Annotated in this window: 90 protein-coding genes, 1 other RNA gene and 4 pseudogenes; 63 read left to right on the top strand and 32 right to left on the bottom strand. The window is 63.1% G+C overall.

Going from position 1 to position 92,655, the window contains the following annotated elements; all coding sequences use genetic code 11:
• Positions 1-128 precede the first annotated feature (128 nt).
• Together NKH16_RS21785 and NKH16_RS21780 are read right to left on the bottom strand one after the other, a co-directional pair.
• Positions 129-1,001: a 50S ribosomal protein L11 methyltransferase gene (locus tag NKH16_RS21785; RefSeq protein ID WP_352742457.1), complete on the bottom strand. Its 873-nt coding sequence runs from the start codon at positions 999-1,001 to the stop codon at positions 129-131.
• Positions 1,002-1,012: 11 nt separating this feature from the next.
• The gene (locus tag NKH16_RS21780; RefSeq protein ID WP_352742455.1) at positions 1,013-1,591 is read right to left on the bottom strand and encodes an SCO family protein; all 579 of its coding nucleotides are present in this window, start codon (positions 1,589-1,591) and stop codon (positions 1,013-1,015) included.
• A 205-nt stretch (positions 1,592-1,796) separates the two neighbouring features.
• Between NKH16_RS21780 and NKH16_RS21775 the strand changes: the two genes are divergently transcribed.
• From NKH16_RS21775 to NKH16_RS21765, 3 genes are all read left to right on the top strand, one after another.
• Positions 1,797-2,285 carry a CreA family protein gene (locus NKH16_RS21775; RefSeq protein ID WP_023676745.1) on the top strand — a complete coding sequence of 163 codons (489 nt, stop codon included), beginning with the start codon at positions 1,797-1,799 and terminating at the stop codon, positions 2,283-2,285.
• Between the two features lie 96 nt (positions 2,286-2,381).
• Positions 2,382-3,023 carry a DapH/DapD/GlmU-related protein gene (locus NKH16_RS21770; RefSeq protein WP_352742453.1) on the top strand — a complete coding sequence of 214 codons (642 nt, stop codon included), beginning with the start codon at positions 2,382-2,384 and terminating at the stop codon, positions 3,021-3,023.
• A gap of 168 nt (positions 3,024-3,191) precedes the next feature.
• Positions 3,192-3,623, top strand: a complete 432-nt coding sequence (locus tag NKH16_RS21765) for a low affinity iron permease family protein (protein WP_031211766.1) — start codon at positions 3,192-3,194, stop codon at positions 3,621-3,623.
• A 69-nt stretch (positions 3,624-3,692) separates the two neighbouring features.
• On the opposite strand, the gene NKH16_RS21760 is transcribed toward NKH16_RS21765, so the two are convergent.
• The gene (locus NKH16_RS21760) at positions 3,693-4,565 is read right to left on the bottom strand and encodes an SDR family NAD(P)-dependent oxidoreductase (RefSeq protein WP_352820921.1); all 873 of its coding nucleotides are present in this window, start codon (positions 4,563-4,565) and stop codon (positions 3,693-3,695) included.
• A 130-nt stretch (positions 4,566-4,695) separates the two neighbouring features.
• Here NKH16_RS21760 and NKH16_RS21755 point away from each other — a divergent pair, with 130 nt between their 5' ends.
• Positions 4,696-4,977 carry a hypothetical protein gene (locus NKH16_RS21755; RefSeq protein ID WP_352742449.1) on the top strand — a complete coding sequence of 94 codons (282 nt, stop codon included), beginning with the start codon at positions 4,696-4,698 and terminating at the stop codon, positions 4,975-4,977.
• Between the two features lie 6 nt (positions 4,978-4,983).
• Here the strand turns inward: NKH16_RS21755 and NKH16_RS21750 are convergent, their stop codons facing one another.
• Positions 4,984-5,559, bottom strand: a complete 576-nt coding sequence (locus NKH16_RS21750) for a TMEM175 family protein (protein ID WP_352742447.1) — start codon at positions 5,557-5,559, stop codon at positions 4,984-4,986.
• A 156-nt stretch (positions 5,560-5,715) separates the two neighbouring features.
• Here NKH16_RS21750 and NKH16_RS21745 point away from each other — a divergent pair, with 156 nt between their 5' ends.
• The gene (locus tag NKH16_RS21745; RefSeq protein WP_352742445.1) at positions 5,716-6,924 is read left to right on the top strand and encodes an MFS transporter; all 1,209 of its coding nucleotides are present in this window, start codon (positions 5,716-5,718) and stop codon (positions 6,922-6,924) included.
• Positions 6,925-6,933: 9 nt separating this feature from the next.
• On the opposite strand, the gene NKH16_RS21740 is transcribed toward NKH16_RS21745, so the two are convergent.
• Positions 6,934-8,406: an MATE family efflux transporter gene (locus NKH16_RS21740; RefSeq protein WP_502894835.1), complete on the bottom strand. Its 1,473-nt coding sequence runs from the start codon at positions 8,404-8,406 to the stop codon at positions 6,934-6,936.
• 187 nt (positions 8,407-8,593) lie between these two features.
• On the opposite strand from NKH16_RS21740, the gene NKH16_RS21735 reads away from it, so the two are divergent.
• Complete coding sequence (locus tag NKH16_RS21735; RefSeq protein ID WP_352742441.1) at positions 8,594-9,382, top strand: L,D-transpeptidase; 789 nt, start codon at positions 8,594-8,596, stop codon at positions 9,380-9,382.
• Positions 9,383-9,527: 145 nt separating this feature from the next.
• Here the strand turns inward: NKH16_RS21735 and NKH16_RS21730 are convergent, their stop codons facing one another.
• The gene (locus NKH16_RS21730) at positions 9,528-11,006 is read right to left on the bottom strand and encodes an esterase-like activity of phytase family protein (protein ID WP_352742439.1); all 1,479 of its coding nucleotides are present in this window, start codon (positions 11,004-11,006) and stop codon (positions 9,528-9,530) included.
• 248 nt (positions 11,007-11,254) lie between these two features.
• On the opposite strand from NKH16_RS21730, the gene NKH16_RS21725 reads away from it, so the two are divergent.
• From NKH16_RS21725 to NKH16_RS21700, 6 genes are read left to right on the top strand one after another with little or no spacing between them, the layout of a single operon-like run.
• Positions 11,255-12,244 carry a TIM barrel protein gene (locus NKH16_RS21725; protein WP_352742437.1) on the top strand — a complete coding sequence of 330 codons (990 nt, stop codon included), beginning with the start codon at positions 11,255-11,257 and terminating at the stop codon, positions 12,242-12,244.
• Between the two features lie 42 nt (positions 12,245-12,286).
• A complete protein-coding gene (locus NKH16_RS21720; RefSeq protein WP_352501042.1) occupies positions 12,287-13,345 on the top strand; it encodes a sugar ABC transporter substrate-binding protein in 1,059 nt (352 codons plus the stop codon).
• A 56-nt stretch (positions 13,346-13,401) separates the two neighbouring features.
• Positions 13,402-14,928, top strand: a complete 1,527-nt coding sequence (locus NKH16_RS21715; protein ID WP_352742435.1) for a sugar ABC transporter ATP-binding protein — start codon at positions 13,402-13,404, stop codon at positions 14,926-14,928.
• Between the two features lie 16 nt (positions 14,929-14,944).
• Positions 14,945-15,922: an ABC transporter permease gene (locus NKH16_RS21710; RefSeq protein ID WP_352456543.1), complete on the top strand. Its 978-nt coding sequence runs from the start codon at positions 14,945-14,947 to the stop codon at positions 15,920-15,922.
• Positions 15,919-16,794 (top strand): MurR/RpiR family transcriptional regulator, encoded by an 876-nt coding sequence (locus tag NKH16_RS21705; protein ID WP_023676730.1) that lies wholly within the window; start codon positions 15,919-15,921, stop codon positions 16,792-16,794. The genes NKH16_RS21710 and NKH16_RS21705 overlap by 4 nt, the downstream gene beginning before the upstream one ends.
• Positions 16,791-17,708, top strand: coding sequence for a ribokinase (locus NKH16_RS21700; RefSeq protein ID WP_352875222.1), 918 nt, complete (start codon positions 16,791-16,793; stop codon positions 17,706-17,708). Before NKH16_RS21705 ends, NKH16_RS21700 begins: the two co-directional genes overlap by 4 nt.
• 10 nt (positions 17,709-17,718) lie before the next feature.
• On the opposite strand, the gene NKH16_RS21695 is transcribed toward NKH16_RS21700, so the two are convergent.
• Positions 17,719-18,744, bottom strand: coding sequence for a LacI family DNA-binding transcriptional regulator (locus NKH16_RS21695; protein WP_023676728.1), 1,026 nt, complete (start codon positions 18,742-18,744; stop codon positions 17,719-17,721).
• Positions 18,745-18,940: 196 nt separating this feature from the next.
• Here NKH16_RS21695 and NKH16_RS21690 point away from each other — a divergent pair, with 196 nt between their 5' ends.
• The 5 genes from NKH16_RS21690 to NKH16_RS21670 all read left to right on the top strand — a co-directional run bounded on the left by NKH16_RS21690 (position 18,941) and on the right by NKH16_RS21670 (position 23,989).
• Positions 18,941-19,975, top strand: a complete 1,035-nt coding sequence (locus tag NKH16_RS21690) for a Gfo/Idh/MocA family protein (protein ID WP_352742432.1) — start codon at positions 18,941-18,943, stop codon at positions 19,973-19,975.
• On the top strand, positions 19,975-20,880 hold the full coding sequence (locus NKH16_RS21685) for a sugar phosphate isomerase/epimerase family protein (RefSeq protein WP_352742528.1): 906 nt from the start codon (positions 19,975-19,977) through the stop codon (positions 20,878-20,880). The genes NKH16_RS21690 and NKH16_RS21685 overlap by 1 nt, the downstream gene beginning before the upstream one ends.
• 165 nt (positions 20,881-21,045) lie before the next feature.
• The gene (locus NKH16_RS21680) at positions 21,046-22,059 is read left to right on the top strand and encodes a substrate-binding domain-containing protein (RefSeq protein ID WP_023676725.1); all 1,014 of its coding nucleotides are present in this window, start codon (positions 21,046-21,048) and stop codon (positions 22,057-22,059) included.
• 86 nt (positions 22,060-22,145) lie between these two features.
• Positions 22,146-22,943: an ATP-binding cassette domain-containing protein gene (locus NKH16_RS21675; RefSeq protein ID WP_352450092.1), complete on the top strand. Its 798-nt coding sequence runs from the start codon at positions 22,146-22,148 to the stop codon at positions 22,941-22,943.
• Positions 22,940-23,989, top strand: coding sequence for an ABC transporter permease (locus NKH16_RS21670; RefSeq protein WP_352450091.1), 1,050 nt, complete (start codon positions 22,940-22,942; stop codon positions 23,987-23,989). The genes NKH16_RS21675 and NKH16_RS21670 overlap by 4 nt, the downstream gene beginning before the upstream one ends.
• Positions 23,990-24,001: 12 nt before the next feature.
• Here the strand turns inward: NKH16_RS21670 and NKH16_RS21665 are convergent, their stop codons facing one another.
• Complete coding sequence (locus NKH16_RS21665) at positions 24,002-26,725, bottom strand: ATP-dependent helicase (protein WP_352901710.1); 2,724 nt, start codon at positions 26,723-26,725, stop codon at positions 24,002-24,004.
• 252 nt (positions 26,726-26,977) lie between these two features.
• Between NKH16_RS21665 and NKH16_RS21660 the strand changes: the two genes are divergently transcribed.
• The gene (locus NKH16_RS21660; RefSeq protein WP_352742428.1) at positions 26,978-29,290 is read left to right on the top strand and encodes a glucose/quinate/shikimate family membrane-bound PQQ-dependent dehydrogenase; all 2,313 of its coding nucleotides are present in this window, start codon (positions 26,978-26,980) and stop codon (positions 29,288-29,290) included.
• A gap of 10 nt (positions 29,291-29,300) precedes the next feature.
• Here NKH16_RS21660 and NKH16_RS21655 read toward each other — a convergent pair whose 3' ends face one another.
• A complete protein-coding gene (locus tag NKH16_RS21655) occupies positions 29,301-29,732 on the bottom strand; it encodes a hypothetical protein (protein ID WP_023721154.1) in 432 nt (143 codons plus the stop codon).
• A gap of 9 nt (positions 29,733-29,741) precedes the next feature.
• Positions 29,742-29,891 carry a hypothetical protein gene (locus NKH16_RS21650; RefSeq protein ID WP_023676719.1) on the bottom strand — a complete coding sequence of 50 codons (150 nt, stop codon included), beginning with the start codon at positions 29,889-29,891 and terminating at the stop codon, positions 29,742-29,744.
• A gap of 275 nt (positions 29,892-30,166) precedes the next feature.
• On the opposite strand from NKH16_RS21650, the gene NKH16_RS21645 reads away from it, so the two are divergent.
• Positions 30,167-31,066 carry a dienelactone hydrolase family protein gene (locus NKH16_RS21645; protein WP_352742426.1) on the top strand — a complete coding sequence of 300 codons (900 nt, stop codon included), beginning with the start codon at positions 30,167-30,169 and terminating at the stop codon, positions 31,064-31,066.
• Here NKH16_RS21645 and NKH16_RS21640 read toward each other — a convergent pair whose 3' ends face one another.
• Positions 31,067-31,975, bottom strand: coding sequence for an EamA family transporter (locus NKH16_RS21640; protein ID WP_352742424.1), 909 nt, complete (start codon positions 31,973-31,975; stop codon positions 31,067-31,069).
• Between the two features lie 90 nt (positions 31,976-32,065).
• On the opposite strand from NKH16_RS21640, the gene NKH16_RS21635 reads away from it, so the two are divergent.
• Positions 32,066-32,545: an Lrp/AsnC family transcriptional regulator gene (locus NKH16_RS21635; protein ID WP_352742526.1), complete on the top strand. Its 480-nt coding sequence runs from the start codon at positions 32,066-32,068 to the stop codon at positions 32,543-32,545.
• A 69-nt stretch (positions 32,546-32,614) separates the two neighbouring features.
• On the opposite strand, the gene NKH16_RS21630 is transcribed toward NKH16_RS21635, so the two are convergent.
• Positions 32,615-32,812: a hypothetical protein gene (locus NKH16_RS21630; protein ID WP_023676715.1), complete on the bottom strand. Its 198-nt coding sequence runs from the start codon at positions 32,810-32,812 to the stop codon at positions 32,615-32,617.
• A gap of 147 nt (positions 32,813-32,959) precedes the next feature.
• Positions 32,960-33,445, bottom strand: a complete 486-nt coding sequence (locus tag NKH16_RS21625; protein ID WP_352450083.1) for a thioesterase family protein — start codon at positions 33,443-33,445, stop codon at positions 32,960-32,962.
• Positions 33,446-33,563: 118 nt separating this feature from the next.
• On the opposite strand from NKH16_RS21625, the gene NKH16_RS21620 reads away from it, so the two are divergent.
• Both NKH16_RS21620 and NKH16_RS21615 read left to right on the top strand, forming a co-directional pair.
• Positions 33,564-34,979: an FAD-binding oxidoreductase gene (locus NKH16_RS21620; protein WP_352901705.1), complete on the top strand. Its 1,416-nt coding sequence runs from the start codon at positions 33,564-33,566 to the stop codon at positions 34,977-34,979.
• 94 nt (positions 34,980-35,073) lie between these two features.
• Positions 35,074-39,195, top strand: a complete 4,122-nt coding sequence (locus NKH16_RS21615) for an AsmA family protein (protein ID WP_352742420.1) — start codon at positions 35,074-35,076, stop codon at positions 39,193-39,195.
• Between the two features lie 11 nt (positions 39,196-39,206).
• On the opposite strand, the pseudogene NKH16_RS21610 reads toward NKH16_RS21615, so the two are convergent.
• Positions 39,207-39,512 (bottom strand): annotated as a pseudogene (locus NKH16_RS21610) (MarR family winged helix-turn-helix transcriptional regulator); the annotation flags it as partial.
• 86 nt (positions 39,513-39,598) lie between these two features.
• On the opposite strand from NKH16_RS21610, the gene NKH16_RS21605 reads away from it, so the two are divergent.
• Positions 39,599-39,922 (top strand): hypothetical protein, encoded by a 324-nt coding sequence (locus tag NKH16_RS21605; RefSeq protein ID WP_352742418.1) that lies wholly within the window; start codon positions 39,599-39,601, stop codon positions 39,920-39,922.
• Here the strand turns inward: NKH16_RS21605 and NKH16_RS21600 are convergent.
• The 4 genes from NKH16_RS21600 to NKH16_RS21585 all read right to left on the bottom strand — a co-directional run bounded on the left by NKH16_RS21600 (position 39,886) and on the right by NKH16_RS21585 (position 41,710).
• Positions 39,886-40,107 (bottom strand): ribbon-helix-helix domain-containing protein, encoded by a 222-nt coding sequence (locus NKH16_RS21600; protein ID WP_352539555.1) that lies wholly within the window; start codon positions 40,105-40,107, stop codon positions 39,886-39,888. The genes NKH16_RS21605 and NKH16_RS21600 overlap by 37 nt on opposite strands.
• A 20-nt stretch (positions 40,108-40,127) precedes the next feature.
• Positions 40,128-40,331 carry a DUF4169 family protein gene (locus NKH16_RS21595; RefSeq protein WP_352705129.1) on the bottom strand — a complete coding sequence of 68 codons (204 nt, stop codon included), beginning with the start codon at positions 40,329-40,331 and terminating at the stop codon, positions 40,128-40,130.
• A gap of 18 nt (positions 40,332-40,349) precedes the next feature.
• Complete coding sequence (locus NKH16_RS21590; protein WP_023676707.1) at positions 40,350-40,886, bottom strand: SspB family protein; 537 nt, start codon at positions 40,884-40,886, stop codon at positions 40,350-40,352.
• A gap of 134 nt (positions 40,887-41,020) precedes the next feature.
• A complete protein-coding gene (locus NKH16_RS21585; RefSeq protein WP_352450076.1) occupies positions 41,021-41,710 on the bottom strand; it encodes a TetR/AcrR family transcriptional regulator in 690 nt (229 codons plus the stop codon).
• A gap of 167 nt (positions 41,711-41,877) precedes the next feature.
• Between NKH16_RS21585 and NKH16_RS21580 the strand changes: the two genes are divergently transcribed.
• Together NKH16_RS21580 and NKH16_RS21575 are read left to right on the top strand one after the other, a co-directional pair.
• Positions 41,878-43,083: a multidrug effflux MFS transporter gene (locus NKH16_RS21580; protein ID WP_352742416.1), complete on the top strand. Its 1,206-nt coding sequence runs from the start codon at positions 41,878-41,880 to the stop codon at positions 43,081-43,083.
• Positions 43,084-43,184: 101 nt separating this feature from the next.
• Positions 43,185-43,999, top strand: a pseudogene (locus tag NKH16_RS21575) (LysR family transcriptional regulator); the annotation flags it as partial.
• Positions 44,000-44,071: 72 nt separating this feature from the next.
• Here the strand turns inward: NKH16_RS21575 and NKH16_RS21570 are convergent.
• From NKH16_RS21570 to ssrA, 3 genes are all read right to left on the bottom strand, one after another.
• On the bottom strand, positions 44,072-44,812 hold the full coding sequence (locus tag NKH16_RS21570; protein WP_352901699.1) for an SDR family oxidoreductase: 741 nt from the start codon (positions 44,810-44,812) through the stop codon (positions 44,072-44,074).
• A gap of 172 nt (positions 44,813-44,984) precedes the next feature.
• Entirely contained in the window at positions 44,985-45,524 is a 540-nt protein-coding gene (locus tag NKH16_RS21565; protein ID WP_352901696.1) for an AAA family ATPase, read from the bottom strand.
• 113 nt (positions 45,525-45,637) lie between these two features.
• Positions 45,638-45,993, bottom strand: a transfer-messenger RNA (tmRNA) gene (ssrA, locus tag NKH16_RS21560).
• Between the two features lie 163 nt (positions 45,994-46,156).
• Here ssrA and NKH16_RS21555 point away from each other — a divergent pair.
• The 6 genes from NKH16_RS21555 (at position 46,157) to NKH16_RS21530 (ending at position 50,706) form a co-directional block, all read left to right on the top strand.
• Positions 46,157-46,468: a DUF2853 family protein gene (locus NKH16_RS21555; RefSeq protein WP_352705123.1), complete on the top strand. Its 312-nt coding sequence runs from the start codon at positions 46,157-46,159 to the stop codon at positions 46,466-46,468.
• Between the two features lie 113 nt (positions 46,469-46,581).
• A complete protein-coding gene (locus NKH16_RS21550) occupies positions 46,582-47,376 on the top strand; it encodes a thymidylate synthase (RefSeq protein ID WP_023676701.1) in 795 nt (264 codons plus the stop codon).
• A gap of 286 nt (positions 47,377-47,662) precedes the next feature.
• Positions 47,663-48,454, top strand: a complete 792-nt coding sequence (modA, locus tag NKH16_RS21545) for a molybdate ABC transporter substrate-binding protein (RefSeq protein WP_352742411.1) — start codon at positions 47,663-47,665, stop codon at positions 48,452-48,454.
• 15 nt (positions 48,455-48,469) lie between these two features.
• The gene (gene modB, locus NKH16_RS21540; protein WP_023676699.1) at positions 48,470-49,174 is read left to right on the top strand and encodes a molybdate ABC transporter permease subunit; all 705 of its coding nucleotides are present in this window, start codon (positions 48,470-48,472) and stop codon (positions 49,172-49,174) included.
• On the top strand, positions 49,171-50,283 hold the full coding sequence (gene modC, locus NKH16_RS21535) for a molybdenum ABC transporter ATP-binding protein (RefSeq protein ID WP_352742409.1): 1,113 nt from the start codon (positions 49,171-49,173) through the stop codon (positions 50,281-50,283). The genes modB and modC overlap by 4 nt, the downstream gene beginning before the upstream one ends.
• A gap of 81 nt (positions 50,284-50,364) precedes the next feature.
• Complete coding sequence (locus tag NKH16_RS21530; protein ID WP_023676697.1) at positions 50,365-50,706, top strand: winged helix-turn-helix domain-containing protein; 342 nt, start codon at positions 50,365-50,367, stop codon at positions 50,704-50,706.
• A gap of 33 nt (positions 50,707-50,739) precedes the next feature.
• Here the strand turns inward: NKH16_RS21530 and cobF are convergent, their stop codons facing one another.
• Complete coding sequence (gene cobF / locus NKH16_RS21525; RefSeq protein ID WP_352450071.1) at positions 50,740-51,513, bottom strand: precorrin-6A synthase (deacetylating); 774 nt, start codon at positions 51,511-51,513, stop codon at positions 50,740-50,742.
• A 141-nt stretch (positions 51,514-51,654) separates the two neighbouring features.
• On the opposite strand from cobF, the gene NKH16_RS21520 reads away from it, so the two are divergent.
• The 5 genes from NKH16_RS21520 (at position 51,655) to NKH16_RS21500 (ending at position 57,063) form a co-directional block, all read left to right on the top strand.
• Positions 51,655-52,665, top strand: coding sequence for a DUF4424 domain-containing protein (locus NKH16_RS21520; RefSeq protein WP_352450070.1), 1,011 nt, complete (start codon positions 51,655-51,657; stop codon positions 52,663-52,665).
• Positions 52,665-53,183 carry a dihydrofolate reductase gene (locus tag NKH16_RS21515; RefSeq protein ID WP_023676694.1) on the top strand — a complete coding sequence of 173 codons (519 nt, stop codon included), beginning with the start codon at positions 52,665-52,667 and terminating at the stop codon, positions 53,181-53,183. Before NKH16_RS21520 ends, NKH16_RS21515 begins: the two co-directional genes overlap by 1 nt.
• Positions 53,184-53,344: 161 nt before the next feature.
• Complete coding sequence (hflK, locus tag NKH16_RS21510) at positions 53,345-54,439, top strand: FtsH protease activity modulator HflK (protein ID WP_023676693.1); 1,095 nt, start codon at positions 53,345-53,347, stop codon at positions 54,437-54,439.
• On the top strand, positions 54,439-55,401 hold the full coding sequence (hflC, locus tag NKH16_RS21505) for a protease modulator HflC (protein ID WP_352705116.1): 963 nt from the start codon (positions 54,439-54,441) through the stop codon (positions 55,399-55,401). The genes hflK and hflC overlap by 1 nt, the downstream gene beginning before the upstream one ends.
• A 144-nt stretch (positions 55,402-55,545) precedes the next feature.
• Positions 55,546-57,063 (top strand): DegQ family serine endoprotease, encoded by a 1,518-nt coding sequence (locus NKH16_RS21500; protein WP_352742406.1) that lies wholly within the window; start codon positions 55,546-55,548, stop codon positions 57,061-57,063.
• 47 nt (positions 57,064-57,110) lie between these two features.
• Here NKH16_RS21500 and NKH16_RS21495 read toward each other — a convergent pair.
• Positions 57,111-57,682: pseudogene (locus NKH16_RS21495) on the bottom strand (GNAT family N-acetyltransferase).
• Positions 57,679-58,566, bottom strand: a complete 888-nt coding sequence (gene serB, locus NKH16_RS21490; protein WP_352450067.1) for a phosphoserine phosphatase SerB — start codon at positions 58,564-58,566, stop codon at positions 57,679-57,681. The pseudogene NKH16_RS21495 and the gene serB overlap by 4 nt, the downstream one beginning before the upstream one ends.
• Between serB and miaA the strand changes: the two genes are divergently transcribed.
• From miaA to NKH16_RS21475, 3 genes are all read left to right on the top strand, one after another.
• Positions 58,556-59,524, top strand: coding sequence for a tRNA (adenosine(37)-N6)-dimethylallyltransferase MiaA (miaA, locus tag NKH16_RS21485; protein ID WP_352742524.1), 969 nt, complete (start codon positions 58,556-58,558; stop codon positions 59,522-59,524). The genes serB and miaA overlap by 11 nt on opposite strands.
• A 104-nt stretch (positions 59,525-59,628) precedes the next feature.
• Complete coding sequence (locus NKH16_RS21480; protein ID WP_352471623.1) at positions 59,629-60,423, top strand: GGDEF domain-containing protein; 795 nt, start codon at positions 59,629-59,631, stop codon at positions 60,421-60,423.
• A 132-nt stretch (positions 60,424-60,555) separates the two neighbouring features.
• Positions 60,556-60,942 (top strand): ester cyclase, encoded by a 387-nt coding sequence (locus NKH16_RS21475; RefSeq protein ID WP_352471649.1) that lies wholly within the window; start codon positions 60,556-60,558, stop codon positions 60,940-60,942.
• 36 nt (positions 60,943-60,978) lie between these two features.
• Here NKH16_RS21475 and NKH16_RS21470 read toward each other — a convergent pair whose 3' ends face one another.
• Positions 60,979-62,805: an ATP-binding protein gene (locus NKH16_RS21470; protein WP_352742522.1), complete on the bottom strand. Its 1,827-nt coding sequence runs from the start codon at positions 62,803-62,805 to the stop codon at positions 60,979-60,981.
• Positions 62,806-62,955: 150 nt separating this feature from the next.
• Here NKH16_RS21470 and NKH16_RS21465 point away from each other — a divergent pair, with 150 nt between their 5' ends.
• The 13 genes from NKH16_RS21465 to NKH16_RS21405 all read left to right on the top strand — a co-directional run bounded on the left by NKH16_RS21465 (position 62,956) and on the right by NKH16_RS21405 (position 76,680).
• Entirely contained in the window at positions 62,956-63,522 is a 567-nt protein-coding gene (locus NKH16_RS21465) for a helix-turn-helix domain-containing protein (protein WP_352742404.1), read from the top strand.
• A gap of 1 nt (position 63,523) precedes the next feature.
• A complete protein-coding gene (locus tag NKH16_RS21460) occupies positions 63,524-63,835 on the top strand; it encodes a hypothetical protein (protein WP_352742402.1) in 312 nt (103 codons plus the stop codon).
• A gap of 21 nt (positions 63,836-63,856) precedes the next feature.
• Entirely contained in the window at positions 63,857-64,384 is a 528-nt protein-coding gene (locus NKH16_RS21455) for a GNAT family N-acetyltransferase (RefSeq protein ID WP_352644864.1), read from the top strand.
• Positions 64,385-64,603: 219 nt separating this feature from the next.
• Positions 64,604-65,764: a PcfJ domain-containing protein gene (locus tag NKH16_RS21450; protein ID WP_352680218.1), complete on the top strand. Its 1,161-nt coding sequence runs from the start codon at positions 64,604-64,606 to the stop codon at positions 65,762-65,764.
• 352 nt (positions 65,765-66,116) lie between these two features.
• A complete protein-coding gene (locus tag NKH16_RS21445; protein WP_352644617.1) occupies positions 66,117-67,868 on the top strand; it encodes an acetolactate synthase 3 large subunit in 1,752 nt (583 codons plus the stop codon).
• A 66-nt stretch (positions 67,869-67,934) separates the two neighbouring features.
• Positions 67,935-68,507: an acetolactate synthase small subunit gene (ilvN, locus tag NKH16_RS21440; RefSeq protein WP_023676680.1), complete on the top strand. Its 573-nt coding sequence runs from the start codon at positions 67,935-67,937 to the stop codon at positions 68,505-68,507.
• 60 nt (positions 68,508-68,567) lie between these two features.
• The gene (locus tag NKH16_RS21435; protein WP_352742400.1) at positions 68,568-69,164 is read left to right on the top strand and encodes a LysE family translocator; all 597 of its coding nucleotides are present in this window, start codon (positions 68,568-68,570) and stop codon (positions 69,162-69,164) included.
• 168 nt (positions 69,165-69,332) lie between these two features.
• Entirely contained in the window at positions 69,333-70,580 is a 1,248-nt protein-coding gene (locus NKH16_RS21430) for an efflux RND transporter periplasmic adaptor subunit (RefSeq protein ID WP_352450056.1), read from the top strand.
• A complete protein-coding gene (locus tag NKH16_RS21425) occupies positions 70,577-73,735 on the top strand; it encodes an efflux RND transporter permease subunit (protein ID WP_352820929.1) in 3,159 nt (1,052 codons plus the stop codon). The genes NKH16_RS21430 and NKH16_RS21425 overlap by 4 nt, the downstream gene beginning before the upstream one ends.
• Positions 73,736-73,791: 56 nt before the next feature.
• Entirely contained in the window at positions 73,792-74,397 is a 606-nt protein-coding gene (nthA, locus tag NKH16_RS21420; protein ID WP_352705103.1) for a nitrile hydratase subunit alpha, read from the top strand.
• On the top strand, positions 74,394-75,053 hold the full coding sequence (gene nthB, locus NKH16_RS21415) for a nitrile hydratase subunit beta (RefSeq protein ID WP_352680213.1): 660 nt from the start codon (positions 74,394-74,396) through the stop codon (positions 75,051-75,053). The genes nthA and nthB overlap by 4 nt, the downstream gene beginning before the upstream one ends.
• Positions 75,054-75,072: 19 nt before the next feature.
• Positions 75,073-75,405 carry a nitrile hydratase accessory protein gene (locus tag NKH16_RS21410; RefSeq protein WP_156937343.1) on the top strand — a complete coding sequence of 111 codons (333 nt, stop codon included), beginning with the start codon at positions 75,073-75,075 and terminating at the stop codon, positions 75,403-75,405.
• Positions 75,406-75,552: 147 nt separating this feature from the next.
• On the top strand, positions 75,553-76,680 hold the full coding sequence (locus tag NKH16_RS21405; RefSeq protein WP_023720791.1) for an ATP-dependent DNA helicase: 1,128 nt from the start codon (positions 75,553-75,555) through the stop codon (positions 76,678-76,680).
• Between the two features lie 19 nt (positions 76,681-76,699).
• On the opposite strand, the gene NKH16_RS21400 is transcribed toward NKH16_RS21405, so the two are convergent.
• Positions 76,700-77,104, bottom strand: coding sequence for a SpoIIAA family protein (locus tag NKH16_RS21400; RefSeq protein ID WP_352450052.1), 405 nt, complete (start codon positions 77,102-77,104; stop codon positions 76,700-76,702).
• Positions 77,105-77,219: 115 nt separating this feature from the next.
• Between NKH16_RS21400 and NKH16_RS21395 the strand changes: the two genes are divergently transcribed.
• The 3 genes from NKH16_RS21395 to NKH16_RS21385 all read left to right on the top strand — a co-directional run bounded on the left by NKH16_RS21395 (position 77,220) and on the right by NKH16_RS21385 (position 82,048).
• On the top strand, positions 77,220-77,960 hold the full coding sequence (locus tag NKH16_RS21395; RefSeq protein WP_352901684.1) for a pyridoxine 5'-phosphate synthase: 741 nt from the start codon (positions 77,220-77,222) through the stop codon (positions 77,958-77,960).
• 96 nt (positions 77,961-78,056) lie between these two features.
• Complete coding sequence (locus tag NKH16_RS21390) at positions 78,057-79,970, top strand: potassium transporter Kup (protein ID WP_352742395.1); 1,914 nt, start codon at positions 78,057-78,059, stop codon at positions 79,968-79,970.
• Between the two features lie 158 nt (positions 79,971-80,128).
• A complete protein-coding gene (locus NKH16_RS21385; protein ID WP_352450049.1) occupies positions 80,129-82,048 on the top strand; it encodes a potassium transporter Kup in 1,920 nt (639 codons plus the stop codon).
• Between the two features lie 41 nt (positions 82,049-82,089).
• Here the strand turns inward: NKH16_RS21385 and NKH16_RS21380 are convergent, their stop codons facing one another.
• The gene (locus NKH16_RS21380; RefSeq protein ID WP_352742394.1) at positions 82,090-82,980 is read right to left on the bottom strand and encodes an SDR family oxidoreductase; all 891 of its coding nucleotides are present in this window, start codon (positions 82,978-82,980) and stop codon (positions 82,090-82,092) included.
• Between the two features lie 136 nt (positions 82,981-83,116).
• On the opposite strand from NKH16_RS21380, the gene NKH16_RS21375 reads away from it, so the two are divergent.
• Positions 83,117-83,527, top strand: a complete 411-nt coding sequence (locus NKH16_RS21375; RefSeq protein ID WP_352450047.1) for a winged helix-turn-helix transcriptional regulator — start codon at positions 83,117-83,119, stop codon at positions 83,525-83,527.
• A 50-nt stretch (positions 83,528-83,577) separates the two neighbouring features.
• Here NKH16_RS21375 and NKH16_RS21370 read toward each other — a convergent pair whose 3' ends face one another.
• Both NKH16_RS21370 and NKH16_RS21365 read right to left on the bottom strand, forming a co-directional pair.
• The gene (locus tag NKH16_RS21370) at positions 83,578-84,303 is read right to left on the bottom strand and encodes a glutathione S-transferase family protein (protein ID WP_352450132.1); all 726 of its coding nucleotides are present in this window, start codon (positions 84,301-84,303) and stop codon (positions 83,578-83,580) included.
• 1 nt (position 84,304) lies between these two features.
• Positions 84,305-84,610 (bottom strand): Rieske (2Fe-2S) protein, encoded by a 306-nt coding sequence (locus NKH16_RS21365; RefSeq protein ID WP_352742393.1) that lies wholly within the window; start codon positions 84,608-84,610, stop codon positions 84,305-84,307.
• 100 nt (positions 84,611-84,710) lie between these two features.
• Here NKH16_RS21365 and NKH16_RS21360 point away from each other — a divergent pair, with 100 nt between their 5' ends.
• A complete protein-coding gene (locus NKH16_RS21360) occupies positions 84,711-85,163 on the top strand; it encodes a MarR family winged helix-turn-helix transcriptional regulator (protein ID WP_352742391.1) in 453 nt (150 codons plus the stop codon).
• 37 nt (positions 85,164-85,200) lie between these two features.
• Here NKH16_RS21360 and NKH16_RS21355 read toward each other — a convergent pair.
• A pseudogene (locus tag NKH16_RS21355) lies at positions 85,201-85,630 on the bottom strand (anthrone oxygenase family protein).
• Between the two features lie 153 nt (positions 85,631-85,783).
• Here NKH16_RS21355 and NKH16_RS21350 point away from each other — a divergent pair.
• The 5 genes from NKH16_RS21350 to NKH16_RS21330 all read left to right on the top strand — a co-directional run bounded on the left by NKH16_RS21350 (position 85,784) and on the right by NKH16_RS21330 (position 90,457).
• A complete protein-coding gene (locus tag NKH16_RS21350) occupies positions 85,784-86,437 on the top strand; it encodes a TetR/AcrR family transcriptional regulator (RefSeq protein ID WP_352456491.1) in 654 nt (217 codons plus the stop codon).
• A gap of 134 nt (positions 86,438-86,571) precedes the next feature.
• Positions 86,572-87,591 carry a ketol-acid reductoisomerase gene (ilvC, locus tag NKH16_RS21345; protein WP_352450043.1) on the top strand — a complete coding sequence of 340 codons (1,020 nt, stop codon included), beginning with the start codon at positions 86,572-86,574 and terminating at the stop codon, positions 87,589-87,591.
• 257 nt (positions 87,592-87,848) lie between these two features.
• The gene (locus NKH16_RS21340; protein ID WP_352742389.1) at positions 87,849-88,826 is read left to right on the top strand and encodes a DUF3592 domain-containing protein; all 978 of its coding nucleotides are present in this window, start codon (positions 87,849-87,851) and stop codon (positions 88,824-88,826) included.
• A gap of 493 nt (positions 88,827-89,319) precedes the next feature.
• Positions 89,320-89,841, top strand: a complete 522-nt coding sequence (locus tag NKH16_RS21335; protein ID WP_352742387.1) for a hypothetical protein — start codon at positions 89,320-89,322, stop codon at positions 89,839-89,841.
• A complete protein-coding gene (locus tag NKH16_RS21330) occupies positions 89,834-90,457 on the top strand; it encodes a hypothetical protein (RefSeq protein ID WP_352742386.1) in 624 nt (207 codons plus the stop codon). Before NKH16_RS21335 ends, NKH16_RS21330 begins: the two co-directional genes overlap by 8 nt.
• A 10-nt stretch (positions 90,458-90,467) precedes the next feature.
• On the opposite strand, the gene NKH16_RS21325 is transcribed toward NKH16_RS21330, so the two are convergent.
• Positions 90,468-90,752, bottom strand: a complete 285-nt coding sequence (locus NKH16_RS21325) for a PilZ domain-containing protein (protein WP_352470452.1) — start codon at positions 90,750-90,752, stop codon at positions 90,468-90,470.
• A 174-nt stretch (positions 90,753-90,926) separates the two neighbouring features.
• Positions 90,927-91,511: a BA14K family protein gene (locus tag NKH16_RS21320; protein ID WP_352450039.1), complete on the bottom strand. Its 585-nt coding sequence runs from the start codon at positions 91,509-91,511 to the stop codon at positions 90,927-90,929.
• 187 nt (positions 91,512-91,698) lie between these two features.
• Here NKH16_RS21320 and NKH16_RS21315 point away from each other — a divergent pair.
• Positions 91,699-92,655: endonuclease/exonuclease/phosphatase family protein (locus NKH16_RS21315; protein ID WP_352901675.1), on the top strand; the 957-nt coding region annotated here is incomplete at its 3' end.

Raw genomic sequence — 92,655 nt, 5'->3', positions numbered from 1 at the left:
TCGGCCGGTACCGCAAACGACGTTTCTTCCTGCGGCAAACCTCTGTAAACGCTCACCAAAATGGGCGTTTGTGGACGGAAACTAGCTAGGTCCGAGCTGATTCCGGCTTGCGTTGAAGGCGCTGCGCCTCAGCGCTTGAGGTGAATCGTCACCCAGCCCTCGCGGTGCAAGGTGCGGACGTGCCGGAATTTCTGGCCGACATAGGCCGCGATTACCGCATCGCGCTGGCGCTCGAGGATGCCCGACAAAACGATCGAGCCACCGAGCGCGATATGTCCGGCCATTTGCGGCGCCAGACGCATCAGCGGCCGCGCCAATATGTTGGCGACGATCAGGTCGAAGGGCGAACGCGCGGCAAAGATCGGATGATGAAAACCGGGCGCCGCCACCGTTTCAATGAGCCCCTTGACCTGGTTCAGCCGCGCATTGGCGCCGGCCACCTTGACGGCGACCGGGTCGATGTCGGTCGCCAGCACCGGTATATGCGCAAGCTTGGCCACTGCGATGGCGAGCACCGCGCTGCCGGTGCCAAGGTCGAGCGCGTTGCGCGGATGCTCGCGCCGTATGACCTGCTCCAGCATTTCGAGGCAGCCGGCGGTGGTGCCGTGATGGCCGGTACCGAAGGCAAGGCCGGCCTCGATCTCGATCGCGAGTTCGCCGCTGTGTCGCTTCCTGCGGTCATGCGCGCCATGGACGAAGAAGCGCCCGGCCCGCACCGGCTTCAATCCCTCCAGCGAGCGCGCCACCCAGTCGATGTCGGGCAGCGCTTCGCGCGCTATCGGTTTCGACAGCGACAGTCCGGCAAGGATGTCCCTAAGCCGCGCCTCGACCGCATCGACGTCGTCGTCGGCATAGAGCGATACTTCGTGGATGTCGCGGTCCTCGTCGACCTCGAGCACCGCAATCGGCAGGCCCTCATCGTCGAATGCCGCACCGAGCGCCGCGAAGATGCGATCAGCCTCGATCTTGCCCGCGGTGAAATACAAACGCGTCTGCGTCATTACCGGATGTGTCAACCTTCCGCCGCCAGCCGTTTGAGCTTGGCGATGGCGGCATCCGGGTTTTCGCCATAGGCAATGGTGCCGGCGAAATCGCCCTTGGCGTTGAGCAGCAGCACCGAAGCAGTGTGGTCCATCGTGTAGTCGCCGTCGTTCGTGTCGACTTTCTTCCAGTAGATGCCGAAGGACTTGGCCATGGCGTGGACCTTGTCCGGATCGCCTGATATGCCGAGGATGCGATCGGAGAAATTGCTGACATAGGTGTTCATGATTTCGGGCGTATCGCGCTCCGGGTCGACCGTAACGAAATAGGCACGCAGGTTCTTGCCGTCGTCGCCCATCGTCTTCAGCCAGCCGGCCAACTCGAAAAGCGTGGTCGGGCAGACTTCCGGACAGTGCGTGAAGCCGAAGAAGACGACGCTGGGGTGGCCGCGAAACGCGGCTTCGGTGACCGGCGCGCCCTTCTGGTCGACCAGCGTGAACGGTGCTCCGAACGGCTCGCCGCCATAATGTCCGCGGTACCAGTCGAAGGTGAGCCAGCCGATTCCGGCGGCCATCAGGACGAGAATACCGACCAGAATTGAACGCATCATCAGTGAAAGTCCGTCGTTATTCCATCGGGCGCCGGGTTGGCGACGTGAAGGCCTTGGCTTGGCGAACACTCTTAGCGGTTCGGTCGCGCCGACGCAAAGATGTCGCGTTGCCGCAACCGGCAATCCTGTGGGAGGCGATCTGCTTGCAAAGCGCTGCCGTTCGTCCCACCTGAGGTCGGCAAAATTTGAACCGCAGGAGGCCTCTTTGCGAAAACTGATTGGCGGCGCGTTAGCCGCATGCCTTGTCATTGGCGCCGGCGCGGCCGCCGCCGAGGAAGTCGGCAAGGTCGGCGTCGATTGGCTCGGCAACGATATCATCGTCGAGGCGATCAAGGATCCGAAGGTCGAGGGCGTGACCTGCCACGTCTCCTATTTCGACCGTGGCGTGATCGACCGCCTGCAGAAAGGCAACTGGTTCGAGGACCCGTCCGATTCCTCGATCTCCTGCCGCCAGACCGGGCCGATCACCATTGGCGACATCGACATGAGCGAGGCCGGCGAGGAGGTGTTCAAGCAAGGCATCAGCCTGATCTGGAAAAAGCAGGTGGTGAACCGCATCTACGACAAGGCCAACGAGACGCTGATCTACCTGTCGCATTCACGCCAGGTGCAGGATGGCTCGGCAAAAATGTCGGTCACCACCGTGCCGCTCTACGGCCAGAACGTGGTGTGGACCAGCGGCAAGCCGAAATAGAGACTTAAGGTGCTACAGTGTCCTTGGCGCGTCCAAACTGATGCGCGGCGCTGCACTCGGCTTGCGAGACTATGCGCGCGGGCGTAAAGCGCGCGCATGGACCGTCCCGAACACCTTGTCCTGAAAGATCCCGAGCCGCGCATCCATCCGACGGCGGAGCTGAAGGCGTGCAAGCTTGGACGCTATGCGTCGATCGGCGAGCGCGTCATCTTACGTGAAGTCATGGTTGGCGACTTCTCCTACTTCGAGCGCCACGCCGAGGCGATCTATACGACGATCGGCAAATTCTGCTCGATCGCCGCCAACAGCCGCATCAATGCGCTGGAGCATCCGGTCGAGCGGCTGACGCAGCACAAAATCAGCTACCGGCCCAACGAGTACTTCCGCTGGCTGGGTGTCGATCAGGCATTCCGCGACCGGCGGCGGGCGAGAGCCGTCAGCATCGGCCATGATGTCTGGATCGGCCATGGCGCCGTGATCATGCCTGGCATAGTGATCGGCAACGGCGCGATCGTCGGTGCCAATGCGGTGGTGACGCGAGACCTGCCGGCCTATGCAATCGTCGCCGGCGTTCCGGCCAGGCCATTGCGGCAGCGCTTCAGCGCGGGAACTGCGGCCCGGATCGAACGTCTTGCCTGGTGGGACTGGCCGGTCGAGAAACTGGCCAGGGCAGTCCCCGACATGCAGGCCTTGCCCATCGAGGCTTTCCTCGACCGCTGGGAAAACGGCGCCGCCTGAGTTCGGGCTATCTGCAAGCGGTCCGACGGCCTGCGCGATCTGCTCCTCCAACAATGTACCCGCGACCTTCCGCCACGAGGGAACCAGGAGCGGCTGCCAACTGTTTCTGCAGACACAATGAACTCGGCTTCCGTCCGGGTTCGTCGCCCGGCTGCTGAGGGAGTTTGAATGATTGAGAAGCTTTTCACCAGGATCGCCAACAACGTCGCGCATTTTGCCGGCCTGCCGCCGACGTTTGCCGTCTGTTTCCTGATCATCGTCGTCTGGGCGGCAAGCGGGCCGATGTTCGGCTTTTCGGACACCTGGCAGCTCGTCATCAACACCGGCACGACGGTCGTCACCTTCCTGATGGTGTTTCTCATTCAGAACACCCAGAACCGCGATGGCGCCGCGATCCAGGCGAAGCTCGACGAATTGATCCGGGTCAGCACAGCCCAGAACACCTTCATCGGTATCGAACACCTGACTGAGACCGAAGTCGAAGAGATCCGCAAGAAATGCGAACAGGCAGCGAAGCGGCATGATCAGAAGCTTGCCGAGTTGGCAGCCGAGAAAGCCATGGCGAAGAAGCGGAACACGAAGAAGCATGCGGCGGCGTGATATAAAGGTCCGGCGCATACCTGCGAAGATCGGATCCGATTCTTTGCTACGGTGATCTTCGGTTCGGGATCATGCGCTGCGTGTCATGAATGCCGCGAAAGCATCCTTGTAGTCCGGATGCCAGCGCGACAGAGCAGGACGGTTCTCAATGATGTCCCCGATTGCCCAGGCCATGCGCTTTTCGTCCATGGGCCGGGTCGCCTCGTTATCGGGACACAGCATGTAGAAATCGCCACGCAGCAGCGAGGCCAGCATGAAGTCGATGACCTGCTCGCCGGTCCAGGCGCCGGCCGGCTTCTCGCTCGCACCTTCGGTCAGGCCGGTAAAAGTGAACCCGGGGATAAGCAGATGCGCCGCGACACTGGCGCCCGGCTCGTTGCGCAGCGCGTGTGCAAGGCCCTCGGTATAGGTCTTCACGCCAGCCTTGGAGACGTTGTAGGCGAGGTTGCCAGGCGGCGTGGTAATGCCTTGCTTGGAGCCGGTGTTGACGATCAGGCCGGGCTTTCCCGCCGCCAGCATGCGCGGCGCGAAGGCCTCGACGCCATGGACGACACCCCAGAAATTGATGTCCAGCAGTCGCTTCCAGGCGTCACGGTTCTCCCAGGGCTTGCCGGGGTTGTTGCCGACGCCGGCATTGTTCATCAGCAGCGACACGTCGCCGAAAGTGCCGGATGTCCTTTCGGCGAGGCGGTCGAGCTCGTCGGCTTTCGAAACATCGATGGCAATGGCAATCACGGCGCTGTCGCCGGCGATGGCGGCGACGGCGCGCCGGGCCTCATCAAGGCGTGCGCCGCCGATATCGGCCAGCACGATCTTCATGCCCATCGCCGCCAGCCGTTTGGCGGCGGCAAGGCCGATGCCGCTGGCCGCGCCGGTAATGACGGCGACGTTGCCGGAGGCAAGTGCGGGCAGGGCGGTCTGGATCTCGGCGTCGGTGGTCATGATTTTCTCCTGTTCTGGCCGCGGCGAACTTAGCGCGGAAAGAGGCTCGCGCAAGCCGGTGCCGGCATCTTCGGGTTGACCGCACCGGCGGGCGCTGCGCATGCTGATATCGAAAAAGGAGACCTGACGATTGACCGACTGGATCGAGATCCTGAAAGAACAGACCGCCACCGGCGACCAGATGAGCCGCGAGGTGCCGCAGATGCTCGCCAATCCCGACATCAGCGAAGCGCAGGTGAGGACGCTGTTTTCGGCGCTCGAAAAACAGGCCGAATTCGTCGAAAAGCTGCGCATGGCGCTGGAAAAATTCGGCCATGATTTTTCGGTGATAAAGGCGGCCGAGCGGCTGGAGGAGCGCTACGCCGACCTTGCCGCTTCGGTAGCGGAAAAGCTGAAAGAAATGCGGGGCTAGATGGGCCTATTTCTCGATCAGCCGCTCGAAGCGCCTGTCCGGCACTAACCAGACCATCGCCACCACGACATAGATCGCGACACCGATCCAATGATTGACGAAGGTCAGCGCGATGGCGGAAAGATAAAGGACCAGCGAGATCTTTCCCTTGAGGTCATTGCCCAACGCCCTGGCGAAAAGGGTCTCGTTGCCGTGCAGTCGATGCAGGGCCATGGTGAGGATGTTGAAGCCGATGGCGCAGAGCGCCAGGTCGACGCCATAGACGGCAACCGGCACCGGCGCGAAATGGTTCTCACCCATGAAGGCTGTCGTCGCCGGCATCAGCGATAGCCAGAACAGCAGGTTGAGGTTCGCCCACAGCACGCGGCCGTCGACCCGCTGCACGGTATGGAACATGTTGTGCAAATTGTTCCAGTAGATGCCGACATTGATGAAGGACAGCACATAGCTGAGGAAGATCGGCCAGAGTGGTGCCAGCGCGGAAAAATCCTCGCCATGCGGCACCTTCAATTCCAGCACCATGATGGTGATGATGATGGCGACCACGCCATCGGTGAACGCCTCGACTCGTCCCTTGCCCATGAATCTCCCCTGACAATCCGCTGAAGTTAAAAGAGGATCTCGCTCAGCGCCATCGGCAAAGCTGCCAAACTTGTCAGGAGCAAGCCGAGGAGGGGGAACGGCTGACGCGAAAAAGGCGTTAGGATGTCAGATCCCGAACAGCAAAAGGTCGAAAAAATGACCGCTCACGCTCAAGTCATGACGCGCGATTACGAACTCGGCGGCCGCGTTGCAGCGGCCACCGTGGCCGCTATGATCGCGGCTCTTTTCGCCGGCAGCACGGCGCTGACGCCGCTTTACATCATCTACAAGCAGGTCTTCGGCTTCTCGCAGATCACTTTGACGCTGGTCTACGCCGTCTATGTCATCGGCAATCTGGCGGCGCTGCTGATGTTGGGGCGTGTGTCCGATGTCATCGGGCGCCGTCCAATGGCATTGGCCGGGATGGCGGTGGCCGTGGTCAGCGCGGTGGTTTTCCTGTTCGCCGAAAATGTCGCATGGCTCGACATCGCCCGAATTCTGAGCGGACTGGGAATCGGCGTCGGCGCGGGCACCGGCACCGCCTGGCTCGCCGAATTGCTCCCGACCGACGACAAGTCACAGGCGGCGACGATTGCCACCAGCACCAATTTTCTCGGCCTCGGCCTCGGTGCGCTGGGAGCCGGGTTGCTCGCCGAATACGCGCCTTGGCCGCTCAGGCTGACATTCGTCGTCTACCTGGCGATGCTCGCGACTGTAACCCTGCTGGTCTGGCGCACGCGGGAAACCGTTTCGCGGCCGGGGAAACTGGCTGACGTTTCGATGCGGCCGCGGCTTTCCGTGCCCGATGCCATCCGCGCAAATTTCGTTGCGCCGGCGGTGACCGGCTTTGGCGCAATGGCGCTGGTCGGCTTTTATGCAGCACTCGCACCGAGCATTTTGGCGCAGCAACTGCAGGTAACCAACCATGCCGAAGCCGGCGCTCTGTTCTTTGAATTGGCGATCGTGACGGCCGCCACCATTGTGGTGACGGCACGTCTTTCGAGCCGAGCTGCGATGTTCGCGGCGCTTGCGCTGATGATCCCAACCGTCGCGCTGATTGTTGCGGCGCAGGTCTTCGCCTCGATGGCCATAATGATTGCCGGGACCGCCTTGTGCGGCGTGGCGGCAGCGCTCGGCTATCGCGGCGGCTTGCAAGTGGTGAACGAGATCGCGCCGGCGGACCGGCGCGCCGAAGTCGTCTCGGCCTTCTTCATCTGCTGTTTTTGCGGCAACGCGCTGCCGGTCATCGGCATCGGCGTTCTGTCGACGGTGGCAGGTGCGACCGTGGCAAGCCTGGCCTTTGCCGGCATGATTGTCGTCTTTTCCCTGGTCGCTCTCGGGTTTGGCGCGAAATACGCGCGCTGAGCCGACCTTTCAGCCGTTCGGTGTCTCGGGCGAAAGGTGCGCGCGCTGGCGCGGTACGCCGAGGCCGGTATCCGGCGGTTCGCCGGCAGCCGGCCGGCTCTCGATCATGTGCAGGCTGCGCCAGCGGCCGAAGCGATAATAGGCCGCGGCCAGCACGAGCGAGGTTATAGAGCCAGCCGGAAAGCTCCACCACAGAGCTTCCTCGCCGATCACGCTTCGGAAGAAATAGGCGAAGCTGGTGCGCACCAGCAGCACCGAGATCACCAGGATGATCAGCGGCGGCATCACCGCGCCGGTGGCACGCACGGTGGCGAAGAGCACGATGGTGATGCCGAACAGGATGAAGGACCACGACGCGATCTTGTTGATGTGAGTGGCGATGTCGATCGCTGCACTGTCGCTGCCGAGGAAGAGGCTGAGCACCGCGCGATCGAACACGAACAGCAGCACGACAAGAACGCCGGTGAGCAGAAGGTTGAAGCCGACGCCGGAGGCGGCGATGCGGCCGATCCGGTCCCAGCGCCCGGCGCCGACATTTTGCGCCGCCATCGACGAGACCGCGGCGCCGATGGCGAGCGCCGGCATCTGGATATAGGTCCAGAGCTGTGCGGCTATGCCGTAGGCAGCCGCGACCTGGGAGCCGTACAAGTTGACCATGCCCATCACCGTCAGCGCCGCGGCCGAAACGACGATCATCTGCAGGCCCATCGGCACGCCCTTGAAGACGACAATGCGCAGCAGCGCCGGGTCCGGCCGCAGCAGAGCGAGATTGGCGCCGGCCAGCCGCAGCGGGTGCTTGCGCGCATAAAGCACGATCAGGATGGCAACCACGCTTACCGTCTGGCCGATCAGCGTCGAGGCGGCCGAGCCGGCGATGCCGAGTTCGGGGAACGGGCCGATGCCGAGGATGAGCAACGGGTTCAAAATGACGTCGAGCACGACGGCCAGCGCCATAAAAAGGAAGGGCGTGCGCGAGTCGCCGGCGCCGCGCAGCACCGTCATGACGAAGGAGAGCAGGTTCATCATCGGCACGGCGAGGAAGATGATGCGCAGATAGGAGCGCGCCAGCGGCAACGCATCGGCTGGCGTGCCGAGTGCATCGAGGATCGCATCGACCCAGATCCAGCCGCAGACCGCGAACGCCACCGAGACGAGGAAGAAGAAGATGGCGCTGGTGCCGACGATGCGCCGGGCTTCGGGCAGGTCACGAGCGCCGACGGATTGCGCGACCAGGATGGTCGCCGCCATGCCGATGCCGAACACGGTGCCGAGGATGAGAAACAGTACGAGGTTTGCATTGGACGTGGCGGTCAGCGCCGCTTCACCGAGGAAACGGCCGACCCACACGGCATTGATCGAGCCGTTGAGCGACTGCAGCACATTGGAGCCGAGCACCGGCAGGGCAAACAGCAAAAGGGTGCGCGGGATAGGCCCACTGGTGAGGTCGCCGGTCTGCCGGCGCGCGGGCATGTTGTCATCCATGGCAGGCAACTCGGCGAAGGCTTGTCTTGAGTCCGCAATGATTGCCGATTTAACGGGAGAGGTCGATGCGCAAATTCCGCCTGGCGTGCCTTGGTCTAAGCATTTCTCAAACCTTCCGGAATCGTATATTGATCCCGCACGCGTGGGGCCGCATTTTCCTGGATCTCATGGGTAAGCCGGGGGGCTCATGTCCGATATTCCGTTGTTTTTTGAGCGCCTGAACCGGCGCGCCTTTCTTGGTGCATCCGCTCTGGGCGCGGCCTCCGTGGCTCTTTCGGCGTGCACCACGACGGACGTGGCAGCGCCGCCAGTGACGCCGGCGCCAAGCGATCCGGCTTTCGGCGATGCCGCAAGCATGTATGCCGCGCGCGTCGATGAGGGCTATCAACTGCCGGCAATCCCGGTAGCCAAGGTCGATCCGAAATTCGTGCGCCAAATCGTGTCCGACCCGACCGGAGAAAAACCCGGCACGATCGTCGTCGATACTTCCGAGCACTTCCTCTATCTGGTGCGCGACGGCGGCAAGGCAATTCGCTACGGCGTCAGCCTCGGCAAGGCCGGTTTCGGATGGACCGGCAGCGCCGTGGTTCAGGCGAGGAAGAAGTGGCCGGTCTGGACGCCGCCGCCGGAAATGATCCAACGCCGGCCGGAACTGGCGAAATACAAGGACGGCATGCCGCCCGGCCCGCAGAGCCCGCTTGGCGCCCGCGCGCTGTATCTCTTCCGCGACGGCAAGGACACGATGTATCGGCTGCACGGCACACCGGAGTGGGATTCCATTGGGAAGAACGCTTCCTCCGGCTGTGTGCGCTTCATGAATCAGGACATTATCGACCTCTACAGCCGCGTCGACGGCGTCGCGCCGGTCTTCGTGCGCCCGAACCTGTCGGCCGCCGGGAAGATCGCCGCCGTGTCGAACAGGACGGCCGAGCCGATCGATGCCGGCGTGCCAAAGGACGCGGAGATGTTGAGGTAAGTGCCGTCGACTGGATCGTCAGTCGCAGGTTTGCAACGCACTAGGACACCGTCCTTGCGCGGGCGAGCCGCAACTGAAGGGCACGACCGCTCAATCGCGCCAGCTCAGGCGGACGCGTTCCGCGCGTCCGCCTGTATGGGTGCCGCTACTTCTTGGCGAGGCCTGGAAGCGTGACCTGATAGACCAGGAACATGGTGTCGACATCGGCGCCATCCTCGGCCTTGTAGGCCGCGCCTACCTGGAAGCCGTCCTGCGTGAGGAAGTCATTGTCATTGGCGACGAACAGGAAATAGTCGTCGGGCAGCTTTGGATCGAGGACGCTCACCACCGACATCGCCTCCCACTTCTCCGAAAGGTTGTTGCGGTCGTTGGGCGCACCATTGTGCAGCCCGAAGCGGCCGAGCTCGGTCTTGTCGTTGATGTCGATGAACGGCGTCAGCTTGGCCGGCGTCACCGATGGATCGAGCTCACCCTTGGGCGCCAGCGGCTTGTCCTTGTCGAACTCTGTGCCGGCGACATCGGTTGCCGCAGACACATCGACGACGCTGATCTCGCGATGGAGCGAGGTGTCGCCCTTCAGCCCCGGTCCGTTGCCGCTGTCGCGCGCCAGCATCAGGAAGGTCTTGTCCGACAGCGCCACGATTTCGCTCTGCGCGGCGATCTTGGTTTTGCCCTTGGCATCGGTGAACACCGGCAGCGGCACGACATATTCATGCGCGAGCTTGAGCTGGCCGGGATCCGAGGCATCGTAGACCAGCGCGCGCGTGTTCTGACGCGTCGAGGCGGAATCGCCGCCATCCTGCCTTGGGGCCGACTGCAGCACGGCAATCAGGAACTTCCCGTCCGGCGTCAGCGCCATGCCTTCGAGGCCCTGGTTGTTCTGACGGCCGGTTTCGGGATCCTTCGGATCTGGGTCTGCCGCGCCAGGTCCCGGATTGTTGGAAGCAAAGTTTGGCGTCCCGTGACGCATCGGGACAAGCGCCGCCGGCGGCTGCGTTGCCGACATCAGACGCCCATCGGCGGAGAAGCGGTAGATGTTCGGACCGTATTCGTCCGAGATGAACAGCGTGCCGTCGGGCAGCCGTGCGATCGCTTCGTTATCGAGCGCGAGCTTGCCGTTGGCTTCGGGCAGGATCGGCATGTCGTCGGTCGCGGCACGCACGCCGTTGAGCGGATCGAGGCCGGTTGCGTCGGCGCCCTTGTCGTCGGTCAAAAGCATGGTGTCGGCAAGCGTCGCCTTGAGGCCCGATTGTTCCTGGCCGGCGGCCGGCACTGCACCCGGCGCGATCGGGGCGAACTCGAGGGCAATCGTGTTGAGGCGCGGGCGGTAATCGGTGGTACCGACGACATTGTAGCCGCGGTCCGGCAGCAGCCATAACGAGCCCTTGTAGCCATCGGCGCCGTGCGTCCAGCCGGCAGCGTCGATCGACATGCCTGAGCCGGAGCCAAACGTCTCGCCGAACTTGTCCTTCTGGCTGGCCGGGATGCGGCCGACACCGACCAAGCCCTTGTTGACGAAGCTGACGCCGCCGACGGTCGCGGCGTTTTCTGCCAAGGCCGGAGTCAAGGCGGTGAACATCGCCAGCGCGACGGCGAGGGACGCGGTTCGGTGCAGGTTTTCCATGGAAATCCTCTTTGTGACAAAGCTGCCGGGGCCCGAAAAAGCGCCGCGTCGCATCAAGGATGCCGCGAAAGCCTTCGGAGAAGCGATCTAGGACGCGAGCATGATACTTGCGTGACAGTGCCGCGCTTGCTTGTCCCCCGTGGTCGCAACTGGCCTGGGTATGGGCGAATTCGTCGTCGCCGAGCGAGCAATTAACAACTTTACAAATAATCATTTTTATGTAAAGTTATGACAATGAAAGGTCCCCGATGACAGCCTATCGTTTCGCCACCCGCCTCAATTCCTTTGCCTCGCGGCCACAGGCCGAGTGGCCCGATCTTGTCGGCAAACCGTCTATGCTGCAGATGGCGGCACGTGCGGCGAAGGTTGCGGAGTTGACCGATCTCGACCTCAACTTCCCCGACCATGTCGGCGAAAAACCTACGGAAATGGCGCGCAAACTCAGCGACATCGGGCTTTCGATCAATGGTTTCGCCATGCGCTACTACTCTAATTCGGCTTTCAAGCTCGGTGCCTTCACCAATCCAGATCCCGCTATTCGCCGCGAAGCCATCGACCTGACCAAGGCCGGCATCGACGCCACCCGCGAGGCCGGCGCCGGTCTGATGACGCTGTGGCTCGGGCAGGATGGCTTCGATTATGCTTTCCAGGCGGATTATGCGACGCTCTGGCAACACGAAATCGATGGTGTTCGTGAAGTAGCGGCGCATGATCCGGGCTGTCAGATCAGCCTTGAATACAAACCCAACGAGCCGCGCTCCTACAGCCTGATGCCCGATGCGGCGACGACATTGCTGGCGATCCGCGAGATCGGCCTGCCCAATCTCGGCGTGACGCTCGATTTCGCCCATGTGCTCTACGCCGACGAGCAGCCGGCCTTTGCCGCTGCGCTGGTGGCGCGACACAGCAAGCTGCTCGGCGTGCATCTCAACGACGGCTACGCCAAGCGCGACGACGGCTTGATGGTCGGGGCCGTGCATACGCTGCAGACGATCGAGCTGCTCAGGCAGATCCGTCGAGACGGCTATGCCGGCGCCATCTACTTCGACACGTTCCCCGACATGACCGGGCTCGACCCGGTCCACGAATGCGAAGTCAACATCGCGACTGTCAAGCGCATGCTGCGCGTCGTCGATCGGCTGGAAAAGGACAATCGCCTGTCAGCCGCCGTCGACCGTCAGGACGCGGTCGCCTCGCAGGCCATCGTCCAGGAAGCCATGCTCGGGCCGGACAGCTGAAGCTCCGGCGCCATCACCGTTTTCAACCAGGGAGGAAAGACCATGAAATTTCTGCTTGCCACCGCCACCGCTGCCCTGATGGCGCTGTCTATAGGCTCGTCGTTTTCCGCGGACCTCGCGCCGCTCAATTCCGACACCGAGAAGGATCGCATCGACTGGTCGCAGCTCGAGGCCAAGTTCGGGGCCTTCCCCAAGCTGCCCGAGGGCACCAAGGCGGGTGCGGTCTCCAAGACGCTGACCAACGAATACTGGCGCTCGCTGGGAGAGGGCTACAAGTCGTTCGGCGACCGCACCGGCGTGCCCGTGGTCTACCAGGCGGCGCAGAGCGAGGGCGACCAGCTCGGCCAGCTCACCATCGCCGAAGGCCTGGTCACGCAAGGCTACAACGTGCTGCTCGTTTCGCCGCAGACCGACTCCAACCTGCAGCCGATCATGGAACAGGCCAAGGCAGCCAATGTGCCGGTGGTCAACGTCAACGACGCGGTCATCCCGCAGGCCGAGCACTATGTCGGCAATGTCCAGCGCGACAACGGCGTGCGCGTCGCCAAATGGTTCATCAAGAACCGGCCGGATGGCGGCAAGGTCGCCATCGTCGAAGGCCAGGCCGGCGTCTACGCCGCCGTCCAGCGCACCGACGGTTTCAAGACAACGATCACCGAGGCCGGCAAGTTCGACGTCGTCGCCAGCGTCCCCGGTAACTGGGATCGCCAGACCTCCTACGACGCGGCCACCAACATCCTGCAGCAGCACCCCGACCTGATCGGCTTCTATGCCAACAATGACGGCATGGCGCTGGGCATCGTCGAGGCGGTCAAGGCTGCCGGGCTGCAGGACAAGGTTGCGGTCTTCGGCACCGACGGCATCTCCGACGCCTATGCCTCGATCCGCGCCGGCGAGCTGACCGGCACCGTCGATTCGTTCCCGGTGCTGACCGGCGAGGTGGCGCTGGAATCGGCGCTGCGGCTGGTGGCCGGGCAGAAGCTGCCGCGCGTCGTTGCCACGCCGCAGGCGCTGATCACCAAGGACAATGCCGACCGTTACTCTGGCGCCGGCGACGCCGTGCGCAAGGCGCTGCTCGAGGACGCGGCAGCGGGCCAGTAGAGCAGGGCCGGCAGGTGCCGGCCTTGGGTCGGCACCTTGCCTGGAGAACCGAAGCAATGTCAGCGCGGCTGCAATTCGAGGGCATTTCCAAAGAGTTTCCGGCTGTGCGGGCGCTGAGCGAAGTGTCGTTTTCGGTCGGCGCCGGCGAGATCCATGGCCTGCTCGGTGAAAACGGCGCCGGCAAATCGACGCTGCTGCGCATACTGTCAGGCGTCTACCGACCGACGGCGGGAAGCGTGCTGATCGACGGCAAGCCGGTGATGCTGAACAATCCGGTCGCCGCACGCGCCGCGGGCGTGGCGATGATCCATCAGGAATTACAGCAGGTGCCACGCCTCAGCGTCGCCCAGAACATGTTTCTCGGCCATCCGTTGACGCGCGGCGGCGTCTTCGTCGCACGGCGCGAGCAGGAAAGCCGCGCTGCGGAAGCGCTGGCCGCCATCGACCCAACCATCGATCCGGCAGCCCCGCTTGGCAGCCTGAAGGTGGCGCAGCGGCAGATCGTCGAGATCGCCCGGGCGCTGCTCGACCGCGCCAGGATCGTGGCGATGGACGAGCCGACGTCGAGCCTCACGCCGAGCGAGTTCGAACAGCTGGCGGAAGTCATTGCCGGTCTGGCACGCGACGGTGTCGCCGTCATCTATGTCTCGCACAAGCTGGACGAGGTGTTCGGCATCTGCGAGCGCGCCACTGTCATGCGCGACGGCGTTGTGGTCGAAACCGTCGATCTCGCGCAGGTGTCGGAAAAGGCCGTCGTTTCGATGATGGTCGGCCGCGAGCTTGCCCAGGAACAACACCGCTCGCATGCTTCCCCCGAGATCAGGCTGAGCGTGCGTGGCCTCGCCTCGGCAACCAAGGTCCGTGACGTTTCGTTCGACCTGCATCGCGGCGAGGTGTTGGGCATTGCCGGACTGGTCGGCTCCGGCCGCACCGAGCTGCTGCGGCTGCTGACCGGCGCCGACCGGGCCTCATCAGGCGCAATAGAGATCGACGGCAAGGCGGTAAAGCTTTCCAGTCCGCGCGACGCGATCGCGGCCGGCATCGGCCTGGTGCCGGAGGAGCGCAAGCGCGAAGGCATCGTGCCGTTGCGGTCGATCTCCAGCAACATGGCGCTGGCCTCGATGGGCGTGTTCGCGCCGCGCGGCCTCATCGACCACCGCCGGCTGAAGCGCGTCGCAGCCGAGAAGATGAAGCGAGTCAATCTCAGGCCGTTCCTGCTCGACCGGCCAATTCGGCTGTTCAGCGGCGGCAACCAGCAGAAAGCGATCATCGGCCGCTGGCTGGCGGCGGGAACGCGGATCCTTCTGTTCGACGAGCCGACGCGCGGCATCGATGTCGGCGCCAAGGCGGAGATCTACCACCTGATCGAGGAACTCGCCGCCGAAGGCCATTCGGTAATCGTCGTGTCGTCCGAACTCCCCGAGGTGATCCGGCTCGCCGACCGCGTGCTGGTCATGCGCGACGGCACGGTCGCCGCCGAACTGGGCCGCGCAAGTCTCAGCGAACAGGCGATCGCCGCGTACGCCATACCCCAAACGGAGATTGAGGCCGGCAAGGCGCAAGGCCATCGGGCCGGTGCATAACAGACAGGACCAGCGGATGACCGATATAACCCAACACACAGCAGCGCGCCCAAGGGCAGATTTCCTGCACCGGTTTTCCGTGCGCGACGCCGGCACGCTGATCGGCCTGGTGGTGATCCTCGCCGTCTTCGGGGCGCTGGTCCCCGGCTTCTTTGCCGAGCGTAACCTGATCAACATCCTGCAGCAGTCGAGCATCAATGCCTGCCTGGCGTTGGGCATGACGCTGGTCATCATCTCGGGCGGCATCGACCTGTCCGTCGGGCCGACGGCAGCCCTTTCGGCGGTCATCTCGGCCTCGATGCTGGTTGCCGGTGTGCCGTTTCCGCTGGCCATCGCCGCTGGCTTCGCCATCGGCCTCGCCTGCGGCCTGCTTAACGGCGTGCTGGTTGCCTATGTCGGGCTGCAGCCCTTCATCGTCACGCTGGGGACGCTCAGCACCTACCGGGCGCTGGCGCTGATCTATACCGGCGGCAATCCGGTGCTCGGCCTGCCTGCCGGCTTCCGTGCCATCTTCAACGGCTCGCTGTTCGGATTGCCGTTGGCGGTCATCATCGTGGCCGTGGTCGCGCTGATTGCCTGGATCATCCTCAAGAAGACGCCGTTTGGCGAATATCTGCTCGCCGTCGGCGGCAATGAGGAGGCGGCCTACATAGCCGGCGTGCCGATCGCCCGCACCAAGATCGCCGCCTATATGATCTCGGGCCTGCTGGCAGCGCTTGCAGCGCAGATCCTGATCGGCCGGCTGGGTGCGGCCGAACCCATTCTGGGCAATCTCTGGGAGCTCGACGCCATAGCAGCGGCGGCGATCGGCGGTGCCTCGCTGATGGGCGGCAAGGGCAGCGTCGTCGGCACCATCCTGGGTGCCGTCATCCTTGGCAGCATGCGCAACGGCCTGACGCTGATGAACGTGCAGTCCTTCTATCAGCTCCTGGCAACTGGCCTTATAATCCTCGCCGCGATGCTTATCGATCGCGTGACGAGGGGACGTGGATGACCTTGACCGGGCTGGACCTGAAAGCAGTAGGACCGCGCATTCGCATGATGATGCCGCATCTGACGCCGCTCGAGGCGAAGGTGGTTGAAACCGTCTTCGGACGGCGCGGCTTCGACGAGACCATACCGCTCAAGCAGATCGCCGAGGAGGCCGGTGTCTCGGAGGCGATGGTGGTCAAGATCGCCAAGAAGCTGGGTTTTTCCGGCTATCGCGATTTTCGCACGGCGGTCTATGAATACAGCCGCCTGCCGACCGCCGAGATGCATCAGGAGCTGTCGGTGGACGACAGTTCGGCCGAGATCGTGCAGAAGGTGTTCCGCACCTCTATCCAGGCGCTGGAGGAGACGCTCGCCATCCTCGACATGGACGATTTCGACCGTGCCGCCGATCTGCTTTACCGCGCCAGGAATCGCGATTTCTACGGCGTCGGCGGCTCGGCGCAGATCGCGCGCGACGTCTCGCACAAATTCCTGCGCATCGGCATCCGCACCTCCGTTTACGACGATTCGCACATGATGCTGATGTCGGCCTCGCTGCTCGGCGCCGACGACATCGCCGTCGGCTTTTCGCATTCCGGCAACACGAGCGCCGTCATCGACGCCATCCAACTTGCGCGCAAAAGCGGCGCGCGCACGCTGGCAATCACCAACTATGACAACTCGCCATTGGCAGCCGTCGCCGACATCGTGCTCTGCTCGACCGCGCAAGGCTCGCCGTTGATGGGTGAGAACGCGGCGGCGCGCATTGCCCAGCTCAACATCCTCGATGCGCTGTTCGTCGCGGTCGCGCAACGCGACTACCAGGCGGCGGAGCGCAATCTCGGCCGCACCATGTCTGCGGTGACGTCGAAACGGAAAGATAAGGGCACATGACGGCTTCCCCGCCGCTGGTGACCGTATTCGGCAGCCTGCATTACGACATCATGGTCGAAGCCGCCGATCGCCCGCGCAAGGGCGAAACGGTGACCGGTCATGCCTGGCATCCGAAATGCGGCGGCAAGGGCGGCAACCAGGCGGTGTCGGCAGCGCGGGCCGGCGTGCGTGCGGCGATGATCGGAGCTGTCGGCGACGATGATTTCGGCCGCGCGCTTCTCGACAATCTCGATCGCAACGGCATCGACCAGCGCTTCGTGGGAGTGGCTTCGGGCGCCGGCTCGGGGATGAGCGTAGCGATTTTCGACGACAGCGGCGACTATGGCGCGGTGATCGTCTCGGGCAGCAATCTCACTCTCGGCGAAAAGGACATTACTGAGGCGGCCGAGCTGATCGCGCAAACGGCGGTTCTGCTGCTGCAGAACGAGGTGCCGGAAGCCGCCAATATCGCCGCGGCGCGAGCGGTGAAGGCGTATGGCGGCCGCGTCGTTCTCAATGCGGCGCCGGCGCGAAAGCTGACAGCCGAACTGATCGCGCTGACCGACATCGTCATCGTCAACGCCATCGAGGCGGAGTTCCTGGCCGGCGTTTCGGTCGTCGACACGCTCGAGGGTGCTGCGAAGGCGGCCGGCATGCTCGTCGGTTTCTATCCGGCTGCAATCGTCACGGCCGGCGGCGAGGGCGTTGCCTATTGCGACCGCGACGGCCAGGCATTCGCCTTGCCGGCGATGCCGGTGGAGGTGGTCAGCACCCACGGTGCCGGTGATGAATTCGTCGGCGCCTTTGCGGCGTGGCTTGCGCGTAGAGAGCCCGTCGAGGCGGCACTTGCCGCCGCCAATGCCGCCGCTGCCTCGCTGGTCGCAACGCCGGAGCGCGAGCGCGGGGGTCTTGTTCAATCTGAGCCTGCTCAGTGACCGCCGCGATTCAATCGCTGTCGCGCGCGATCAGTTCCAGCGGCCAGACTTCACGGATGATGCGTGCGCCTTCGGCGCCGGCGTAAGCCGGGATCGATGCCAGCAGCATTTCGGCCAACCGCTCGCCCATCGGCTCCAGCGCCGGTCGGAAGCCGGTCAGCGCCGGCGAAAAATAGCGGCAAAGCGGCGTGTCGACGATGACGATCACCGCGACGTCGTGGCCGGGCCTGATGCCGGCCTCGGCCAAAGCCTTGCAGCCGCCAAGCGCCATCGCGTCATTGTTGAAGATGATGGCCGTCGGCGGGTCCTTGGAGCGCATGACCTTCGGCGTCACGGCGTAGCCGCCGGCCTCGTTGATGAAGCCGTCGGCGATCAGTTCGGGGTCGAACTCGATGCCGTGCCGCCGCAACGCCTTGCGATAGCCGGCGAGGAACAGATAGCCGAAATTGAGGTCGAGCGACGGGCGGATGGCGGCGATGCGGCGGTGACCGCGCGCGACGAGACGATCGACCGCGTCAGCCCCGGCTTTTTCGAAATCGAGGTCGAGCGAGGGATAGGAATCGCCGCCGGAGCGGCTGCGGCCGAGCGTCGCGAACGGGAAACCGGCCTGGGTCAGATAGTCGATGCGCTCGTCCTCGCGCCGCGTCCAGGCCAGCACCACCGCATCGGCCCGCCGCGTCTCGACGACACGGCGCAGGCGCTCCTGCTGATAGTCGCCCGGCGCGCCCATCACTACGATCAGGTCAAGGCCGCTTTCGGCGAGCTTGGCCTGCAACCCGGTCAGGAACGGAATGAAGAACGGCTCGCCATATTCCTGGTCGCCCGGATGCGGCTGCAGCATGAAGGCGATCGAATGGGTGGCGCCGCGCCGCAGGCTGCGGCCGGACTGGTTCGGTGAATAGTTCAGCTTCTTGGCCGCATCGAGCACGCGCTGGCGCGTGTCGGCATTGACGTCGGCGCGGCCGTTGAGCGCGCGCGACACCGTGCCGATGGAAATATTCAGGTGACGCGCAAGGTCGTGAATACTGGACGCCAAAGGACAGTTCTCCCCCTTGCTTGGCTAGCACCGGCCGCTCTTCAGGCCAAGCCGGCATCACGTTTTTCGCTATCGGCCAATTGACATTCTACGCCATCGGGTGTGTTCTCGTAAACGTTTACGGAAGAAACGTTTGCGGCCCTGCCGTGAACGCCGTGACGATCGGTCTGGAGGGGCCGAGAGGGAGGAGTGCTGGATGATCAATGTCGTCCTGGTCGGCTGCGGCGCGATGAGCAAGGCCTGGCTCGATGCGGCCAAGCAGATCGACGGGCTCGCCATTGTCGGCCTGGTTGATCTCGACGCCGAAAGGGCGCGGGCAAGGGCGCGCGAATACGAGCTTTCCGGCGCCGTCATCGGAACCGACCTCGACGCCGTGCTCGACCAGGCCAGGCCCGACGCGGTATTCGACGTCGTGGTTCCCGCCGCCCGCCGCGAGGTCGCGCTTTCCGCCTTTGCCCACCATTGCCATCTCTTGACCGAAAAGCCGCTGGCCGACAGCCCGGACAATGCGCGTGCCATTGTCGAGGCGGCCCGCAGCGCCGGCCGCATCCATGCCGTCGTGCAGAACCGCCGCTATGTCGCCAACGTCAGGCGCATCCGGCGCTTTCTCGATTCCGGCGCCATTGGTGCGCCAACCAGCATCCACGCCGATTTCTTCGTGGCGCCGCATTTCGGCGGTTTTCGCGAAGAGATGCGCCATGTGCTGCTGCTCGATATGGCGATCCACACATTCGATGCGGCCCGCTACATGGTGGCCGGCGAACCGGCCGGCGTCTATTGCCACGAGTGGGAGCCGACCAATTCCTGGTATCGGCAAGGGTCGTCGGCAACCGCAAGCTTCGACCTCGGCGGCGGCAAGCTGTTCACCTATGCCGGCAGCTGGTGCGCGGCCGGCTTCCGTACCAGCTGGGACAGCACATGGCGGATCGTCGCCGAGCGCGGCAGCATTGTCTGGGATGGCGCGGACGGGTTGAAGGCGGAAGTCGTGCGGCCGGTCCGTGAAGGCCTGTTCGACCGCACCGAACCGATAGCCGTGCCGCCGCTCGACCCGGCAGATCGCGTCGGCGGCCATCTCGGCATCATCCAGGATTTCGTCCGCGCCGTCGAGACCGGCACCGAACCGGAGACGCGCGGCGCCGACAACATCAAGAGCCTGGCCATGGTTTTCGCCGCAATCGAGAGCGCCGAAACCGGGCGCCGGGTCGCTATCGCCTCACAGGAAGGATCATGATGCCAAACCCGCTGCTCGACATCAGGATCGGCACCATGGTGCGGGCCAATCTGGACGACCCGGCCGCCTATGTCAGGCAGATCCTGCCGCTCGGCTTCGAGAGCATCCAGCCGTTCTTCTGGCAGACGCTGGGCGGCAAGAACATTCCGCGGTTGGCGGGCGAGATCCGCGAGGCGATCGGCGATGCCGATGTCGTCGTCTCGTCAATCGGGGTGTTCGGCAATCCGCTGGAGAGCGGTGAAGTCGATCGCGGCGTGCTCCAGGCGTGGGAAACGATCATCGACAACGCGCATCTGTTCGGCACCAATGTGGTCAGCGGCTTTACTGGCCGCATCCGCGGCAAGCCGCTGCCCGACAGCCTGCCGCGCTTCCGCGAGGTCTGGGGGAAGCTGGCAAAGCGGGCCGCCGACAAGGGCGTGCGCATCGCCTTCGAGAACTGCGCCATGGACGGCAACTGGGCCAGCGGCGACTGGAACATCGCCCACAATCCGGACGCCTGGGAGCTGATGTTCAACGAATTGCCGGACGACAATCTCGGCCTGGAGTGGGAGCCCTGCCACCAGCTGGTCTATCTGATCGATCCGATCCCGCAGATCCGCAAATGGGCGCCGCGTATCTTCCACGTCCACGGTAAGGACGCGACGGTGCGCTGGGACGTGATCCGCGAACACGGCGTGTTCGGTCGCCTGCCGTTCGTGCAGATGCGCACCCCTGGCTTCGGCGATAGCGACTGGACGCGGGTGATCAGCGAGCTGCGGCTGGCCGGCTACAAAGGTGCCATCGACATTGAGGGCTGGCACGACCCGGTCTACCGCGGCGATCTCGAGATCACCGGCCAGGCGCGTGCGCTGGACTATCTCCAACAATGCCGGGGAGGCGCGAGCTATCTGCCGAACTCGGTGTGAGGCTAATGCATGTCGCGCAAAAGTGCCCAGCGGTTTTGCGATGACGACATGCATAAAAACAGGACAAGCCGGCGGGAGGTGCCGGCCAGCGAAAGATTGCGGCGCAATGCCGAAGCGATCGTCAAAACCCCTCGGCTAGCGAGGGAACAAAGGGAGGATAAGTGCATGAGCATTACGATGAGAAGGACAGTTCTGCGCTCGACCGTCGCGGCGGCCGCGATGGCGCTCGCCGCCGCACTCTCGACCTTGCCGGCGCAGGCGCTCGATGCCCAGTGGTGCAAGGATGTCCATATCCGCTTCTTCGTCGGCGGCGCCGAGGGCGATGCCTTCGGCACGATCGTCTATAATGGTGCCAAGCAGGCGGCGGCCGATCTCGGGCCGAAGGTCGACTACATCTTTTCCCAGTGGGATGTCGAGAAGATGGTGCAGCAATTGCGCGAGGCTGTCGCGGTCAAGCCCCAAGGCATCGCCATGATGGGCCACCCCGGCGACGCCGCGATCATGCCGCTGGCCGAACAGGCGCACAAGGACGGCATCAAGATGATGTACCAGAACGTGCCGGTGCCGACGGTCACGGCGGCGTTCGGCGGCGGCTATGTCGGTGCCCAGCAGGAGCAGCAGGGCCGCGCGCTTGGCGCCGAGGCGGTCAAGCTGGCCGGGCTCAAGGCCGGCGACAAGGCAATCATGATCGGCCCGTTCGAGAACGAGAGCCGCGGCGCGCGAGAACGCGGCACTGTCGCTGCCCTCAAGGAAGCGGGCGTCGAGGTCATACAGCTCTCCTCGCCACCGAGCGGCGAATGGGCTTCCGACCCCAATCTGGCCCTTCCGGTGATCACCGCGGCACTGCTCAACAATCCCGACGTCAAGGCGGTTGGCTATCCCGGCGGACAGATGCTGGGCAACGTCCCGACTTACATGCAGGCGGCGGGCAGGAAGCCGGGCGATATCTTCAACTTCGGCTTCGACACCAGCCCGCAGATCGTCGAGGGCTTCAAGGGCGGCTGGGTGCAGCTGACGGCCGACCAGCAGCCGTTCTTGCAAGGCTATCTGCCGATCCTCAGCCTCTGCCAGCAGGTTGTGCTGGGTCTCGCACCGATGAATGTCGATACCGGCGCCGGCTTCGTCACGCCGCAGAATTACGAGATCGTCGCCGAGCTCGCCAAGCAGGCGCTGCGCTGACCTCCCAAGCCGCCGGCCGGGATCGAGCCCGGCCGGCGGGACCGCCGGCGAAAAGGCCGGCACGCGACAATCAAGCGAGGATCGCCATGGCCGAACGCATTATCGAACTGCGCGACATCAGCAAGTCCTATGGCCAGGTCTATGCGCTTGGCGGGGTCAATCTCAGCGTCGATCGAGGCGAGGTGGTCGGCCTGATCGGCGATAATGGCGCCGGCAAGTCGACGCTGATCAAGATCCTGTCCGGCGTGGTCAAACCGACTAGCGGCGAGATTCTCGTCCGCGGCAAGCCGGTGACCGGATGGAGCCCTGCGCGCTCGCGCGACGCCGGCATCGAGACGGTGTTCCAGGACCGGGCGCTCGCTGTGCAGCAGACGATCGTGCGCAACATCTTCATGGGCCGCGAGCTCACCGGCTGGCTTGGCTGGCTGAAGGTCAACAAGGAGATCGCGGAGGCGAGCCGGCTGATGCGCGAGATCGGCTTCACCTCGAAAGTGTTCACGCCACAGTCGATCGTCGGCCAGCTCTCGGGCGGCGAACGACAGGGCGTGGCGATCGCGCGGGCCATCTATAAGAAGGCGGAGCTGATAGTCCTCGACGAACCGACGACCGCGCTATCGCTGACCGAGACCGCCAAGGTCTTCCACTTCGTGCGCCAGGTGCGGGCGAGCGGGCGCTCGATCCTGTTCATCGGCCACAACATCCACCACGTCTTCGATATCGCCGATCGCTTCGTGGTGCTGGACCGCGGCAAGGTCGCGCTCACCGCCGACCGCAGCGAGGTCAAATCGGCCGAAGACCTGATCAATTTCATGGAAGACGTCGCCCACCCCAGCGGATTGCCGGGGTTGCACGACGCGGGCGATGCGGGGAGGGCGGCACGATGAGCAAGACCATGGAACCCGATCTGCAGAGCCCCCTCGGCGGCACGCATAATGAGGCCGCCGGGAAAGAGTGGAGACACCCGTCCGACAATTGGCTGCGCGGGTTCATTCTCGACAACCGCGCCGCGCTCGGCACGCTTGCCGTGTTCATCGTCATGATGGCGGTGTTCATGATCGCCAACCCGATCGTGTTCACCACCTGGTATCTCTACAGCTCCGTACTCACCACGCTGCCGGTGGCGCTGTTCGTGGTGGTGCCGCTGGTCTTCGTCGTCACTTGCGGCGAGATCGACCTGTCGTTTCCGGCGACGATGGGCTTTGCCTCCTGGGTGTTTGCGCTGGTCGTGCAGGCTGGCTACGACCCGTTCCTCGGCATCGCCGCCGCAATCGTCACCGGCATGCTGCTCGGCTTCCTGGTCGGCTCGCTGGTCGTCTATGGCGGGCTGTCGTCGCTGATCGCCACGCTCGGCATGAATTTCCTGCTGCGCGGCCTGATCCAGATCATCAACGAGGGCAGGTCAACGGCGCTGACCGGCCTTGCCGACAGCTGGGCCTACAAGATCTTCTCCAGCCAGCTTTACGGCATTCCGGTGCAGATCTTCTGGGCCATCGGCTTCGTCGTGCTGTCGGCGCTGCTTTACAACCGCCATCGCTTCGGTGCCCAGGTCAAGGTGGTCGGCGACAATCCAGACAGCGCCCAGCAGATGGGTATCGACGTCAAGCGCGTGCGCGTAAAAGTGTTCGTCTTCGTCGGCATCGGCGCGGCAATCGCCGGCACGTTCTCGGTGATGATCAACTTCACCTGGTGGCCGACCGCCGGCGACGGCTATCTGCTGCCGGTGCTGGCATCGGTGTTCGTCGGCGGCACCCCGACCTGGGGCGGCATCGGCACTGTTGTCGGCGGCGCGATCGGCGCGGTCACCGTCTCGTTCATCCAGACCGGCGTGGTGGCGGCAGGCCTGAGCGGCTTCTATGTCCAGTTCTTCAACGGCCTGATCATCATCCTGTCGCTGCTCGGCCATAAGTGGAACCAGGCGCGGTATCGCTAGCGCCCGGCGGCCTCACACCCCGGTGACAAACCCGTCCAGCACGCGTTTCTGGCCGGCTTTGTCGAAGTCGATGGTCAGCTTGTTGCCTTCGATGGCCGAGATGTTGCCGTTGCCGAATTTCTGGTGGAAGACGCGGTCGCCGACGCTGAAGGGGGACGGCGTGTCGGCGACGGATTTGGCGACCAGCTCGCCGTCGATTGTGCGGCCCTTGACCGAGGTGCGGCCGGCGCCGTAGCCGGAGTCGGTTTCGCCATAGCCGATGCGCTCGACCTGGTGGCCGGAGCGCGTGCCCCAATTGCGGTCGGTGGCCTCGGTGCGGTTGGCTTGGGCGCGCTGCCAGCCCGGTGTCGCATAGGTGCTGGAGAAAGCGCCGGATTTTTCAGCACCGTTATTGCCGCCAATGTTGTCGAAGCGCGATGCTCCATAGGGGTTCTGCCTGCCTGCCCCTTGGCCGCCGCGACCGGAGGCGAACGAGCCGCCGCCGTAGGAATTGCCGTAACCGCCGTAGCTGTTGCCGCTCTCGGCGACCTCGACATGGGCTTCCGGCAACTCGTCGAGGAAGCGTGACGGGATGGTCGACTGCCAGAGGCCGTGGATGCGGCGGTTGGAGACGAACCAGATGTGCAGGTTCTTCTTGGCGCGGGTCAAGCCGACATAGGCAAGCCGGCGCTCCTCCTCCAGCCCGGAGCGGCCACCCTCGTCGAGCGAGCGCTGGTGCGGAAAAAGACCTTCCTCCCAACCAGGGAGAAAAACGGTCTCGAATTCGAGGCCCTTGGCCGAATGCAGCGTCATGATGTTAACGGCGTCGAGCTCGGCGTTCTGCTCGGCGTCCATGACGAGTGCGACGTGTTCGAGGAAGGAGCGCAGCGATTCGTACTCCTCCATGGAGCGGATCAGTTCTTTTAAGTTCTCGAGCCGGCCGGGCGCTTCAACCGAGCGGTCGTTCTTCCACATGTCGGTGTAGCCGCTCTCCTCGAGAATGGTCTCGGCGAGCTCGGTGTGCGGCGTGGTTTCCAGCGCCTTCTGCCAGCGCTCGAAATTGGCCGATACCTCGCGCAGTGCGGCGCGCGGCTTCGGCTTCAACTCGTCGCTTTCGGCGAGTTTTGCCGCCGCCTCCAGCATCGGGATGCGCAGGGCGCGTGCGGTGTCGTGGATCTGGCGGATGGTGGCCTCGCCAAGGCCGCGCTTCGGCACGTTGACGATGCGCTCGAAGGCGAGGTCGTCGGCGCCTTGCGCGACGACGCGGAAGAAGGCCAGCGCATCGCGGATTTCGAGGCGCTCGTAGAAGCGCGGGCCGCCGATGACGCGGTAGTTGAGGCCGAGCGTGACGAAGCGGTCCTCGAATTCGCGCATCTGGAAGGAGGCGCGGACGAGGATCGCCATGTCGTTGAGATTGTGCTTCTGGCGCTGATAGGCCTCGATGGTCTCGCCGACGGCGCGGGCCTCCTCCTCGGAATCCCAGGCGGCGTGGACATGCACCTTCTCGTCGTCCTCGGCGATCTTTTCGGTGAACAGCGTCTTGCCGAAACGGCCCTCATTGTGGGCGATGAGGTGGGAGGCGGTGCCGAGGATGTGCGCGGTCGAGCGATAGTTGCGCTCCAGCCGGATGATGGTGGCGCCGGGGAAATCCTTGTCGAAGCGCAGGATGTTGTCGACCTCGGCGCCGCGCCAGCCATAGATCGACTGGTCGTCGTCGCCGACGCAGCAGATATTTACGGTGGACAGGCGCGGGCTTCCCTCCCCCTCGAGGGGAGGGTGGCCGGGCGAAGCCCGGTCGGGTGGGGTCCGTGCGGCAGTGCTCGACCTACCGGCGGCAGTGCTCCACGCTCTAGCGGTGCCTTCTGCGGCAACCCCCTCCGCCCGCTTCGCGGGCACCTCCCCCTCAAGGGGGGAGGATTGCGGCCGTTGTGCCAACAGCCGCAGCCACATGTACTGGGCGGTGTTGGTGTCCTGATATTCGTCGACGAGGATGTAGCGGAAGCGCTTATGGTATTCCTTCAGCACGTCCGGATTGGCGCGGAAGATGCGGATCGGGTGGCATAGGAGATCGCCGAAGTCGCAAGCGTTCAGCGTTTTCAGCCGCTCCTGATAGGCCTTATAGAGCTCGCGGCCCTTGCCGTTGGCGAAGGCACGGGCATCGCCCTCGGGGATGTCGGCGGGACCGAGGCCCTTGTTCTTCCAGCCGTCGATCATCTGGGCGAACTGCTTGGCCGGCCAGCGCTTGTCGTCCAGCCCTTCGGCCTGGATAAGCTGCTTGATCAGGCGCACGACATCGTCGGTGTCGAGAATGGTGAAGTCGGATTTGAGCCCGGCCAGCTCGGCATGTCTGCGCAGCAGCTTCACTCCAATCGAGTGGAAGGTGCCGAGCCACGGCATGCCCTCGACATTGCCTTCGCCGATCAACAGGCCGATGCGCTGCTTCATCTCGCGCGCCGCCTTGTTGGTGAAGGTGACGGCGAGGATCTGCGAGGGGAAAGCCTTGCCGGTGGCAAGGATGTGGGCGATGCGGGTGGTCAGGACGCGCGTTTTGCCGGTGCCGGCGCCGGCCAGCACCAGCACCGGGCCTTCGGTGGTTTCCACCGCCAGCCGCTGCTCGGGGTTGAGGCCGTTGAGATAATCGGGCGCGTTGTTCTGGTTGCTGCGGGCAGCCATGGCGCGCGCGGCAATGCCCGACGGGGCCACGGGCCGCGCGTTCGGTTCGTCAAAAAAGGGCATGTCTTCCGAAAAGCCGGACATCTCCCCCCGAATGTAGTGATTCGGCAGCGAAAGGCCAGAAGTGTCTCCGTTTTGTTCTCTGTCCAGTCGGTAGACTCACAATCTGAATGGGTCTGCTAACCAAAACGCCGGGCTTGCGATGGGCCGGCACCGTAAAACGCCGAGCTTGCTTGACAGGGGAAGCGGGCCGGAGAAAGTTGCGTGGGGGCAGGAACGCAATGCGGGGTTGCCCATGGACGCGTCGCGGAGCGCACCAGTCGAAGGAGCACCGTCTTGGCTGTGGTCATCACCTCCCTGATCCTTTTCCTCATCGGCCTGGCGATTGGCGGCGGCGGCATCTGGCTCGTGACGCTGGGCGGCAGCTGGTACTACGTCATCGTCGGTCTAGCTTTCCTTGTCGCGGCCTGGCTGCTCTACAGGCGCAGATCCACGGCGCTGTGGCTCTACGCGGCGATCGTGCTCGGCACGCTCGCCTGGGCGGTCTGGGAGATCGGCTTCGACTGGTGGGAGCTCGGCCCGCGCGGCGGCATCATCGTGCTTGTCGCGCTATGGCTGTTGACGCCATGGGCGCGGCGCGGGCTTACCGGTCCCGACGGACGCGCGCCGCTGATCCTCGCCGTGCTGGCCTCGCTTGCCGTCGCCGGCTATTCGATGACGACCGATCCAAAGGATATTACGGGTGAACTCAACACCGACAAGGTGACGCCGACGGCCGATCTTGGCGGCAACGTGCCGGCTGGCGAATGGCACTATTACGGTCGCACGCAATACGGCCAGCGCTATTCGCCGCTCGACCAGATCACCGCCGAAAACGTTGCCAATCTGCAGCCGGCCTGGACCTATCGCACCGGCGACGTGAAAGGGCCCGACGACATCGGCGAGACGACCTATCAGGTGACGCCGCTAAAAATCGCCGACACGCTCTACATCTGCACGCCGCATAATTTCGCCATCGCGATCGATGCCGCGAGCGGTAAGGAGAAATGGCGCTTCGATCCGCAGGTCAAGCTCAACAAGGACCGCCAGCACCAGACCTGCCGCGGCGTGGCCTATTATGCCGATGCCAAGGTCGCCGCCGGCCAGCCCTGCGCCACACGCATCTACCTGCCGACATCCGACGCCCGGCTGATCGCGCTCGATGCGGCGAATGGCCAGGTCTGCCCGACTTTCGCCGAAGGCGGCACGCTGAACCTGCTCGCCAACATGCCATATCCGAAGCCGGGCTATTATTATTCGACCTCGGCGCCGCTGATCGTCGCCAACAAGATCATCGTCGGCGGCGCGGTCAACGACAATTATTCGACGCAGGAGCCGTCCGGGGTCATCCGTGCCTACGATGCCGACACCGGCGCGCTGTTGTGGAATTGGGATTCGGGCAATCCCGACCAGACGATGCCGCTGCCGCCGGACCAGACCTACACCAACAACTCACCCAACATGTGGTCGACGGCAAGCGCCGACGAGAAGCTCGGCCTGCTTTATGTGCCGCTCGGCAACAAGACGCCGGACCAGCTCGGCGCCGGGCGCAGCGCCAATGACGAGAAATTCTCCTCGTCGATCACCGCGCTCGATCTCAACAGCGGACAATTGCGCTGGGTGCGGCAGACCGTGCACCACGATCTCTGGGACATGGACGTGCCGGCGCAGCCGACGCTGGTCGACATCACCACGGAAAGTGGCGTGGTGCCGGCGCTGGTCGGGCCGACCAAGCAGGGCGACCTCTATGTGCTCGACCGGCGCAGCGGCGAGCCGATCGTTCCGGTCAAGGAAGTGCCGGCGCCGGGCGGCGCGATCGAAGGCGACCATACCTCGCCGACGCAGCCGCTCTCGGACCTCAGCTTCAGTCCGAAACCGCTGACCGGCGCCGACATGTGGGGCATTACCATGTTCGACCAGCTGGCCTGCCGGATCGAGCTCCGGAAGTTGCGCTATGAGGGCCGCTACACGCCGCCGTCGCTGCAGGGCTCACTGATCTACCCCGGCAATTTCGGCGCCTTCAACTGGGGCGGCGTGGCAGTCGATCCGGTCCGGCAGGTGATGTTCGGCATGCCGACATACCTGGCGTTCATCTCCAAGCTGGTGCCGCGCGCCGACGTGCCGCCGCCCGGCGACACCAAGGGCAGCGAACAGGGCCTGAACCGCAATGACGGTGCGCCTTACGCAGTCATATTGAAGCCGTTCCTGTCGCCGCTCGGCATTCCCTGCCAGGCGCCGCCCTGGGGCTATGTGGCGGGCGCCGACCTTCGGACCGGCAAGATCGTCTACAAGCATCGCAACGGCACCGTCTACGACATGACGCCATTGCCACTGCCATTCAAGGTCGGCGTGCCCGGCATTGGCGGGCCGATGATCACTGCCGGCGGCGTCGCCTTCCTCGGTGCGGCGGTCGATGACTATGTGCGCGCTTATGACCTGACGACCGGCAAACAGCTCTGGCAGGCGCGGCTGCCGGCGGGCGGGCAGTCGACACCGATGACCTACACGGTAGCCGACGGACGCCAGTTCGTCGTCATCGTTGCCGGCGGCCACGGCTCGGTCGGTACCAAGCCGGGCGACTATGTGATGGCTTATACGCTGCCGAAATAGAGAAGTTCCTTCAGAGCCCGAGATGCCCTTTCAGGTCGGGTACCGATGCAAGTACCTCACTGGTCAGCTGCGGGCCGGCGGCTGCCTCGGCCTGCTGGACCAGCATCGTGCCGGCCTGGCTGATCTGTGCGAGCGTAAGGCCTGATGCCTTGAGTATGGCGACGCCGTTGATCAGCGCGCCGGTCTTTTCGCCGAGAGCGCCACCGAGCGCGCCCTCCAGCGAGGACAGGAGGCCACCACCGGAAGCTGCGCCGGGAGCCATGACATCATATTGCTTGGCCAGGGCGTCGGCTCCCGGGATTTTGGCGAAGAAGCTGGACAGGGTCGTGCCTTCCGCCTCGTGTTCGAGCACCGAGAAAATCGTGCCGGCGATCTTTTCCGTCAAAGCCTGGTTGAGACCGGATTTCTGGGAGACGGTGTTGATGATGTCCTGAACGTCCATGACCTTTCCTCAGGCTTTGGTGTTTGCGGGCGGGTGCCGGTTGGCGCGGATCTTGATCAACGATCGTTTGAAGGCGGTGAAGGCAGTGAACCGCAGCGCCAGCAAAGCCATAGCGGCGAGGGCGAACCCACTTGCCAGAAGCGGGGAGGGAAAGGTCATGGGCGTGTTCCTTCGTCGTCAATCAGGCATTCTTTTCCCGCCAAATGGCCATTGTCGTTCGCCAAATGGCCCGAGTGAGGCATAGCCCGGTAACTTCTTTTTACATTGTGGTGCGTGCATTTAGCATTGCCACAAAGGACCAAAATTTAACGACAGTGGGGCTAGCGGCATCACGGCCCTCGCGCAGGGACTTATGGCAGCCTCACTCAGCCGTGACTGGACCAGGCAAGCTTCGGCTCTATGTTGCCGCGGGGGGCGCCGACGAGGAGCGCGCCATGACAACACCTGCCGAACCCACTGCCGCCGAGCCTGTCATTACCCAGGCGATGATCGACGCCTATGACGAATACACGCATCTGACGCTCGACCGGCGGCGCTTCATGGAGCAATTGACCAGGCTTGCCGGATCGGGTGCGGCAGCGGCCGCGATCGCGCCGCTGCTGGCGGCGAATTCGGCCCAGGCGGCAATCGTGGCGGAAGACGATCCGCGGGTGAAAGGCGAGGACATCAGCTATCCCGGCAGCGCCGGCGAGATGAAGGGCTATCTGGTCAAGCCGGCGGACCAGACCGGCAAGCTCGGCACCGTCATCGTGGTGCACGAGAACAGGGGTCTCAACCCGCATATTCGCGATGTGGCGCGGCGCGTTGCGCTGGAAGGGTTCGTGGCGCTTGCGCCGGACTTCATGACACCGCTCGGCGGCACGCCGGACGATGAAAACAGGGCACGTGACCTGTTTTCCCAGCTCGATCCAGCACAGGTCGCCGCCAATGCCGTGGCAACGGTCGCCTACCTCAAAGGCTACAAGGACGGCAACGGCAAAGTCGGCGCCGTCGGCTTCTGCTGGGGCGGCGGCACGGTGAACATGCTGGCCGTCAACGCGCCGGACCTCGCCGCCGCCGTCGCCTATTACGGCATGCAGCCAAAGGCCGAGGACGTGCCGAAGATCAAGGCCGCGCTCATGCTGCATTATGCCGGGCTCGACACCCGCACCAATGCCGGTATCGATGCCTTCAAGAAGGCACTCGACGCGGCTCATGTCGAATACTCGGTCTATGTCTATGAAGGCGCCAACCATGCCTTCAATAACGACACGTCGGCGGCCCGCTATGACAAGAAGGCGGCCGACCTCGCCTGGGGCCGGACGATCGCTTTCCTCAAGGAGAAGCTGGCCTGATCAGGTGGGCGCCGGCGCCGGTTTGTGAAGGGCGACGCCGGCCACCACCAGCGCGATGCCGATGCAGTCGGTGAGGCTCGGCACCTGCCGCAGCACAATGACGCCGATCAACGTCGCGGTGACCGGCAGCAAAGACAGCATCAGCGCGAAGCTGGAGCGCGGTAGCCGCGACATGGCAAGCTGGTCGCAAATATAGGGAATGACCGACGAGCAGATGCCGACGCCGACCCCCGCAAGCAGCAGCGGCGGCGCCGAGAAAGCCGGCAGAGCATCGGCGAAACCGATCGGCAGAACGACGAGAAGGGCGACCGCCATGGCGGCACCCAGCCCGGCGATGCCATCGCCGGCGCCGCCGCGCGCGACGCGGTGGCCGAGCACGATGTAGCTAACGAACAGCGTGCCGTTGAGGAAGGCCCAGAACAGGCCGACGGGATCGCTCGACCATTTGACGTCGATCAGCAACAGGGTGCCGGCGACAGCGATTGCGAGGGCGGCGAGATTGCGCGGGCTTCTGAGGCCAACAAGCGCAACGCCGATGGTGCCGACGAATTCGGTCGCCGCCACCAGCGAGATCGGCAGCCGGTCGAGCGCCAGGTAAAACGAGCAATTCATCACCCCAAGGCAGACGCCGAAAGCCACAAGCAACAACCGCGTCGAGCGATCGGCGCGGGCGAAGACCGCCCATGGCCGGGTCAATGGGGCAAAGACGAGTGCCGCGGTGGCGATGCGCAGCCAAGCCATGCCCAGCACGCCGACATGCGGGAACAGCAGCACCGCGAAGGCCGGTCCGAGATAGTGGAACACGGCGCTGACGCCGAACCAGAGATGCGGCGGGACCGCGTTTGCCAAGGCAAAGGCGGGGCCGGCGAGTGCCGGACTTGCTGCTGGGGCTTGCGTCCGATCTTCCATGGGGTCAGTATCGCAGGCGATTTTTGCCGTTGATATGGATGATGGCCGGGCATTGCGGCCATTTCCTTTCCGAAAGCAAGGAGCATTCCGCTGAAACGCCTTCGAAATGAAAATCCGGATCTGGATGCGGCGGACCTGAAAATCCTGCGCCTGCTGGAAGAGGATGCGCGCACCAGCACCGCCGAACTGGCGCGCTCGGTCGGCCTGTCGGCGCCGAGCGTGGCCGAGCGCATCAAGCGGCTGCAGGAAAGCGGTGTGATCGAGGCCTATACGGTGCGTATCAATCCGGCCGCGCTCGGCATGAAGCTATCGGCATGGCTGCGGATCAGGCCGGTGCCGGGGCAACTGGCTGTCGTAGCCGAAATCATCCGCGACCTACCGGAAATCGCCCAATGCGACCGGGTCACCGGTGAAGACTGTTTCATCGCGCTGGCGCATGTCGCCTCGGTGGCCGAGCTCGAGCGGGTGATCGACCGGATCATTCCGTTCGCGATGACCAATACGGCGATCATCCAGTCGTCGCCGGTGGTGCCGCGCTCGCCGCTGGGGGCGGTGAAGCGCCAGCCTTGACGCTTGGGATCGTTCGTCAGCACATCAGAAATGCAAACCGGACGGCCGGTCTGTTTCTTCCCCCACCGTTCAGGCGTGGCCGCGTTTCATCCGCGCCTGCTTCAGGATGGCGCGCCAGCGGATCATGGCGAAGGGGATCGGCTCGTTGTTGTTGGCGATGTGGAAGATCTCGTTGTTGAGGTTCTTCAGCGAGCGCCAGAAATCATAGTCGGTGATGCGTGGATCAGCCGCCAGCCTGTCCGCCTCGACCTTGATATCGGTTTTCATGCACGTTCCCCGAACCGCTGCTGCTCCGCCGCCCGTATCGCAATTCGATGCGGACGGTTTTCCAACGCCGCGCTGAGTCGTTCAACGTCTCAATTCGGCTTGTTCACGTTAAAACCTCGGTAAGGTTAACGGCGGTTGGACCGTGGTTCAAGCCGGCTTACGACGAATACCGATCGAGCGGCCGGCGCGCTCCGGCATCGGCAGGGCGGCATGGGCGGCGCGCATCGCTTCCACCCTGGCCAGGACGTCGGCGGGGAAGGGCGCGACCTTCGGGCCAGCCATGTCGACGTGCAGCGACAGCGTTTCGGATGTGGCGGCAAGCCAGCCGTCGAGATGGCGGATTTCCTGATAGGCCCTCAGCCGCTTCTCGTCATGGTCGAGGAGTTGGAACGAGACCGTGACCTTGTGGTCGAGATGCAACTCCTGGACGTAGCAGACATGGACTTCCGCGGTGTAGATGGTCAGCCGTCGTTCTTTCACATAATCCGGCCCCATCCCCATCATCTCGAATGCTTCGTCGGAGCAACGATCGAAAAGCACGTTGTAATAGGCCATGTTGAGATGGCCGTTGTAGTCGATCCAGGCCTCCTCGATGTCCATGGCGCGAGAGACGAAAGGGGCAGGGATGGGCATCGGAAACTTCCTTCTCGTCATGCCGGGATGAGCGTGGACTGGACAGAGCGTGGTTGGTGAGACTACGCATCCGTAGATGCAGAACAAGGTGGACGCTGGTCCATTCGCGGAGGAATCGATGGCTCTAAGCGACCTCAATCCGGTCGAGCGCAACGAAGAAGGCATTGCCGCCGTACTCGGCATCCTCAAGCAGCGGCTCGGCGAGCGATTCCAGACCGGCCAGGCGATCCGGGCCCAGCACGCGCACACCACGACCTATATCCCGACGCAGGCGCCGGACGGCGTCGCCTTTGCCGAGACGACGGAGGAGGTGCAGGAGATCGTGCGCGCATGCGCGGCGCATCGCGTGCCGGTGATTGCCTTCGGCGTCGGCTCTTCGCTGGAAGGCCACACCAATGCGCCGGGCGGCGGCATCTCACTCGATACGTCACGCATGAACCGCATCATTGCGGTCAATCCGCAGGACCTCGACTGCACCGTCGAGCCCGGCGTGACGCGCGAGGATCTGAACCGGCACCTGCGCGACACCGGCCTGTTCTTTCCGATCGACCCGGGCGCCAACGCCTCGCTCGGCGGCATGGCTGCGACGCGTGCGTCGGGCACCAACGCGGTGCGCTACGGCACGATGCGCGAGAACGTCCTGTCGCTGACGGCGGTGATGGCCGACGGGGAAGCAGTGACGACCGGCAAGCGCGCCAAGAAAAGCTCGGCCGGCTATGATCTGACGCGGCTGCTGATCGGTTCGGAAGGCACGCTTGGCATCATCACACAGCTGACTTTGAAGCTGCAGGGCATTCCACAGGCGATTTCAGGCGGCGTTTGTCCGTTCCCCAGCCTCGAGTCGGCGTGCAACGCGGTGATCGCGACCATCCAGATGGGCATTCCGGTGGCGCGCATAGAATTGGTCAACGCACTGCAGATGCGGGCGATGAAGACCTATTCGAAGCTCGACTATCCGGAGAGTCCCTGCCTGTTCGTCGAATTCCACGGCAGCGATGCCAGCGTCGCCGAGCAGGCCGAGACCTTCGGCATGATCGCCGAGGAAAATGGCGGCGGTCCGTTCCTGTGGACCAGCGTCGCCGAAGAGCGAACGAAATTGTGGAAGGCCAGGCACGATGCCTACTGGTCGTCGCTGACACTGCGGCCGGGCGCCAAGGGCCTGTCGACCGATGTCTGCGTGCCGATCTCGCGCTTTGCCGAATGTGTCACGGAGACCGAAGCGGATATCGCGGAGATGGGGCTGATCGCGCCGATCGTCGGCCATGCCGGCGACGGCAATTTCCATGTGCTGGTGCTGATGGACGTGGACGACCCGAAAGGGATCGCATTGGCGGAAAAATTCGTGTCGCGGCTCAATATGCGCGCCATCGCCATGGACGGCACCTGCACTGGCGAGCACGGCATAGGGCAAGGCAAGATCGGCTTCCTGCGGCATGAGCTCGGCCATGGCGTCGACATCATGCGCACGATCAAGCAGGCGCTCGACCCGCTGAACATCATGAACCCGGGCAAGATATTACCGGGAAAGGACTGACGTCAGGTCGCTGCCGTGCCCCTATTTGCCTCTTTATCGACACGCTGATGCGGGTAGAGTGCCACTGACTTTACTATCAACTGTCTAGGAGTTCATGCTCGCACGCCTGTTCGTGATCTTCGGTGGGCTTCTTGTGCTGGTGCTGTGTGCGGCGCTGGTGGTGCCGTACTTTGTCGACTGGACAGGTTACCGTGCCGATTTCGAGCGCGAGGCGAGTGCCGTCCTGGGTCGCAAGGTGACCGTGCGAGGCGATGCAACGGCAAGGCTGTTGCCGTTCCCCTCGGTGACCTTTTCCAACGTCGCCGTTGCCGGTGGCCCCAACGGCCAGCCGGCGATGACCGTCGAAACCTTTTCGATGGATGCAGAACTCGCGCCATTCCTGCGCGGCGAGGTGCTGATTTTCGACATGCGGCTGGTGCGGCCGAAGGCGACGATCGACATCGCCGCCGACGGCACGGTCGACTGGACGATACGGCCGTCCTCGCCCTTCGATCCCGGCCAAATCTCCATTGAGAAGCTGACAGTGACGGAAGGACAGATCGCGCTCAGCCACGCCGCCGGCGGGCGCAGCCATCTTATTTCCGAGATCAACTCGACGATCTCGGCCAAGTCGCTGGCCGGCCCCTGGCGGCTGGACGGCTCGCTGTTGCTGGACGGGTTGCGGACGACGATCGCCGCTTCCACCGGCAAGGCCGAACCGGACGGGCAAATGCGGCTCAGGCTCAAGGCCGATCCGGACGCCTATCCGCTGGTCATCGAGACCGACGGCAATGTGGGCCTCGTCGAGGGCGCCGCCGTCTATTCGGGCCAGTTCAAGATATCGGGCGCAGACCAGACTGCGGCGCGGCAGCTGGGCACCGGCGGCGAGGCGCTGAAAGTCAGCGCCGGCAAACCGGACCCGGGCTTCAGGCTGAACGGCAAGTTTTCGCTCGACCACCAGAAGCTCGGCGTCGACGAATTCCGCTTCGAGACCGGGCCGCGCGACAATCCCTACACTGCCGACGGCAAGGCTGCGGTCGACCTTGGGCTGAAGCCGCATTTCTCGATCGAGGCCAATGGCGCGCAGGTGCAGTTCGACGAGGCCGTGGGGGCGGCGGCCGGTGCCGGATTGACGCTGTCCGAGCGGGTGGCGGCGCTGGAGCAGGCGCTGCTCGACCTGCCGAAGCCGACCATACCGGGCACGGTCGAGGTGAAACTGCCGGCGGTGGTGGCAGGCGATACCACCGTTCGCGACGTGCACCTGTCCGCCGAGCCAGCCGAGGGCGGCTGGGCGGTAAAATCGCTGGCCGCCACGCTGCCCGGCCGCGCCAAGCTGGAAGCCAACGGCATGGTCAGCGTCGAGGACCATTTCGGTTTCACCGGATCGCTGCTTCTGGCGGTGGCGCAGCCCTCCGGCTTCGCCGCATGGCTGTCGAAGGACGTCGACGAGGCGATCCGCCGCTTGCCGGCCGCCGGCTTCAAGGCCAAGGTGGATTTGAGCGAGAAGCACCAGGCCTTCAGCGATCTCGAACTCATCCTCGGCAAGGCGAAGTTCTCCGGCCGCATCGATTCCAGCCAGCCCGACGACACAAGGCCATCGGTGCTGATGCAACTGGAAGGTGGCGAACTCGATGTCGACGGGCTCGCCGCCTTCGCCTCGATCTTCGTCAGCGACAAGGGCGCCAACCGCTTTTCCGACCGCGACCTCGATTTCCAGATCAAGGCCGGGCCGGTCAGCGCCGGCGGGTTGACCGCCGATAGCGTCGACACCGCGCTTAGATTGCGCGATGGGCTGCTTGAGATCGATCGCCTGTCGGTCGGCGGACTTGCCGGCGCCTCGATCAGCGCTACCGGTCGAATCAAGGATTTCCCGGCGAGCCCGACCGGCAAGCTCGACGCCTCGGTGATCGCCGTCGACCTCAAGCCGCTGATCGACGTCGCCGTCCAGCATTATCCGGATAATGCAGTGCTGAAGGGCCTGGCGGAGCGTGCTGCTGCCTATCCCGAGCTGTTCCAGGATGCGCGTATCGATGCGGTCACGAGTGCCGCAGACAATGGCGACGGTACGACTGGACTGGCAATGAGCGCACAGGGCAAGGCCGGTGGCTCGGCCTTTTCGGCGTCGTTGTCCGGCAAAGGGGCGCTCGACCGGCCTCTCGAAGCGCCGGTGACGCTGACCTTCAACGCAAGGAATGCCGACGCCACCGCGCTTCTGGCGCTTTACGGTCTGCCGGCACTGCCGCTCGGCATGCTCGGCGAGGCGACCACCGAAGTCTCGGCCAAAGGCACGCTCGGCGGTGGCCTGGCGACACGATTCAGCCTGGCCGGCAACGACTTCAAAGCTGGTTTCGACGGGACAATTGCCGACACGGCTCAAGGCGCGGCCGCCAAGGGCAAGGTCAGCCTTGAAACGGCCGACATCGAGCCATGGCTGATGACGACCGGCGTTGGCCTGCCCGGCATGGGCACCGGCATGTCGACGTCGCTTGCAGCCGATGCCGATTACGGCAATGGTCTCCTGGTGCTGAGCGGCCTCAGCGGCGCCGTCAACGAAGCGGCGGTCTCCGGTGACGTAAATATCGACATCAAAGAGGGGCTGCCGCATCTTGCCGGCGCGCTGTCGCTGGACGAGCTGGACCTCGATCCGATGGCGGTGATGCTGTTCGGTGACCAGGCCTTCCTTGTCAATGACAGGACCTGGCCGACAGCACCGTTCAGCCAGAAATCCAGTCTGCCATTTACCGCCGATCTCGATCTGACGGCGGCGTCGCTTGCCGCCGGCCCGCTTGCCACCGCCTATGACGCTGCGCTGTCGCTGCAGCTCGACCAGGAGGGCATCCGCGTTTCCGACCTCAAGGCAAAGTTCCTCGGCGGCGCGTTGAGTGGCCTGTTCGAGCTCAAGAACAATGACGGCACCGGGCTTTTCTCCAGTCAGATGAAACTCGCCGGCGCCGATCTGGTAGCCGTGCTGCCGGAGGCCGGCATCAGCGGAAGCGGCGAGTTCTCGACGGCGCTTTCGACCAGCGGCAAATCGGTCGACGCGATGGTTGCGGCGCTGTCCGGTTCCGGCACGGCGACGCTGAAGGGCATGACTATTGCCGGCTTCAATCCCGATGCCTTTGGCGCATTCATTGCCAAGGCCGACGCGATAGGGCGCGATATCGACGCGTCGAAGACCGCCGGCTTTGTGCCGCAGATCGCCGCGGCGGGCAGTTTTCCGGCGCAGGACACCGATATTGCCTTCACCATCGCCGGCGGCACGCTGAGGGCGCCGCCGGTCAAATTCGAAAGCCCGGGCGCGACGCTGTCCGCCGACATCACCGCCGATCTGAACACCAGCACCGTCGATGCCAAGGGCGAGATCGCCTATCGTCCCGGCGACGAGGCGCTGGTCGGCTCCGAACCGATTTTGAATTTCAGCGTCGACGGGCCGTTTGGCGCCACCAAACGGCAGTTCGACAGCGAGCCGCTGGCACAGTTCCTGACCCAGCGTGCGCTGGAAAAGGAGCAGCAGCGGGTCGAAGCGATGCAAGCCGCACTGCTCGAGAAACAAAGGCTGCGGCGTGAGGTGCGCTACTACGCTGCGCTGCAAACCGAGCGTGAAAGAGCGGCGGAGGAACTGCGCAGGCAACAGGAAGCAGCGCGGCTGAAGGCCGAGGCCGACGCCAAGGCAAAGGCCGAAGCCGAGGCTCAGGCCCAGGCCGAAGCCGAGGCGAGGGCGCAGGCTGAAGCCAAGGCGAAGGCTGAAGCGGACGCCAAGGCACAGGCGGATGCGGAGGCGAGGGCGCAGGCCGAGGCCAAAGCGAAAGCTGAAGCGGACGCCAAGGCAAAGGCCGAAGCTGAGGCGCAGGCCCAAGCCGAAGCGGAGGCCAGGGCGCAGGCTGAAGCCAAGGCAAAGGCGGATGCAGCGGCGAAAGCCGAAGCCGAGGCCAGGGCGAAAGCCGAGGCGGCTGCAAAGGCCGAAGCGGATGCCGAAGCCAAAGCCAAGGCGGCGCAACAGGCTGCCGAGGAAGCAGCGCAGGCCGAAGAACAGCAACGCCAGAGGGCGGAAGAGGCGTTGCGGATCGCCTCGGAAGAGAAGGCAAGGCTCGACGCCGAACGCAAGGCCGCGGCGGAGCGCGCGGAACGAGCGCCACCGGCCGCAAATAACGTGCCACCGCCAGTGCAGCCCCCGCCAAAGCTCAAGCTCGATCCCTCGTCGATCGACGATCTGCTGAAATCGTTGAATGGCGGGTGACGGCGCATCCCTTATGTGTCGCGTCCAGCAAGCAAGCGCTTCAGCATCGGCTCGATCCGCCCGAGTTCGTCGAGATGAGCGGCTGACAGATCGGCGAGACTGTCGTCGGCGCGCTCGGTCAGCCGCAGCAGCACGCGGCGGTGGTCCTCCTCGTCGTGGTCCTTCGCGACCAGCCCGGCTTCGCAAAGACGGTTGACCAATTCCACTGCGCTGTGATGGCGGATGCGCAGGCGCTCCGCGAGGTCGCCAATGGTCACCGGCCCTCCGCCGGGGAACCCTTTGATTGCAAGCAGGGCCTGATGCTGGCGTGGTGTCACCAACATCGCTCGTGCCCGCCATCCTCGGTGGCACGGCCGGCGACCCATCCGCAAGTCGGCACGCCGCCAGAAAGCAAGGTCTGCAAATGAAGTCCGATCACGCCAACCCCGGCCATCTGCGCGATTTTACCACCGATGCCTGGGTGCTGCTCATTGCCGGCATAGCGGTGGTGGTTGCGACGGCGGGGTTGTTTGCCGGCATTGCCCTCTTGAAGCTGATCCGGCTTGCCACGAACATCGCCTATTTTGGCCAGTTCACGCTCGCCGACCTGAAACTGCAGGATACGCTGCTTGGCAGGCCGAAGAACGCGACCGCTCGGCTTTGCTGGGCTTCCGTATCCGGCGCAGGAAACAGGATAGCGTTGCCTGAAGGCTACAACTTGCTGCGCTTGGCCCAATCCAGCACATAGAGCCGGAGCGCCGAGGAGAGATTGGCATCCCGCGGGCGGCTCTCGTCGATTTCGGCGACAAGGGCGGCGAGCGTCAGTTTTCGCACGGCCGCGATGGCGACCAGGTCGTCGTAAAAAGGCTTTTCGAGCGAATAGCTGGTGCGGTGGCCGCGAATGGTGACCGAGCGCTTTTCCACCGGGCTCACGAGACGATCCTACTCACACTTCAAGCATCGGATTTGTCCGAATCGCCCGAATTTTCGCGGCGATGGCCGGCGACGAATTTATCGGCCTTGTCGGCGATCAGGCGGTCGCGATCCCGGCTGGGTTTGGAACGGCCATGCAGCGCCCGGTTCTGTTCGGCCAGGCGCTCCTTCTCGGCTCGAGCCTTCTGCTTGCGTGCCTGACGGAGATTGACGATCTCGGTCATGTCACGCCGCCCGTCGGGTCACTTCTTGCGGAAGGCGTCAAGCGACACCACGTCGGCGCCCTTGGCGCCGGCGTCGGCCGCGGCAGGCTTCTTTTCCGCCTCGGCGGTTTTCTTCTTCGTCTCGGGCTTTTTCTCGGCGACGATGGCCAGCGGTTCGGGAGCAGGCTTGGCCTTTGTCTCCTGTTCCGCCGGGGTATCGGTCTTGACGTCGAATTCGAGCTCGAAGTTGACGGACGGGTCGTAAAAGCCGCGTACGGCCGAGAACGGGATTTCCAGTTTCTCCGGCACGTCGGAAAACGACAGCCCGACCTCAAAGCCGGTGTCGCTCACCTTCAGGTCCCAATACTGGAACTGGATGACGATGGTCATCTGTTCGGGATAGCGCTCGCGCAGCCGCGACGACACGCGCACGCCCGGCGCGCCGGTGAGAAAGGTGATGAAGAAATGATGGTTGCCCGGGAGACCGGTGCGCGCGACTTCGGCCAGGACCTTGCGCATGACGCCGCGCAACGCCTCCTGGGCCAGAATGTCGTAGCGGATGTGGTCGTCGGCCATGTGGCTGTCGGGTTCCGTTGAATCGTCCTGATAGCTGTAATCAAGCTTGAGCGCGGCGTAAACCGGATATAGATCGCCGGCGTGCGGAAGCGAAGCCCATTGGCGACGATTTGATCGTCAAACGGCTTTGATCGTCAAGCGCTGGCGAGCGCGCCCTGTTTGCTCGCCCGGGCCACAGGCTGCCGCTTGCCGAAGGCGCGCAGGAAGGTGCGCACGCCATTTGTCGCCGATTGCACCACCTCGTCCTCGGTCGGTGTGCCGCCGAGCATGAATGTCGTCTGCAACTCGGCATTGGCAAGCGCCATGAACTGGCGCGCTGCGACATCGGGATCGTCGATGTCAAGGAAGCCGGCATGAGCGAGGCGGGCGAAGCGGGCGGCGATCGCCGGCCATGTCCTGCCCGGTCCTTCTTCGCGCCATTCGGCGAACAACTCGGGATAGCGCCCGCCCTCGGTCTGGATCAGCTTGCGCAGGAATTTGCCGTCGCGGTTGCAGATGCAGTTGTGGTTCATCCGCACAGCAAAGGCGATGAGGTCGGCCTCGAGATCCTTCGGCTGATCGGGAAAAGTGGAAATCGTGGCAAAGATGCCGGCATTGCAACGTTCGGTGAGGTCGCGGACGATGGCAACGAAGAGTTTTTCCTTGTCGCCGTGATGATTGTAGATGGTCTGGCGGGAGACGCCGGCCTCGGCGGCAATCATGTCGATATTGGCACCGGCAAAGCTTTCGCGGCAGAAGACCGAGGCGGCGGCATCGACAATCGACATCCGCTTGGCCTCATGGCCCCGCGGCGGGAAAATGTCAGGAGAAACGTTGGCCTTCATGCAAAACTATATAGAGGTGGTTGACGAATTAGACAAGCCTGTCTAAATTTGTGGACTGCACGAAGGGGGTTTCGTTCCGCAGAAGAGTCGGAACTCCACGGGATGGAACGTCCTAGGGTTACGCGCCGGTCCGCGGCGGCAACCAGAATTCGAAAGAGCCTGCTATCATGAACGCCAAATTCCTCCGCATTGCGGTCGTGCTCGGCCTATTGTCCGCGATCGGCCCGTTTGCCATCGACATGTATCTTCCGGCCCTGCCTTCAATCGGTGAGGATCTGCATGCTGGCACTGCCGCGGTGCAGATGAGCCTGCTGATTTTCTTTCTTTCCATGGGCTTCGGCCAGATCGTCGTCGGACCGATCTCCGACGTGGTCGGCCGCAAGCTGCCACTCTACGGCGGTCTGGCGCTGTTCATGGTCGGCGGCGTCGGCTCGGCGCTGGCTCCCTCGATCGAATGGCTGATCGCCTTCCGCTTCCTGCAAGGGCTCGGCGCCAGCGCCGGCATGGCCGTGCCGCGCGCGATCGTGCGCGATCTGCATACCGGCACCGAGGCCGCCAAGCTGATGTCGCTGCTGATGCTGGTGTTTTCGGTGTCGCCGATCCTGGCGCCGCTGACCGGTAGCCAGATCATCGAGAACTTCGGCTGGCGCGCCGTGTTCTGGACGGTGACGGGCGCGGCCGTGCTCGCCACCATCCTGCTGGCGACCTCACTCAAGGAGACGCGGCCGGTCGAAGAGCGCGCCGGTTCGTCCTTCCGGACGGCACTTTCCGGCTACCGCTTCCTGATGGGCGACCGCAACTTCCTTGGCCTGACGGCCATCGCCGGCTTCGGCATTGCGAGCTTCTTCGTCTATCTGTCGAGCTCGTCCTTCATCCTGATCGATCATTACGGGCTGTCGCCTTCAGTCTACAGCGTGTTCTTCTCGATCAATGCGGTTGCCTTTATCGGCATGTCGCAGCTGACCGGGTTGCTGTCGGAGCGGTTCGGGCTGCAGCGCGTGGTGCGTGTCGCGGTCACCGGCTATGCGACGACGATGGTGGTGCTGTTCGCGGTGATGGCATCGGGTGTCGACCGGCTCGACGTGATGGCGGCGCTGCTGTTCATCGGCTACGGCTTTCTCGGCCTGGTCATCCCGACGACGTCGGTGCTGGCCATGGAAGAGCATGGCGAGATCGCCGGTACCGCGTCGGCGCTGATGGGCACGCTGCACTTCGCCATCGGCGCGGTCGCCATGGGCGTCGCCGGCGTGTTTTTCGACGGCACGCCGCTGCCGATGGTGGCGGGCATCACGCTCTGCGCGGCGATCTCCTTCACACTGGCCAAAATAACGCTCGGCCGCAGCCGGGACGTCGCGGAGGCGCCGGCGGAGTAAACTTCGCCTATCGAGACAAAAAGGCCGGGCGATGTTCCCGGCCTTTTCATGTTTGCGGTCCCGGTTCAAAGCAGCCTATGCCTATATGACGGGTTCAGGACATGCAGCTTCGACATCTCAAAACCTTCGTGGCGGTCGCCACCACCTTGAATATCACGCGCGCTTCCGAGCGGGTTCATCTTGCCCAATCGAGCGTGACCGAACAGATCCAGGCGCTGGAAAGCGATCTAGGCACGTCGCTGTTCGACAGATCACGGCGTGGCTTGAAGCTGACGGCGGCGGGACAACGCCTGCTGGACTACGCAAACGATCTCCTCGACCTCGCGGACGAAGCCCGTTCCGCAGTCGCCGACGCGAGCGGCACGGTTGCCGGTCGCCTGACTGTCGGCGGCCTGGAGACGCTTTGCTCGACACGCTTGCCAGCTCTGCTGGCGGAATTCCATCGGCGCCATCCGGATGTGGAACTGAACCTCAGGGCGGACGATAGCAGTGGGTTGCGTGCCGGCGTGACAAGCGGGGCGCTGGAAGTATCTTTCCATTTCGGAGCCGTCCCAGTGGCGGCGCCGGAGCTGCGAAGCGAGCAAGTGGCAGTAGAAGAGCTCGTCACCATATGCCGGCAAATCACCGGTTGGCCGGATATTCTGCCATAACGCCCGACGATCTGGCTGACGAGGCCTTCCTCGTGACCCAGCCCGGTTGCGTCTATAGGCGGATGTTCGACGAAACGTTTGCCGCAACGTTGCCTGACCGTCCAAAACTCGTCGGCGAGTTCGCCAGCATGGGCGCGATACGGAGCCTTGTTGAAGGCGGTCTTGGATGCGCGCTGGTCCCGCGTCTCGTGGCTTCCGCGGCTGACGCCAATATCGTCGTGCTGCCCTGGGTCGGAAGCAGCCCGGTGACGCCGGTCACCATGGTATGGCGCCACCGGCGCATTCAAGCGCCGGTGCTGCGGCTGTTCCTTGCAATGGTCCGCGAAATCTGGCCATCGCTAGACCAGCCGCTGGCCACCATCGACATGAAGCACGGTTCCGGTGATGAAGCCGTTGTGCATGAGGGACGTGATGGCTTGGGCAATGTCGGCTGCCTGGCCGATCCGGCCGACGAGCAGACGCTTTGCCATGGCCTCCAGCGCAGCCATCTTTCCGCTGCCGACGACGGCATCCCAAATCGGCGTGTCGACCCAGCCCGGCGAGACGACGTTGACGCGGATCGGCGCCAGTTCGACGGCAAGCGCGTAGGCGAGTGAGCCAAGTGCCCCATTAACGGCTGCCACCACCGCGCCTTTCGCCGCCGGACGATAGGCGGCGATGCCCGAGGTCAGCGTGATTGATCCCCCGGGCGTCAGACGAGGCGCGCCATGTTTGGCAAGAAGAAGCGGCCCGATGGCTTTGGAATCCATCACTTTCCGCGCCACCGAGATGTCCATCTCGGGAAGCAACACATAGACGCCCGTAACGTCGGCGGCGGTCGAGACGATGTGGTCGAGCGTGCCGACATCCTGGAACAGGCGCTGGACCTCGTCCTCGCTTGTGACGTCGGCTGCGATCGTCCTCAGCCTTTCGGGGTGAGGCACGCGCTGCCGTGCGGCCGACAATCGGTCCTCGGAGCGGCCGACGATCGTAACCTCGGCGCCGGCGGCAAGCTGCTGTTCGGCCAGCGACAGCCCCATGCCGGAACTGCCGCCAACGATCAGGATGCGTTCGGGTGCTGGTGTGGTTTCCTGGTTCATCTTATCTCCATCAGATAGCTCGCCGGGGCCTGACCGATATGCGGCGAGAAACTGAGGCCTTGTCCCGCAAGGCATGAGAGAAGGGAAACGGGAAGAAACGAATGCTGCCATCGGAGGTTCCGATGATGGGAGGCCCTTGGACTTTCGCAAAACCGTCGCTTGCGGTGCTTCGCTACGACGCTGTCTCGGAGAGGACGAACCGCAGCCGCGTTTCGACGGGCGCCAAGGGCAGCGGCACCAGCTCGTAGCCTAGTTCCGTGTAAACGGCGACGAGTGCGTGAAAGGTGCGTTCAGCCTCGTCCATCGTTTGCTTGCGTTCGTTGTCCTGCCGAAAGATTTCCGGCCATGGCGGCGCGACGAAGACGCGCCTGGCATAGCGGAAGCGTCGGGCGGCATTCGTGGCGTGATCGGGAACCGGCACCCCGGTCAGGCGCAGATAGCCAAGAGTGTCCGGCACGCCGCGATCGAAGAAGACCAGACCGGATTGCTCGCCCGCGATCCGGTAGGAGCGCAACTCCCAAGACAGCATCAACTCGGCGAACAGAGCCGCCAGGGCAGGCTTGGCGCCTATCGCCCAATTCGTCGTGATGATGCTGCGCCCGGCTTCGCCCGAGGTTGCGAGGCCTGCCACCTTAAGAGCCTCGATCAACGTTGTCTTGCCTGGGCCCGGACCGCCGGTCAGCACGAAAAACCGATTGGAATCGTTTAGCATTTCTGATCCATGGATTGGATGGGGGAAGTATGAAGACAGGGGTTTTTTGGACCCGTCAGGGCGCATGAAAGCCCGGCCGGCGGGGCCCGCTTCTGCATATGTCGAGAGGGAGAAATGGAGGTTTCTGTTGCCAGGTACCTCCGAACCCCGCCTAGAAGTGCGAACCACTAGGGCTTGAATTGAAGCTATCGCACCGCTTACGCGGCGAGACGTGCTTCCGCATAGTTGTCGTTGGCAACTATAAGTTTAGCCCGATAACGGTGGTACAATGCCGGGCAAAAGTACGATCTTTACACCTTCGTCGATCCTATTTCGCCCCCAGCAAAAGCCGCTCTTGAGCAGCGGTTTTTGGTGGAGGCGCCGGGTACCGCCCCCGGGTCCGAACGGCTTATTTCATCGCCTGTTTATCGCCATAGTCGGTCGAGCCGACGAAGCGAATATAGGGACTGGCGGTGGAAAATGAAAGGCCGGAATACCACTTTCGTCCGTGCCAAAGTGGATCATCAAGGGGTTGACTTGCAGCCGGTCTCAACCGAAGCTTTGTGGCGGTGAGGAGACCTAGCGCATTATTTGCGGCAGCGCGCCACAATCCTCACTGACCGGATCCCGTGGCGCCGACGAGGGGAAATTCGATGGCCGATTATCTCGCAGACGTAAAGAAGTATGATGCGGCGGCCGATGCCGACGCGGTCGCCAAGATCGTCAAGCATCTGGGCATCGCGCTCAGGAACCGCGATTCCTCGCTGGTGTCCTGCACCGACCCGGAGGAACTGAAGCGTGTCAGGAACAGCTGGGTCGCCGGCAAGCTCGGCGTCACCGACGGTGCCAAGGCGGATGGGGCTATCGAAAAGACCTGCAAGGCTATGGCGGCCGACAACAGCAAGAGCCGGGTGACATTCTATTACCTCGTCGCCAAGGATCTGGGCATGCTCGGCTCGCTCTGAGCAACCTCGCCGCCGGTGCTGGTGAGGCTTCTGCTGGAATCGTCTCGCTTTGCTGTGTTCGGCCGACGGTCATTCGGCTATGATGGCTGACAACCCGAATCGGACCGGAGCCGATGCGCCAGTATCTCGACCTTCTGAAGCATGTGCTGGAAAACGGCGCCGATCGCGGCGACCGCACCGGCACCGGAACGCGCTCGGTATTCGGCTACCAGATGCGCTTCGACCTGGCCCGCGGCTTTCCGGTCACCACCACCAAGAAGCTGCACCTGAAGTCGATTATCCACGAGCTTTTATGGTTCCTGGCCGGCGACACCAACATCAAATATCTCAACGATCACGGCGTCTCGATCTGGGATGAGTGGGCCGACGAGAACGGCGATCTCGGCCCGGTCTATGGCAAACAATGGCGGTCGTGGCCGGACGGCCATGGCGGCGCCATCGACCAGATTGCGAATCTTCTGAAGGAAATACGCAAAAATCCTAATTCGCGGCGGCTGATCGTTTCGGCGTGGAACCCGGCCGAGGTGGAGGCCATGGCGTTGCCGCCCTGCCATTGCCTGTTCCAGTTTTATGTTTCTGAAGGCAAGCTTTCCTGCCAGCTCTATCAGCGGTCGGGCGATATCTTTCTCGGTGTGCCGTTCAACATCGCTTCCTATGCGTTGCTGACGCTGATGGTGGCGCAGGTGACCGGATTGAAACCCGGCGATTTCATCCACACGCTCGGCGACGCGCATCTTTACTCGAACCATTTCGAGCAGGCGCGCGAACAATTGCGGCGCACGCCCAAGGCGTTGCCGACGCTGTGGATCAATCCCGAGGTGAAGGATCTCTTTGCCTTCCGCTTCGAGGATTTCCGGCTCGAGAACTATTTCGCCGACGCGACGATCAAGGCGCCGATCGCGGTCTAGCACCATAGCCGACCGTGCATATCGACATTGCCTACTGCGGCTGCGCCCTCGGGCCTTGTCAGCATCCATCTTGATTGGCCGACGTCGACTTGACGGGCAATCCCTGGTCGCTGATTTTCATGTGAATATTTCCTTCGGCTTCGACGCCGCTGTATCCAACGACGATTATCGCAGGCCGGGAAAACCTCGGTTCAGAATGCCGTCGCCGGTAAAGAGCCTTTCCTTGTTATGTTCGCACGGATATATCGATGGACGGCTTCGGGCGATCCGGGACGAGGAGAGTTTCATGCTGGCGCGCAAAGGTTCGACGACGATTGCCATCGCGGGTCTCGCCGCCATGCTGATGGCCGCGGTGCCGGCGGCCCATGCCGATGACAAGGTGGTCGTGTTTGCCGCGGCGAGCCTGAAGGATGGGCTCGATGCCGTCAACAAGGCCTGCGAGGCCGATGTCGGCGAGGCGGCGACCATTTCCTACGCGGCGAGCTCGGCGCTGGCCAGGCAAATTGAAAGCGGCGCGCCAGCAGACCTGTTCATCTCGGCCGATCTCGACTGGATGAAATATCTTGCCGACAGGAAGCTGACCAAGCCCGAAACCCAAGTGAAACTGCTCGGTAACCAGATCGTGCTGGTTGCGCCGCGGGATTCCAAGGTCGAGACCAGGATCGAAAAGGGTTTCGATCTTGCCGGGCTGGTCGGTGACGGCAAACTTGCCATGGGCGATGTCAAAGCTGTGCCGGCAGGCAAATACGGCAAGGCAGCCCTCGAATCGCTCGGTGCCTGGTCTTCGGTCGAAGGCAAGGTGGCGCAGGCCGAGAATGTCCGCGCCGCTCTAAAACTGGTATCGACCGGCGAGGCAGCACTCGGCATCGTCTACGCCACGGATGCGCATGCGGAGCCTGGCGTGAAGGTGGTCGGCACTTTCCCCGCGGGTACCCATCCGCCGATCATCTATCCAGTCGCCCAGCTTGCGGATTCGAAGAGCAGAACTACCTCGGCATTCCTGAAATGCCTGCAATCCGCCAAGGCTGGCGAACTCTTCAAGGCGCAAGGTTTTACAATCCTCGCGCCGAGCAACTGACGTACGGCACCGCACATGAACTGGCTGCTGGATCTCGCTCCCGACGAATGGAATGCGGTCCGGCTGTCGATCAAGGTGGCGACCGTGGCGATGATTGCCAGCCTGCCGCCGGGCATTCTGATCGCTCTTGTGCTTGCCCGCGGCCAGTTCTGGGGCAAGACGCTGCTCAATGGCCTGGTGCATCTGCCGCTGATCCTGCCGCCGGTGGTGACCGGCTATTTGCTGCTTTTGACTTTCGGCAAGCGTGGTCCGGCCGGCGCTTTCCTGGCCGAACATTTCGGCATCGTTTTTTCCTTCCGCTGGACTGGCGCCGCGCTCGCCTGCGGCGTGATGGGCTTTCCGCTGATGGTGCGGGCCATCCGGCTGTCGATCGAGGCCGTCGACCGCAAAATCGAGGCGGCCGCCGGCACGCTCGGCGCCAATCCGCTATGGGTATTTGGCACGATCACGCTGCCGCTGATCCTGCCCGGGCTGATCGCCGGTGCGATCCTCTCCTTCGCCAAGGCGATGGGCGAATTCGGCGCGACGATCACCTTTGTCTCCAACATTCCGAACGAGACGCAGACGCTACCGTCGGCGATCTACACTTTCACGCAGGTTCCCGGCGGCGACGCCGGCGCGCTCAGGCTGACGCTGATCTCGATCGTCATCTCGATGGCGGCACTTGTTGCCTCGGAAGTGCTGGCGCGGCGCGTCGGCCGGCGGATGGACATCGAATGACGGTTCAGGTCGACATCAGCCACCGGCTTGGCGGTTTCACCGTCAATGCCCGCTTCGAAAGCGCCGGGCGGCTGACTGCGCTGTTCGGGCCTTCCGGCTCCGGAAAGACGACGCTAATCAATTTGATTGCCGGGCTGATCCGCCCCGACAAAGGTCGTATCGCGGCCGAGGGCCGCGTGCTGGTCGATAGCGATGCCGGTCTGTTCGTGCCGAAGCACAAACGGCGGATCGGCATGGTGTTCCAGGATGCGCGGCTGTTTCCGCATATGAGCGTGGCGAGCAATCTGCGCTATGGCCGCTGGTTCACGCCGGCTGCTGAGCGTTACGCGGATATCAATGGCGTGGTCGAACTGCTCGGGATCGGCCATTTGCTCGACCGGCGGCCGGCAAAGCTCTCTGGTGGCGAGAAGCAGCGTGTGGCAATCGGCAGGGCGCTGCTTGCCAGTCCGAAATTGCTGCTGATGGACGAGCCGCTGGCTTCGCTCGACGAGGGGCGCAAGGCCGAGATCTTGCCTTACATCGAGCGGCTGCGCGACGAGACGAAAATCCCGATCGTCTATGTCAGCCACTCGATCGCCGAAGTGGCGCGGCTGGCGAGCGACGTCGTGGTGCTGATGCAAGGAAAGGTCGCCGCTTCCGGTCCGACCGGAGCGATCATGCAGCGTCTGGATCTATTGCCGGCCGAAGAGCGCGGCGAGGGCGGTGCCGTGCTGGATACCGCGGTTCTGGGCCACGACGAAGCCTTTGGCATGACGGTGCTAGGCTCATTGGCGGGCGAGATCCGGGTGCCGCTTCTGGCAACGCCAGTCGGTGCGCCGGTGCGCGTCCGCATCCGTGCCCGCGACGTGATGATCGCCACCGAGCAGCCGGTTGGCCTCAGCGCGCTCAACATATTGCCGGGCACGATCGTGGCGATAGAGCCGGGCGAAGGGCCTACGGTCGAGATTGGCCTCGACTGCAATGGCGCAACCGTGCTTGCCCGCATCACCGAACAGTCGCGGCAGACACTGGGGCTTCGGCTTGGTCGACAGGTCTTCGCCGTGGTCAAGACGGTGAGCTTCGACCAGGCGAATACCGGCGCCGGCCTGCCCGCCGAGGCGGATGAGTGAACGGCCGATGATTCGCTATATCGTTTTGGAATAGCGGTATCGCTGCAGAACCTGTAGAATGGCGTGACCGCGGAGGAGCAAATGCCGTCGCTGAGTTTGCGGATAAATCTCGATCCAGATGGCCGCATCGGACCGGGCAAGATCGAGCTTCTGGAACAGATCGCCGCCTTCGGCTCGATTTCGGCCGCGGCGCGCGGCATGGAGATGTCCTACAAGCACGCCTGGGACCTAGTCGAGGACATGAACCGGGTGTTCGGCAAGCCGCTGGTTGCGGCACAGACGGGCGGCAAAAAAGGCGGTGGCGCCCAGTTGACGTCGGTCGGGCTTGCTGTGGTCAGCCGCTTCCGCGCGATCGAGCGGGCTGCGTCTTCAGCAGCGGCGGCGCATATGGAGGCGCTGCAGGCCGAGATCGACGCAGCGTGACGCCGGCGGAATTCATGCCGCGTGTGATCCCTGTTACTTCTTAGGCTCGCCCGGCTTGCGCAGCAGATAGGTGTCCATGATCCAGCCTTTTTTCCGGCGGGCCTGCTCACGGGTGCTCACGATCTTGTCGCCGACGTCGCCAATCCGGCCCGAGATGACGATCTCGTCGGGCGTCCCGAGATAGGCGCCCCAGTGGACGGTGACGTCGTTGTCGTCCAGCGTGTTGAAGGCGCATTTGCCGTCCAGCATGACGATGGTGCTGCCGGCGTTTTCGGGCAGACCTTCCTCGGCGAGCCGGCGGCCGGTGGTGATCAAAATGGCGTCGCCGATCCGGTTCAATGCCATTTTGTGGCTGGCTGCGAGTGCCTGGATGGCGGTGATGCCAGGGATGACCTCCAACTCGAACGCTATATTGCCTCTGAGGCGCACGCGCTCGAGGATGCGCAGCGCACTGTCGTAGAGCGACGGATCGCCCCAGATCAGGAAGGCGCCGCAGCCATCTTCAGGGAGTTCGTCGCGGATCAGGCCTTCGTAGATCGCGGCGATCGCCTCGTGCCAGTCGTCGACGGTCGAGCGGTAGGAAGGCGCCGGCTCGGCGCGCACCGGCACGTCGAATTCGACACGGCGCGAGTTCGGATTAATGACGAAGCGGTCGCAGATCTGGCGGCGCAATTCGGCGAGATCGTTCTTCTTGGCGCCCTTGTCAGGAATGAACAGCACGTCGGCCCGATTGAGACCGTTAATGGCCTGGACTGTCATGTGTTCCGGATTGCCGGCGCCGATGCCGATGACGAGAAGCTTGCGCATGGGCGAACTCCTGCCCGATCGGGACCGGCGTGTCCAGACCGACACGACATGCCGGCAGGCGCCGGCGCATTTGCCGAAAGGCTTTGAAACGCCACATTGAACAGCTAGAGTCATGTTGGCATTCTCGCCGGGGGAGTTTCCATGTTCCGTTACGTCCTGACCGCAGCCTTGGCGCTCTCGGCTACGCCTGCGCTCGCCAATGATTCGGTCGCCGAACTCGGCACCGGTGGGCTGATCCTTTCGCGCAGCGATGCGGTGGCGATGGAAAGCGAGGATCTCTACATCTCGCCGGAAAAAGTGATGGTCGGTTACGTCTTCCGCAACAACACCGACAAGGATGTCGATGCGATCGTCGCCTTTCCGATGCCCGACATCGAAGGCGACCCCGAAGAAATACCGGCGATTCCGGAGGCGCAGAGCGACAATTTCCTCGGCTTCGAAGTGACGATCGACGGGGTGCCGGCAAAGCCGCAGCTCGAGCAGAAGGTGTTCGCGCTCGGCATCGACATCGGCGCTGACCTGAAGGCGCAGGGCGTGCCGTTCTATCCGTTCGGCGATGCGGCCAAGGCAGCGCTGGCAAAGCTGCCGCAAGCGGTCGCCGACGACTGGGTCAACCGCGGCATCATCATCGAGGACACTGCCGACGACGGTTCGGGCATGAAGACCGTCTATACGCCGTTCTGGCAATTGCGCTCGACCTATTGGTGGCGCTCGACGTTTCCGGCCAACAAGGCGGTCCATGTCTCGCATCGCTACAAGCCGAGCGTCGGCGGCACCTCCTCGGTCAGCTTCTTCTATGACGGCCAGTTCCAGGCTCAGTATGCCGCCTACAAGACACGCTACTGCATGGACGATGCCTTCGAGAATGCCGTGCGCAAGGCAGCCAAGGACGATCCCGACGGCTACCCCAAATATTTCGAGAACCGCATCGCCTATATCCTGACCACGGGTGGCAACTGGGCGTCGGGAAACATCGGCACGTTCAAGCTGACCGTCGACAAGGGCGATGCGAAGAACCTGGTCTCGTTTTGCGGCGAAAACGTCAGGAAGGTCGGACCGACGACGTTCGAGATGAAGGCGCAGAACTTCTACCCCGAGCACGACATCGACATATTGCTGCTGGAGCCATCCGATGGCGGAAACGGCGGCTGATGGACCTCGCGATTTATGTCGCCATCGCCGAGAACGGCGTGATCGGGCGCGAGGGTGGGTTGCCGTGGCGGCTGTCCACCGATCTCAAGCGGTTCAAAGCCGATACGATGGGCAAGCCCATCATCATGGGCCGCAAGACCTATGAAGGCATCGGCCGCCCATTGCCGGGCAGGCTCAATATCGTGGTGACACGAGACAGGGCATGGCGCGCCGAGGGCGTCGAAGTCGCGCACTCGATCGAGGACGCAATCGCGCTGGCGACGGTGCGCGGGCGCTGCATGGCCGGCGCCGACGAGATCTGCGTCATCGGCGGCGGCGAGATCTACGCTCAGGCGCTGCCGTTGGCCGATCGGCTGCACGTGACCCATGTTCTGGCCGCGGTCGACGGCGATGCCCATTTCCCGCCGATCGATCCGGCGCTGTGGCGGATCGTCCGCTCGCAGGAGGTGGAGGCTGGCGAAAAGGACAGCCATGCGACACGCTATTCGGTTTACGAGCGGCGGCGCGACGTGCATTGAAGGCGACAAAGGGGTCGCGACAGGTCTAGATGGACCCAAAAGCGGACAGTGGCGGCAGCCGATCGCGTTGAAAGCGTGCCGTTGCATCCCTATAGAAGAATAATATTGGATTTTGCGCCGGTGAGCCGGCGCTTGAGGGAATTCCAAGCGAAAGGACATTTATGCCCTGGAACGACAAGAGCGGCGGCGGCGGCCCGTGGGGCGGCGGCAACAATCAGGGGCCTTGGGGTCAGGGACCAAAAGGACCCAGCGGCCCGCAGGGCTCGCCTCCCGATCTCGAGGATATCATCCGGCGCGGGCAGGACAGGTTGCGGCGCGCGCTGCCGGGCGGCGGTGGCGCGAGCCCTGCCGTGTTCGGGCTGATTGCCGCGGCGCTGGTGGTGCTATGGGCGTTCAAGGCGGTCTACACCGTGCAGCCCGACGAAGTTGCGGTGGAACTCAGGTTCGGCAAGCCGAAGGCGGAGCTGTCGCAGCCTGGCCTGCATTTCCATTGGTGGCCCATCGAAACGGTCGAGACCGCCAACATCGCCGAGCAGCTTGTCAGTATCGGCGGCGGCAGTTCCAGCGGCAATGGCCTGATGCTTTCCGGCGACCAGAACATCGTCAATGTGCAGTTCTCTGTGGCCTATCAGGTCTCCGACCCTAAGGCCTATCTGTTCGATGTGTCCGACCCGGACGGCATGCTGCAGCAGGTCGCCGAAAGCGCGATGCGCGAAGCGGTCGGCCGGCGCCCGGCGCAAGACATTTTCCGCGACGACCGGCAAGGCATCGCGGCGTCGGTGCGTGAGATCATCCAGACGACGCTGGACGGTTACAAGGCCGGCCTCAACGTCAACGCCATTTCGATCGAGGACGCCGCGCCACCGCGCGAGGTGGCAGACGCGTTCGACGAGGTGCAGCGCGCCGAGCAGGACGAGGACAAGTTCGTCGAGCAGGCCAATCAGTATTCCAATCAGAAGCTCGGCCAGGCGCGCGGTGCGGCCGCACAGATCCGCGAAGACGCGGCCGCCTACAAAAACCGGGTCGTGCAGGAGGCCGAAGGCGAGGCGCAGCGCTTCATCTCGGTTTATGACGAATATGCCAAGGCGCCGGAGGTGACGCGCAAGCGACTCTACCTGGAAACGATGGAGCGGGTGCTGAAGGATTCGAGCAAGGTCATCGTCGAGCAAGGCAACGGGCAAGGGGTCGTTCCCTACCTGCCGCTGCCGGCATTGCAGCAGAAGGCGCCGGCACCGGCCACCGGAGGAAACCAGTGATGGCCAACCGTCTTCCCGTCATTGCGGTCATCGCCGCGGTCATCCTGTTCCTGCTCTATTCGTCGGTCTTCGTCGTCAATGCGCGCCAGCAGGCGCTGGTGCTCAGGTTCGGCGAAATCGTCGACGTCAAGAACCAGCCGGGCATCTATTTCAAGGCGCCATTCTCCTTCTTCGATGCCGACACCGTGCAGCTGATCGAAAACAGGGTGCTGCGCTTCGACCTCGACAACATCCGCGTCCAGGTTTCGGGCGGCAAGTTCTATGAGGTCGATGCCTTTATCGCCTATCGTATCTCGGATCCGCGTGTGTTCCGCGCCGCGGTTTCCGGCCAGATCGAACTGGCCGAGGCCCGGCTGAGGACGCGTCTCGACGCCGCCTTGCGCCGCGTCTACGGCCTGCGCGACTTCGAGGCGGCACTCTCGGAAGAGCGCGCCGTGATGATGCGCGAGGTGCGCGATCAGCTGAGGCCTGATGCCACCTCGCTTGGCCTGCAGATCGAGGATGTCCGCATCCGCCGCACCGATCTCACGGCCGAAGTCTCGCAGCAGACCTTCGACCGCATGAAGGCCGAACGTCTCGCCGAAGCCGAGCGGCTGAGGGCGCGAGGCAATGAGGCAGCGCAGCGGATCAGGGCTCGCGCCGACCGCGAAGTGGTCGAAATCGTCGCCGAAGCGCAAAAAGAGTCTGAAATCCTGCGCGGTGAAGGTGAAGCCCAGCGCAGTGCCACGTTTGCCGGGGCCTATCTGCGCGATCCGGCCTTCTTCGATTTCTATCGGTCGATGAATGCCTATGGCACGGCGCTGAACAGCGCCGGAACGACGATGGTGCTGTCGCCGAATTCCGAGTTCTTCCGCTTCTTCCGCGACCCGAACAGCAAGGAAACGCCTGTGGCACCGGCGGCACCAGCGCCAGCACCTACCGCTCCCGCCGCACCGGCGGCACAGCCAGGCACCGGCCAATAGGGCCGGTGCAGGGGCGCCGGCGTAACGGAGGATTTATCCTCTGGCGGTAGCCATAGCCGCAAACGTGCCTTATTTCTTGCCAACATGACGCGGACCGGCATTTTTGCCGAAGCGGTTTTTTTCAGAACACCCGGAGGCCTTTCGATGACATCCACCATCCTTCTGCGTGCAGCGAGGCGGACGTTCATCGCCGGGGCCGCTGCGCTTCTGGTCGGCGCCGTTGCCGTTCCGTCGTTCGTGGCGCCGACGATGGCAGCCGACGGGCCGCCCTCGGTTGCCGATCTCGCCGCCGGCCTGCTTGGCGCCGTGGTCAACATCTCGACGTCGCAGACTGTTAAAGGCACTGAGGGGCCGGGCGCAGTGCCGATGCCGCAGCTGCCGGAGGGCTCGCCCTTCCAGGACTTCTTCGACGATTTCTTCAAGAACCGTGGCGGCGACAAGGGCGGCGGCGGGCAAAAGGTGCAGTCGCTGGGCTCCGGCTTCGTGGTCGACGCCGAGCAGGGCATCGTGGTGACCAACAACCACGTCATTGCCGATGCCGACGACATCGAGGTGAATTTCTCCGATGGGGTGACGCTCAAGGCGACGCTGGTCGGCACCGACACCAAGACCGATGTCGCGGTGCTGAAGGTCGATCCGAAAGGGCACAAGCTGACGGCGGTGAAGTTCGGCGATTCCAACACGATGCGTGTCGGCGACTGGGTGATGGCGATCGGCAATCCGTTCGGTCTCGGCGGCACGGTGACGGTCGGCATCGTCTCGGCACGCAATCGCGACATCAATTCCGGCCCGTATGACGACTTCATCCAGACCGATGCCGCGATCAACCGCGGCAATTCCGGCGGACCGCTGTTCAACAGCAGCGGCGAGGTCATCGGCATCAACACGGCAATCATCTCGCCATCGGGCGGCTCGATCGGCATCGGCTTCTCGATCCCGTCGCAGCTTGCCTCGGGCGTCGTCGACCAGCTTCGCCAGTTCGGCGAGACGCGGCGCGGCTGGCTCGGCGTGCGCATCCAGCCGGTGACCGACGACATTGCCGAAAGCCTGGGCATGGCGACCGCCAAGGGCGCGCTGGTCGCCGGCGTCATCAAGGGCGGGCCGGTTGACAACGGCACAATCCAGGCCGGCGACGTCATCATCAAATTCGACGGCAAGGACATCCATGAAATGCGTGACCTGCCGCGCGTCGTGGCGGAGAGCCCGGTCGGCAAGGCGGTCGACGTGATCATCGTGCGCAAAGGGGTCGAGCAGACCGTCAAGGTGACGCTCGGCCGGCTCGAGGACGGCGAAAAGCTTGCCAGCGGCGGTGAAAACGGCAACACCGACCAGGACGATGCCGACAAGGCGCCTGCGGTTTCGACGGCTGCCGTGCTCGGCATGACGATCGGCGAGCTCAACGACGAGACGCGCACGAAATTCGGCATTGCCACCGATGTCTCCGGCGTCGTCGTGACCGACGTCGCCAAGGATTCGGCGGCAGCCGAACGCGGCATCCAGCCGGGCGAGGTGATCACCGAGATCGCGCAGGAATCGGTCGCCACGCCCAAGGACGTCATGGACCGGATCGGCGCGCTGAAGGAGCAGGGGCGCAAGAACGCGCTTTTGATGCTGGCGTCGAAGACAGGCGAGCTGAGGTTTGTGACAATCCGGATGGATTGAGTCCGGAAGAGCCTGCAACACACTGATGTTGAAACGAAAAAGGGCGGCTAGCGGGCCGCCCTTTTTCTTGCCTGCCAGTCTGTGCGCGGCAGCCTGTAGAAAACATGTCGCCTGAGTGCGGTGTGGCTGTCCGGAACACCGGGATGGTCGAAGTCGGAGGCGGCTCGGCGATCATGCCCAGGCGCTCCATGACGGCAGTGGACCGGCTGTTATCCTCGACTGCGAAGGACACGATTTCGTCGAGGCCAAGTCTTTCAAAGCCATAGGTGAGCCAGGCTTCGGCTGCTTCGGTGACATAGCCGCGGCCCCAGAATTCGGGTGCCAGCCGCCAGCCGATCTCGATCGTGCCGGGCGGCAGGAATGGCAAATGATCGGTTCGGGTTATGCCGACGAAGCCGATGCATTCACCTGTGGCTGCGATCTCAGCGGCCGCGAAGCCGAAGCCGTCGCGATCGATAGCCGCGCGCAACTCCTCCATCTTGGCGTCCGACTGGGCACGGTCGCGCCGAAACGGAAAGAATTCCATGACCAACTCGTCGGAATTGATGCGATGGAAGAGCTCGCGGTGACGATCTCCCCAGTTGCGCAGGATCAGGCGCTCGGTGCGGATCGGCGTCATTCGACAAATTCCTCCCGGCGATAACCCTGCAGATAAAGCAAGGCGGTGAGGTCGCCGTGGTCGATGCGGATCTTTGCCTCGGCTGCCACGGCCGGCTTGGCATGCAAGGCGACGCCGATGCCGGCAAGACGGATCATGTCGAGATCGTTGGCGCCGTCGCCGACGGCAATGGCATCGGCAGGCGTCAGGCCGAGGCGGGCGGAAATCTCGATAAGGGCTTCGGCCTTGGCGGCGCGGCCGAGGATCGGTTCGGCGACCAAGCCGGTGAAGCGGCGATCCTGCTCGATCAGGCGGTTGGCGCGATTTTCGTGAAAGCCGAGCAATGCTGCGATGCGGGTGGTGAAGATGTCGAAACCACCGGAGATCAGCGCCGTCCAGGCGCCATTGGCCGCCATTGTCTGGACGAGCGTGCGGCCGCCGGAGGCTAGCGTCAGGCGATTGTCGATGATGCGGTCGATGATTGCGGCATCGAGACCCTTGAGCAGCGCCACGCGCTCGCGCAAGGCCGGCTCGAATGCGATCTCGCCGTTCATGGATAGCGCCGTGATGGCGGCGACGCGATCCTTGACGCCGATCTCGTCGGCAAGCTCGTCGATGCATTCCTGGTCGATCATCGTCGAATCCATGTCGGCGATCAGGATCTTCTTGCGCCTGTTCTCAGCCGGCTGGACGGCCACGTCGATCGGTTCGGAAGCAAGCGCGGCCTGCAGGCGCGCCGTTATTTCGGAAGCGTCGGCGGTCTCCGGCAAGTCGAGTTCGCAGGCAATGCCTTCGGCCAGCCAGCGAACAGCGCTTGCGCCGACCGACCGCGAGGCCATATTCGCTAGCGTCGGCGTCAATGCGCGGCCGGCGGGATGGGATAGAAGCGTGGCGATCAGCGGCATCGAAAATTCCAGCGGACAGGCGGGCGAAGGCCGCGTGAAGAACGCGATCCTGATAGCCGGGCCGACCGCCAGCGGCAAGTCGGCGCTCGCACTCGACCTCGCCGAGCGCAATGGCGGTGTCATCGTCAACACCGATTCCATGCAAGGCTATTCGGTGCTCGACGTGCTGACGGCGCGGCCTGGTCCTGCCGAACTCGCCCGCGTCCCCCACTTTCTTTATGGACACGTCGATCCGTCCACCGCCTATTCCACCGGCGCCTGGTTGCGTGATGTCACGAAGCTGATCGACGACGGCACGCTCTCGGAGCGGCCAGTGATTTTCGTCGGCGGTACCGGGCTTTATTTCCGGGCGCTCACGGAAGGTATCTCGGAGATGCCCGACATTCCGAAGTCGATCCGCGATCGCTGGCGTTACGAGCTCCAGGAACAGGGCGCAGTGAGATTGCACCGCATCCTGTTGCGCGAGGATTCTGCGGCCGGCATGATGCTGAAGCCGACGGATGGCCAGCGCATCGTGCGGGCGCTGGAGGTGCTCGACGCGTCGGGGCGTTCCATCCTGGACTGGCAGGCCGCGCGTGGCCGGCCGTCGATCGACAGGAGCAGCGCGCGCTTTTTCGTCATCGAGCCGGAGCGAGCGGCGCTGGTGGAGCGGATCGATGCTCGCTTCGACCGCATGCTGGACAAGGGGGCACTGGACGAGGTGAAACAGCTTTCAGCGCTCGGCCTCGATCCCGACCTGCCGGCGATGAAAGCAATCGGTGTTCGCGAGCTTCAGGCCGCGCTGGCCGGCGCCTTCAGTTTTCCCGAGGCCATCGAGCGCGCGAAAATCGCGACGCGGCAATATGCCAAACGGCAGGCGACCTGGTTCAGGCACCAATTGGGCCCGGAATGGCAGAGATTGCGTCCTGGTGAGGGGATCGACTCGATGCTCTCACTCCCTCCTTCGAGCGCAACCTGAAAAGTCGACACCGAGGGGACATTTCGCGTTGAAGTTGTCCAGGTTAACTGTCCGTAAGTTCCCGCATGCCATAAGATCGTTACGAACTTTCCAACGGGGAGCAGATGCGTTTCCACAAGGCGGAATCAGCCTTTTTCGTCTTTATTTTTGTGATCCTGGCCGCCGGCCTGGTGACGCTTTACGCCTATGGGCTCCTGCAAACCCTGGCCGCCGACATTAGCAATACGCCTTCGGAACTCGATGAAATCGTCTATCTCAACAAGCTGCTGTTTGCGACGGGCGTGCTGCTGGCGACTGCGCTGTTCTTCGGCATTTTCTTCATCTACCCGCTGATCCGAAAGCAGGCGACGGAAGAAGGCAAGCTGCGCGCCATGACCGTTTCGCTCAGCGCGCGTTCGGAGACGCTAGAGCATGCGGCGCTCACCGACAGCCTCACCGGCATGCAGAACCGGCGTTATTTCGACGATGCGCTGAAGGAATATCTCGAAGAGTTCCGTCGCATCGAGAAACCAGTAGGGCTGATGATCCTCGACCTCGACCATTTCAAGCAGGTCAACGACAGCCACGGCCACGATGTCGGCGACGAGGTGTTGCGGGCGGTCGCCAACTGTCTCAAGGACATGACACGCTATCACGACGTGGTGGCGCGCCTGGGCGGCGAGGAGTTCGCGGTGGTCACGCCCAATATGGACGCCGAGCTGCTATCCAAATTCGCGGAGCGCATCCGCAAGGCGATCGCCAACATGGCGGTGCTGACGGGCAATGTCCGACTGAAAATCACCACCAGCGTCGGGCTTGCCGTCTGGGATCGCAAGGAAACCGCCGAGGAGTTCTATCGCCGCGCCGATCGCCAGCTCTATGAGGCGAAGAGGCAAGGGCGCAACCGCGTCTGTGCCTGAAATTCCGTCATTGAATTCGTGATGCCGGCCGTCTGGTATCGTTTTCTGCGTTTCCGGTGCACGCAGACCGACGTCACCCAGTCAAGCCGAGATGCTGCCTTTGCGGGGCTTGCCGGAAATAGAGGTGTTGCCGTGACTAAATCCGATCTCTCCGGTCTTTACCGAGGCTATATTGCATGCCTGAACAAGCAGGATTGGCCAAATCTGGGGCGGTTTGTTCATGATGAAGTGACCCACAACGGTCGCAAGCTCGGATTGTCCGGCTATCTCGAAATGTTGGTGAGAGACTTCGACGAAATTCCGGACCTTTACTTCGACATTCAGCTATTGGTTGCCGATCCGCCTTATATAGCGAGCCGGCTAAGCTTCGACTGCGCGCCAAGGGGAACGTTCCTTGGGCTCGATGTAAGCGGGAAGAGAATTTCGTTTGCCGAGAACGTATTCTATGAGTTTCAGAGAGGGAAAATTCGCCAAGTGTGGTCAGTTATAGACAAGACAGCCATCGAAACTCAGCTTTGATATCTGCGAGCGCTGCCTAAAAGTCGCTCGGCTCAATCATTCTGGGGGGCGCAGGCCGAAGGTCGCCGGCTTGAGGCCGTAGCGCAAGTCGAAATCGTCGTTTCGCTGGGTGCGTGCGGCCGACGGCTTGCGATAGTCCGAATCGCCGGACTGCCGGCCCGGATCGACGACTTCCGCGAAAGGCATTGCCTGCTGTGATTTCGGCACGTTGCGCAGCCGTTCGACGATCGCCACGAGGTCGACCTCGTCGCCGGTTTCGGACCGCAAGGCGTCTGCGCGCTTGGCGGTGCCGGGGATCAAATCCTCGGAGAGCTTTTCGAACTTCATCCGCATCGTCGTCGCCACGCCTTCCCCGAAGGCAATGGCCTCGCGCTGGCCCATGGAAGACAGGAACGCCAGCGTCGAAGCCGAGGAGTCGGCGATCGCCGAGCGGATGATCGCCTGGTCCTGCTCGTTGGCGAGCCGCATGGCAAAGAACGTCGAGCACTGCGACAGGATGGTCGGGTCGAGTTCGCCCGGGCGCTGGGTGACGACGCCGAGATAACAGCCATATTTGCGGCCTTCCTTGGCGATGCGCGACAGCGCGTGCCGCGTCGGCGCGAAACCGAGGCGCGGATCGGCCGGCATATAGCGATGCGCTTCCTCGCACAGGAAGAGCAGCCGCAGGCGGCCTTCGCTCCACAACGCCAGGTCGAAGGCCAGCCGCGCCAGCACCGAGCATACGGAATTGACCACCTCGGACGGCATGCCGGCCATTTCGAAGCAGGTCACAGGGCGGCCGTGATGCGGCACGCGGAAGATGTTGCCGATCGTCTCGTGGATGGTGTCCTCGATCAGGCGCGAGTTGAACATGAAACGGTAGCGCGGATCGGATGCCGCCGATTCGATACGTGTCTTCAGTGACCTGAGGGTCGGGCGATCGTTCTTGCTTTCCAGCAATCCCATGCGTTCGTCGACCAGCTTGATGAGGTCGGCAATGCGATAGGGCACCGGCGCGTCGGCGGTCAGCACATCGGTGCTGCGCCGTAGATAGTTGCCGGAGTTCGGATTGCGGTAGAGGTTCTTGGCCGCGGGAATGAGATCGCGCAAGGCGTCGACCTCTTCCGGAACCGTCTCGCGGCCGCGAAACAGCACCTCGGCAAATTCCTCGAGCTTGAACATCCAGAAGGGCAGGTCGAGCGTCGTCGAATCGACCCTGACGCAATATTCGGGCAACGACGCGGCGAACTCGTTGTGTGGATCGAGGATGAGCACGCGCAGGTCGGGCCGGGCGGCGATCGATTTGCGCAAGAGCAGCGACACGGCGGTCGATTTGCCAACCCCGGTGGTGCCGACAATGGCGAAATGGCGCGCCAGCGTATCGTCGATGGCGATATTGGCGGCGATGGCCTCGTCCTGCGACAGCGTGCCGATGGTGATCGAATGACGACCGGCGAGATCGTAGACGGCCTGCAGGTCGCGGCTGCGGATACGATGGGCAATGGCGCCGATATGCGGGTAGGTTGTGATGCCACGGTCGAAGATCGGCTTCGCGCCGGGTTCGGCACCGTCGCGCACCTCGCCGATCAATTCGATGCTGACCTCGATCGGATTCTGGCCCTCGCTGCTCCAGGCACGATCCGACTTGCCGATTTCATAGACCAGGCCGACGGTTCGTGATGTACCGAGATTGATCGAGATCATCTTGCCGACGCTCCACAGGCCGGTGACCGTGCCTTCGATATCGTCGGCATAGGCGCTGATGGTGGCGCGCGCGCCGTCGCATTGCACGACATTGCCCAGAATGCGCTTGTCGTTCTGCTCCGCCCTGCGGCGCTCCAGCAAAGTCGGTTCCCCAATGGAGGCTTCGCGTTCAACGAGCATGGACACGCCGATCCCTTTTCCCAAGCGATGAGTCTAGGCGAACGGGGTTAAGGTGGGATGAGGCCGGATGGTTTAGCGGACATTAAGGAGTTTGCGAAAACTGGACGAAACGGCCGTTGCTCCGTAGAAAAATTTCGATATATTGGATTAATGGATGATATAGCGAACGACATCTCCTCGACCATCGGCAGAAGAATACATGCCGAAAGAGTGGCTCGAGGCTGGTCCCTGGCAGAGCTGGCGGAGCGGTCCGATGTTTCGAAAGCCATGCTGAGCACGGTAGAACGCGGCATGACCAGCCCGACGGCGGCACTCCTTGTGCGCATTGCGGCCGCCTTCGGCATGACGCTGTCCACATTGATCGCAAGGGCGGAATTGCAGGGCGGTGGCCTGCTTCGCGAACGTGACCAGCCGCTCTGGCGCGATCCGGCTACGGGTTATGTGCGTCGGCATCTTTCGCCGGTCTCCGACATACCCCTCGAACTGATCCGGATCCAGTTGCCGGCCGGCGCCAAGGTAAGTTTCCCGGCGGCGTCCTATGCCTTCATCAGCCAACAGATATGGCTGATCTCCGGGGAGCTGGAATTCACCGAGGGGGACATCGTTCACCGGCTCGAACCGGGCGACTGCCTGGCGCTCGGCGCGCCATCCGATTGCGTCTTTCACGCTCCGGGGCCGGACGCCGCCGACTATCTGGTTGCGTTGGCCAGGAGCTGAGGTGAAGGCGCGCCGTCCAAAACGCTCCGACAATGGCGGTCCGCCGCTCGACGACTATGACGGTCCGCCCTGGGGCAAGGGCGACCCCTATGTCTTTCTTGCCTGGCGCACCGCCCATGCACAGGCATGGAAAGCGCCGAGCCGCGAGATCATGCTGATGCGGCTGCACAAGGCCGAGCGGCTGGGCCTGACCTATGAGGAATACATGCTCGAACTGCTGGAACGCGGGCGACATCTGCAAGAGGAAGACGCCGATCGCATCGCGGAAATCCGGCGGGCCAGGAAGCGGAAGCGGATCAGTCATTTCGATTGACGGACGGCGCAGGGGAACCACATGAGTTCGATCGAAATCAGGCCACTCACCAGGACTGACGGAACGCAAAAAATGCTGGCGGATCTGCTGATCGGGACAGTCGCCGCCGGCGGCTCGGTCAGCTTCATGCATCCGCTGGCGCCGGAGATGGCCGCGGCCTTCTGGAACAGGTCGCTTCATGCGGCCGCCAGAGGCGAAAGGGCGGTGCTTGGGGCCTGGAACGGCGAGGCTCTGGTCGGCACCGTCACCTTGCTGCTCGACTGCCCTCCCAACCAGCCGCACCGGGCCGAGATCGCCAAGCTGATGACCCGCCTCGATTATCGCGGCAAGGGCATCGCAACCCGCCTGATGGAGGCGGCGGAAGCCGTTGCCGTGGAGAAAGGCCGCACGCTGTTGGTCCTCGACACGGCAAAAGAGGAGGGAGCTTCCGGCCTCTATGAAAAGCTCGGCTTCACGCTGGCCGGCGAAATACCGGATTATGCGCTGAAGCCGCATGGCGGGCTGACAGGCACCCTCATCTACTGGAAACGCGTCGGCCGGACACGGTGATGGCGACAACGATGCACCTTTGCAACACCCGTCAGACCATCGCGGGCATGGAAAGAATGGCTCTTGCGTCAAATTGGCGGCGAGCTTAGAGAAGCCGCCCATTCTGATCCGTCGTCCTGAAAGGAGACCTGTCAATGACCCGGCGATCCAGATCGACACATTCCGTGCCGACGCTGGAATTGCGTGCGGCTGACAGGGTTCCAATCAGGAAGAACGGCCATGGCAAAGTCCATGATCCAGCGCAGGCAGGATGCCGAGCGCGAACGCATTGAAGCATATGCCGTAACGCTGCGGCGGGTTTTTCCCGTCCCGCGTCCCGCTCCGGATTTCGAGCGGGCGCTCGACGAGGCACGTCGGGGCTTTGCCGGCATGGCGATCCGCGACGGCGCGCTGTGGCGTCCAAAGCTGAAGACGCGCGACCCCGCGCGGCTGCGGCTGGCCGCGGCGCGTCATCTCTATGCGCGCTACCCGGTTACAGCCGCGCTCGAGGGGATCTGGCTGGACAGCTCGGGGTTGAATGCCGGCGAGATTGCGCTTCGCAAGGCTTGGTATATCGCAGTGGCGCGTGGTGACTCGCTCTACAAGGCGGGCGCCTGTGCGTGGCTGTCTCGCAAGGAGGTGCATTGCTTCTTGAACTTGCCCGGCGATTTCACGTTCGACGAGGCGTTTTGGGTGGCGATCGCCCGGTCCTACACGGATGATTCCGGGTTGGCGGCCCGACTTGCCAAGTCGAAAATCGCGCGCACGCCACGTAACGATCTGGCCTTCTGGCGCGAGGTGACACGGTTCTTCTGCGGGCAGCCCGCGTCGAAGGAGGAGATCGACGATCTATGCGACTATATCGGCGCCGTGCACCAGCGCGATGCGGCGTACAGCCTGAAGGGTCGCACGCTCGCCTCGCTGCGTCGGCAGATGCTGGAATGGCATCGAGACATTGCCGCGATCGAACGCATCGAGGCAATGCGCCGCCGCGCTGCCGGGCGGGCCACGCGTACTGCCGGGACGCAGTCGCAGGGTCGCGCCTGGGACGGCTCGCGCCTCGACGACTGGGACTGGCAGCCGTCGACCAAAGAGGCAAGGGCGCATGGCGAGCGTTTCTTCATCCGTCAGTTGAAGACAGCCGAGGATCTGGTCGCCGAGAGCCGGGCGATGCATCATTGCGTCTCGATATACGCGGCCAAATGCATCGCCGGCAATGCCTCGATCTGGGTGCTGCGGCGCTCGGCGCTCGGCAAGATCGAGCGGTTGCTGACGATCGAACTCGACCCGCAAAACCGTGCGGTGCAGGTGCGCGGTTTCGGCAACCGTCTCGCCTCGCTCGAGGAGCGCAAGATCATCGAGCGCTGGGCCAAGGCGAGGGGTGTGGTGCTCTGCGCCTGAAACGGAAGACCCGCGCGGCGGAAAGGCCGCGCGGGTGCACAATGGGCGGATGTGCCGACGTCAGGCCAAGTGCACATTCGCCGTTGACAGCGGCGTCAAACCAATTCTATTGTCCGCCACCATGAAAAAGGCACTCATTCTCGTAGGAAAGCGCGTGGGCAAGGCGGTGTAACCGCCGGGCGATGACCTCCCATGCGCAAGACACAGGCTCCCTCGGGGGCCTTTTTTATTGCCCGAAATACGACTAAACGACCAGCAATCGCCAGATGGCGAACAGTACGGGACCAGACCGATGAGCAGTGGACAGAATGAGCGGCGCGAAATGCCAAGAACTGAAATGCCAAGGAGCGAAATGACGGGCGCCGAAATGGTGGTGCAGGCGCTGAAGGACAACGGCGTCAAGCATGTTTTCGGCTATCCGGGCGGCGCGGTTCTGCCAATCTACGATGAAATCTTCCAGCAGGACGAGGTCGAGCACATCCTCGTCCGCCATGAGCAGGGCGCGGGCCATGCGGCGGAAGGCTATGCGCGCTCGACCGGCAAGGCCGGCGTCATGCTGGTGACCTCAGGGCCGGGCGCCACCAATGCGGTGACGCCATTGCAGGACGCGCTGATGGATTCGATCCCGCTGGTCTGCCTGACCGGCCAGGTGCCGACTTCGCTGATCGGCTCGGATGCGTTCCAGGAGTGCGACACGGTCGGCATCACGCGGCCCTGCACCAAGCACAACTGGCTGGTGAAGGACGTCAACGAGCTCGCGGCAACGATCCACGAGGCCTTCCATGTGGCAACCACAGGGCGCCCCGGTCCGGTCGTCGTCGACATTCCGAAGGACGTGCAGTTCGCCAAGGGTATCTATGTCCCGCCGCAGACGGCGCCGCGCACCAGCTACCAACCGAAGGTCCAGGGCGATCTGGAAAAGATCAAGGCGGCGGTCGAGCTGATGGCCGGCGCCAGGAAGCCGATCATCTATTCGGGCGGCGGCGTCATCAATTCCGGCCCGGAGGCGAGCCATTTGCTGCGCGAGCTGGTCGACCTCACCGGCTTTCCCATCACCTCGACGCTGATGGGCCTCGGCGCCTATCCGGCGTCGGGCAAGAACTGGATGGGCATGCTCGGCATGCACGGCACGTATGAAGCGAACATGGCGATGCACGATTGCGACGTCATGCTCTGCATCGGCGCGCGCTTCGACGACCGCATCACCGGGCGGCTGACGGCGTTTTCGCCGAATTCGAAGAAGATCCACATCGACATCGACCCGTCGTCGATCAACAAGAACGTCCACACCGACGTGCCGATCATCGGCGATGTCGGGCGTGTGCTGGAGGATCTGGTGCGGCTGTGGCGGGCAACCGCCAAGGCCGACAAGAAAGCGCTTCACCCGTGGTGGGAGCAGATTGCCAAATGGCGCGCGCGCGATTCGCTCGCCTACAAGATGAACCACGAGGTGATCATGCCGCAATATGCCGTCCAGCGGCTCTATGCGCTGACCAAGGACCTCGACACCTACATCACCACCGAGGTCGGCCAGCATCAGATGTGGGCGGCACAGCACTATCATTTCGAGAAGCCGAACCGCTGGATGACCTCCGGCGGACTGGGCACGATGGGCTACGGCCTGCCGGCCGCGCTCGGCGTGCAGATCGCGCACCCGGATGCGCTGGTCATCGATATCGCCGGCGACGCCTCGGTGCAGATGACGATGCAGGAGATGAGCGCCGCGGTGCAGCACGAGGCGCCGATCAAGATCTTCATCCTCAACAACCAATATATGGGCATGGTGCGGCAGTGGCAGCAGCTGCTGCACGGCAACCGGCTGTCGCACTCCTATACCGAGGCGATGCCGGATTTCGTCAAGCTCGCCGAAGCCTATGGCGGCCACGGCATTCGCTGCGACAAGCCGGACGAGCTCGACGACGCCATCAAGGAGATGATAGCGGTCAAGAAGCCCGTCCTGTTCGACTGCCGCGTGGCGACGCTCGCCAACTGCTTCCCGATGATCCCGTCCGGCAAGGCGCATAACGAGATGCTGTTGCCGGACGAGGCGACGGACGAAGCTGTGGCCAACGCGATCGACGCCAAGGGCAGGGAACTGGTGTAGTCTGGTTGGAGGAAGCTGTGCGGAAACAGCAGATTAGCGCAAAAGTTTGAAATCGAGATTTATGTCATGAACGCACAGTTGCAACCGACCGGCTCCGCCTATTTCATCGCCAAGGAGACGGAAAAACCAGAGAACCACACGCTTTCGGTCCTGGTCGACAACGAGCCGGGCGTGCTTGCGCGGGTCATCGGCCTGTTTTCCGGACGCGGCTACAACATCGAGAGCCTGACGGTCTCGGAAACCGAGCACGAAAAGCACCTGTCGCGCATCACCATCGTGACGCGCGGCACGCCGCACGTGCTGGAGCAGATCAAGCACCAGCTCGAGCGCATCGTGCCGGTGCACCGCGTCGTCGATCTCACCGTGCGGTCGCAGGAATTCGGACAGGAGCGGCCATTGGAGCGGGAACTCGCGCTGGTCAAGGTGGCCGGCACCGGCGAAGCCCGCGTCGAGGCGCTCCGGCTCGCCGATGCATTCCGCGCCAGCGTCATCGATGCCAACACCGAGCATTTCATCTTCGAGATCACCGGCAAGGGCTCCAAGCTCGATCAGTTCATCGCCATCATGAAACCGCTCGGGCTGGTCGAAATCTGCCGTACCGGCGTGGCGGCCATGAACCGTGGCCCGCAAGGGATGTAGTCATCCAGCTTGGCTCTATCTCGTCGCTTTGCCACCGATCGCATTGATTAGGGGAACGGCATGACATTCGACGCATTCCTTGCGCTTATGGTCTATGCCTTTGTGACCTCGATCACGCCGGGTCCGAACAATTTCATGCTTTTGGCCTCGGGCGTGAATTTCGGCTTGGTCAAAACCGTGCCACACATGCTCGGCATCGGCATCGGCTTCCTCGTGCTGTTGCTTGCCGTAGGCTTCGGGCTTGGCGCCGTGTTGACGGCCTTTCCGGTCCTGCATACCGGGTTGAAGATCGCCGGCGGCCTCTACTTGCTTTATCTCGCCTGGAAGATCGCCATGTCGCGCTCGCTCGGCGGCGAAGGCGAGGCGAAGGGCCAGCCGATGCGCTTCATCGAGGCTGCGGTCTTCCAGTGGGTCAATCCCAAGGCCTGGGTGATGGCGATTACAGCCATGGCCGTCTATACCAATCCGGAACGCCCGTTTGTGTCGGTGGTGCTGATCGCGGCCGCGTTCGCCGTCGTCATGCTGCCGAGCATTTCGACCTGGGCCGGTTTCGGCATGGCGCTGCGCGGCTTTCTGGCGGATGCGGTGCGGCTCAAATGGTTCAACATCGCCATGGGTGTGATGCTTGCGGCGACGCTGTGGCCGATGCTGCGTTAGCTGCCGTTCTATTGTGCACTGCACATTAAATCTTCGTAATGACGGGTTTTGGCCCTTTTTCGCCTTCGGCATCCTCTATTATTTGGCAAAAGCGCGGCAAGAGGCTGCGAGTTGAGCTAGACTACGGCCACCGGATAGCGGCGTGTCGGATCGAGAGGTCTTTTGTCGATGCGCGGAAAGATCGTATTAGCGGTGATCGCTGCAGCCTGCGTTGCCGCGGCGTGGCTCTATCTTTCGCCCAGCGCAATGAGCGGTCTTCAGCAGATGCTGTCGGCGAAGCAGACGGCGACGGCGGACAAGCCCGCTGCAGCGGCAAATGCCGCGCGTACGACTTCGGTGGTTGCCGCCACCGCTACGACGGCCGATTTCCCGGTCCGGCGCTATGCCATCGGCTTCGTGTCCTCTCCTGCCGTGGTCAGCATCAACGCACGGGTCTCGAGCCAGATCGTCGCAATCGCGGTCAAGGACGGACAGATGGTGAAGGCAGGCGACCTTCTGTTCTCGCTGGACGATCGCTCGTTGAAGGCGCAACTGGCACGCGATCAGGCGACGCTCGCGAAAGACCAGGCGCTGCTTGCCAGCGCCACGGCCGATCTTCAGCGCGCCAAAAATCTCGTCGCCAGGCAGGCCGGAACACAGCAGACCTACGATCAGGCCGTCGCGGCGCAGAAATCCGCCGCGGCCACCGTCGACGCCGACAAGGCAACGATCGATGCGGACCAAATCCAGCTTGGCTTCGCCACGATCAGGGCGCCGATCTCCGGCAGGCTTGGCGCAGTCAGCGTCGCCGTCGGCGATCTCGTCACCACCAGCAACGGCAGCAGCACGTCGACTCCACTGGTGACGATCACGCAGGTCGACCCGCTGCAGGTGAACTTCAATCTCCCCGAAAGCGATCTTGCCTTGCTGCACAAGGCGCTGGCAGCGCCGCAGCAAGGTGCGGTGACGCTGACCAAGGACGGCGACCCGAAGCAGATCGGCAAGGGAACGCTGGATTTCGTCGATTCCAGCGTAGACACGGCGTCCGGCACGATCGCAACGCGGGCCAGTGTGCCCAACGCCGATCTTTCGCTATGGCCGGGCCAATACGTCAACGTCGTGCTCGATGCCGGCATCATGCCACAAATGACCTCCGTTCCGACGGTCGCCGTCCAGCCCAGCCAGAAGGGCCCGTTCGTCTATGTGATCAAGCCGGACAACACCGTTGAAATGCGGCCCGTGCAGGTCGCGCTGACAGAAGGCACCAACACCGCAATTAGCCAAGGATTGAAAAGCGGCGAGCGTGTCGTCGTCGAGGGTCAGACCAAACTGAAGAACGGCGCGGCGGTGCGCGAAGGCAAGGCTTCGACCGGCACCGGCGATCAGGCGGCTCCGAAGGTTGCCGAGGCTGACCGGACAGCCGGAACACAGCCATGATTTCCGAATTCTGCATCCGCAGGCCCGTCGCCACGCTGCTCATGTCGTTCGCTCTGGTTCTGGGCGGGCTATTTGCTTACAAATTCCTGCCGGTGGCGGCACTGCCAAGCGCCGAATTTCCGGTGGTCAACGTCTCGGCCTCGCTGCCCGGGGCCTCGCCGGAAACCATGGCGACCTCGGTGGCAACGCCGCTCATCAAGCAGTTTGCCACCATCGCCGGCATCGATTCGATTTCGACGACCAACTCGCTCGGCTCGACCTCGATCGCCATTCAGTTCGTGCTCAACCGCGACATAGACGCCGCCGCGGCCGACGTGCAAGCAGCGATCGCACGCACGCAACGACAATTGCCGCCGGAGATGACCAGCCCGCCGAGCTATCGCAAGGTCAATCCAGCCGACGCGCCGATCCTGCTGATGTCGCTGGTCAGCGACACCATTCCGCTGACCGATCTCGATGCCTTTGCCGAGAATGTGATTTCGCCATCGCTGTCGACGATCGATGGCGTTGCGCAGGTTTCGATCTACGGTCAGCAGAAATATGCCGTGCGCGTCCAGATCGATCCGACGGCGCTCGCCGCACGGGGCATCTCGATCGACCAGCTGCAGACGGCCATTGCCTCGGCCAACAGCAACACGCCGCTCGGCGTGCTCAAGAACAACAAACAGCAGCTGACGATCACCGCGAACACGCAGCTGACCGATGCGGCGGGATTCTCCAACATCATCATCGCCACCAAGAACGGCCATCCGGTGCGGCTCGGCGAGGTGACCCGCGTCATCGATTCGGTCGAGACCACGACGACGGCAAGCTGGTATGACGGCACGCGCGCCATCATCATGGCGGTGCAGCGCCAGCCGGATGCCAATACCGTCGACGTCGTCGACCGCGTCAAGGCGATGCTACCTTCCTTCGACGATCAGATGCCGGCAGCGGCGAGCATCCAGTTGCTCAACGACCGCTCGACATCGATCCGCGAGGCGGTCGATGACGTGCAGTTCACGCTGCTGCTCACCATCGCGCTGGTGGTGATGGTGATCTTCCTGTTCCTGCGCCGGGTAACGGCGACGGTCATCCCGGCTGTGGCGGTGCCGATTTCGCTCATCGCCACGCTAGGCGTGATGTACCTGTTCGGCTTTTCCATCGACAACGTCTCATTGATGGGGCTGACATTGGCGGTCGGCCTTGTCGTCGACGATGCCATCGTCATGCTGGAAAATATTTTCCGCCATATGGAGGAGGACGGGCTCTCGGCCCTCGAGGCGTCGCTCAAGGGCGCGCGCGAGATCGGCTTCACCATCATCTCGATCTCGATCTCGCTGGTCGCCGTGTTCATTCCGGTGCTTTTGATGGGCGGCGTGATCGGGCGCATCTTCAACGAATTCGCGGTGGTGGTGACGGTCGCCATCCTGGCGTCGATGTTCGTCTCGCTGACACTGACGCCGATGCTGTGTTCGCGGCTGTTGTCATTATCGAAAGCCGAGCAGAAGGCAGCGCACGGCGAGGACCATAGACAAAACGTCTTCATGCGGGGCTATGACTGGTTGCTGACATTCTGTCTGCGCCACAATTTCCTGGTCTGCCTTGTCTTCCTCGTGACCGCCGGGCTGTCGGCGTGGCTGATCCAGATCTCGCCGAAGGGCTTCTTCCCGCAGGAGGATATCGGCCAGGTCTCGGTGACGACCATCGCGCGCCAGGACATTTCGTTTGACGCGATGGTGAAGCTGCAGGGGCAAGTGGCGGATGTCTTCACCCATTCGCCCTACGTGGCGCATGTCGGCTGGTCGGCGGGCAGTGGAAACAATGCGCTCAACCAGGGCCAGCTGTTTGTGCAGCTGAAAGACAAGGACCACCGACCGAACATCGACAAGGTGCTTTCGGATCTACGGCGCCAGCTTGCCAATGTGCCCGGCATCGAAACCTACATGCAACCGGTGCAGAACCTGCGGCTCGGCGCGCGTTCTTCGGCGAGTGCCTACCAGCTTGCCGTGCAGGGCCTCGATACCGGCCTGACGAACGTCTGGGCGCAAAGGCTGACGGACGCGATGGCTGCCGATCATGCCGCCTTCACCGACGTCACCAATGACCTGCAGAACAACGCGCTACAGGCGACGCTGGTGATCGACCGCGACAAGGCGGCGAACCTCGGTGTCGATACCGACACGTTGCGCTCCAGCCTCTATGGCGGTTTCGGCACCCAGCAGGTGTCGACCATCTTCGGTTCGGCCGACAGCTACGACGTGATCATGGAGCTCGATCCGAAGATCGAGTGGTCGCCCGAGCGGATGCTGGCCATCAAGGTGAGAACGGCGAGCGGCAGCCTGGTGCCGCTCGGTGCGTTCGCCCGCGTCGATCGGACCGCCGGTGCTTTGACCGTCAACCAGCTCGGCCAGCTTCCGGCAGTGACCATCTCCTACAATCTGCCGCAAGGCGTGGCCCTCGGCGACAGCGTGAGCCACATCAACGCGCTGAAGGACAAGATCGGCATGCCGCCGACGATCTCGACCGCCTTCTCGGGCACGGCCAAGACGTTCCAGGATTCGCTTTCCAACCAGGGGCTGCTGATCGGCGGCGCGATCCTGACCATCTATATCGTGCTCGGCATGCTTTATGAGAGCTTCATCCATCCGCTTACCATCCTGACCGGGCTTCCGTCGGCGGTGCTGGGCGCGCTGGTGGCACTGCGGCTGGCGGGGATGGATCTGTCGGTGATCGCGGTGATCGGCATCCTGATGCTGATCGGCATCGTCAAGAAGAACGGCATCATGATGATCGACGTGGCGCTGGAACTCAGGCGCGAGGGGATGTCGCCCGTCGAATCCATCCACAAGGCCTGCCTGATGCGCTTCCGGCCGATCATGATGACCACGCTTGCCGCGCTGATGGGTACCATCCCGATCGCGCTCGGCACCGGCGCCAGCGCGGAACTGCGCCAGCCTCTCGGCGTGGCCGTGGTCGGCGGTCTTGTCGCCTCGCAGGCACTGACGCTGTTCGTCACGCCCGTCATCTACGTCTACATGGAGCATTTTTCCGGCTGGCTGGTCAGGCTGTGGGCGCGGCGCCGGGGCGAGCCGAGGCCGGTCGAAGCGGTCGACCAGCCGTCACTGTTCGACGAGGAGGAAGAACCAGTGCCGCAGAAGGCGGCAGCCGAATAGCGCTGGCCCAAGCCGTGGTGCTTGCGGCCGGAGGTCCGCGATCGTAATTTGACGCCATGCCGCACAATCACGACCACGACAACGAGCTTGATCCTTTTGCGGCGCGGGTGCGCGCGCTGGAGACGATTCTCACCCGCAAAGGCCTGATCGATCCGGCGGCGATCGATGTCATTGTCGACACCTATGAGACCAAGATCGGGCCGCGCAACGGCGCAAAGGTGGTGGCGAAAGCCTGGGTTGATCCCGCGTTTGCCGCATGGCTGAAGCGTGATGCGACGGCGGCCATCGAATCGCTCGGCTACACCGGCCGGCAAGGCGAGCACATGCAGGCGGTCTTCAATACGGCCGACACGCACAACCTCGTCGTCTGCACGCTATGTTCCTGCTATCCGTGGTCGGTGCTCGGCTTGCCGCCGGTCTGGTACAAGGCGCCGCCGTACCGTTCGCGCGCAGTGATCGATCCGCGCGGCGTGCTCGAGGAATTCGGTCTGACCTTGCCGGCGAGGACGACAATCCGGGTGTGGGATTCGACCGCCGAGCTGCGCTATCTGGTGGTGCCTATGCAGCCAAGGGGCACCGAGGGCTGGGATGAGGCACGGCTCGCCGATCTGGTGACGCGCGATGCCATGATCGGCACCGCGTTGGCGCGGGAGCCGGCATGAACGGGCCGCAGGATCTCGGCGGCCAGATGGGTTTCGGGCCGGTCGCGCCCGAACCGGACGAACCCTATTTCCATGCCGATTGGGAAAGGCGGGCGCTGGGCGTGACGTTGTGCGCCGGCGCCATGGGCGCCTGGACCATCGACGAGAGTCGGCACGCGCGGGAATCGCTGCATCCAGCGGATTATTATGCCTCCAGCTACTACCAGATATGGATCAAGGCGCTGGAGGTGCTGCTCAAACGCCATGGTTTCGTCAGCGACCGCGACCTGGCTACGGGCGACGCAGTCGACCCGGCAGCGACACCCAAACGGGTGCTGAAGGCTAAGGACGTTCCGGCGGTGCTGGCCAAGGGCGGGCACTGCGACCGGCCTGTCGCCGTGCCTGCGCGGTTCAAGGCGGGCGACCCCGTGCGAACCAGGAACTTTCATCCGACCGGCCACACCAGACTGCCGCGCTATGCACGCGGCAAGCGAGGTGTCGTCGAGGCTGTGCGCGACGGCTTTGTCTTTCCCGACACCAATGCGCACGGCCAGGGCGAAAACCCGCAATGGGTCTATACGGTGGCCTTCACCGGCGGCGAAATCTGGGGCGAGGGCGCCGATCCGACACTCGTCGTGTCGATCGATGCCTGGGAGAGCTACCTTGAGCCGGCGTGAGACGGGCTCAGTCGCCGCCATGCTGCCCGCCGGTGTCGAGGCGCCTGTGTTTGCCGAGCCGTGGCAAGCAGAGGCCTTTGCCATGACGGTAGCACTGCACGACAACGGGCTGTTTTCGTGGAGCGAATGGGCGGATGCTTTGTCCGCAGAGGTGAAGCGGCCGGGCGCCGCGCGCGACGGTCACGATTACTACGAGCACTGGCTGGCCGCGCTGGAAAAGCTGCTTTTGGCCAAGGGCGTTGCCGGAAAGCGCGACGTCGATGCGCTCGCCGCTGCCTGGGAACGCGCCGCGCACGCAACGCCGCATGGCAAGCCGATCCAGCTGGAGAACGATCCACAGCGGGCCGGGTAAGCTGCGGTCGCCTGACCTTGTTCTCTTTACGTTCCTGTTCGTCACTGATAGCCTGACCCCGTCGCAGCGGCGTGATTGCCGGCGATGAAAATTGATGGTGACGGCAGTCACCTTGTCTTTCCCTCGCGAATCCGGTCTGTCGCGCTGATGGAATTCTCTCCTCAACAGGACGAGGCGCTGAAGGCGGTGGCCGGCTGGCTGAAAGCCGGCAAGCCGCAGCTGTTCCGGCTGTTCGGCTATGCCGGCACCGGTAAGACGACGCTGGCGCGCTATTTCGCCGAGCATGTCGACGGCCAGGTGCAGTTCGCCGCGTTTACGGGTAAGGCGGCGCAGGTGCTGCGTTCCAAGGGCGCGGTCAATGCCCGCACCATCCATTCGCTGATCTACCGGCCGAAAGGCGAAGAATCGGTAGCGGACGAGGTGACCGGCAAAACATCGATGTCGCCGACATTTTCGCTCAACCGGCAGAGCCCGATCTCGCGCGCCAAGCTCGTCGTCATCGACGAATGCTCAATGGTCGACGAGCAACTCGGCCGTGACCTGATGAGCTTCGGCACGCCGATCCTGGTGCTCGGCGATCCCGGCCAGTTGCCGCCAATCTCCGGCGGCGGCTTCTTCACCGACCACGAGCCGGACATTCTGCTCACCGAAATCCATCGCCAGGCGCGAGACAACCCGATCATCCGGCTTGCGCTTGACGTGCGCGAGGGCCGCGAGTTCATGCGCGGCGACTATGGCGCGGCGCAGGTGATCGGCAAGGAAGACGTCACCCAGGAACTGGTGCTGAAGGCGGACCAGGTGCTGGTCGGTACCAACCGCACGCGCCGCCGTTATAACCAGCGGCTGCGCGAGCTGAAGGGGTTCAACGCCGATTATCCGCAAGCCGGCGACAAGCTGGTCTGTCTGCGCAACGATCCGGCCAAGGGACTGCTCAACGGCTCGCTGTGGAAGGTGATGACCTCGTCGCGCGAGACGGTCAAGCCCGGCATCAATCTGCTGGTCTCACCGGAGGAAGATGACCCGGATCGCGGCGTCGCCAAGATCAAGCTGCTCAAGGCCGCATTCGAGGATCCCGACGCCGACATTCCCTGGCAGCAGAAGAAGCGCTTCGACGATTTCGATTACGGTTACGCGCTGACCGTGCACAAGGCGCAAGGGTCGCAGTGGAACGAGATCGTGCTTTTCGACGAAAGCTGGGCATTCAAGGAAACTCGCCAGCGTTGGCTCTACACCGCGATCACGCGCGCGGCCGAACGGTTGACGATCGTCCGATAGGGCTGTCAGGCCCGTCGTATCAGCGCTGGGCGATCGGTCTGGCGTCAAGCCATTCCCAGGCGGCGGCTTCGTCCTTGGCCTCGAAATGCCGGAGTTCGATAGGCAAAGAGGCAGGCAAAAAGGCTCTTGCCTCCGGTATCCAGTTCGGCTCACCGATCGCCGCGCAGCGGCCGATATGCTCCACGGCATGAGCTATGCCCTGTTCGATCGTCTCGTCCGATACGTCGGCCCAGTCGACACCCTCATGGTCGATCAGGCGCACCAGCACGTCGATCTTCGGATGCAGCGCATAGGCCGCCTCCAGCAATCCGAACAGGTTTTCGGCGTCAGCCGCTGCGACATGGCCGACGACATCGATGGCGAAAAGATCTTCGCGATCGGTGTCGATGCGGCGAACCGCCGGCACGGCCTCGAGAAAATTCAACAGGGAACTCCTTGCGCTCGATTTTCTTCGCACACCTTGGAACACCTGAAACCCTCTGTCTGTTCCCGTTAAAGGCGGTATAGATGCGCGCCAAGATCAGCCTGGAGCCGTGCAAATGCCTGCAAAGCTTTCCGTCAACCTTAATGCGATCGCCATGCTGCGCAACCGACGCGACCTGCCGTGGCCAAGCGTGACCGGGCTTGGACGCATCGCGCTTGCTGCCGGCACGCATGGGCTGACGGTGCACCCGCGACCCGACGAGCGGCACACCAGGCATTCCGATCTGCCTGAGATCAGGGCGCTGATCGACGACGAGTTCCCGAATGCGGAATTCAACATCGAGGGCTATCCGACCGAGGAGTTCCTGGCGCTTGTGGAAAAGCATCAGCCCGAGCAGGTGACGCTGGTGCCCGACGACCCGGCGCAGGCGACTTCCGACCATGGCTGGAACTTCGCCGCCGAGGCTGCGTTTCTGACACCGGTCGTCAAGCGCCTGAAGAAGGGAGGCTTTCGCGTATCGCTGTTTTCCGATCCGGATCCCGCTGGCGTGAAAGCCGCTCGCGACACCGGCGCCGACCGGATCGAACTCTATACGGGTCCATATGGCAGCTATCATTCCGATTCGGCAAAAGCGGCGAAGGAATTGGAGAAATTGGGAAAAACGGCGGATGCCGCACTGGCTGCAGGGCTCCAGGTCAATGCCGGGCACGACCTTGTGGTGAGCAATTTGTCGGCGCTGGCCAGGCGCATCCCGGCATTGGCCGAAGTGTCGATCGGACATGGGTTGACAGCCGATGCGTTGGAGTATGGCATGGCCGCAACGGTCAGGCGGTTTCTGAAGGCTTGTGGCTGGTAGAGAAAGGCGAGCCGATAGGCCATGCGTTCCCGGCACGGCAGCGCGTCCTTTCCATCCCGCAGCATCGAGCGCCGCACGTCTATGGGAGTGTCGTCCATGGCCCTTGCCCACGCTGGTAGCGAGGCAGAACCCATCGAACAATCCAGCCACTCCAAGGCCGAGCAGCACAGCACCAGAGTTTTGATGCTGGGCGCGTTGGGCGTGGTTTACGGCGATATCGGCACGAGCCCAATCTACGCGTTTCGGGAAGCGCTGCACGCATCGTCGGGACCGGTAGCGCGCAACGACGTCCTTGGCGTGCTGTCGCTTATCGTCTGGGCGCTGACGATCATCGTCACGATAAAATACGTCGCTTTCGTGCTCAGAGCCGACAACAAGGGTGAGGGCGGCACGCTGTCGCTGATGGCGCTTGCGCGCAACGCTTATCCAAAGGGAGCCCGGTTCATTCTGGGGATCGGACTTTGCGGCGCGGCGCTGTTTTTCGGCGACGCCATCATAACGCCGGCCATCTCCGTGCTTTCGGCGGTCGAGGGCCTGGAAGTGGTGACCCCGACGCTGGAAACTTATGTTGTTCCGATCACGCTGATCATCCTGGCAATGCTTTTTGCTGTGCAACGCTTTGGCACCGGCAGGGTGGCGGCCGTGTTCGGACCGGTGACGGCAGCGTGGTTCCTGGCGATCGGCGCCGCCGGGGTCTACCATCTGCTGGACGACCCGTCGGTCCTGCTGGCGATCAATCCCTATTACGCGGTCGCTTATCTGGCCAATACGCCCACCGGTGCGTTCGTCACGGTCGGGGCGGTGTTCCTGGCGGTCACCGGGGCCGAAGCCCTTTATGTCGATCTCGGCCATTTCGGCCGCAGGCCGATCGTGCTGGCGTGGTTCTCCGTGGTGTTCCCTTGTCTGCTCCTCAACTATTTCGGACAAGGCGCGTTCGTTCTGGCCAACGGCGGCAAACCCACCAATCCATTCTTCCAGATGCTGCCGGATTGGGCGCTAATGCCCATGGTTGGGCTGGCCACGGCAGCGACGGTGATCGCCAGTCAGGCGGTGATCTCCGGCGCTTTCTCGCTGACGCGGCAGGCGGTGCAGCTCAATCTGCTGCCACGTATCGAGGTGCAGCATACTTCCGAGATGCAGTCCGGCCAGATCTACATGCCGCGGGTCAATCTGGTGGTTGCGCTGGGCGTGATGTTGCTGGTGGTCGGCTTTGGCAGCTCGAGTTCGCTGGCTTCCGCTTATGGCATTTCGGTGACTGGCGAAATGCTGATGACAACCATCCTGTTGTTTGTGGTGATGCGGTTCCGGTGGAAATGGCAGCTTGCACTGGCAGCCGCGCTCACACTGCTGTTCGGCACGATCGATACTGGATTTTTCCTCGCAAACGTCGTCAAGATCCTCGAAGGCGGGTGGGTGTCGATCACGGTCGCCTGCGGCATGGGGCTGATCATGTCCACATGGATACGCGGCACCCGCTATTTGTTCGACAAGACGCGCCGGAACGAGATCCCGCTGGATTTCCTCGCCGGCAATCTGCTGAAGAAGAAGCCGCATCTGGTGTCGGGCACCGCGGTGTTCCTGACCAGCGACCCGCTGAGCGCGCCGACGGCGCTGATGCACAGCCTCAAGCACTACAAGGTGCTGCACGAGCAGAACGTCATCCTTTCGGTGGTGACGGCGCCGCAGCCTGTCGTGCCCGACAGCGAGCGCGTCAAGATGGAGACCGTCAACGAGCTGTTCATGCGGGTGACGCTGACCTTCGGCTATATGGAGCAGCCCAATATCCCGCGTGCGCTGGCGATCTGCCGCAAGCAGGGCTGGAAGTTCGACATCATGACGACGTCCTTCTTCCTGTCGCGGCGCTCACTCAAGGCGTCGCCCAATTCCGGCATGCCAGTCTGGCAGGACAAGCTGTTCATCGGGCTGGCGCGCTCGGCGGCCGATGCGACGGAATATTTCCAGATCCCGACCGGACGGGTAGTCGAGATCGGGACGCAGGTGGCTATTTAAAAACGTGTCCGTTGCGACATTCCAGGTGGTCTGCCGATCGGACTGAGTCTGCCAAGTCGTGGAGGACTCGCAATATCGGGACGGAGCCATTACGTGACGGCACTTGATATTGCAGCGCAGCAAGCGTAGAGCACCGCCCGCTTACCGGAGTGTCGTCCATGGCCCTTACCAATGCTGGTAACGAGGCAGAACCTGTCGAACAATCCAGCCATTCTGAGGTCGAGCAGCACAGCACCAAGGTGCTGATGCTGGGCGCGCTCGGCGTGGTTTACGGCGATATCGGTACCAGCCCGATCTATGCATTTCGCGAGGCGTTGCATGCATCGGCCGGTGGCAACGTCGCCAACCGTGGCGACATCCTCGGCGTGTTGTCGCTGATCATCTGGTCCCTGACGATCACCGTCACCATCAAATACATCATGTTCGTGCTCCGCGCCGACAATCGAGGCGAGGGCGGGGTGCTGTCGCTGATGGCGCTGGCGCGCAACAGTTTCCCGACGCGCTCGGCGGTGATCCTCGGCATCGGCATCGTCGGCGCGGCGCTTTTTTTCGGCGACGCAGTCATTACGCCGGCGATCTCGGTGCTATCGGCGGTCGAAGGTATGAATGTCGTCACGCCGACATTCCAGCCCTATGTGGTGCCGCTGACACTGGCCATCCTGGCGATCCTGTTTGCGGTACAGCGATTCGGCACCGGCGGCGTAGGTTTGGTGTTCGGGCCAGTCACGGCTCTGTGGTTCCTGGCCATCGGCCTTTCCGGCATTAACCACATCATCGCCGATCCGGAAATCCTGCTGGCGATCAGCCCGCATTACATCGTGTCGTTCCTGGTCAACTCGCCCGATGTCGCCTTCGTCACGGTTGGTGCGGTCTTCCTCGCCGTCACCGGCGCCGAGGCGCTCTATGCCGACCTCGGCCATTTCGGCCGCAAGCCGATCGTACTCGCCTGGCTGGCAATCGTGTTCCCTTGTCTGTTGCTCAACTATGTCGGGCAAGGCGCCTTCGTGCTGGCAAATGGCGGCGTTGTCGGTCATCCATTCTTCGAGATGAACCAGGGCTGGACGCTTATTCCGATGGTCGTGCTGGCGACGGCGGCGACCGTCATCGCCAGCCAGGCGGTGATCTCCGGCGCTTTTTCGCTGACCAGACAGGCGGTGCAGCTCAATATGCTGCCGCGTTTCGTTATCCAGCATACGTCGGAAAAACAGTCGGGCCAGATCTATCTGCCGCGCATCAACCTGATGCTGGCGCTGGTGGTGATGTTGCTGGTGGTCGGCTTCGGCGAATCCAGCCGCCTGGCCTCGGCCTACGGTATTTCGGTGACCGGCAACATGCTGGTGACGAATGTACTGCTTTTTGTTGTGATGACGCGCATCTGGAAATGGCCGCTCGGCGTCGCGATCGCCTTGATGGCCGTGTTCGCCTTCGTCGATACCGGCTTCTTTGCCGCCAACATAGTCAAGGTGTTTGAAGGTGGCTGGGCATCGCTTGCCATCGCCGCAGTTATCGTGATGACTATGTGGACCTGGATCCGCGGCAGCCGCTATTTGTTCGACAAGACGCGCCGGAACGAGATCCCGCTCGATTTCCTTGCCGGCAATCTGCTGAAGAAGAAACCGCATCTGGTGTCGGGCACCGCGGTGTTCCTGACCAGCGATCCGCTGAGCGCGCCGACCGCGCTGATGCACAGCCTGAAGCACTACAAGGTGCTGCACGAGCAGAACGTCATCCTTTCGGTGGTGACGGCACCGCAGCCGGTCGTGCCCGACAGCGAGCGCGTCAAGATGGAAATGGTCAACGAGCTGTTCATGCGGGTGACGCTGACCTTCGGCTACATGGAGCAGCCCAACATCCCGCGTGCGCTGGCGATCTGCCGCAAACAGGGCTGGAAGTTCGACATCATGACGACGTCCTTCTTCCTGTCGCGGCGCTCTCTCAAGGCCTCGCCCAATTCCGGCATGCCGGTCTGGCAGGACAAGCTATTCATCGGGTTGGCGCGCACGGCGGCCGATGCGACGGAATATTTCCAGATCCCGACCGGACGGGTGGTCGAGATCGGGACGCAGGTGGCTATCTGAACAAATGGCCGTGCCCTTTGAGGGCACGGCCATTGTGAGGCTCAGCTCACCAGAGCCGCCTTGTTTGCTTCAAGAAATTGCTTCAGCGGCTGCGGCTTCCTGCCGGACAGCGTCTCGACCGCGTCGGTCACCATGCCGATCCGGCCGGAGCGGGTGTTGGTGTCGAAGGAAACGATGACAGGCGCAAAAGCTTCGGGAACGCCGGCTGCCTTCAATCCCTCGGTCAGCGCTTCATCCGAAAGCTGGATAACTTCGATCGGCTTGCCGGTGACCTCGGTGACGAGGGCTGCAATCTCGGCCATCGTGTGGGCCTTGGGGCCGGTCAGCGTGTATGTCGTGCTTTCGGTTGCGCTCGAAGCAAGGCTGGCGGCGATCGCGACTGCCATATCATCGCGCGCGCCATGGGCAATGCGGCCGTCTCCAGCGGATGTGTACCAGTGCCCCGAGGCGATGGCGTGCGGCAGCGCCATGAACAGGTTCTCCTGGTACCAGCCGTTGCGGAAGATGGTGTAGGGAATACCGCTCGCCTTGATCGCCTGCTCCGTGCCGTGGTGATCGGGCGCAAACAGCACCGGCGATCCTGGCTCCGGATTGGGCATCGATGTGTAGAGCAGATGCGAAACGCCGGCGCTTTTTGCGGCGGCGACCGCGGTCTCATGTTGCTTCAGGCGCTTGCCCGGAACGGCGAGCTCGTTTGTCGAAATGATCAGAACCCTGTCGGCGCCGGTGAATGCACTGGCCAACGACGCGGTGTCGTCGAAGTCGACTGCCCGGATGGTGACGCCTCGGGCTGCCAGATCGGCCAGATTTTCCGGATTGCGGGTGGCGGCGATGATGCGCTGAGGGGAGACCTTGAGCGTGTCAAGCAGATGATTGATGACGCCGCGGCCAAGCTGGCCGGAGGCGCCGGTGACGAGAAGGGTGTCGGTCATGAGATGTCCTGACGTTGCGCCGGAGCGGCGGGTGCATATGTTAGTCTCAAAAAGAGACCAGCACTAAAATAGGAATTGACCCATCCTCGTAAAGAAGGCAGTTTTGCGGGAGGTAGGCACATCCAGGGAACCAGCCATGGACGGCAAGATCGTCAATCTGAGATCGAAGCTCGAGATATACAAAGCAGGCAGCGGTGGCGGAAACCTTGCGGATTGCCCGGTTCGCGACGTGATCCAGGGCATAAGCAATAAATGGAGTTCACTGCTGATGGAGGCCTTGGCCGAGAAGCCGTACCGGTTCGGCGAATTGCGGCGGCTGGTGCCCGATATTTCACAGCGAATGCTCACCCAGACGCTGCACGATCTGCAGCGCGACGGCTATGTGCATCGCCAGGTGTTTCCGACCAAACCGCCGAGCGTCGAATACAGCCTCACCGATCTCGGGCGCTCGATGTTTGGACCCTTGCATCAGCTGATCCAATGGGCCGAGCTCAATCACGGCGCTGTACGCGAGGCGCGGAAGATTTTCGATGCTGCCGAGGGCTGAGCCTCAAGGCCCAGCGGCTTCCATGGTTACAGGAACGGTGCTCAATCCATTCAAGCCGATCGGGCTTGCGGAAGCGCTGTGGCCGGATCGTTTTGGCGGATGATTTCCGAAAGGTGCGAACCCTTAGCCTGCAAGAATGCGTGGAGGCGTTCCGGATAATCGGGAGCGACCGCGTCCTTCACGGATGGGCGTTCGTGCAATGCCTTGCGCCAGGCCTGGATATGCGGTTTTCCGTCCAGGATGCCGAAATCGCCGATCCGGTCAAAGACCTCGAAATAACGGAAAATCGGCCCGTAGACCGCGTCGAGCAGTGAAAAGCGCTCGCCGTCGAACCGTGGCCCAGCCGCGCCGTTCGCCAGTTCCACGTCCAGGCGATCGAACATTGCTGCCAGAGCCCCGCGTTCGGCGATGAAGGCGGCTTCGGTGAGTGCTGAATAGAAGCGGCCGATGGCATTGAGGATTGCCGAGCCGAACTCGATCCAGGCGCGATGCCGGGCACGGGCATAGGGGTCGGTGGGATGCAGCGGATTGGGCTGGGTTTCCTCGAGGAATTCGAGGATGACGAGCGATTCGAAGATCACCGTTTCCTGGCCGTCATGCTCAACGCGGAGCAGCGGCACCTTGCCGAGCGGCGATATCGCCTTGAACCAGGCAGGCTTGTTAGCGAGATCGACCGTGATGCGCTCGAATGGCACGTCCTTTTCGCGAAGTGAAATCGCCGCGCGCTGCACATAGGGACAAAGATGGTGGCTGACGAGGATGAGCTTGTCGATCATCTCACTCTCCCCAGACATAGTTCAAAGCGCCGTCCTCGACGCGGGTGGAGAGGAACATCAGGCGGGAGCCCTTCGGCGCCGGGCCTTCGAGGCGATCACCGTTGGCCATGTCGAACGAGGCGCCGTGCCACTGGCAGACGAGCTTGCCGTCCTTGCAGCCGAGCGGGCCACCGAAATGCAGGCAGACGTTGGCGGCGGCGCGGATACGCTCGCCGCTGCGGTAGACATGGACCTCGCGGCCGAAGAACGGAGCGATCAGGCTGCCTGTTTCCGGAATGTCGGCAATCCTGCAGATTTCATGCTTCATCGGAATTGCCTCTCATGATTGATGCGATTGCATTTATATAGATGCATTTGCATCGATCGTCAAGCTTGATGCAATTGCATCTATCGCCTACGATGCAATCATGACCGGGATTCCTTCACCTCCAGCCATCAAGGCCTGGGCCCGCCTGATGCGGGTTTCGCGCCAGTTGTTGGAACGAGCCGAGGACGCGCTGAAGGACAGTGGCCTGCCGCCGCTTGCCTGGTACGACGTCCTGCATGAGCTTGCCGAGGCGGGCGAGGGCGGATTGCGGCCGTTCCAACTCACCGAGCGCACTCTGTTTGCGCAGTACAACATCTCCCGGCTGCTGGCGCGGCTCGAAGCCGACGGGCAGGTCGAGAAGCTTCCAGTTGCCGATGACGGCCGCGGGCAAACAGTCCGCGTCACAGAAAAGGGACGCGAGACGCGCCGCCGCATGTGGGCTGTCTACGGCCGGTCGATCGCGGAGTTGGTCGGCTCCCGGCTTTCCAATGATGAGCTCGACGCGCTGTCAGCTCTGCTTGGGCGCCTGCGAGGTCCGCCCGCCCTGGAGTGACACGCCTTCATGACGAAGATGGCACCGATTGGCGAGGTCAGGCACTGCCCAAGAGGAATGCCAACGTCGCCAGAACGCCAAGCCCGACGCGGACCAGATGCAGATTGCCCCATTTGGCGATCAATGTCCGAGCTTCAGGATTGACGGAGTTCGCGTCCATCGCCTCCAGCAACCTATTTGCCGGCATCATCACCAGCAGCGTCCATGGCCAAGGCAGGATGATCAGCAAGGCGCCGACCAGATAAGCGAGATTGCCGGTCAGCCACCAGGCGACGAGGCCCAGAATACAGGCGATGACGGCGATCGAGGCCTGCATGGCGGCGCCGCGCTTGTACGAAGGCTGCCATTCCTGCAGCAATGCCTTGTCATCGAGGCGAATCCGCGCCGGCTGCTCGGCGACGCTGACGTAGATAGCCGCGCCAAGCGAACACTGCGGCAACGGTCAAGGCAAGCAATCCGGCGAGCATGATCCGTGTCTCCCGTGATGCCCCGCATGGAGCAAACAGAAATAAAGGCTTGCGTCGGGTCGGGCAATACGCCATAAAGCCGAACCGTAACGTACGGTACGCCATCGAGCTCGTATCTGAACTGCGGGTGAGTTTGCCTCCTGAGGAAAAACTGTGTTGCACGCTGTGACCGACATCGACACCAGCGAGGCGCTGACGGAGCGGCAGAAGGACGTGCTCGACGCCGCCCTTCGCCTGCTGGTCGAAGAGGGCGATCAGTTGACCATGACCGCCGTGGCGCGGCGGGCGAGCTGCTCGAAGGAGACGCTCTACAAATGGTTCGGCGATCGCGACGGGCTGTTGACGGCAACGGTACAATGGCAGGCGTCCAAGGTGCGGGTAGTGCCGGTCGACCGCAAGGGGCTCGACCTCCCTTCGCTGACGGCGAGCCTCGAACGCTTCGCTTCGGACTGGCTCAAGGTAATTTCGAGCGACACCTCGATCGCGCTGAACAGGGTGGCGGTCGGCCATGCTAGTTCGGGGAAGGACGATCTCGGCGCCATCGTGCTGGAGAACGGTCGATTTGCGCTGGCCAAGCGCCTCAAGCCGGTGCTGGAGGCCGGGAGACAGGCCGGGTTCCTTGAATTTTCGGACGCGGAGACGGCGTTCCGCACCTTTTTCGGGCTGGTCGCCCGTGACGTGCAGATCCGCTTGCTGCTTGGCGACCGGCTGGAATTGACTGATGTGGCGATCGGCGGCGATGCCGTCCGGGCGACGCAGCAGTTTCTCGCTCTTTTCGGGGCAAAAACCGGGCCGCAGGGCCCATAGAGCCGGATGATTTCAGGTCAAATCGACCTGAAATCTGAATCCGGCTCTACGCTAAAAGATGGAGCATGATGTCGTCCGAAAACCGCTTCACACTTTCGGCATCATGCTCTGGTTCAAAACGGGAAGGAAGAAAAATGCGTGTCTATTACGATCGCGACGCCGATCTCAACCTGATCAAGGGCAAGAAGGTCGCTATCATCGGCTATGGCAGCCAGGGCAGGGCGCATGCGCTCAACCTCAAGGATTCCGGCGTCAAGGACATCGCCATCGGCCTCAAGGCTGGCTCGGCGACCGCCAAGAAGGTCGAGGCCGACGGGCTCAAGGTGATGAGCGTAGCCGATGCCGCTAAGTGGGCCGACCTGATGATGATGGCGACGCCGGATGAGCTGCAGGCCGACATCTACAAATCCGAGATCGCGCCGAACATCCGCGATGGCGCAGCGATCGCCTTTGCCCACGGCCTCAACGTGCATTTTGGCCTGATCGAGCCTAAAGCTTCGGTCGACGTCGTGATGATCGCGCCGAAGGGGCCTGGCCATACGGTGCGCGGCGAATACCAGAAGGGCGGTGGCGTGCCGTGCCTAGTCGCGGTCAACCAGGACGCTTCGGGCAATGCGCTCGACCTGGCGCTCTCCTACGCCTGCGGCGTTGGCGGCGGCCGCTCGGGCATTATCGAGACCAATTTCCGCGAGGAGTGCGAGACCGACCTGTTCGGCGAGCAGGTGGTGCTGTGCGGCGGCCTGGTCGAATTGATCCGCGCCGGCTTCGAGACACTGGTGGAAGCCGGATACGCGCCGGAAATGGCCTATTTCGAGTGCCTGCACGAGGTCAAATTGATCGTCGACCTGATCTATGAAGGCGGCATTTCCAACATGAACTACTCGATCTCGAACACCGCCGAATGGGGCGAATATGTCTCGGGCCCGCGCATCATCACCGCCGAGACCAAGGCCGAGATGAAGCGCGTGCTGAAGGATATCCAGACCGGCAAGTTCACCTCGGAATGGATGCAGGAATACCGCGCCGGCATGTCGCGCTTCAAGGGCATCCGCCGCAACAACGACAGCCACCAGATCGAGGAAGTCGGCGCCAAGCTGCGCGCGATGATGCCGTGGATTTCGAAGAACAAGCTGGTTGACAAGGCCAAGAACTGAAGGACATCCACGTTCGTTTCGTTACCCGTCCTCGGGCTTCGCGCTGCGGGCGCGTGGGAATTTCCATGAACAAGCTGGTCGACAAGGCCAAGAACCGATCGCAATTTCATTGCCGATCAAGAAAGGCCGGCGGAGCGATCCGCCGGCCTTTTCGCATCAAGATTGTGTGGTTTCCAGGCTTCTGGACAGGCGCACTATCCTCATCACCGTGATATGCCTGTGCGGGGCATGGCACAAAAGTGCCAAGGGGGTGAGAGTTGGAACTCAAATTTCTGTTGGTCGGGTTTGCCTGCGCGGTTGCCGGCATGCTCTCCCTCGTCACCTTGCTGAAGTGGTGGGAGGTGAGGGCGGTCAGCCGCTGGTCTCCGACGCCGGGAAAGATCATCTCGTCGCGGGTCGAGGCTCGCGAGGTGACCAGTTCGGGATCCGGTTCGGACAGCAGAGGGTCGACCGAAATCCGCAACTTCCCGGCAATCACCTTCGAATACAAAGTGAACGGCAAGACATTTCGCAGTTCGCACTACAGCGTGCAGGAGAACCTTGGAAACTTTGCCGTGGCGGAAACCCTTGCGAAATTTCCAAACGGGGCCGGTGTAACCGTCTTCTACAATCCGGCCGATCCAGCCAAGGCCGTGATCGAACGCACCATGCCCGACGGCTCCTTCAAGTTCATGGTCCAGCTTTCGGCCGGGCTGGTGGTCGGCGCGCTTGTATTGGTCTTCTCCGTCGGCGGCGTCCTCGAAGCGATCCGGCCGTTTTTGCCCAGGCCGCAGAACCTCGGCGCCGCGGCCCTGCTGCTTTTCATGGGATTGTTTGTCTTGCGCATGGGCTTTGCCCAGAAGTCACTTGCGGAACAGGCGGCCAAATGGCCGATCACGGCAGGACGCATCGATGCTTCAGGCCTGCAGAAATTCGAGACCCGCGACAGGTCCGGAGGCGGCTATCGGCCCTGGCGAACAGTCTTCAAATCCCGCATCGTCTACAGCTATAGCGTCGCCGGCCAGCGCTACGCCGCCGATCGCATCGCTTTCGGCGCAAACGTGACGGCTTCGCTGCCGAGCCTCGTCAGCGGTCAATCACAGCGCTACCTCCAGGGCGACAAGGTCGAGGTCCACTACGATCCCGACAACCCGGTTGCAGCGGTTCTCGAATGCAGGGTGAGCGGGCTTTGGCTCCTGTGGGTCTGCGCAGTTGGCCTCCTCGGTGGAGCCGCGCTGCTGGTAGGCGTCATCTGAAGCTGCTGTCCTAGGCTGCATATCCAGCGGAAAAAGACGCCTGTCTTCAGCATCTGACAAGAACTCCGCTGTCGAAGCCAGGCCATGTCAATCTCACCGTCGCCCCGTCGACCACAATATGGATGACACGGGAGAACGGCTCTTCGGCCGACGGGTCGGATCCGTAGCATTGGCTGGCCCGAGCCACCCAGCCCGTAGGCGTCTTGAGAAACGATGCGTGTTCGCAGCCGAGAGCAGGGACCGACAGCGCGTCGCGGTACAATGTGTAGACAGTCTGGCGTTGAACATCCGCAACGGCGGTACAGTTCGATCTGTCCCCGGACCATGTGCCCACATAGGGTTCCGTGGCAAAGGCGCTGCCGCACGAAAATGTTAAGATCGAAATGAGCATCAAGAGATTTCGCATCATCGATTCTTCTTTTCGACGTGGCCTTGGGCCATGCTAAAGCATCGATGCTCAGACTTCACAATGATGCTGCTCCAAGGGACTTAAATGATCATCCACAAAGCAGCAGCTATTTTTCTGAGCATGCTGAGCCTGTTGCAAGCAGCGAACGCAACAGAATGTTCGCTCAGCCATGCGACCTATCGCGAGCCGCGTTCGGGAGCGACGATACAGTTCCGGCCAACCAACAACGAGCCGGCCGCGCTGACGACCGAGGTCTTTTCGTTGATCGTTCCCAACACCGACATTCGTCTGCCGTCGGACATTACCTGGACCAATGGCAAGTACTCGTTTCCTGTGGGCACGATCCGGCACACCTGCACCGACGACGATCGTGAGGCTGGTCTCGAGGACGGCAACGGGCTGTGCAGAGTGTGGGATGGGCAGGTCTATGCGTTCAATGCAGGCGGTGCCGAGCAGTTGAGTTCCCGTGAAGCCTCGCCGGCACCGGCAGGGTTGCTGTTGCCTGACTTCGGCGCGATTTTTACCGAATGGCCCGATTTCGCCAAAGCCAATCCCGACGGTTCAGCCTGGGACGCCTTTAGTTTGACGGGTTGTAGCGATGAATAGCAAGAGACTGCCGACCTGCATGTTCGCCCTGTCGGTCCTTATTGCCATGGCAACCGGCGCTCGTGCCGACCAAAGCAAGCCGTCGCGTCCGCCTGTCGACAAATGCGCTTGGGAACGGCTGGCGGACAGGGATGTCGGGCTGGCTGCCTGGGTGCAGCGTTGCGATTTCGGTTTTCGCCGGATTCATTTCGAGCTTGGCGACAATGCTCTTGCCATCAAATACAGCGACGGCGGGCCGGCCGATCCTGTCGTCGAAGTCTTCGATATGCTGCCTGGCGAGGCCGCCGATTCTGCGTTGCAGCGCATTTTTACGGAGAAGACCGAGAAAGCCATCAGCACACGTTGCGTGCTCATGCCTTCCACCGAAGGGGCGACGCCCGCGCGCATCCTCCGGTATGTTTTCAGTCCCAATGCCGCCTATCGTGAGGAATTGAAGACCGTCGCCAACCCTGACGAGGTCGGCGTACCGCCTTGCGGCGAATGGGGCGAAGCCCCGGACGGTATTCAGTATTTCGAGGTGCAATCACCCGAACTGCGAAAGCTTCTATTCGTTCGCGTCGGCCAGGATGAGCCGCTGTTTGACGAGCAGACACTGCGAGTCCTGCCACCCGGATAGCGCCGGGATCTCAGCCGTAGTGCCAACTGGGCTTTGGTTCGGTACCGGTGAACATCACGCCGATACGATCTTCGCGGCGCCAGCGGACTACGGCCTTGTAGGCAATGCCGTCGGTCGGAACATAGAGCAGGAACTCATCGGGCACGCGCGCGTCGATCGAGACCTTCAATTCGGCGCCGCCGGCGTGCATGTTGCGCAGCGTGCATGTGACCTCGGAATTGCTCACGCCGGTCAGGATCGTCGCGCCCTTCAAGACGCGCTGCCGGTGTTTGTCCCTCTGTTCGTCCTCGGCCATCGCACGCAATCCAGCCATCTTCGCGTCTCGGGCGTTCTGATCGGGAGGATTATTAGACCTGCCTGATAAAAATAGCGTTATCAGCAGTCGGGACTGGGCGATGTTCGCGGTTCCTGGCTGGAAGAAAAAGGCGCCGCGAAGCACGGCGCCGAATGATGCTTGTTGTCAGCCTGCTTACCTATAGGGCGAGTAGCATTGCTGGCGCGGCCCGTAATAGGGCTGGAAGGTGTTGTCCCAGGCGCGGTACGACCGGTAGCGATTGTAACACCATTGGACATGTGCACTGGAAAGCCGCCCTGCGCGATAATAGCGGCGCGGTGGCGGCGCGTCGTAGTAGTTGTAGCTGTTGTACAGGCTGCCAAGGCCGAGCCCCAGGCCCAAGCCAAGAATCGCGGCACCCGCACCATCATCATAGTAGCCGCCGCGGTAATGGCGGCGATGGTGGCGCCAGCGCCAGCTGTCGTCCCAGCCGCCATTGTCCCAGTGTCTCGAAAAATGACGGCCGCGGAAATTGTGGGACCGCCATCTCCAATCGTCGCCGCCGTGCCATTGCCGAAAGCCGTGGTTGCGCCAACGCCATATCTGCCTGTCGTTGCCGCCGGCCCAATCTTCACGAATTTGCACGATGTCGGCGGCATTGCCCGCCACCGGCAGCAGAGGTTTGGGCATCGGCCCGGCAAGCGACGGGGCCGAGAGGCCGGCGATCAGACCGAGGGCCATCAGCCCGGATCTGGCGGAAGATAAAAAGAGCGGTTTCATCGCACTCTCCGAAGATTCAGGCCCCACGCCCAGAATACCCCGGGGAAGGGCCTATTGATGGAACTTTCCATCTGAACGGAAGATGAACAAAAAGGTTCCGTCAACCATAGGGCGCGCGCGATCAATCAGAGCCGCCTGGTTTCTGCGCCCTTGTTTTCGGGCGCGCTTGCGGGCAAAGGTCAAAGCCATGTCGCTGCGCCTTGCCACCTTCAACGTCGAAAACCTGATGAACAGGTTTGATTATTCCGGATACCGCAATCAGCTCAACGAAGATCGCACGCTGGCGCTTTTCGACATCCAGAGCGAGGCCGAATACAAGATGCTCGAGCAGGCGCGGGCCATCGCCCAGTCCGACGACACGCGGCAGTTGACGGCGCTGGCGATCGCGGCCACCCGCGCCGACATCATCTGCATGCAGGAGGTCGACAATATCGAGACGCTGAGGGCCTTCGAATATGGCTATCTGTTCAAGATGGTGGGGCAAGGCTACCGGCAGAAATACACCACCGCCGGCAATGATTCGCGCGGCATCGACGTCGCCGTGATGATGCGCAACGAGACCGCGCAGGGCCAGCCAATCGAATTCGTGCGCATGACCAGCTACGCCTATGTCACGTTCGAGCAATTCGGCCTGCACACGCCGGAATTGGCAGCGCTTGGGCATCAGGCCAATGAGCGCATCTTCCGGCGCGACTGCCTGGAAATCGATCTGACGGTGGCTGGCGCGCCGTTGACGCTGTATCTCGTGCATTTCAAGTCGATGGGCTCGCCCCGCAACGGCCTCGACGGCCGCGAGGCGACCATGCCGCTGCGCATCGCCGAAGCTCAAGCAGTGCGCCGGATCATCGAGGAGCGCTTCGGCAAGGACCATGCCGCCGACAAGCGCTGGGCAATCTGCGGCGATATGAACGACTACCGGCAGCGCGTGAAGATTACCGGCGATGCCGTCGACGGCTACCGTTTCGAGGTCATCGACGAGAGCCGGTCCTGCATCGATGTGCTCACTGCCGGCGGCTTTTGTGAAAACGCGGTCGAGCGGCGGCCGGAAATGGACCGCTGGACTTTCTACCACACACGCGGACCGGAAGAGCGGCATCTCTGCCAGCTCGACTACATCCTTTTGTCGAGCGCGCTGGCAAGGCAG

Source organism: Mesorhizobium sp. M1307 (genome assembly GCF_040318155.1).
In the GTDB taxonomy this organism is placed as follows: domain Bacteria; phylum Pseudomonadota; class Alphaproteobacteria; order Rhizobiales; family Rhizobiaceae; genus Mesorhizobium.
Note: the sequence above shows the minus strand (reverse complement) of the source record. Positions and strands in the feature narration are given on the sequence as shown.

What these genes read in the sequence shown, in the direction of transcription:
- NKH16_RS21785 (WP_352742457.1), bottom strand. Translation starts at nt 1,001, where the DNA reads ATGACGCAGACGCGTTTGTATTTCACCGCGGGCAAGATCGAGGCTGAT.
- NKH16_RS21780 (WP_352742455.1), bottom strand. Translation starts at nt 1,591, where the DNA reads ATGATGCGTTCAATTCTGGTCGGTATTCTCGTCCTGATGGCCGCCGGA.
- NKH16_RS21770 (WP_352742453.1), top strand. Translation starts at nt 2,382, where the DNA reads ATGGACCGTCCCGAACACCTTGTCCTGAAAGATCCCGAGCCGCGCATC.
- NKH16_RS21765 (WP_031211766.1), top strand. Translation starts at nt 3,192, where the DNA reads ATGATTGAGAAGCTTTTCACCAGGATCGCCAACAACGTCGCGCATTTT.
- NKH16_RS21760 (WP_352820921.1), bottom strand. Translation starts at nt 4,565, where the DNA reads ATGACCACCGACGCCGAGATCCAGACCGCCCTGCCCGCACTTGCCTCC.
- NKH16_RS21750 (WP_352742447.1), bottom strand. Translation starts at nt 5,559, where the DNA reads ATGGGCAAGGGACGAGTCGAGGCGTTCACCGATGGCGTGGTCGCCATC.
- NKH16_RS21745 (WP_352742445.1), top strand. Translation starts at nt 5,716, where the DNA reads ATGACCGCTCACGCTCAAGTCATGACGCGCGATTACGAACTCGGCGGC.
- NKH16_RS21740 (WP_502894835.1), bottom strand. Translation starts at nt 8,406, where the DNA reads ATGGATGACAACATGCCCGCGCGCCGGCAGACCGGCGACCTCACCAGT.
- NKH16_RS21735 (WP_352742441.1), top strand. Translation starts at nt 8,594, where the DNA reads ATGTCCGATATTCCGTTGTTTTTTGAGCGCCTGAACCGGCGCGCCTTT.
- NKH16_RS21730 (WP_352742439.1), bottom strand. Translation starts at nt 11,006, where the DNA reads ATGGAAAACCTGCACCGAACCGCGTCCCTCGCCGTCGCGCTGGCGATG.
- NKH16_RS21725 (WP_352742437.1), top strand. Translation starts at nt 11,255, where the DNA reads ATGACAGCCTATCGTTTCGCCACCCGCCTCAATTCCTTTGCCTCGCGG.
- NKH16_RS21720 (WP_352501042.1), top strand. Translation starts at nt 12,287, where the DNA reads ATGAAATTTCTGCTTGCCACCGCCACCGCTGCCCTGATGGCGCTGTCT.
- NKH16_RS21715 (WP_352742435.1), top strand. Translation starts at nt 13,402, where the DNA reads ATGTCAGCGCGGCTGCAATTCGAGGGCATTTCCAAAGAGTTTCCGGCT.
- NKH16_RS21710 (WP_352456543.1), top strand. Translation starts at nt 14,945, where the DNA reads ATGACCGATATAACCCAACACACAGCAGCGCGCCCAAGGGCAGATTTC.
- NKH16_RS21705 (WP_023676730.1), top strand. Translation starts at nt 15,919, where the DNA reads ATGACCTTGACCGGGCTGGACCTGAAAGCAGTAGGACCGCGCATTCGC.
- NKH16_RS21700 (WP_352875222.1), top strand. Translation starts at nt 16,791, where the DNA reads ATGACGGCTTCCCCGCCGCTGGTGACCGTATTCGGCAGCCTGCATTAC.
- NKH16_RS21690 (WP_352742432.1), top strand. Translation starts at nt 18,941, where the DNA reads ATGATCAATGTCGTCCTGGTCGGCTGCGGCGCGATGAGCAAGGCCTGG.
- NKH16_RS21685 (WP_352742528.1), top strand. Translation starts at nt 19,975, where the DNA reads ATGCCAAACCCGCTGCTCGACATCAGGATCGGCACCATGGTGCGGGCC.
- NKH16_RS21680 (WP_023676725.1), top strand. Translation starts at nt 21,046, where the DNA reads ATGAGCATTACGATGAGAAGGACAGTTCTGCGCTCGACCGTCGCGGCG.
- NKH16_RS21675 (WP_352450092.1), top strand. Translation starts at nt 22,146, where the DNA reads ATGGCCGAACGCATTATCGAACTGCGCGACATCAGCAAGTCCTATGGC.
- NKH16_RS21670 (WP_352450091.1), top strand. Translation starts at nt 22,940, where the DNA reads ATGAGCAAGACCATGGAACCCGATCTGCAGAGCCCCCTCGGCGGCACG.
- NKH16_RS21665 (WP_352901710.1), bottom strand. Translation starts at nt 26,725, where the DNA reads ATGTCCGGCTTTTCGGAAGACATGCCCTTTTTTGACGAACCGAACGCG.
- NKH16_RS21655 (WP_023721154.1), bottom strand. Translation starts at nt 29,732, where the DNA reads ATGGACGTTCAGGACATCATCAACACCGTCTCCCAGAAATCCGGTCTC.
- NKH16_RS21650 (WP_023676719.1), bottom strand. Translation starts at nt 29,891, where the DNA reads ATGACCTTTCCCTCCCCGCTTCTGGCAAGTGGGTTCGCCCTCGCCGCT.
- NKH16_RS21645 (WP_352742426.1), top strand. Translation starts at nt 30,167, where the DNA reads ATGACAACACCTGCCGAACCCACTGCCGCCGAGCCTGTCATTACCCAG.
- NKH16_RS21640 (WP_352742424.1), bottom strand. Translation starts at nt 31,975, where the DNA reads ATGGAAGATCGGACGCAAGCCCCAGCAGCAAGTCCGGCACTCGCCGGC.
- NKH16_RS21630 (WP_023676715.1), bottom strand. Translation starts at nt 32,812, where the DNA reads ATGAAAACCGATATCAAGGTCGAGGCGGACAGGCTGGCGGCTGATCCA.
- NKH16_RS21625 (WP_352450083.1), bottom strand. Translation starts at nt 33,445, where the DNA reads ATGCCCATCCCTGCCCCTTTCGTCTCTCGCGCCATGGACATCGAGGAG.
- NKH16_RS21620 (WP_352901705.1), top strand. Translation starts at nt 33,564, where the DNA reads ATGGCTCTAAGCGACCTCAATCCGGTCGAGCGCAACGAAGAAGGCATT.
- NKH16_RS21615 (WP_352742420.1), top strand. Translation starts at nt 35,074, where the DNA reads ATGCTCGCACGCCTGTTCGTGATCTTCGGTGGGCTTCTTGTGCTGGTG.
- NKH16_RS21605 (WP_352742418.1), top strand. Translation starts at nt 39,599, where the DNA reads ATGAAGTCCGATCACGCCAACCCCGGCCATCTGCGCGATTTTACCACC.
- NKH16_RS21595 (WP_352705129.1), bottom strand. Translation starts at nt 40,331, where the DNA reads ATGACCGAGATCGTCAATCTCCGTCAGGCACGCAAGCAGAAGGCTCGA.
- NKH16_RS21590 (WP_023676707.1), bottom strand. Translation starts at nt 40,886, where the DNA reads ATGGCCGACGACCACATCCGCTACGACATTCTGGCCCAGGAGGCGTTG.
- NKH16_RS21585 (WP_352450076.1), bottom strand. Translation starts at nt 41,710, where the DNA reads ATGAAGGCCAACGTTTCTCCTGACATTTTCCCGCCGCGGGGCCATGAG.
- NKH16_RS21580 (WP_352742416.1), top strand. Translation starts at nt 41,878, where the DNA reads ATGAACGCCAAATTCCTCCGCATTGCGGTCGTGCTCGGCCTATTGTCC.
- NKH16_RS21570 (WP_352901699.1), bottom strand. Translation starts at nt 44,812, where the DNA reads ATGAACCAGGAAACCACACCAGCACCCGAACGCATCCTGATCGTTGGC.
- NKH16_RS21565 (WP_352901696.1), bottom strand. Translation starts at nt 45,524, where the DNA reads ATGCTAAACGATTCCAATCGGTTTTTCGTGCTGACCGGCGGTCCGGGC.
- NKH16_RS21555 (WP_352705123.1), top strand. Translation starts at nt 46,157, where the DNA reads ATGGCCGATTATCTCGCAGACGTAAAGAAGTATGATGCGGCGGCCGAT.
- NKH16_RS21550 (WP_023676701.1), top strand. Translation starts at nt 46,582, where the DNA reads ATGCGCCAGTATCTCGACCTTCTGAAGCATGTGCTGGAAAACGGCGCC.
- modA (WP_352742411.1), top strand. Translation starts at nt 47,663, where the DNA reads ATGCTGGCGCGCAAAGGTTCGACGACGATTGCCATCGCGGGTCTCGCC.
- modB (WP_023676699.1), top strand. Translation starts at nt 48,470, where the DNA reads ATGAACTGGCTGCTGGATCTCGCTCCCGACGAATGGAATGCGGTCCGG.
- modC (WP_352742409.1), top strand. Translation starts at nt 49,171, where the DNA reads ATGACGGTTCAGGTCGACATCAGCCACCGGCTTGGCGGTTTCACCGTC.
- NKH16_RS21530 (WP_023676697.1), top strand. Translation starts at nt 50,365, where the DNA reads ATGCCGTCGCTGAGTTTGCGGATAAATCTCGATCCAGATGGCCGCATC.
- cobF (WP_352450071.1), bottom strand. Translation starts at nt 51,513, where the DNA reads ATGCGCAAGCTTCTCGTCATCGGCATCGGCGCCGGCAATCCGGAACAC.
- NKH16_RS21520 (WP_352450070.1), top strand. Translation starts at nt 51,655, where the DNA reads ATGTTCCGTTACGTCCTGACCGCAGCCTTGGCGCTCTCGGCTACGCCT.
- NKH16_RS21515 (WP_023676694.1), top strand. Translation starts at nt 52,665, where the DNA reads ATGGACCTCGCGATTTATGTCGCCATCGCCGAGAACGGCGTGATCGGG.
- hflK (WP_023676693.1), top strand. Translation starts at nt 53,345, where the DNA reads ATGCCCTGGAACGACAAGAGCGGCGGCGGCGGCCCGTGGGGCGGCGGC.
- hflC (WP_352705116.1), top strand. Translation starts at nt 54,439, where the DNA reads ATGGCCAACCGTCTTCCCGTCATTGCGGTCATCGCCGCGGTCATCCTG.
- NKH16_RS21500 (WP_352742406.1), top strand. Translation starts at nt 55,546, where the DNA reads ATGACATCCACCATCCTTCTGCGTGCAGCGAGGCGGACGTTCATCGCC.
- serB (WP_352450067.1), bottom strand. Translation starts at nt 58,566, where the DNA reads ATGCCGCTGATCGCCACGCTTCTATCCCATCCCGCCGGCCGCGCATTG.
- NKH16_RS21480 (WP_352471623.1), top strand. Translation starts at nt 59,629, where the DNA reads ATGCGTTTCCACAAGGCGGAATCAGCCTTTTTCGTCTTTATTTTTGTG.
- NKH16_RS21470 (WP_352742522.1), bottom strand. Translation starts at nt 62,805, where the DNA reads ATGCTCGTTGAACGCGAAGCCTCCATTGGGGAACCGACTTTGCTGGAG.
- NKH16_RS21465 (WP_352742404.1), top strand. Translation starts at nt 62,956, where the DNA reads ATGGATGATATAGCGAACGACATCTCCTCGACCATCGGCAGAAGAATA.
- NKH16_RS21455 (WP_352644864.1), top strand. Translation starts at nt 63,857, where the DNA reads ATGAGTTCGATCGAAATCAGGCCACTCACCAGGACTGACGGAACGCAA.
- NKH16_RS21450 (WP_352680218.1), top strand. Translation starts at nt 64,604, where the DNA reads ATGGCAAAGTCCATGATCCAGCGCAGGCAGGATGCCGAGCGCGAACGC.
- NKH16_RS21445 (WP_352644617.1), top strand. Translation starts at nt 66,117, where the DNA reads ATGACGGGCGCCGAAATGGTGGTGCAGGCGCTGAAGGACAACGGCGTC.
- ilvN (WP_023676680.1), top strand. Translation starts at nt 67,935, where the DNA reads ATGAACGCACAGTTGCAACCGACCGGCTCCGCCTATTTCATCGCCAAG.
- NKH16_RS21435 (WP_352742400.1), top strand. Translation starts at nt 68,568, where the DNA reads ATGACATTCGACGCATTCCTTGCGCTTATGGTCTATGCCTTTGTGACC.
- NKH16_RS21430 (WP_352450056.1), top strand. Translation starts at nt 69,333, where the DNA reads ATGCGCGGAAAGATCGTATTAGCGGTGATCGCTGCAGCCTGCGTTGCC.
- NKH16_RS21425 (WP_352820929.1), top strand. Translation starts at nt 70,577, where the DNA reads ATGATTTCCGAATTCTGCATCCGCAGGCCCGTCGCCACGCTGCTCATG.
- nthA (WP_352705103.1), top strand. Translation starts at nt 73,792, where the DNA reads ATGCCGCACAATCACGACCACGACAACGAGCTTGATCCTTTTGCGGCG.
- nthB (WP_352680213.1), top strand. Translation starts at nt 74,394, where the DNA reads ATGAACGGGCCGCAGGATCTCGGCGGCCAGATGGGTTTCGGGCCGGTC.
- NKH16_RS21410 (WP_156937343.1), top strand. Translation starts at nt 75,073, where the DNA reads ATGCTGCCCGCCGGTGTCGAGGCGCCTGTGTTTGCCGAGCCGTGGCAA.
- NKH16_RS21405 (WP_023720791.1), top strand. Translation starts at nt 75,553, where the DNA reads ATGGAATTCTCTCCTCAACAGGACGAGGCGCTGAAGGCGGTGGCCGGC.
- NKH16_RS21395 (WP_352901684.1), top strand. Translation starts at nt 77,220, where the DNA reads ATGCCTGCAAAGCTTTCCGTCAACCTTAATGCGATCGCCATGCTGCGC.
- NKH16_RS21390 (WP_352742395.1), top strand. Translation starts at nt 78,057, where the DNA reads ATGGCCCTTGCCCACGCTGGTAGCGAGGCAGAACCCATCGAACAATCC.
- NKH16_RS21385 (WP_352450049.1), top strand. Translation starts at nt 80,129, where the DNA reads ATGGCCCTTACCAATGCTGGTAACGAGGCAGAACCTGTCGAACAATCC.
- NKH16_RS21380 (WP_352742394.1), bottom strand. Translation starts at nt 82,980, where the DNA reads ATGACCGACACCCTTCTCGTCACCGGCGCCTCCGGCCAGCTTGGCCGC.
- NKH16_RS21375 (WP_352450047.1), top strand. Translation starts at nt 83,117, where the DNA reads ATGGACGGCAAGATCGTCAATCTGAGATCGAAGCTCGAGATATACAAA.
- NKH16_RS21370 (WP_352450132.1), bottom strand. Translation starts at nt 84,303, where the DNA reads ATGATCGACAAGCTCATCCTCGTCAGCCACCATCTTTGTCCCTATGTG.
- NKH16_RS21365 (WP_352742393.1), bottom strand. Translation starts at nt 84,610, where the DNA reads ATGAAGCATGAAATCTGCAGGATTGCCGACATTCCGGAAACAGGCAGC.
- NKH16_RS21360 (WP_352742391.1), top strand. Translation starts at nt 84,711, where the DNA reads ATGACCGGGATTCCTTCACCTCCAGCCATCAAGGCCTGGGCCCGCCTG.
- ilvC (WP_352450043.1), top strand. Translation starts at nt 86,572, where the DNA reads ATGCGTGTCTATTACGATCGCGACGCCGATCTCAACCTGATCAAGGGC.
- NKH16_RS21335 (WP_352742387.1), top strand. Translation starts at nt 89,320, where the DNA reads ATGATCATCCACAAAGCAGCAGCTATTTTTCTGAGCATGCTGAGCCTG.
- NKH16_RS21330 (WP_352742386.1), top strand. Translation starts at nt 89,834, where the DNA reads ATGAATAGCAAGAGACTGCCGACCTGCATGTTCGCCCTGTCGGTCCTT.
- NKH16_RS21325 (WP_352470452.1), bottom strand. Translation starts at nt 90,752, where the DNA reads ATGGCCGAGGACGAACAGAGGGACAAACACCGGCAGCGCGTCTTGAAG.
- NKH16_RS21320 (WP_352450039.1), bottom strand. Translation starts at nt 91,511, where the DNA reads ATGAAACCGCTCTTTTTATCTTCCGCCAGATCCGGGCTGATGGCCCTC.